Source organism: Luteibacter sp. CQ10 (genome assembly GCF_040900725.1).
Taxonomy (GTDB): Bacteria; Pseudomonadota; Gammaproteobacteria; order Xanthomonadales; family Rhodanobacteraceae; genus Luteibacter.
On record NZ_JAEUYM010000001.1, the window covers coordinates 1471143 to 1585815 of the forward strand.

Genomic DNA, 114673 nt, shown 5'->3' on the forward strand with positions numbered 1-114673 from the left:
TGGCCCATCGCCCCGCAGGACGCGTGGCACGAAATCGTCGGCGTACCGGGCGAGGTTCGCGGCAACGATCAAGGCGAGAGTCGCGACCATCTTCATGCGGGTCTCGACGTGCGGGCGGATGTCGGCGCGGAAGTCCATGCCATGGCGGATGGCAAGGTCAGCGATCCGCTACCGACATGGGGTTACGGCAAGCTCAACGAAGGGCTTGCGCTCGACCGCATCGATTACATCCACATGCGTGTAGGCCGTGACGCTCGCGGTCGACCGATCGACCCCCGACGGTTCGTCGTCGTACCGGGCGAGGATGGCGCGCTGGCCCGCGTGCAGGTGCGCCGAGGTACCCGATTCCACGCGGGCGATGTGCTCGGCACGGTCAATGCCATGGCGCATACCCACCTCTCCCTGACCGGTAACGTCGCCAACCGCAACGCATTCGAACTCGGCTTTACCGGTTTCGTCGACCACGTGCGACCGACGATCGATGCCGTGACGTTCCACGATGCCTTTGGCACCGCGCTTCGTCGAAAGTCCCATGGTCGCCTGTTGATTCCGCGCGATCCGGGCGGCATCCAGATCGTGGTGGAAGCGTGGGACCAGGTCGACGGCAATCTACCCCGGCGCCGCCTGGGACTGTATTCCGTCGGATACCAGGTACTCCGCGGCGATGGCACGCCCGCGCCTGGCTTCGAAACGCCCCGGACGACCATCGTTTTCGACGTCATTCCCACGGACGATTCCGCCGCGCAGGTCATCTATGCACCGGACAGCGGCGAGACGGTACACGGCAGCGCACGTACCCGCTTTCTCTATGCGGCGACGCACTGGCTTGAACATGGAGAGGTGCGGGAAGACGCGTGGAACGTCAGCGCGTTGACGCCAGGTGACTATGTGGTGAGGATTTTCGCCAGCGACTGGTCCGGCAATGTCGCCGAGCGTCGTCGCGACGTGCCCGTAACTTTGCAATGAAGTCAAACACGACGGATTCGCCTTGCTGAACAACGAGGCATCGGTCATCAGCGTACGGCGGGATGGGTCCGGCGAACCGACCTCACTCTACCGTCGCATACGAAGGTGGCGTTTCTTTACGTAACCGGGCGGCGACGTCGGCCGCCTCGCGCATCACCCGCAGCATGTTGCCGCCGGCGAGCTTGGCGAGGTCCTCGTCGGACCAATGTCTCCGGGCGAGCTCGCGGAACAGCGCGGGATACGTGTCCGCGCCTTCCAGCCCCACCGGCGTGTCCGGGATACCGTCGAAGTCGGAGCCGATGCCGACGCAGTCGATACCAGCGACGCGACGGATGTGTTCGATGTGATCCGCGACCATCGCCAGCGTGACGACCGGCTTGGGATGGCGCTTGTCCCACGCCGCCATCGCTGCCGCGGCGCGCTCCGGCTGGCCGATGTACAGGCCGGCGTACGGCGGCGCGTTGTAGCGCGTCTGCTCCGCGGCGCGATCGGCGGACCAGCGGTTGTAGGCCTCGGAGACATACGGCGTGGCGAAGGTCGCCATGACGATGCCGCGGTTCTTCGCCACCAGCGCGAGGACCTCGTCCGACACGTCGCGCGGATGATCGTCGATGGCGCGCGCGCCGGAGTGCGAGAAGATCACGGGCGCGACGGAGACGGCCAGGGCGTCACGCATGGTCGCTTCCGAGACGTGGCTGAGGTCGACCAGCATGCCCAGGCGGTTCATCTCGCGCACGACGTCCTTGCCGAACGGGGTGAGCCCATGGTGACGCGGCGTGTCGGTCGCCGAATCGGCCCAGTCGTTGTCCAGCGTGTGGGTGAGCGTCATGTAGCGCACGCCCAGCGCGTAGTACTGGCGCAGGACGGCCAGTGAATCGCCGATGGAATGGCCTCCCTCGACGCCGATCAACGAGGCGATCCGTCCGTCGGCGTGGGCCTTTTCGATATCGTCGGCCGACGTCGCCATGCGAAAGTCGTCGGGATAACGCTCGACCATGCGATGGACGAGGTCGATCTGCTCCAGCGTCATCTTCATCGCGGTCGTTTCGGGGACCGTGGGAGGCACCCACACCGACCAGAACTGCGCCCCCACCTGCCCTTTGCGCAAGCGCGGAATGTCGGTCATCAAGGGTGGAGCGGACGGCTCGGCCTTACCCGCCGGAAGCCGTGAGGTGTCCGCGCGCAGGTCGATGGCATCGGCGTTGCCGACCCGCTGGCGGATTTCCCAGGGCAGATCATTGTGGCCGTCGATCAGCGGCGTGGTGGCGAGCACGTGCTCCACCCGCGCAGCGCGCTCCGACGCAGCGTCGGCCGCGACGCAAGGCGTGACGGCGGTGGCTGCGGCAAGGCAGGTGAAGGCGAGTCGGCGAATGGACGTAGACATGACGGCGCCCCTCAATAGAGCACGGACACGCGCAGGAGCGCGAAGGTCCAGGCGAACCACAGCACCACGCTGGCCGATAGCACGAGCACCACGCTCCAGACGCGAGCCGGCCAGCGCGAAGGGGCGCGCCACACCGATACCAGGTGCGGGAGCATCGCAAGCCAGCCCCCGACGAAAGCGACGATGCCGAACACCTGGACGACACGCACGACGCCGTCGGACGCGTCGCTCATGTATGGCAGGTGGGAGAACAGGGTCAGCACGAGGGTCGCCCAGGCCACGAGGGCCACGACGATCAGCAGCGCGGCGAGCCGGCTGAGGCGATAGGCACGCCGGGCCGGCCCCAGCCGGGTTGCGGGTACGTGATAGTGGCGGCGCACCAGCGCGGTGATCGGCCAGGCCAGCACGGTCAGCAGCAGCGCCACCGCGGCCACCAGCAGCGCGGGGACGAGCCAGGCGCCGTTCTGCCCGGCGGCCGGACGCTCGAAGACCATGAAGGGCGAGACCAGGTCGATGCTGAAGCGCACGGCCTTTCCGTCCACCACCTTCGCCGCGAGTCGTTCGTGTCCGCCGACGGCGTGCCAGACGAAGGGCTCGGTTTCCACCCATTTCAGCGGCGTGCCGTCCACGCCCTTGAAGGGCGTGACCAGGCGATGCTCCGCGTCGACCGCCAGCTTAGGCTGCACGAACACGTTCAACGCCGCGAGGAAGGTGCTCTTGGAAACGCGTGAGTTGTCCCAGTGGCCGACGAGCATGGCCGCATGTTTCGCCGCCGTCTCCGGATCCACCCTCGCGGTGTCCTCGGGCGCGGGAAAGTAACGATCCGCGAAGCGCTGCAGGATCGCCGTGCGCAGGCTGCCCGCGGCGCCGTCGCGGCCGCCGCTGTTGAACGACACGTAGAGACCGACGTTTTCGTGCAGGAACAGGTGCAGCGCGGTATGGAACAGCACGGTGTCGCCGAGGTGCCCGATCACCTCGCGATGGTTGATGTTGGTCTCGAAGAAGCCCAGCTCCATGCGGTTCAACGGCGGCAGCAGGGTGAGCGGGCTGTCGTGCATCTGCCGTGTCGCCGCCTCGCCGAGCAGTCGCGCGCCCTGGTAGGTGCCGCCTTGCAGGTGCGCGATCATGAAACGCGCCATGTCCTCGCCGCTCACCGACATCGAGCCGGCCGGGGCGGGCCCGACGATTTCGAACGCCCTCGGCGCGTCCTCGCCGAACACGTAGCCCTTCGCCATGGACGACGACAATGCCGCCGGCAGCGGCTGCCTCGCGGTGGCATGCGTCATGCCGAGCGGCTCGAGGATGTGCCCTTCGAGGTAGTCGTCGTACGACTGCCCCGAAACGCGCTGCACGATATACCCGGCCAGCGTCGCGCCGTAGTTCGAATACGCGGGCGTCGTGCCGGCGTCGAACACGCGTTGCGGCACCCAGCGCTTGAGCAGGATCTCGAAGCCGGGGGACCTCGGGTCCTCGGTCATGATGCCCTTGCTCTGTTCCTCGAAGCCGGCCACGTGCTGCATCAGCTCACGCATGGTGACGGGCTTGCCGGCCCGCGGCGGGATGGTGAAATCGAGGTAACGGTTGACGTCGGCGTCGAGGTCGATCTTTCCCGCCTCGACCTGTTGCATGACCGCGGTCCATGTAAACAGCTTCGACACCGAGCCGATCCGGAACAGCGTGGTCGCCGGATCGACCGGTGTGCGGCGTTCACGATCCGCGTAGCCAAAGCCGCGGCTGGTAAGCACCTGGCCGTCCTTGACGACGACCACGACCGCGCCGGGAATGCCCGATGCTTCCAGCGCATAGGGCATGAAGCCGTCGAGCCAGGTGTTCATGTCGCGCGCATTCAGCGGATGCGTCGCGCCGTCCGTTTCGGCCGTCGCCGCTGGCGGAATCGTCACGGGACCGGGCTGCGTGGTCGGCGGCGTGGGTACCTGTGCCATCGCGGTGGAGAGCGCCGTGGCCAAGGCCACCGCGACGATCGTCTTGAACAAGGACACGGGCGTTCTCCGTAGGCGTGAAAGAAGGACGGGCATCACGGCGACACCGCACGCACGGCGTCGACCAGGGCGGCAAAGGGAGCACCTCCGCGCAGCGGATCGGCCACGGGAAGGCCAAGCCGGGCGCTTTCGTCCGTCATGAGCGCAAGGGCATCGTCGGCGCCGAGCCGTGAGGTATCGAAGGCGACACCGACGCAGCGGATGCGCGGGTTGGTGCGTTGGCCCAGGCGCGTCGTCAGCTCGATCACCTCGGCGACGTCGGGCAGCGCGAAGTCCGGGTAACCGAGCATGTGCGGCCGGTCCGGCTGATGGCAGACGACGAAGGCGTCGGGTTGCGTGCCGTGCAGCAGGGCCAACGAGACCCCGGCATACGCGGGATGGAAGAGCGAGCCCTGCCCTTCGACCATGTCCCAATGCGTCGGCGGCGCGTCCGGGCTGAGGCGTTCGGCCGCGCCGGCGGCGAAGTCGGCGACGACGGCGTCCATGGGTACGCCACGGCCGGCGATCAGGATGCCGGTCTGCCCGCTTGCGCGGAAATCGACCGCGTCGCCCCTCTCCGCCAGCGCCTTCGCCAACGCGAGCGCCGTGTATTTCTTGCCGACCGCGCAATCCGTGCCGACCGTCAACAAGCGCCTGCCCGTTCGCCGGCGTCCCGTGCCGACGGGCAGCCCGCTCGGCGGTACGCGCACGTCGACAAGGCGGCGATCCAGTCGTCGGGCGGCATCCGCCAACGGCGCGATGCTCGACAGTCGGGTGTGCATGCCGCTGACGAGGTCCAGGCCGGCCTCGAGCGCCTCGACGAGCGCTTCGATCCAGCGCTCGGGGATCGCACCGCCCGGACTGGCCACGCCGATAACGAGACCGCGCGCGCCCAACGCCCGTGCTTCGCCCGGGGTCACGGTGGGCAGGCCGGTATCGATCGTGGCGCCACAGCTCCATTGCCCGACGCAGCGTTCGAATGCCCAGTCGCGCAGGCCGAGCGCGGTCTTGGCGAAACCGAACTCAGTCACGTCGCCGAGGAACAGCAGGTAGGGCTGCGGCAGGTCGTCGAGTTCCGCGGGGGCGGTCGGAGCAGCGAGAGACATGGAAGGCGGATTCCTCGAAGGCTCAGCGGGCTTTCGCCGCCGGGGTGAAATGCAGGTCGCGGTAGTCCCAGCTGAAATCGGCGGTCGGCGACACGGGCGCCATGCTCATCCGCTCGATGCCGCCCTCTGGGGTCAGGGCGAAGGTGACGTATGCGTTCTCCACGTCCGGCATGTCCCAGACCGTGCGAAAGGTGTCGTACTGCACGTGGACCAGTCGACCTTCGAGGCCCGGCGTGCGGTCGAAGCGGATGCGTAGCGCGCCGGAGTTCTTCGGATCGCGCGACAGCGTGGCCGTGCCATACCAGGGATCGCGGTACACGCCGACGTAGCGATCGACGGCGAGGGAAGGGCCCCGCTCCGGGTGCGTCTCGGCCACACGTTTCTTCAGGGCGGCCGCGGCCTCGGCGTGCCCGGCATCGAAGAACTGCTTGTAGGCGCCGATCCAGTCCGGCGAATCCAGTCCGAGGTAGGTATCGAGCAGACGTTCGCGCAACGCGAACAGCGTGCCCGCGTCTTCGGCGTTCACCATCACGGCGAAGGCCACTTTCTTCTCGGGGATGATCATCGTCACCGAGTACGCGCCGAGCACGCCGCCGAGGTGGGTGATCACCTTGTGCCCACGGTAGTCGCCCACTTCCAGGCCGAGGGCGTAGGCGTTGAACTGCGGATGGGCGAGCGCGAGCGGACCCGGCATGCCAGGCTCGTCGATCACCGTGTGTGGCGTCACCAGCGCCTTCGCCGCGTCCGCGCTGAACAGGAGGGTCGGCCGAGAATCGGGAAAAACGGCGCCACTTGCAGCATAAGCGGCTGTAAGTACTAAGGTTCCTTTCGAACCGGCTCCACCGCACGACTGCGGTTGTAGGCTATTGCCCCGTGTGCAGTAGTCCCTTGAGCGTGTGCCCTGCTGAGCAAGTCATTCGAAGTCGAGATCGGCCGGATCGACGCTATGGAACACATCGGCAGCCCCGTCGAGAAACATGATCCGTATATTGGGGCTTCCGGAATCGGGGTGTACCACGCTGAGCACCTGCGCAGGCGCAAGCCAACGATGGCCGCCGTACTTTGTCTTATGCATGATCTGCACGCGCAGACCAGGCCTCACCTCTTCACGCTCCATCAGTTCCGTCCTTCGGACTTTAATTCGGACTCGTTGACGGGACGTCGACCAAGCGCTCGCCCCATTTCTTGTCATAGATCGGCGCCAGTTCCAGCCCGCCTATCCAGGGTGGATGTTGCCCCGGCTCGAAATAGGTAATGTCCAAAGCCATCTGATGCTTCTCACAGGCCGGCTGCAGGTCCGAGATAACCGCATGGACGGCGCGCTCGCCTAAACCCGCTTCGGTGCCTATGGCCAAGAGCGTGCTGCTGGACGCTGCCCCGTCGGCAGCATGCATGGAGGCTATGTAGGCGAGCTCGACGAAAGGAAGCTTGGCCAGCGAGGCCAGCAGAAGATCCACGAGCCACGGCGGTATCGTCTCCAGCGGCGTCACCACGGGTTCGCTGCTTGCAGCGACCGTGACCTTGTTGAGGCGCGCCATTCGCCCTGTCGCCAGGAGCGTTTTTACCTCTTCCGGATAGAGCATGCCGTGCTCGTCGTTGGGATTGAGCATGAGCGTCGCCCCCAAAGTCGCTTCGAGGAATATCCGTCCTGGCAGTGCCACCACACGAGCGGATGTGCCGGCGGCGGCACGCGCTTTCGTTTCGTCGGTGAAAAACGGCAGGATCAGAACGCCGGTGTCGGGATGGTTGAACTGGATGAACCGAAGACGGCGCCCGACCGGATCGCCCTTGGGGACATGGGCATAGACGTTGGCCTTCAGCAGCGCCTGAAAAAACGCGGGTTCGTCGCGATGATCCTTCGTGGCACGGGCCAGGAGCCGACTGAGTTTGACCGCACTAACCACTGTCTTGTCCCTCGCGCTTGCCCGACGGTGGTGCCCCCGGCAGGACTCGAACCTGCATGCGTGGCTTATCGGGCCACTGCCTTTATCCGAATATAAATCGGACGCCTCACCTCTCGGCCACGGGGGCAAACGAATACCTCAGCGCGAGGCGGCGGATATTCGTTCGCGGTGGCGCATGGGATGGATCATGGGTGGATGGTACCAGCCCCGGTTAGGCTAAGGGTGAATGCCTACGGGATGGCCGGCCATGTCGCGCTGGCGACCTCAGGCGATCTTGAGCCGACGCAACGTCTCGTCCTTGCGGAAATTCACTGCATTGACCGGGCGCGGCCGCTTGGCGTGCGCATTCTCGACGATGCCCTCTTTGATCAGTTCCGCGAGCGCCGCCTGCAGTTCGGAGAGTAGCCCGTCGGTTTCTTCGATCAGGTCGGCCATGGCCATCATGCCGACCGTCAGCGTGTCGCCCACGCGGGGCATCCGTTTCAACCAGGCGAGCTTCAGGTCGTAGGACGGCATCGAGGGCTCGTCCTCGTGCTCGTCGGCAGTGAAGAAGTCGCTCTGGCCACCCTTCTTTGCCTTCGTGTTCAGCCGGTACTGCAGTTTCAGTCGGGTCTGCTGCAGGGCCGTTTTTTCCGCCTCCTCCCAGAACACCACCAGACCCGTCGCATTGTGGGTGGCGTACACGAGATTGAAGATGACCTTCTTCTTGTCGATGTATTCGACAGGCAACATCGCCGTGCGCAAGCGCTGCGACGCATGACCGTCGCACACCTCAGCGAGCTTGCTGCGATAACGGCGCATGAGCTCTCGCTTCTTGGTTTCACCGCCGACGGCCAGCGCGTCACGCCAGTCGGCGCCGAAGACGGCGATGAGGTTATTCTCCTGCTCGGCCAGCCCGGTCGCGAGGTTGATGAAATTCCACATGAAGTTGATCAGCAACTCAGTGTGCGGACGCTTCAGGAACGGGGCGAGTACCGCTGGCTCGACGATGCCCTTCCAGCCGAACGGATCGACGAAGACGAAGGCAAACTCATCCGGCTGAAGCCAACGCAGAATGTCGGGGATGGCCTCTTCAAAGGACGCACGCCAGATCTCGGGCCGGTCGCGATCGGCGGGTGTCTGCTGGACGTGCGCCTCCAGCAGGTCGGCGCGCTCGGGGTCGGCTTCCACGAAGACCGAGCGAATGTCGACCTGCCGTTGAAACTTGGTGCTCAGCTGACGCTGGCAATCGGTCATCAGTCGCATGGCGATGCCGGGGGAGGTGTCGGACAGGTCCGCCGTCGAGGACTTCCAGGGGCCGGCAAAGCAATCGATGTAAGCGATCTTGTTCCATCGCTGGCCGATGATCATGAGACACCGCTCCAGGTAGGAACCCAGGATGGTGTGTTTGACCAGCGAATGCTCCCGTGATTCGTAGCGTTCCAAGGCCTGCTGCGTCGTGCTGCTCATCGGTCTCCCCCTGTCCCTGTTGACGATGTCGATCAAGCCATCACGGCCGCCACAGTCTCGGGCATCCCGTTCCATTGTCGGCCATCGAGCTCACGCCCATTCGCCTTCTTCGAGCGGCGCTTGCCGTCGGCTCCCCAGCCGCCCCATTGTTTAAAGAAGAAGGTTACCCCCTGCGCGTCGCACTGCCGGCGGATGCCGCGCGCCCATTCCGGCTGCATCGGCCGTGCCTTGGGACCCGATTCACCGCCAACGATCGCCCAATGGATGCCTGACAGATCCAGCTCGCCCAGGTCTTCGAGCAGCGGCTCACAGGACAGGAAACGGATCTTCGCTGGAATATGGCGTAGCGCCTCGATGCGTGGCACGCCGTGACGTCGATTCTCCACGGAAACGCCCAGCCAGACATTGGACGGCACCGGTCGCGTCGCAAAGTAGTTCGCCAGGCGCACGTGGCGCTTGGTGAGAATCTGGTAGCGGTGGCGCGGGGTCTCGGCGATCACCGCCATGACCGCATCGATGAAGGCATCCGGGATGCGCTCGTGGAACAGATCGCTCATGGAATTGACGAAATAAATGGTCGGCTTCTTCCTGAGCCGTGGCTCGTCGAGCCGTTCGGGCAGCAGGTTTAGCCGAAATCCCTGCCGGTAGGCCTCCAGTCCCATGGCCTGAAGCCGACGCGCGAGGGTCTCGGCGTAGCAGTGCTTGCAGCCCGGGGAGACCTTGGTGCAGCCAATGGTCGGGTTCCAGGTCTGTTCCGTCCATTCGATACGCGAGGTCGTGGTCATCGCAAGACTCCTTTCCCATCATCATAGCCAGTGGTGGATGCCGCGGGTGCCCCGTCAGGCCGACGGGGCGGCGCCTGGGGCGGTCTCGGCACGGGGTTGCAAGCGGGTCAGCAAGGTCTCGATCGTGCCCCAGCGCTCCGCTTGCGCGCGAGCCTCCTGCACACCCTCCCGCAGCGCCGCACGTTCGGTGTCCCAGCCCGCGCGCGCCTCGACCAGCTCACGCCGTAGCGCCTCCCCATCGGCCATCGCCTGGCTAAGGCGCGCCTCCAGCGTGTGGTTGCTCTGGCGCAGGGCATCCGCCTCGCCGGCGCGTTCCTCCGCGGCCAGCAGGACGCGCCGTGCCTCCCGGAGGTCACGATCGCACTGTCCCAGTTCCTGGGTCAGGCGCGCGTTGTCGCGATTGAGTACCAGGAGGTCGTCGTTCTTCGCCGCGACAGCATCGGTGGCGCGGCGCAGCTCGACTTGCAGCGCTTGCACGGCCTGTTCGTGCTGCCGTGCTTCGGTGTCGCGCTGTTCCTTGGCGGCTTGCCGGAAATGCTCCAGGGCATCGCGCGCTTGCTGATGCTTGGTTTCCACGGAGGCCAGATGCACCTCGCGCTCATCCAGTTGCCGCTGAAGGCCACCGAGCCGTTCTCGAAGGCCGACGATGGCAGTGTCGTGTTCGCGTAGCGACTGTTCTGTGGCCGCAAGCGTCTGTCGGGTTGTATCCAGCGACGTCTGCAGACGTTGGACCTGTTCGCTGGACGCCTGCAACTGCTGAGCCAGCGCGGCCGTGTCCGCGCGTGCGGCAGCCACCTGCGCCTCGGCGTCCTGCCGAACGGAGGCCACGGTCGCGTCCGCTTCCTGACGTAGCTGGGCGGCTAATTGCTGGACGAGGGTTTGTAGGGCATCACTGATGCGCTCCCCAGCGCTGACCGTGGTGGCGGCTTCCTCGGCTTCTAACTCGCGCATCAAGCGATGAATCGTGGTCTTGGAACCGGTGTTGCCTAGCGCGATACGGACGGCATCCAGCGAGGGATTGGTGCCCTCGCGCAAAAGCGCATCACGCGCCGCCTTGACCTCGGATTTGTAAACGCGCCCGCGTGCCATAGTGACTCCCGTGATTTGTCGTACCGTAGTACGTACTACGTATATACATACTCCTATGTGGCAGCACAAGTGCCGATCGCGCCGCACTTACAAGGCGGGATAATATGGAATTATCCCGCCTAGGCCGCCTTCTGCCTTTAGTGGGGCCACCGGAGCGGTACGAACGCGCTGATTTGAGGTGAGGTTGAGGTGGAGGTCCACAGGCAGTCCCACTGCCGCCCGCCCGCAGGCGGCGGTACGCTTCACTCAATCACATGGAGAATGGTCATGACTGAGGTATCTGCCGTCCTGCGCTTGGTCGGCGATCAGTGGATGATCGCGTTACCGACGGGTGTTCCCGAGGCGGCGGGCTGGCTCGACGGCCAAACGCTGACGGTCCTCGATCTGGCGGACGATCCGGTCCTGGAACAAATCGCCGCGGAAGCCGCCGCTGCGACGGCCAGTGTCGCTGCCGCGGTCGATCGCACCTTGGGTGCCGGCCAGGAGCTCCCGCCGGTGCCGGCTTCGGTGGCGATTTCACCCGAGACCGAGGAGCTGGCCGCTCGGGCTAAGGACCAACTGGCGCTGGTGCTGTCGTTTTTTGCCCGCGTCGAAACCAAGCTCTCGGTGGTCCTCGCCGTGGATCTGGCCATGATCAGCATCGCCTTCGCCAAGGTGCTGCCGCTCGCCGACGTCTCATTCTCCGTCCTCGCGCTGCTGGCCGTTTTCGCCGTCATGCAAGTCGCCAGCCTGATCCTGCTGTACCGGGGCTCGTTTCCCCATCTGGCCGACGGGGAACGCTCGTTGATCTACTTCCGGTCCATCGCGCAGTTCGGCGAAGCGGAGTACCGGACACGGTTTAGCGAGCGCGAGTTGGCGGCGCACGTTGGTGACCTCCTCGAGCAGGCGTGGATCAACGCGCGCATCCTGACCGTCAAGTTCGACCGGCTCAAACGCGCCTATTTCTGGATGGGTCTGAGCGTGGCGCCATGGGTCGTGGCACTCGCCGTCCTGGCGCTGGCGGCGGCACGCTGATGGCGCTCCACGAGGACCTGGCCGCGCGCATCGAGTCGATCGCCAGCGAGCGCTGGAGCACCCGCGCCGGCCTCACGGTGCCCAAGTCGGAAGACGTGGCACTCGCCGGCGGCGGCGTTACGATGACCGCGACCATGTTGTACGCGGACCTGGCCGATTCCACGACCTTGGCAACTCGCTTTGATCCGCGGGTGGCCGCCATGGTGATCAAGCTCTTTCTGGGGCCCACGTGCGACATCATCCGATACCACCAGGGACACATCCGCAGTTTTGACGGCGACCGGGTCATGGGCGTGTTCATGGGCGCGAATCAGGAGCAACGTGCGGTTCGGGCGGCGATGCATATCTTTTACGCGGTGCACCAGCTCATGCGGCCGGCCCTTGATCGGCACGTGCCTGGGCTGGCCCGAGCCGGCTATTTGTTGACGCACGGCGTCGGCATCGACCGTAGCGAGGTCATGGCGGCACGTGCCGGCATTCGCCGCAACAATGACCTGGTCTGGATCGGCCGGGCCCCAAACGTCGCAGCGAAGTTGTCCGCCCTACGCAGCGATCCATACGCCACCCACATCACGCCGGAGGTCTTTGGTGCCCTCATCGATCCTGCGACCAAAGTTTACGCGCTCGATGGCCGATCGCTGTGGGAGGTTGTTCGCTGGCCGGGCGCACCCACGGAGGAGACCGCGCTGATCCTGCGCTCCCGCTGGATGCTCCGGCCGCCGAGCGGCGCGCTGTTGCGTGGACTTTTCTGAGCCGTGGCACCTGAGCCGCGCCACCGACGACGATACGCTGCGTCGGCTCTTCAGCCGCCCACCACCTCACCGTCTTCCTTCGTGAAAGGCGTCAGCAACGTGGGACGACACTCGCGCTGCACCACGAGACAGGCGCCACGCGCATATGGCGTAGATCGCGCGGGCATTGACGTTATACTGACAGCCCGGTCGCAAGACTGGCCATACAACGTGCCCGGAGATGGCATTCCTCCGGCCTCGATCCTGAGGCGAACCGCCGACACGGCTGATGATGCCTGCCAACCTTTCGGTTCGCAGGTGTCGCTATGCCCAAATTTGTGTCGCCGCCATCCTTTCTCGTCCCCAGCGTTCTTCATCTTGAGGGTGTCCCCCCGGCGGGACCGGTGGCGGACCGCGCCAGTCTGGATGACCTCCAGCTAGTCCGCTGGCTTGACGCGGTTGCCGAGCAGGCCGGGGTCGACGACCTCAAGTCCTTTTTCAGTGTCCCCGCCGCCTCACGTGAGGAAGCGGTTTATCGCCAGGAGGTCTTCCGCGATCTCGGCGCGGCCGCCGTTCGCCGCGTGATGGGCGCCGCGATGCAGGCCCTGCGCGAATGCGAGCTCGCCCACGAGCGAGCCTCGGGCGTTGGCGCATCTTTGGAGCTCGCCCGCTATCGACTGACGGCAGCCAGCGCCTATGTGGCAGGCGTGCGTGATCTGCGCAACGGGCTGCTCGCATCCGGTGCCACCTCGCGCGCGTTGGGGAGCCTGGGGGCCTACCTCGACCGTTACCTCGCGAGCGAACCGTTCCTGCGAATGGCCAACCGCGCAGGGCATCTGGAAGCGGCACTGGGGGCGATTCGCTACACCCTCCGGGTCGGCCCAGGCTATGTCACGGTCGATGCCGATGCCCCCAAGGAGGATTATGCGAAGGTCGTGGTCGAGACCTTCGCGCGGTTTCGTGTAGGTACCTCCAAGGACTATCGGACGGCCTATCGCCCGGCATCGCATCTGAATGGCCTGGAAGAGCGGATCCTTGAGGAGCTGGCCAGCCAGCACGAAGATCTCTTCGCCGAGTTGGCGTCCTTTGCTCGGGAGTACGAGGATCCCGTCGACCCGGTAATGGCCCAGTTCGGATCGGACATGCACTTCTATCTTGCCGTGGCCGACTGTCGACGCGAGAGCGAGCGACTGGGCCACCCTTGGACGCTCCCCGAGATCATCGAGGATGAGGCACCCATGCGTGTCCGGGACGCGGCCGACCTCGCCCTGATCCATCCGCGGCTAGGCGCCATGGACGAGGTTGTGCGCAACGACATCGACCGTCTGCCGCATGAGCATCTGGTGGTCATTACCGGCCCGAACCAAGCCGGGAAAACGACCTTCGCCCGAATCTGGGGCCAGCTGCACATCCTGACGCGGATGGGGTGTCCCGTGCCCGCCACGGATGCGCATCTGCCCTTTATGCGGCTGGTGGACACGCATTTTGAGCACGCCGAGCAGGCGGCCACGCAGCAAGGAAAGCTCAAAGACGACCTGTTACGCGTACACAGCATCGTGGAGCGCTCTGACCGCGGTAGCTTGGTCATCCTGAATGAGCTCTTCGCCTCGACCACCGCGACCGATGCCTTCGTGCTGTCGCAGGACACTCTCGATCGCCTTCTTGCCAAGGGCGCGGTGGTGGTCTGCGTCACCTTTCTTTGGGAACTGGCTGAGCGCAGCGGTGCCACGGCCAGTTGGGTGGGAGCCGTGGATCCCGTCGATCCTCGGCGGCGCACCTATCGCATTCGCCGGGCGCCCCCCGAAGGGCGTGCCCACACCGAAGCACTGGCCGCGAGCTATGGTCTCACCGCGGGCAGTCTGGCCTCCAGGCTTGCGCGATGAAGCCGCGCTTGCTGTGGTCCGATCGCGACCTGATCCCGCCCGAGGATGGCAAGCTTGCCATGGGGCAGGCCTGGGATGATCTCGACATGGCCGTCATTCTGGACGCGATCGCGGGGGATGACCGTGCATTGCGTCCGATCGTCGCTACAGTCCTTGCATCACCGCTGCTTGACGCGGACGGCATCCGGGCACGACAGGCGGTACTGGTCGATGTGACGCATCACCGCGAGCAGGCCGAAGCATTGCGTGATCAGGCCCAGTACGCCATGGAGGCGCGCCGGCGGAGCAGCTCCGGCTTTTATGGCGTCTATCCTTCGTCGATTCTCCACGGCAGCATCAGCGTGTTGAAGGACCTAATGGGCTCCATGCGCACCACGCGGGAGCTCGCCGAAACCTGGGCGGCCGATGCGACGGCGGAACGGGTGCAACAGTGGCTCCACGAGCTGTGTTTCGCGCTCGACGACATGTATCTCGATGACGTCGACGCCCACCTGACCCGGCTGGATGACCGCGAAGAATTGCCGGTCGTCGCCCGGCTCGGAGCGATGAATGAAGGAACGCGGTTAACCCTTGCGGCCGGCAAGGGCCGGCCAAGGCATTGGTGGAGTCGTTTGCTCGGCGCGGTGCCAGGCAAACACACCATCCGGATTCCTGACCGTGACGAAGGCGGCGCGCGTGCCTTGGGAGAGCTCCGCGACAAGGGGATCAATGAAGTCGCTAACGCTCTAGCGCAGGCGGTCGACTACCTTCTCGCCTTCTTTTCGCTCATGCATCGTGAGTTGGCGTTTTACCTGGCGATGGATCGGTGGCGTGACCTCTGCCGGGCGCGCGGCCTGGCCATGTGCCAACCGACCCTTGAGGACGGTGCACGTGGAATCTACGCCACCGGCCTATCACCGCTGAGCGTGGCGCTTCGCTCGACGAGCGCCGTGCCTAATGACATCGATACCTCCGCGGCACCGATCGCGATCATCACCGGCCCCAACCAGGGCGGCAAGACGACCTTCCTTCGCGCGCTTGGCCAGGGCCAATGGCTTGCGCAAATTGGCGCGCCGGTGCCGGCGAGCCTTTGGCAGTCCACCGTTTTCGATGGTGTGTTCTCGCACTTCAAACAGGCCGAGGACGACACGCTGCGGCATGGCAAGTTCGATGAGGAACTGCTGCGCTGGAATGGTCTGGTCGACGCCCTTGGGCGCCGCGCGCTGATCCTGTCCAACGAATCGTTCGCCACGACCGATGCGCGGGAAGCCACCGACCTAGCGGCCACGTTGTTCGATGCTTTCGCCAACGCGGGTCACCATGTCGTAGCAGTCACTCACCTGACCGGCTTGGCAGACGCACTCACGGCCTCGTGCACCCAGTGGCGAGTCGAGCGCGGTGATGGGGGCGAGCGTCCCTGTCGGTTGTACCCGGGCGTGGCAGAGGCGACCAGCTATGCCCAGGATATTTTCCGCCAGGTCTTCGGATCGACCCCAGCGTTGAGTGTGAAGGAGCCGACCGGTCCATGAACAAAGGCTTCCGCGCGGCTTGCCGGGTGCTCCCCGGCAGGAGTAGCGTATCCCTACCAGGAGATGGCATTCCTCCTGACCCAACCGCCCTGCGGCTGATGATGCCTACCCACGCGCAGCGTTGCGATTGGGTAGTTCCATTCGCCCGCTGCGCTCCATCATCAAGGAGCGCGTCGTGAATGCCATAACCCCTGTTCAATTTCTGACTCATCCGCTGACGACGCCGGGCGTACGCGACGAAGGCCGCTGGGAAGCACCGTCGCCAGCATGCTGGATGGTTCTTTACGATGGATCCCCCTCTGCCGATGACGCGGTCGCCGCCGGCATGGAGTGCGCCCGGCTGACCGGTGCGTCGCTTTTTATGGTGGCCGTGGACCTGCGCACCGAGCCGCATGACCGGCTCGACTACGAACGCGCCCTTGGCGATGACCTGGCGACGTTCGCGCGCTTCGCAGCGCGTGCAGGACTGGATGTCGATGGGACGCTGCTGAGCGAACCCACGGTGGAGAACCTTGCCGCCATCGCCGGATCACATCGTGTCACCGGCGTGCTGGTCACCGATCCCTTCCCCAGCGGGCTGATGGGAGCCTTCGTGGCACGCTCTGGCCTGCCTCGGCAGGTCGTCTTGGCGCATGCGACGCAGGGAGGTGCCGCATGAACCGCCTGGTCCTGATACGGCACGCGCACGTGCACGGCATCGAGCCGCCCACCTTTCGTGGCCAGCACGAATTGGATCTCTCCGGCGAAGGACGCGCGCAGCTCCCGCTGATCGGAAGCGCACTCGCGTGGTGGGTGCCGATCAGTGCGGTGATAAGCAGTCCTCGGCGTCGCGCTTTCGACACCGCGACGGCCATCACCCAGGCCGTAGGCGGCGCGCCGCAAGCCGATCCGGCATTCGACGACATTCATTATGGGCAGTGGACCGGACGTAGCCAGGCGGACGTCGCGCGCGAGGAGCCCATGGCATGGCAGACGTGGCAGCTGTCGCCCTCGCGTTTCCGATTCGTCGGCGGCGAGTCGCTGCTCGATGTGCAGGCACGCGCCGCCAAGGCGGTTGAGCAGCGGCTTGAACAGATCAGCGGGACGAGTTCGTTGGTCGTGGTATCGCACGATGCCACGCTTCGTACCCTGCTTTGCTACTTCATGGGCTTGCCCTTGGACGGCTATCGCCGTTGGCGTCTGGATCCGGCGAGCATCACGATCTTGGAGTTCGGTGGGCACGGCGTGTCGCTCGCGCAGTTCAATGACACGTCGCATTTGCGCATCAACCATCGACGCCCCCGTAACCCTGATAAGGAGATTGCATGAATCGCATTCGTTCCGTCGATGCTCTGGAGGTACTCGACTCGCGCGGTTATCCCACCGTCGAAGCGGTCGTCACACTGGAATACGGTGCTGAAGGGCGGGCGATCGTACCCTCGGGCGCATCGACTGGCAGCAAGGAGGCGCATGAGCTGCGCGATGGCGGTACGCGCTACGGCGGTCGTGGTGTCCGGCATGCCGTGAGTAACATCCGGGGAGCGATTGGCTCGGTCCTCACCGGTGAGGTGTTCGTCGGCCAAGCCGCCCTCGACGAGCGGCTGATTGCCCTGGACGGAACGGCCCAGAAGTCCAAGCTCGGCGCCAACGCGATATTAGCCGTGTCGATGGCCTTCGCGCGGGCCAGTGCCATGGCGACGCGGCAGCCGCTTTACGAGCACTTGGCACCCGGCAGCCACCTGCTGCCGGTGCCGTGCCTGAATGTCATCAATGGCGGGGCGCATGCCGACAGTTCGCTGGACTTTCAGGAGTTCAAGATCCTGCCGCACGGGGCAGCCTCGTTTGCCGAGTCGATCGAAATGGGCGAGGGCGTCTTCCACGCCCTGAAGCGCCGGCTCAAGGAGGGTGGCTACAGCACGTCGGTGGGCGATGAAGGCGGCTTCGCGCCTCAGCTTCGCTCCCACGAGGAGGCGGTCGAGATGATTCTGGACGCCATCGTGCTGGCCGGCTATCGGCCGGGCGACCAGGTGAGTCTGGGTCTTGATCCGGCGGTCAGCGCCTATTGGCAAGGCGATGACACGTATGTCTTTCCGCGTGCCCGCGAAACCATCCGCAGTGAGGAACTCATTGCCATGTGGGAGCGCTGGCTGACCGACTATCCGATCAAATTGCTGGAAGATCCCATGGGCGAGGACGACTGGGATGGCTGGGCAGAGTTGACGCGCCGGGTGGGTCATCGCGTCGAATTGGTCGGGGATGACATCTTTTGCACCAACCCCGCGCTGGTGGAGGCGGGGATCGAACGCCGTGTGGCCAACGCGGTACTGATCAAGCCCAACCAGATCGGCACGGTCACCGAGACTTTCGCCTGTGCGGGACTGGCCACGAGCGCCGATTACCAGGTTTACGTATCCCATCGATCCGGCGAGACCGAAGACACCTTCATCGCCGACCTCGCGGTCGCCTTGGGCGGCGGTCACCTGAAGACCGGCGCGGGCTGCCGCGGCGAGCGCACGGCGAAGTTTAACCGCTTGCTTCGCATCGAACGCGAGTTGGGCAATCGGGCGCGTTTTGCCGGGGTGGACGCCTTCGCGGTGCGTACGGCGCGGGAGGTCCTATGAGTCACGCGACGGCGTTTAATGTCCGGCGTATCGTGATGGATGTCGACAAGGCGGTGGCACGACCTTCCCTCGAAGAAATTGCGCGTGCCGTCTCGGATTGCCATGGTGTCGAGGCGATGAACCTGACCGTCGGCGAGATCGACATTGAGACGGTAGGGATGGACCTGACCGTGGAGGGAAATGGCCTGGATATCGACCAGATCATCGCGGCGATCCACAGTGCCGGGGCGGTGGTGCATAGCGTGGACCAGCTGGTGTGCGGTGAGCGCCTGATCGAAGCGGTGGAACGGCAACGATGAGATCGCGCCATCCGTGGGCATGGACCGCCATCCGCCTGGATCTGGTGGCGGGACTGGTCGATGGCATTCTCACGGCGTTGACCCTGGGCGCGGGCCACCTGCTCCCGGGGGCTGAATCCATGACACTGGTCCTGGGCCTTCGTGTGGCCATCGCGGCGGCCATCTCAGGCGCATTCATTTTCCTGGTCGCGCACTACGCGGACCTGCGCGGGGAGTTTATTGAGGCGGAGCGTCAACTCAACATGCTGTCCCATGGGCACCTGGCGGCAAGCCAGCTGGGTAAATCTGCGTTCCGTGAGGCGCTGGCCAAGGCATTCGCTGCCAGTTGCGCCACCTTTATCGGCGCGCTGCTTCCCGTCGCCATTTCCGTCGCCGTACCTCAGTGGCAGCCCATGCCGTTGGTGGTCGCGCTGGGGGCCTTGGCGGGGCTAGGTGGCTGGCTGGCCCACACGGTACACGGCCGTCCCGTACGATGGGTAGTAGCGCTGGTGTTGGTCGGCGCGCTGCTCGCTGCCGTGGGCGCATCCCTTCACATCGCTTGAGAGGTCTGTGATGCCTACGATTCTCTCCATTGCCGTGGGTGCAATGCTCGGTGCCCTGCTGAGGTACGGGCTCGCCGAAGCATTCAACCATCTCTTCCCGACGCTGCCCCTCGGCACCCTGGCCGCCAATCTACTCGGTGGCTTCCTCATGGGGATCTGCATCGCCGCATTTCTGGCCATGCCGCAAGTGCCGATCACCGTTCGGTTGGCCATCACGACCGGCTTCCTTGGGGGGCTCACCACGTTCTCGACCTTCTCGGCAGAGAGCTTCCTGTTCCTGCAGCGCAGCCAGTACGTGGCGGCCGGCCTGCATCTGATCGCGCATGTGCTCGGTGCCCTGACCTGCGTGGCACTGGGTTTTTTCCTCGGACGACTGGCTTTTCGCTAGCCCTTTACCGCCCATGATGCCTCCACTAGACTGGCTTGCAACGGAGATGGCATGCCTCCGCGAACCGCCTTCGGGCTGATGATGCCTACGAATCCTGGATCTCCGGGGCCGTAGGCGTTCGCGCTTTGTGCATCGGGATCTGGGGACTTTCTCGCCCCACTCTCGGAAATCGCATGCGACGCCTTCGTTCACTGGAACAATGGGAACTGCTCCCCTACATGGGGAAGTGGCTCGTCATTGCCTCAGCGGCCGCTTTCCTGGCCGGTACAGCTTCGGCCTTCTTCCTTCTTGCGCTTGAATGGGCCACCGCCCAGCGCGAGGCCAATCCCTGGATGATCGGCCTGCTGCCGTTGGCCGGCTTCGTCGTGGGCTGGGCCTACGATCGCATGGGAAAGCCGGTCGAGGCGGGTAACAACCTCATCATCGATGAGATTCACGATCCCCAGAAGGTCATCCCACGACGCATGGTCCCGCTGGTGTTTATCGGCACGGTGGCGTCGCACCTGTTCGGTGCCTCGGTCGGCCGTGAAGGCACGGCCGTGCAGATGGGTGGTGCGCTCGCCGACCAGCTGACATCGGTCTTCCGGCTGCGGCCCGAAGATCGCCGCGTTCTGCTTATGGCGGGCATGAGTGGCGGTTTCGCGGCTGTGTTCGGAACCCCGCTGGCGGGCGCGCTGTTCGGTCTGGAGGTGCTTGCCATCGGGCGCCTGCGCTATGACGCGCTCTTCCCGTGCGTTATCGCAGCGATCGTTGCCGACCAGGTCTGCCTCGCCTGGGGCGTGCATCACACCATCTACGTGGTGGGTGCGGTGACCTCCTTGACGCTTGTCAGCGTCCTCAGCGTGATCGCGGCAGGCATCCTCTTTGGTCTTGTCGGACTCATCTTCGCCTCGGTGACTCATCACATCGGATCCACGATGAAGCGATGGATTCCCTACGCGCCGTTCCGACCGATGATCGGTGGTGCAGTGATCGCGCTGTCCGTCGCCGTGTTTCACACGTATCGGTACATCGGGCTCGGTGTGCCGACCATTGTGGAAGCCTTCCAGCACCCGCTGGCTCCCTGGGATTTCGCCGGTAAGTTCGTCTATACCGTGGCCTCGCTAGGCTCGGGCTTCAAGGGTGGCGAGGTCACGCCGCTTTTCTACATTGGCGCCACGCTGGGCAATGCATTGGCCCCACTACTGCACTTGCCCGTGCCGATGCTGGCAGGGCTCGGATTCGTCGCTGTCTTCGCCGGTGCCGCCAACGTTCCGCTGGCCTGCACGGTCATGGCGATCGAACTTTTCGGGCCGCCCATTGCTCCGTTCGCCGCAATGGCGTGCGTGGCGAGCTATCTCTTCTCCGGCCACACTGGCATTTATCACGCGCAGCGGCTTGGGCGGGCCAAGCACGTCCGCCACCTTCCGGAGGACATGCGCCTTGCCGAGGTGAAGGCCTACCGCAAGAGCCTAGCGAAATCGAAGCCAGCCTCTCCCTCCATCGACCCATGATTCAGGAGCGTTGCATGCACGACCTAGCGGCCTTGCGCCTCTATTTCCCTTCCTCGAGCCGTGCGAGTCGCACGCGGTTCTGGCACCACCTTTCCGCGCCCGCGCTCGCGCATCATCTGCTCATCGTGGCTCGGCGCGCAGGGGTTGAGCAGGTCATCCTGCACCACGTCGATTCCGGGTACCTGAAAGGTCATCGGCTGAGCCATCACCACCCGGACGCGCACGCGATGCATCATCCGCAGTGCCTGGAGCTGGTCGATCAAAAAGGCAAGTTGGAGCGCTTCTTAAAGGAGCACGCAGAGGAGATCAAAAAGGTACGCGTGCTCATGTTTCAGGGTGAAGCACTGAAGGCTGTTCCCACCGAGTGACTCTCACAGCGCGGAGGTTTGTCCATGCAAGGCTATCGCATACTGTTCTTTACGCAGGAAAACCGAAAGGTGCACGGCCGCCCGGCGGGGGAATGGCTTCTGGATACGGCTCGTAAACTCGGCGCCCAGGGCGGGACGATGACGACGGACGCATTGGGCTTTGGTCATCACGGCAAGATGCATTCGGCGGGATTCTTCGAGCTGGCTGATCGACCCATTACGGTCTCAGTGACCACCGACCAGGCCACGTGCGAGGCTCTCATGGCAGCGATCGCCGCCGAGCATGTCGACCTCTTTTATTGTCGAAGCGCCGTGGAATTCGGTCGCCTCGACGGCGGGGCCGTTACCGAGTGAGTGACTGGCCGCCGCTAACCCCGAGGCTGACAGGCGTTTTTGTCCAGAGCAAGGAGACCTCACATGCTTCGGCAACCCGTGTCAGGTCACTGACTTCCGCGTCCTCACCGATGAACTCCACAACCACGGGGGGCATCCCATGAAAGCACGCGATTCGCATGAAGAATCGTATCGTGGCGCCCGTATCCTTCGATGGCCTGGAACGTCGAACTGCCAGCGAATCCTCGGGTTCTCGCCTGCTCCAGAAGCCACACATGCAAAGGCATACCGCTTTTGCGCGCGCGTGAATGCATATAGAAACGCAACGAAAACCCTTCCATCGTTATCTCCGTTCTTACGCCTGGCACGAGACTCTAGTACGCGCCTCCTCGCCTCCCCGCCGCCCGATGTCAACATCCCTCCGCCGCGCGCGGGCCTGAGAGGTCTGGATGAACGACTCGGTCATTCGCTTCTACATGCACGAAGGTCAGACGCATCAAGGCGCCCTCTTGTACAAATGGCTGCTGGAGCGAGCGCGGAATTTAAGCGTCCCTGGCGGCTCGGTGTTCAAGGCCATCGCAGGTTACGGTCGACACCGCGTCGTGCACGACAATGTCTTCGTCGAACATTGGGGCAACTGACGGTCGTGGTGGAATTCATCGTTTCAGACGAAGACGAGGAGCGCCTTTTCGACATGGTGCGTCACGAACGGCCACCCTTATTCTGGGCGCGCTACCTGACTGAATTTGGCACATTACGGGGTTCCAATGAGACCGCGCTACCGGATGACGGATGAGCCCAACGGGATACCAGACAGGACCCGACAGTCACACCCGGCCACGCACCGCTGGCTTGGGAGCGAATCGTGTCGGCTGGGGAATAGCTTGGCGACGGGAAATACGCTCCTGCCAATGCTGTATCGGTTTCCGGTTGAGCCAGTGCCCATTCGCAAGCACGACTTCGATTGCGACGTCGTCCGTGTCCGCAGGCGGTTTATCGTTGGCGAACGCATAGGCGTCGTTGACGACGCTGGCATACAGCAGCGCAAGCCGCGCGGCATGGTACGCGTATGGGTTGGTGATCGCGCCCGTTGTGTCATCCAGAGGCGGCTCCAGGATCTCCAAATGCTCCTTCCGCAGAAGCCAGCCGCGTAGCGTTGCGGCCACCCGATAGAGATTGGGGGCGATCGGTACCTCGCCTAGCCGGATCATCGCCTGCACGCGGAAGGCCCACGGCAGGTGATAAGCGATGTCGCCATGGGCATGGCCGATGTGCGGCGGCGAGGGCATCAGGGGGTGCTTCCGGGCGCGTGCAGCGCGTTGAGCACGAAGATATCATCGATCCTTCTGGCGGGAGGTCTTGCAGCTTGGACATGGGTCGGCACGACACGCATACGGGGAGCGCCTTGCACCGCGAGGCGGACGGCTGCCCTCGATATACGGCCCCGGCGTCCAGGCGATTTGGCGGGCAGATCCGCCAATGACGCGCGCCGCTCCCCCGGCTGGGCGCCCGGTTGCCGATTACCTGGAAGCGAGCACGCGCCAGAACACCCAGAGAAGTTACGCCGCTGGCGTGAGGCATTTCGAAGAGACCTGGGGCGGTCTGCTCCCGGCGACACCGCAACGGGTCGCGGAGTACCTGGCCACCTACGGTGAAACCCAGTCGATCAATACCCTGCGCAGCCGCCTGGCGGCGCTCGCGCATTGGCACTACACCCACGGCTTCGCGGACCCCACGCGCCATCCCCTCGTGCGGCAGACCCTGAAAGGCATTCGCGAGATCCATAACGTTGAGGAACGGCGCGCCGAACCGCTGCAGTTGCGTGACCTCGCGAGGTTGGATACCTGGATGGGCAGCGCCGTGGCCGCGGCCGACGCCTGTGGCGACACTGTCACGCGGCTTCGCACCCGGCGTGATCGCGCGCTGATCCTGTTGGGCTTCTGGAAGGGCTTCCGAGGGGATGAACTGCTCGGGCTGCGCTTCGAGCACGTCACGCTCTTGCCCACGAAGGGGATGACGTTGTATCTGCCCCGAAGCAAGAGCGACCGGCAATCCGTCGGTGTGACCCACCGTGTGCCCGCGCTAAGCCGACTCTGTCCCGTGACTGCGCTGGAGGACTGGCGTGCGGCTACCGGTCTCGTCGACGGACCCGTCTTTCGCGCCATCGACGCCCGCGGGAGCGTCCGGGCCGGGGCGCTGCACGCGAACAGCCTGATCGGCGTCCTCCGCCGCGCCTTCGCCCGGGCAGGGCTACCGAACGCGACGCACTACACCAGCCATTCGCTGCGTCGCGGCTTCGCCGGCTGGGCCAGCGGCAACGGCTGGGACGCACGAGCGCTAATGGAATACGTGGGCTGGAAGGATATTCACTCAGCGATGCGTTACGTCGATGCCCCGGACGTGTCCGGGCGCGAAAGGATCGAAGCGGCCCTGGCCCTGCCTCCGGCCCCTCCGCCGGCACCGGAGGCCTTGCCCGCACCATCTCAGGCTGCGCCCTTATCGACATTCGCCGTGTCCCTGGTCATGCGCTGGCCTATCGGCAAGGCACGCCGCGCCACGACACAAGCCCTGCGCACGATCGAGTTCATCTGCCTGCAACGGCATGCGGCCGTGGCTCAGGATCCGGGAAAGACGCACTTCCTCCTGAACGTGCTAGCCCACGACGAGCTCGAACTGAGCGAGGTGATGGCCACGCTCATCGAAGACATCCATCGTATCGCCGGTAACCATGGAGTGACCGTCGACACGGTGGCGCAACACGACGACGGCAGGCTGCGGTGGGATTGATCACTTTCTGACCTTTAGAGGCGCGGATGACTCAAGAGCACGAGACGGCGTACCGGCGGCTCCCTGCCAACCCCTCCGCTGCCGAACTGGAGGAGATCTTCACTCCGACACCGGCCGACCTGGCGTGGATCCGGACGATCACCGACCAGCCCCATCGGCGCTTCACCGCGGCGCTGCAGTTGAAAACGGCGCAGTACCTCGGGCGCTTTGCACCCATCGGCCCGACGCCCGAACGCATTGTTCGCCACCTCGCGGAGGCGGTGGGGTTCCGGCGGTCGTTCAAACTCGACGACCTGGATGCCTACGATCGATCGCGCACTCGCGACCGACATGTGGCCGCCATGCGGGAACACCTTCACCTGCGCCGCCTGGATGAACGGGGGCGCGCCTCGCTTGCCGTGGTCGCCCGGGAGGCTGCCCGCACCCGGCATTACCTCGCCGACATCATCAACGTCATGCTGGAGGAACTCGTCCGGCATTCCTATGAGCTGCCTGCTTTCGCGATGCTGGACGCCATGGCCGGGAAGGCGCGAGAGGAAGTTCACGAGGCCTTTTTTACCCAGATCGACGAGAGCCTGTCGGCGGCCTCCAAGGCGACCATCGCGCAACTCTTGCGAGTGGATCCGGGCATGAGTTCAAGTGGCTGGCAGGCGCTCAAGCGTGAGCCGCGCAAGCCAGGTAACAAGGAAGTGAGGCACTATCTGGCACACGTGCAGCGTCTGCGTACTCTGGCTGACTCGCTGCCGCCAGTGAATATTCCGATCGCAAAGCTGAAGTTTTTTCGCGACTGGGCCCGGGCCAAGGACGCGGCCGAGCTCGCCGAATATCAACCCGCCAAGCGCCATGCGCTGGCCGTTATCTTTATCCGGTCCCAGTATCACAAGACCCTCGACGACGCCGCGGAACTGTACATTCGTCTCCTGCAGAAGCTGGAAAACGTCGCCCAGAAGAACTTGATGACGTATCAGGCCGAGCATCTCCGGCGCACCGATGCGCTGGTGGCACAGCTCAAGGAGATCCTGCAGGCCTACCAGCTTGAGGGCACGTCCGAGCAGCGCATCGATGCCATCGAAGGGAGCATGGACCGCGCCGTTTCGCTGATTCTGGCCGATTGCAACGAACATTTGGCTTACGCAGGGCAGCACTTCATTCCGTTTCTGGAGCGTCCGTACGCCGCGCAGAGGGCGCTACTGCTGAACTGCCTCGCGATCATGCAACTGAAGTCCACCTCCAGCGATGACAACACGGGCCGGCTATTGGCGGCGCTTGAGATCTGCCGCGACGTCCGCCGCGAAACCATGCCCTTGAGCGAGCTGCGTTTGAGCTGGCCGGACGACTTCACCTGGCTCTCTTCTGCATGGCGAAAGGAAGTCCTGGTAAAGAACGGAGCCGCACCGCCTTTCGCCGTTCGGCGGCGATTCTTTGAACTGGCGGCGCTCTTCCATATCAAAGACGAGCTGAAATCCGGCGATGTCTTCGTGCCTGGGGCCAACAAGTTCGACGACTACCGGGAGACCCTGGTGGATGACGCGACATTGGCCGAAGAGCTTCCGCTGTACGGCGAAGCCACCGGGCTAGCGACCGACCCGGACCGATTCGTTCAAGTGTTGCGTCAAGCCATGCGCGATCGCTGCGAGGCGGTCAATGGGCGTTTTCCGGCGAACGCCGACGCGTCGTTCGTCGATGGCCGCCTGATCCTTCGCCGGCCGCAGCGGCCTGAAGTGAGTCAGGATATCGCGCTACTGGATGCCAAGCTGCTGGAACGGATGGAGCCCACGACGATTACCGACGTCCTGCAGGACGTCGCGACGTGGACAGGTATGGAGCAGCATTTCAAGCCGCTCGCTGGTACCGAAGCCCAGGTGGATAATCTCCTGTATCGCGTGGTGACGACGGTGTTCTGCTATGGCTGCAATCTCGGCCCGACGCAGACGGCCCGATCGCTGCGCGACCTGAGCCGCAAGCAAGCGGGGTGGCTCAACCTCAAGTACGTAACCGACGAGGTCCTGGAACGAGCGACGAAGGACATCATCAACGTCTACAATCGTTACGAATTGCCAGGCTACTGGGGTAGTGGCGAATCGGCCTCCGCTGACGGAACGAAATGGAGCATGTACGAGCAGAACACGTTGTCGCAGTACCACCTGCGCTACGGCGGATACGGCGGGATCGGCTACTACCACGTCTCCGACAAGTACATTGCGCTGCTCAGCCGTTTCATCGCCTGTGGCACTATATCCTCGACGTGCTACAGAACGACTCGGATATTCAGCCTAAAACGATCCACGGAGACACCCAGGCCCAGAGCTTTCCCGTCTTCGCTCTCGCCTACCTGCTAGGCATCGACCTCATGCCGCGGATCCGCAACCTGCGCGATCTTTCGTTTTCCCGGCCCGACCCAGGGGCAGCGTACCCACACCTTCAACCTTTGTTCGGTGATGGCGCTATCGACTGGGACCTCATTCAGACCCATCTTCCGGATCTGCAGCGCGTCGCCGTGTCGATCAAAACAGGCAAAATCACCGCGTCGACGATCCTCCGACGGCTGGGGACAGCAAGCCGAAAGAACAAGCTGTACTTCGCCTTCCGTGAGCTCGGCCGCGTGATCCGTACGATGTTCTTGCTGCGTTACATCGACAGTGCCGAGACGCGCCAGATGATTACTGCGGCGACCAACAAGAGCGAAGAGTTCAACAATTTCGCACAGTGGGCGTTCTTTGGAGGCCAGGGCATCATCGCGGAGAACCTCCGACACGAGCAGGAGAAGGTGATCGGCTATAACCACTTGGTCGCCAACATGGTCATCCTTCATAACGTCGAACATATGACGCGGGCGATCGGTGAGCTGCAGGCGGAAGGGCACGAGGTCACCCCGGAGGTCCTCGCGGGCTTGTCGCCGTATCGAACGTCACACATCAACCGGTTTGGGGATTACACGGTCGACCTCACACGCAGCGTTGCGCCGTACGACGCCAGCCGCCGGATCCTGGCACCACGTATTGCCGGAAGCATGGAGGGTACGGCGGCGCCTGCGGAAGCATAGTCCGTACTGCTTATCCGGGGGGCGTACACCGGGGAAGGGTAGCCTTTCTGTCCCCACAACAACGGGTTAGGGGGCAAGTGGCGCTTTTTGACTCGATTCTCGGCCGACCCTCAACAGCCGGTGCTGGTCGTCGATGACGCCCTCGCGCAGCAGCGCGCGCAACCACAGGCCCATGTCCGCCGCGCTGCTGCGCAGCCCGCCGGCGGGCGAAAAAGTGGTGCCGGAGAGCACCGTCTTGAGTACGGCCGTCGGACCGACGCCGCGGATCGGCGTGCTTTTCTTGCCGTGCAGGCCTACCTGGTCGGCGACCGGCGTGTCCACGTCGGTCTGCGTGTCACGCATGCCCAGCGGTTCGAGGATGCGCTGCCGCAGCGTCGCTTCCCAGGTCTGACCAGTGACGTCCTGGACGAGCTGCCCGGCGACGACGTACAGCACGTTGTCGTAGTCGTAGCTGGCCCGGAACGAATGCTCCGGTTTGAGGAAGCGCATCGAGCGGGTCAGTTCCGCGCGGGTGCGATCGGTGCTGGGAAACAGCATGAGATCGCCCTGCCCCTTGCCCAGCCCGCTGTTGTGCACGAGCAGGTCGGTGATCGTCATCTGCGAGGCGAACCCGTCGTACATGCGGAAGCCGTCGACGTGGTCGGCGACGCGATCGTCCCAGGCGAGCTTGCCGTCGTCGACGACGATCGCCAGCGCCGCGGCGGTGAACGCCTTGGTGTTGGAGCCGATCGGAAACAGCGTGTGGGGGCCGACCGCGCCGGTGGCGCCGAGCGTGCGTACACCGTAGGTGTGCGTGGCGATGCGGTCGCCCTCGACGATGGCGATGGCGACGCCGGGCGTATCGAAGGTACGCATGGCGCGGGCGACGTAATCGTCCAGAGGCGTGGTGTCCCGCTTCAAGGCCGGCGCGGCGGGAGCAGGCTCGTCGGCGAGCGCGGGCGCCACCGCGAGAGCGGCGCACAACGCCACGCCCAGGGCAAGGACATGGAACGGCCGGATCGTACCGGGCGCGGGCTGTCGGAACATCGTTCTCCCCTTCTCGTCGTCTCGATGGACCGCGTGTCCGGCGGTCAGGATCGTTTGGATGGACGCCTGGCGGTGGTGCCCTTGCGACCGGTCGCGGTCTTGTCCTTGCTGCCGCCGTCGATCGCCGGCGCCTCGAGGTAACCGGCGAAGCTCTGCCGCAGACGCGTGATCCGGTCGATGCGCTCGAACATGCCGGACTGTTCCTGCCGTCGCGCGACCGCGCCGATCAGCAGGCTGAGCAAGCTCATCGCTGGGCCGAAGTTGTGCCACGCACGCGCCTCGTCGATGGGGATCATCAGCACGTGGTCGGTCAGTTGGCGGGCCCAATAGCACTGCGAGTCGGTGATGATCACCAGCGGAATGCCGCGCGCCGCGGCCTCTTCGGCGAGCAGGCGGAAATGCCGGTAGTAGCGCCGGAAGTCGATCAGTACCAGGCAATCGCCCGGCTTCGCGTCGAGCAGCATGTCGACGTAGGCACCATCGGCCCCTTCGACGAACCGCGTGCGCGGCCTGACGTGCTGAAGCAGGTTCGCGAAACCGAGGCCGAGGAACCGACCGTGGTGGAAGCTGGCGACGGAGATGCGCTCCGCCTTGACCAGCAGATCCACGATGGCCGCCCATTCCGGGGTATGCGCGAGCGCGTGGGCATTGGTCAGGTCGCGGATCTCGGCCTGCAGGCCTTCCGAAAGCGACGCGTCCGCGAGGTGATCCGGGGTCTTGTACAACGGCAGCCACGGCGCCTCGCCGCGCAGATCGTCCTTCAGCTCGTTCAGGCCCTCGTAGCCGAGGTTGCGCAGGAAGCGACCGACGGTCATTGGGCTGACCCCGATGTGGCGGGCCAGTGAGGCGGCGGTTTCGAAGGCGATGCCGCCGATGTTCTGCAGCAGGTACGTGGCGATCTTCTGCTCGGAGGGAGTGAACGTCTCCCAGCGGCTTTTCAGGGTCTTCTGCAGTTCTTCGATCATCTGGATTCCCTCAACGTGCGCCGACCACCGGGTACGCCGGATCATGATGGCGTTCGACATCGCCCACCCTGCCCCCGAGCAGGCGCAACAGCAAGGCGGACGCACCGGCGAAACAGCCCATCAGGACGAAGAAGCCGCCGTGACCCATCCGGCTCCACAGCGTCCCCAGGCCACCCGCCAGCAGATTGCCGAAGAAGCCGGCGAAGAACCACGTGGCGATGCTGGTGGCCCTGAATCCCTCCGGTGCCAGGCGACCGAACAGGGCCAGGCCCACCGGCAGGATGTGCAGTTCGCCGAGGGTGAAGACGACGAACCAGGCGAACACCCAGACCCAGCTCACGCGCAGGCCCTGGCTCTCGTGCCATGCCGCCAGCACGCCGAGGGCGATGAACGACGCCGCGACGATGGCGGCGCCGAAGGCCATCCGCCGCAACAGCGGCGTCTCCAGCCCACGCTTCGCCTTGCGCACCCAGTACGCCACGAGGAAGGGGGTAAAGGCGAACACGGCCAGCGAGTTGATCGACTGGAACCAGGTCATCGGAATGGCCCAGGCGTCGCCGAGGCGGCGATCGACGCCCGTGTCGATCCACAGCGGCAACGTGTTGCCGTTCTGCTCGTATGCGCCACGGAACACGACGACGATGGCGGCGATGGCGATGAGCAGCGCGAAGCGCTCGCGTACCTGGCGGTCGACGGGGCGACGCGCTGAAGCAGGCAGCACGCCGCGGCGCGGTTCTGCCGGCAGGTAGCGCGCGCCGGCCAGATAGATGACCAGCGAAAGCAGCATGCCGACCCCCGCCGCGGCGAAGCCGTAGTGCCAGCCGTAGACCTCGCCGAGCGTGCCGCAGACGAGCGGTGCCATGAAGCCGCCGAGGTTGATGCCGACGTAATAGATGTTGTACGCAGTCTTGCTGCGCTCGTCGCCGTCGCGATACAGGCCCTCGATCTGGCTCGCCAGGCTGGGCAGGAACAGACCGTTGCCCAGTGCGATGAGAACAAGCGCCGCGAAGAAAGCCGGCTCGAAGGTCATCAGGAAATGGCCCAGCGCCATCGTCGAGCCGCCGATGATCACGGCGTTGCGCTTGCCCAGCCAGCGGTCGGCCACCCAGCCGCCGGCCACCGGGGTGAAATACGCGAACGCGGCGTAGGTGCCGTACACCAGTGATGCGTAACCCTGGTCCATCACCAGGTGCTTGGTCATGTAATAGACCAGGATCGCCCGCATGCCATAGAAGGAGAACATCTCCCACATCTCGGTCAGGAAGAGCACGGTCAACCCGCGAGGGTGTCCGAACCATGGCTTCCCGGCGGGTATCGCCTCACTCATCGAATCGTCTCCCGTCCGCTGCCCCAGACCTCGTCGGCACAGTCGATCATACCGTCGGCGTAGCGCACCGCGGGATCGCGATCCTCGCCGAGGTACAGCGGGCCGTCGAGATCCACGACGCGGCAGTGCTGGCCGACGATGAAGGCCGGCGCCATCGACCACGACGAACCCGACATGTTGCCCACCATCAGGTCGAAACCGAGCGCGCGGCCGCGCTCGACGATCGCCAGCGCTTCGGTCAGACCGCCGCACTTATCCAGCTTGATGTTGACGACCTGGACCAGGCCGACCAGCTTCGCCAGGTCGTGGCGGTCTTGCACGCTTTCGTCGGCGGCCAAGGGGATGGGGCTGTCCAGCCCGACCAGCCACTCGTCGCGATCCTTCGGAAACGGCTGCTCGACCAGCTCGACGCCGGTCTCCTGAAACGTGGGCAGAAGCGCGCGGAACGATTCGACGGTGAAGCCCTGGTTGGCGTCGACGATGATTCGCGCCTCGGGCGCCGCCGCGCGCACGGCGCGCATGCGCTCCGCGTTGTGCGCGTCGTCGGTGAGCTTGAGCTTGAGCGCGCGCGCGCCGTGGATGAGGTCGGCATGGCTTTTCGCGGCCGCTCGGGCCGCCGCGGACGGTGCCTCCGCCGAGACGAAGCGACGGGCGACCTCGGCCATGGTCGCCGGCTCGCCCGCGCTCAGGGTGAAGGTCGTCGTCAGCGCGCGCGGCTTGTCCTGGCCGTCGATGAGTGCCCAGACCGGCTTGCCGGCGCGCTTGGCCTCCAGGTCCCATAGCGCGCAGTCCACCGCGTTGCGGGCGCCGCCACGGGGAAGCACGTCGAGCAGTTCTTCGCGCGAGATACCCGCTTCGATCCGCTCGCGGACACGCTCGATCTGCTCGATCATGGCTGGCGGAACGTCGCCCAGGTAGTAGACGCCGAGGCCTTCGCCGATGCCGCGGTGGCCGTGTTCGTCGGTGAGGGTAACGATCACCGCGTCGAAGGAATGGAAGGTGTAACCCGTGATCGCGAACGGCACGTCCAGCGGCCAGCTCTTGGTCTCGATCGAGAGGGACAGACGCGAGGACGCGCTTCGGTTCATGGGGAATTCCGCGGATGCGTGGACGGCCATGGTCAATAGGCCGTGCTGAAACTGACCAGCCCGAAGGCGACGATGAACCAGGCGAGATAGAGCGCGCCGAGCGCGAGCAGGCCTTCGCCCAGACGCACCCAGCGGCCGCGACGGGGCGCGCGCCAGGTGCCGACCGCATGCGCGACGATGACAGCCACCGCGATCAGCGCGAGCACGCCCCACGCGTACAGGACATACAAGGCCGGCGTGATGCCGCCCTGCAACAGCGGAATGGCGTCCTTCGCGAGGACGTAGGTCAGCAACGCCGCCCAACCGACCACTTCCAGGGCCAGCACCATGATGGCGAGGCGCGAGATCAGGCGGAAGCGCATGGCGCGCGGAGCGAAGGGCAGCGAACGGCGGTAATGGCGACGCATCCACGCGCCGATCGGCCAGGCGAACCACGCGGCGAAGACGAGCCCGCTCGACAACGACAGCCACAACAGCACCGAGCCCAGCGCGCCCGCCCAGTCGATCCGCTGGAACACCGCGACGGGCACCTCTTCGTCGGTGGCGAAGTAACGAATGCTGCCGTCGGAGTCGGCGACGAAGCGCAGCGTCGTCGTCTCGGCCGCGTCGCGATAGACCAGCGGTGCCACCGCATGCCAGCGCAGGGGCGCGCCGGCCGCGTCGGTGAACGCGCTGACGACGATCGTGTGATCGGGCTGCGGTGAGACCGAGGTCTGCCCGAGCAGATAGAACAGGCGCAGCGCGCTGTCGTTGCGTCGCGTCGAACGGTACCAACCGGCGACCCTGGCCGCGTCCTCGGCCGCGTTCGGCAGCGTGGCGCCGTGTTTTGCCGGCCGGGGGTAATAGCGATCGAGAAAACGACGCAGGATCTCCTTGCGCACCACGTGCGCACCGGCTTCGTTGCCCAGGCTGTTGAACGACACGAAGATGCCCACGTGCGCGTCGAGCAGCAGGTGCAGGTCGGAGTGAAAATAATCGAGGTCGCCCGCATGACCGACGATGCGCTGGCCGTTGCGGTCCTCGTCATAGAAGCCGAGGTCCATGCCGTTCAGGCCCGGCGCGTTGGCGTGCTGCCGCGTGTGCATGAGGCGCACCGTGTCCGGGCGCAGGATGGCGGTGCCATCGCGACCGCCGCCGTCCAGGTAGGCGATCATGAAACGCGCCATGTCGGCCGCCGTGCTGCTCAGACCGCCGGCGGGCGCCGGGTTGATCATCTCGAAATCCTTCGGCACGCCGTCCGAGGCCGTCTTGTAACCGATCGCCTGCAGCGGCTCCAGGTTCGCCGGCACAGGTTGCAGGAAGGTGGAATGACGCATGCCCAGCGGCTGGAAGATGTGCCGGTCGACGTAGCTCTCGAAGCGTTCGCCGGATACGCGCTGCACGATGTAAGCGGCAAGACCGCAGCCGTAGTTGGAATACGCGGTGTACATGCCGGCGTCATAGATGCGTCGCGGCATGTGCGCCTTCAGGTAAGCCTCGAGATTCACGCCCGCCGCGGTGGCCGGGAACATGCCGCTGGCCGTGTCCTCGAAGCCGCCGGTGTGGGTCATCAGCTGGCGCAACGTGACCGGCTTGCCGTTCCGCGGCGGAATGGCGAAGTCGAGGTAACGGTTGACGTCGGCGTCCAGGTCGAGCTTGCCCTGCTCCACCTGCTGCATGACGGCGGTCCAGGTGAACAGCTTGGAGATCGAACCGGGACGGTAGATCGACGAGTCGGGCGACGGCACCTGGCCCGTGGCGAGGTTCGCGCGGCCATAGCCGCGGGCGAGCAGCACGTCGCCGTCCTTCACCACGCTGACCACGGCACCGGCGAGGTCGCCGCGTTCGAGTGCGAACGGGATGAGTCCGTCGAAGAAGCGCGACAGGTCGTCGGCGTTCAGTTCGGGCGTTTCCGTGCCGGGCGTGGCCGGAACGGCGGTCGGCGTGGCGACGGAGCTGGCGGATGCGGGCAGCGACGGCACCTGCGCCTGCGCGCCGACGGCGACGCACGCGAGGCCCAACGCCATCAGGCGTCTAGCGAAGCGGTACATGGCGACTCCAGGAAGAACGGCGGCCGGGCAAGGATCAGAAGTCGACGCTGGCGGAGACGCCGACCGTGCGCGGCACGATGTAGCGAGCACTGAACGGCGAGGCGCGCGGATCGAGGGTCTCGGGACCGATCGACGACACGCCGCGCTTGTCGAAGACGTTCTTGACGTAGGCCTTGAAGGTAAAGTCGCCGACGTAGACACCGGCTCGCAGGTCCAGCGCACTGTAGCTGGGAATGGCGAAACGCGGCCCGTCCTCGGTCGAGAAGTCGGACACGCGATCGCCCACGTAACGGTAACTGCCGCCGACGAAGGCGGACCAGTCCTCGCCGATCGGGAAGTCGTAATCGATGCCGACGTTCGCGTTCAACTTCGGCACGTACGGCAGCCGGTCGCCCTTCCGGCCGAACAGGCCTGGCGGCGTGTCGGAGGTCAGTTCGGCGTGCGTCCACGTGGCATTGGTGGAGAACACCAGGCCGTTGGCCGCCCCGTAGTTCCAGCTCGCCTCCAGTCCGCGGCTACGCGCCTTGCCACCGTTGCTGAGGAAGGACACGCCGCCCGCCTGCGCGGCGAGCTGAATGTCCTTCCAGTCGATCAGGAAAGCGGCCAGTTCGACGGTGGAGCGCTTGTCCTGCGAGCTGCTCTTGAGGCCGAGCTCGTAGTTGACCAGGCGATCCTGGTCGAACGTTTCGGGCGCATCGGTGCCCGGCAACACCGAGGTATTCGCGCCGCCCGGACGGAAACTGGAGGCGACGCGGCCATAGACCATCAGGTTGTCGTTGAACTTGAACGTGGGGTTGACCAGGTACGTGGACGGTTTGTCCGTGCTCTTCAGCGTGAAGTCCGCCGTGGGCGCGAGCAGGCCGTAACTGGTCTCGTGGAACTCGGTACGGTCGTGGCTGTATCGTCCGCCCACCGTCACGGCGAACTGGGACGTGGCGTGCCAGGTGACGTCCGCGTAACCGGCCCACTCCTTGAACTTGGCCGGACCCACGGCGACATGTCCCGCCGGGGCCGGCAACGCGATCGGTGCGCCGGTGGTGGCGTCGAAGACGTTGACGTCCTGGTCGTTGGTGGTGTGCTCGCGGGTGAAGAACACACCCGCGCGCCATTCGACGGCCTGGTCGGTGGCCGACTGCAGGCGCAGTTCCTGCGTGACCTTGTTCAGCGCCATGGGGTTGCTGATCGAGTACGCGCCGTTATCCAGGCCCAGCAACGGATTGACCAGCGGTCCATAGGCGAAGGTCGCATCGGTATCGGAGCGCTTGTCGAGCTTGCCGTAGCTCGTCGACGAGACCAGCGTGGCCCAACCGAAGTCGGCGCTGACGTCGGCGCTGTAGAGCCGGTAGCGCACGCCGAACTTGCCGGTGCCGACCGCGAGCGATTGGCGAAGGTCGCCGTAGATCGGTCGCAACGAGACCGGATCGACCTGCACGCCCGCATTCGCGAGCGCGTCGCCGTCGAGGTTCTGCGCCAGGGCCGCGAGCCGCACCGAGACGGTGCTCGAGGGTGTCCACAGCAGCTGCGCGCGTCCGCCGCGTATCTTGGCGTCGTTGGTGTCCTTGCTGGCGTTGGCCGGATTCACGTTGTCGATGTAGCCGGGATCGCGACGGGCGAAGGCATTCACGCGCAGCGCGAGTTCGTCCTTGATCAGTGGCAGGTTGACCATCGCATGCGTGTCGAAGCCATCGCCGCCATGGGACACGCTGCTGCCGCCGACCTGCACGCGCCCGGCAAAGCGGGTGCTGTCGGGCGGCGTGGTGACGAATTTGACCAGACCGCCAAGGGTGTTCGAACCGTAGAGCGTGCCCTGCGGGCCGCGCAGCACTTCGATCCGGTCGACGTCGTCCGGGTCGATGTCCGGCGTCAGCAAGGCGCCGGCGGCATACACCGTGCTGGAGCCGAAGGGCGTGTCGTCGATGTAGGTACCGACGGTGGCGTTCGGCGTGTTCGAACCGGAGGTGATGCCGCGCAGCGTCAGCTGCGTCTGCCCCGGGCCGAGGGTGACCGTGTTCAGGCCAGGCACGCGCGTCGCGTAATCGGCGAAGCTCTGCGCGCTCTCACGGTCGAGCTGGCCACCGTTCAAGGCGGAGACCGCCATCGGTACGTCCTGCACCCGCTCGCTACGCTTGTTGGCGGTGACGGTGACTGCCGAGAGATCGGTCATCTCGTGGGATTTGGCCGGTGGATGTGCCGCCGACTTCGCCGCGTCGCTGCCCGCGGTGGACGCCGGCGCGTCCTGTGCCGCGGCCAGGACGGGCGCGCTCAACGCCAATGCGATCGTTGCACAGAGGGCCCTTTGCCCATGGAACGGTTGACGACGGAACATAAACGGCTCTCCCCCGAGGCGACGACGCAGTAAGATCGTGGCGCCAGTGTTATCATCGTATCATATGTCTGTCAAATGATATCTGGATAACATAGGGGCAAAAAAGCTGGTCGAGCCGGGGCGACGAGCTATTCCTCGCTGTTACGGCCGAATACGTCCGCCAGCCAGTCGATGAACACGCGCACACGTGTCGAAAGCTGGCGATTGTGCGGATAGAGCACCGACACCGGCATCGACGGCGGCGGAAGGTTTTCGAGGACCGAAACGAGTTGCCCCGCGGCAAGCTGATGCGCGACGCGGTAGCGCGGCACCTGGATCAGGCCGAGCCCCGCGACGCAGGAAGCGGTATAGATCTCCGCACCGCGCACCATGACGTCATGTGGCAACGGAATCTCGCGCACGCGGTCACCGTCGACGAACTCCATCGGATACGACTGGCCCGTCGCGGATGCGACGTATGCCACCATCCGGTGGCCGTCGAGATCGTCCAGCGTCACGGGCACCCCGTGCCGCGCGAAATAATCGGGACTACCCACCGTCACCTGCGCGAACGACGTGAGACGACGTCCCACCAGTGACGAATCGGCCAGCTCGCCGGCACGCACGACACAGTCGAAGCCCTCCGTGATCAGGTCCACCATGCGATCGGCTTCGCTGAGGTTGAGTGCGATGCCGGGATAGCGCGCGATAAACGTCGGCAACGCCGGCAGGATGAAGAAGCGCGCGATCGTGCCCTGCATGTCCACGCGTAACGGACCCTTCGGCTCGGCTTCGCGGAAGACGCTTTCCATCTCGTCGATGTCGGCAAGCAGGCGGACGCAGCGCTCGTGGTAGAGCTCGCCGTCGAGTGTCGGGCGCACGTTGCGCGTGGTGCGCTCGAGCAATCGCACGCCCAGGTCGGCCTCGAGGCGCTGGATGGCATGGGTGGCGCTCGGGCGCGGCAACCGGAGATCGCGGGCCGCCTGCGCGAAGCTCCCGCGCTCCACGATACGGACGAACAGCCGCATGACGTCGATCCGGTCCATCACACCCCCTCTCTCGCGATTGTTATGTTTTCTGAAACGGTGATGTTGAAAACCGCATTCTAGCGCGGCTTTTCGAAACGGCTATCGTGATTAGCACACCGGACACGCCCTACCCGGCCGTCCCCACCCCTGCTGGAGAAGTCGATGCCGTTCGCCAATTTCAAGGTTCCGGAAGCCGCCCTCAGCCGCGCGCAAAAGGAGGACATCGTCCATCGGACGACCGCGATGCTGGTCGAGTATTTTTCGGAAGCGGCACGCCCCCACACGATGGTCCTCATCGAAGAAATCAAGGATGGCGGGTACGCCCGCGCCGACGAGGTCTTCACGATCCCCGATGCATATCGGGCGCAGGACTGAATTCCTTCCCCTTCATCGGAGAAACCATCATGAGCGATTCGAACAACCAGGTAGCCATCGTCACCGGCGCATCGCGCGGCATCGGCGCCGCCATCGCCTCGCGCCTGGCAAGCGACGGCTTTACGGTGATCGTCAACTATGCCGGCAGCGCCAACGCGGCCGCGAAGCTGGTGGAAACCATTGAAAAGACGGGCGGTCGCGCCATGTCCTGCCAAGCCGACGTGAGCGATCCGCAAGCCGTGAAGCGTATGTTCGAGGCGGCCGATGCGGCATACGGCGGCGTTGACGTGCTGGTGAACAATGCGGGCATCATGAAACTCGCGCCCCTCGCGCAGACGGACGACGCCACGTTCGACCAGACCATCGCAATCAACCTCAAGGGTACGTTCAACGGCCTGCGCGAGGCGGCAACGCGCCTCCGTGACGGCGGGCGCATCGTGAACTTCTCGACCAGCGTGGTCGGTCTGTACCAGCCCACCTACGGGGTCTATGCGGCCACCAAGGCGGCCGTGGAAGCCCTGACCCATATCCTCGCGAAGGAACTCGGAAAGCGGGGTATCACCGTCAACGCCGTGGCGCCTGGTCCCGTCGCTACCGAGCTGTTTCTCGATGGCAAGGACCAGGCGACGCTCGATCGTATCAAGCAGATGATCCCGCTCGGCCGTCTCGGCGAGGTCGACGACATCGCCCCCGCCGTATCGATGCTGGTTGGGCCGGACGCAGGCTGGATCAACGGCCAGGTCATCCGCGTCAATGGCGGGGTGATCTGACCGGGAGCGGTCTATCGGCTGATTTTCCCTGGGGGGCGATAGGCCCCTCAACCTTCGGAACGGGTTTCCGGCCATGAAAGGCTCGACAAGGGCGACCGCCTATAGTGATCCCGCCCGACCAGTTGGCGCCATGGGTGCGTTCGCGAGTCACTGCAACAGATAGATGCCCGTGCTGTCGTAGGTGATCTTGGGTCCGGTTTTGTTATTGAGGACTTTGAACGCCTCAAAGAATTGGTGCGCGGTCAAGCCAAATACGCTTTGCGTCACCTCGTCGCTTTTACTGTTGGACACGGCGACAAACCTCAAGGCCTCGGTCACCTTGGAGGGTTTTCCCGGAACCTTGATAACTGCGCTCTCAGCCAGTTTGGCCAACACGATGCGTTTCCAGTCTTCGATGCCGGAGGCCGGCTTCGTATCTGAATCCGCCGAGCTTGCGACCGGCCCGGAAAGCACGGGGCCGCTTGAAACCGGTTTGCGTTTGCCCACGCCAGGGTCATCGTGCTGCAACGGAACGTCGTACTTCGACGCGAGGATATTCAAGATATCGTCAACCTGGTCGGTCTCCGGAGAAAGCCCGGTCAGCTTGACGATCGAAGCGAAGGTCGCCTTGTATGACACTGACTCCATGGGCAATCGATCCAACTCGAGCAAGGCCAATACGCCCGCCGCAAGGGTATGGTTAATGGTGCCGATGTTCCCCTGGGTCGGCGGCAAGCCAATCTGAATCTTGCGGGGATCGGCGACCACGATCGTTCCCTCCGCCGATATAAGGAATTGCAGGTCGCTGACGCGCAGCTGGGCCTTCGTCAGTCCTTCCTGGATGTGTACCAATGTCTGCAGCGTTTCGGGCTTGAAGAAGCGTGCTTTGTTAATGAGCTTGTCCCCACGCCGCAGTTTTCCTTCCGGAACCGCCAGGTGGGGCGTCTCGTCCAGTTCCGCCTTGAAGTCCTTGGACTGCTCGGCCATGCGCGGCATGATGATCGCCGGCATGCCTGCATGCATCGTGATACCGATCACGTGGATCACCGGTACGCCGGCGGTTGCAAGCATGCTCAACATTTCTATCTCACCTCCGATAAGGCGGAAGAAGTCGAACTCCTTCATCTTGACGAGGACCGTGTTGCGGTCTCCCGCCACTTCGTAAGCAACTTTCTTCTTACCTGTTCCCAGCAATGGCCCAAGAGGCGCTTTCTCGAATTTAGCCAGGTAAGGTATCTTCACCTTCTCGCAGGCTCGTCGGATATGGTAGGCGGTAACGAAGTCGCCTCCGGCCAGTTCCAGATACTTCATATCCGGATCCTTCCAGCCCAGTTGGGATACCACGTCGCCAACGCGCAGACGCAGCAGCCGGACCAATACCTGGTAGTCCCATTCGGCCAGGGTGAAATCGGCGAACTTCGCGTCGTCGCTCACGTACTCACGGTTTTCCGGCCTTCGTTTCTCTCGCTCCAGCCTCTCTAGACCCAGACGGATGTTTTCCAGATCGCCGAGCGCCTCGTACTCCATCAGAAGGGTGCCGATCTTATCCGCGTCCACCGGATCGAAATCCGCGGTAAAGCGCGTGACGATCGATCGCCGCAGGCTTTGCCTGTACTGTTTCAGGACGATCGTGTTCTCAAGCTCCGGCTGTCCCAGTCGCCTGCGAGCGACGTCGGCGCGATCGCCCTTGACCAGATCGCTTGCCTTCTCGACCTGAAGGTATTCAGGGTCGACAAAGGGTAGCGCTTCACGCCCGACAAACCCGGCCTGGAAAACGTCCTTGGCCTTGGCGGTGTAGATGGCCGTCTGATCCCCGACCTTGTGGGCCTCCACCTTATCGGTCGCGACCTTGTCCAATTCTTCGACGTCGAGCTTGCTACCCTTGTCATGTTCCAGGACACGCACGGCGGCCGCAGCCGCTTCGGGATTGGAAATCAACGGGCCCTGTACGTAATCCGCCGAATGGTCGTTGCGATTCTGGCGTGAGCGGAGTACGAATTTCTGCCAACTCTGGCGCTCTTCCTCCGAGGCGAATTCAATCTCATCCTTGGCATTGAGGCGTGTCTCCCACCCCATGCCCGACAGCGGCGCCAGAGCTTCATCCTCCACCTCGTAGGTATAAAGCATCGGGATCGGGCGCGTTTGGGGTGTTATCTTCCCGGAGGACTTGGCATCGTCGCGGTAGCGAGCGGCCTTGGTTTTCGCCCAGTTCGACGCGATCCCTACGGTATGCGCCATGTAAAATCCACCCTTGCCGGTGGGGTCGAAATCGAGAGACGTGCGCGAGTACATATCGTGAATCGGCGTAGGCGCCGCTGACGCTTCCGCACGGCTTTCCGATCTCCCGTGATAATAGCTTCGCAGCTGCACGCCGGTCGACGAAGGCGGCGACGCGACAGGATCGTTCGAGGTCAACGACGTCGCCTGCGCCACGCCTGCCACGAAGCCGGATGCCTTCGCACCCATGACGTCGGCCTCGCGTTCGAGCGCGGGATCATCGTTAACGTGCGCTCCGGCCATCTGCACGGTCGGTCGAACACGACCTTGCGCTTGCTGCACCACGTGCCATGCCTCGTGAGGCAAATGGCGCTCTTGGCCGGGACCAAGATAGATATTCCTGCCCTGCGCGTATGCATGAGCGTGCATTTGCATCGGCGCGGAGGAATTGTAATGAACCGAGACTCCCGCCATCGATATGCCGGACAGCGTTTCGACGCCCTGACGCAGTGCCTGAGGCAAGCCGGACGAGGGGCTCGACGAGGCTTCGCGCTGCTGAAGTGCGTCGATGCGCTGTTGCTGCATGACTTGGCGAGGGGAATCATTGGTGGCGAAAACGTGTGCTTGATGGCGCAGCCGTGAGTCCTCCCCCTCGCGCAATGCCGCGATGCGTTGGTGCTGGACCGTTTGACGGGGCGAACGGTCCAACTCGATCGATCGTTGGGTATGCGTCGGCGTGGCTTGCTGATCCGTGGAGGTATCCGGATCCAGGGCGCGGGTCGGACGCGCTTGACGTGGAGCGTTGGACATCGGTTTATGCCTCGCTGCAATGTTCGGCGCGCGACTCATCGGTCGTCGGTTTTACATGGAATGGCCTTCCTCGCCCGTTGCCGCCAGATCGACGGCGGCCAGCCGGCTCAGGAGGTCTTTCATCGCGGGAGTCGTGAGACGCTACATGCCGCCCTTGCCCTTCTTCGCGGCTTTGGGCTTTCCACCCTTTAGCTGTGCGATACGCGCCGCCTCCCCTGCCTGCCGGGGGCTGTCCGACGCCTTCCGTTGCATGGGGCCCCGCCCATCGGCGGATGCGGCGGCCGGCTCGCCGGCGCTTTTTGCCTGTTTCACGGGTTCGGTCTTCATGGTTTCTCCACCCTTGGTTTGAGCATGTGATAAGCGATCGTCGCGACGAGCGCGACCAGCAACAAGGCGAGCAGCGCGTTTCCTTGCCGCACCCGCACCAGCGCGGGATCGCCCAGAAGCAGGAGCGCGCCGAGAACGAGGAACACGATGGCGCCTCCCAGCAGGCCGAGCTGGAATGGCAGCCCGATCTGCCGCATCCGGCAACTGGACTGGTAGACGACGAAGGCGATCAACCACACCAGGAGCACCGCCTCGGTAAGGATGCGCAGCGGCCAGCGGTGCTCGCAGACCCATCCGTTCAAGCCCTCGGTAGCCGACGGTCGCGGGAGGAAACTGCGGCGTATCCGCGAGGCCGTCATGCGCCCGACGGCATCGTCCAGCGTGGGCGCCGCCCAGAATCCGACGCCGCCGAAGTTGTCCGATGTATACGAGAGGTCCTCGGTGAGGTTTTCGTCGGTCAGGACGCCCGTGGATACGATCGGAATGACCCGGCGCAGCAGGATGCGGCAGGCTTCTTCGGAGATGTCCTTGTCGCGGTCGATCGTGGACAGTACCTCGCGCATGCTGTGCGCACCCGGTTGGGTGACCAGCACCATGTAGCGCAGCGTGAGGTTCGTGCTGCTCCGCTCGCGCGCGTTGTCGCTGGGCATGGTGTCGGCTTGTGGGGATATGGCCTCGGCCTGCCGCAGGTATTCCGCCATCTGGGTGGGATTCCAGAGGGTCTGCGCGCCGGTCAGGTCGGTGTCGCGGAGCACGATGTTGAGCACGTACGGATGTCTGCGCCGGCGCAACTCCACGATCAACTGGCGGATCTGCTGGTTCAGGTAACGCTCGAAGATCGGCCGTAGCGGATCGCCGGACGGCGGCATCCGGTCAAGGAAAAGCGTCAGGCCATTGCCGTAGCGCTCTTCCTTCGCGAACCCGGGAACCCATGAGTGGACCCGTGAAGCGAGGTCGGAAAGCGGCGTGTCGATGAAGTCAGCCGCCTGCGCCGCCAACCGCTCGGTAGCGTCCTTGACGTCATCCTCGGTGAAGTTCGCGAGGAATCGCCAGTCGTTGCGATAGAGGGTGTAGTCCAGCGCGGTTCTCTGCCGCCGCGCCTCGCGGATGAACGCGGTGTCCTCCGCGGTCGTCCACGAGGGCTCCATCAGGTCGCCGTTGTCGGCGAACCAAAGCGCGAACACGCTGACGCGGGAAAGCATGCTGAAGTCGAGCCGGCGCGGCGTGGCCGTGTTGTCCCAGAACGGATAGAAGCCGTACACCTGGCCGTTCAGTGCGCGCACGCAGCCGCACCCCGCCCCTGACCATGATGGCGCCGAGGGATGGACGAGCGAATGGGACTGCCTGGCCTTTTCGATCAGTAACGCATGCATGGACGCGCTCATCAACCAGGAGGGAAGCTGTTCCCACGGCAGCTGGCTCGGCGGCATGGCGTCGTCCTCGTCGGCCAGTGCCGGCCAGTCAGGCGGGCAGACGAACGTTTTCATGTCGGGCGGGGGTTGATGCTTTCGACTGGCCGTCGCCGTGATCATCTCCCTGGAGAACACGCAAAGCTGTTCGTCCAGGGCCGCCACGAAGAGATCGCGGCCGGGAAACTCGACGCCGATGAGTGGCGCGAGCATGCGCTGGAACTGCGCCTTCGCGTCGACATCGACCGTCGGATCGACGAATTCGTTCCTGGGCGGCGCCGCATCCTCATGGGCGACGGTGCTGGAGGAAGCGGGGGCGGCCGTTCCGGACGTTGCCGGCTCGGCAGTCGGCTCGGCAGTCGCCTCGGCAGTCGCCTCGGCAGTCGCCTCGGATGCCGGTACGAGGCCCGCGGCCTCGGTGATGTCGGCGGAACGCCGCTTGAGATCGGCAACCACATCCTTGTCCTTGAAGATGTCGTTCGTAAGCTTATACACGTCCACCTGCGACTGCGGCGACGTCGGCGCGGAAAGCGTATCGACCAGCGGTACCGTCGTCAGCGGCTGCGGAGGTGCCGGCTTCGGTGGCTGGGGCTTCTCCGCAGGCGTCTTGGGACGTTCCGCCGGTGGCGCGGGCTTGGGACGGGGTTCCGGCCTGGCGGTCGGCATGGGGCGCGCGCCGAGAATCGACAGCTTGTACGTCTGCTGCGCCATGCAGTCGTGCTGGTCGCGCACGCCGGCGACGAACACCGCGATGAACGGCAGGCTGCTGGGTTGGCCGGAGAGTTCGCCGCTGGTGGCGAGGGAGATGCCCGGCGGAAGGCTGTCGGCGCTATAGGCGTATGGCGGGACGCCGCCACTGGCGCGCAGCGTGTAGCGATAGGGCTGGCCGACCGTGCCGGACGGCAGCGTCATCACGCTGTCGCCGAGCCGCAACGGCTGTACGTCGGCGCATGACAGCTCCGCCGCCGCCGGCGCGCTCACCCATAGCGCGAGCACCATGCCCAGACCACGAAGTGCGAAGGGCCTCATCCCAGGGTCCTCCCTTCCTTGCCCAGCTCCTTCGCCAACGCGACGCGCAGGTGGGCCGTGCCTATCCGGGGGGCGCCGGTGCGAGCTGCCTGCAGCACGGCGAAGCGCAAGGCGTTGACGATCGCGCCGCCGGACAACACGTAACGTTCCGCCAGGTCTTCCACATCGACGTCGGGTGCCACCCGGCCCACCTGGGGAAGAAGGCTCTGCCAGAGCCGCAGTCGTTGTCCGGCATCGGGCATGGGGAAATACACCATGGATTGGAAGCGTCGGGAAAAGGCCTCGTCGAGGTTCCCGCGCAGGTTGCTGGCCAGGATCACCACGCCGGGAAAATCTTCCACGCGCTGGAGCAGGTACGCGATTTCCTGGTTGGCGTGACGGTCGTTGCTGTTCTGCACCGCCGCGCGCTTGCCGAACAGCGCATCGGCTTCGTCGAAGAACAGGATCCAGCGTTTGCTCTGCGCCTGGTCGAAGACACGGGCGAGGTTCTTCTCGGTTTCGCCGATGAACTTCGAGACCACCATCGACAGGTCGATGCGGTATACGTCCACGCCGGTGCTTTGGCCGAGCAGCGTGGCGGACAGCGTCTTCCCCGTACCCGGCGGGCCGTAGAACAAGCTGCGATAGCCGGGCTTGACCACGCGGGCCAGGCCCCAGTCGCGCATCAGTTGCGGCCCTTCGTTCAACCACGTGCGGATCGCATCGATCTCGTCCATGACGTCGGGCGAGAGCACCAGGTCCGACCAGTTCAAGTCGGTGGTGATGCGTTTGGCCGGGAACTGGATGTTGTAGTCCGGCTTGTCCGCGATGCCGGTCTGCAATCGTTGCAGCGATTCCGCGCTGACCGTGAGGGCGCCGCTCAACTGCGGCTCGTTGCCGGCACCCTCCCCGTCCAGTCGCAGGATGTCCCGCGCCACGAGCGGATGGTTCGGATCGAACATGCCGAGCAACGCGATGCGCGCGGCCAACCGATCCCCGGCGACCAGGAAAGCGGCGGTTTCGCCGGTCGGCAGGAAGCCGCCGTGACGCTGGGCCTTCCACCCGCCGAATTCGGTAAAGCCGCGGTCGAGATTCTGGTTGCGCACGAACAACAGGTCGAGCATACCCGGCCGTACATGCGGTGCGGTGGCCAGGGCGAGCACGGCGCGTTCCCGCGCTTCCAGGCCGAGATCGTCGACCAGCGCGGACAATGCGCTTCCCGGTGGCAGCGCCGGCGGTGGGGCGGCCACCTCGAAACCTTCCGGCTGCTGCTGGAAATGCTGTTCCAGGCGAAGGTGGATGACGCCCTCCAGCCACAGCAGCTCCTTCTCCAGCGCTGCCGCGTGAACAGCGTAACGATCGTCATCGCCATTCGACATGGAGCACCTCCTTCATCCATGGCAGCCGGATCGTTCCGTACGACCACGGCAGGCGGTCGAGCAGCACGTCGAACGGATTCGGCTGCACTTTCAGGCGCCTGTGACCGCCGTCGAAGGTTTCGTGTTCCACCAAGCGGCCGATACGGCGGAGGAAGGTCTGGCGCAAGCCGTGCGGCGAGGTCTGGCCCAGTGCCCGCCAGTGCGCGACGATGGCGGGGAGAAGGCTGTCGAGGACGGGCACGAGGGTGTCGAGCGGCGGCGCCGGCGGTACCGGCTCGTCCATCGACAAGCCGCACAACATCTTGTTGAGCACCCATTCGTGCTCTTCGCTGCCGGCATGCCCGTCGCTGAGGTAGACGAGGCAGTGCACCGCGCGATGCTGCGCGGCCATGTCGATGAAGGCGTCGTCCCGGGTCAGGCCGAGCATCGCGAAGAGCCTCGGCGCATAGTTGGCGAGCAGCACCAGCCCCGCGTTGGCGATGTAGATCGCTTCACTGCCGGGGTGATCGTCGGCGGGCGACACGGTGCCGTCGGCTCGTCGGCCATGGGTGACGCGGGGGCGCTCATGCGTTTCGCTCGCGGTCCGCGCATCCACGGCGAACGGCCGTTCCTCTTCGTCGATACCCAGCACGTCCAGCGCCTCCCGCCAGACGCCATGCCAGGCGACGTGATCCTGGGGAGGCCGCTTCGCCTCGTCGAGATAGGCCAGGCTGTAGTCGAGCAGGTAGATCTGCAGGGCCGACAGGCCGAGTCCCGCGTCGCGTACCCGGGCGTCCGACTGATGGCGCAACGCGAACTGCCGCATGGATTCGTACCATGCGGCCGGCAGTGCGTCCGCCCGTTTTCGGTCCTGTGTTTCCGGGGTACCGGCGGACGGCGGCGAGCCTTCGATGCGCTGATCGATCCGTGACGATTGGACGTCCAGGAAACGCCGCTCCAGGCCGAGGAAGAGGCGGCGGCGCAGTCCCGTAGGGTCCCGGCCCGACGAGATCGAACGCAGCCGTTGCGCCCATTCCGACGCGTCACCCTTACCCGCCCCGGTCAGAAGGCTGTCGCGCAACGCATCCATCAGCCGTTGCAATCGGGTCACGCCGAGGTGGCTGCCGCTGGTGGTCCACAGCGCGTGCAGCCCCGCCACACGCCACGTCATCCGCATCTGCGCCAGTTGATAGCCGCTCAGGCGTCCCTGCGCGCGCAACGGCTCGAGCAACAGGGCATCGAGTTCTTCCAGGGCTCCCGCCAGTTCCTCGTGACGCACGGACAGCAGGGCATGCAGGCCGTGATGCGGCGTGATCTGGCTCAGGCGGCGGACGGCGCGCTCGGGGTGTGGGAGCCGTAGCAAGGCGGGCCACAGGCGCGGTCCGCATCGCCGTGTCAGGTGACTCAGCCAGTCGGCCAGCGAGGCGTGGGCGAGCGAAGGCATCGACCAATGCAATCGACCGTGTCTTACGTAGTAGAGGAAGTTGTCCAGATCGCGATCGCCCGCCGGGCTGCCTGATGGTGTTCCTTCGTCTTCGCCCTGCCGGATTCGCCGTAGTGCCGTATCGAGAGCGAGTTCCAGGTGTCGCGCCCAGACGGACGGGTCCGCGTCGACCGGCAGATCGCCCAGGTCGATGTCCAGCTGGTCGATGCGCCACACACGGTCGCGAGACGAAAGACGGTCGAGCAGCCGCTCGAGCAGGTGCGAGCCCTCGCCGAGGATGAAATCCCGCAACCGCTGCTGGGTGGTCACGGCATCTTCGCGGGTATCGCTGTGGCAGGACCACTGCAAGGTCTCGATGACGTGGCCGCTCATGCCGTCTGGCCTCGCCGCAGTTCCCTGGCGATCTGCCCACGCAACCTGCATGCCCAACGCTCCACGCGCCGGGCGCTCGCCTCGGTTCGCGCCGATCCGGCAAGCCGGTGGGCGCAATAGGTCTGCATGGCTTCCAGCCAGGCCGCATAGCGCCGTTCGAAGCGAAGCATGGCTCGGGCACCGAGCCAGATCGTGTCGACGCGCAGATGCGCCGGGGCGTTCAGCGTCAGCGTCTCCAGGGCCACGCGCCGAAAGGACGGATGCCGCCCGCGCGCCGTCCAGGCGGGGAAGACGGCCGTCAGGCGGTGCGGATAGAAATCCGCGGGCAGATCGGCTTCCGCGCCGGGGGGTGGTCGCAAAAGCGTGTGCTCGACAAGATGCATGCCCTCGCATTCCAGCTGCAGGCGGCAGGCGAATTCGTGCAGGCAGATCGCCGCGGCTTCCGGCGGCACACGTGGCGACCGCAGCGGAAGAACCCACGCAGGGCCCCGCTCCCCACTGCCCAGCCAGATGGCCGTGGTGTCCGCGTGGAGATAGCGTTCGACGTGTACCGCGCTGCGCAGCAAGGCCGGGGACAGCGCGGTCGGATCCAGGTCCTGGAAATGCCGGGCGAGCGAATGCGCGGCGCTGGCGAGGTCCGGGCCCATCGCCTCCACGACGCGGCGGCGAGCCGGTCCCCAGATGACGGGCGGGTGCGCCTCCGCCGGAACCTCGCGCACGGAGGCCGGCGAGGCATTTCGGGAAGCCAATGCGAGGCCCGCAGTCGCCAGGGGCTTCATCAGCAGGCGGCTGTGGTGGTACTTGAAGCCCAGCAGCAAGCTCGCCCGCTGCTGCAAGGCCGGCGTATTGCCACGCCGTCCGAGCGAGCGCCGGCTGTAGTCGATGCCGCCATGGCGATCTCGCGTCAGGGTGGCGATGCGCACGAGGAAAAGGCGCTTCTGCTCGAACAAGTGCAGGCGCCACGCTTCCGCGCTGAAGTACCAGCCGAAGGGACGAATGCTGCCTTGCCAGACGCCCTCGCCGTACAACGCCAGTTGATGGTCCAGGACACGACCACGCCGCTCGATCGCGTCGTCGGCCGCCGCGAAGACGTTCTCGCGCAAGCGTTCGCGGTCAGTCGTGTACAAGGCCTCCAATCCGGGGATGTTCTCGTTGCCGAGCACATCCCAGGCATAGCTGGCGCGGGGACGGGATGCCGTCGTGTAAAGGTCGCGCAGGTAGTGCGTCTGCGCATCCCCATGGGCCAGCCACTGGTCGAGCAAGGCCACATAGGCGTGGAACTGCGCGGTCGACGCGGCATCGAAGCGCTCACGATAGATGCGCGGCAACTGCTTGTGCAGCGACACATAGGTCTGCGGCGCCAGGTATCTTCCGTGCGGCCGGCTCAGCGGCGATCCCGCCATCTCGGGCGCGCTATCAACGGCTGCCCGGCCCAGTCCGTTTCGGCGCAGGTCGTCCAGCCGTTGCAGCAAGGCATCGGCCGCGACCGAGACACGCGTGCCGCGCCGGTTGATCTTCCAGTCCGCGATGGCTTCGCGACGATCGGGCCAGCGCAGGCGCCGTACCCAGCCGTCGCCTCGGCGTGGCAGCGCATCGACAGCGTCGGCCACGTCGTCGGCTTCGAGGCCGATCCGGGTTACCTCGTACACGCCCTCCACCGAAAGCGCGATGCGTGCCAGGTCGCCGAAATAGATCCGGCTGTCGCGGTCCAGCGCCAAATCGTCCGTTTCGATCCAGCCCCGGCGCAGGCGTGGCCCGTCGAGTACGTCGGCCAAGGAGACGTCGTCCCCTTCCCCGGCCAGCCGAGCCGATAACGATTTACGCACCGGAGCGGCATCCACATATCTGGCGCAGCGCTCGACCAGCTCGGCAAGGATGTCTTCGGGGGAACGCATGCCTTCGATGCCGAGCTCGACGCTGAGGCCACACCAGCGAGGCTCGAGCACGCGGGGCAGCCCGTCCAGGTCCTCGCACAGGTTGCGCTGCGCCCAGTAGGCCCGCGCCGCGACGGCCACGGCGCCCTCGGGCGTGGCCACCTCCAGTTGGACCCGCCATAGGCCGTCGCCGGCGGTCGACTGGGCATGCACCTGCAACGCGCCGGGCACGCGATCGAGCAGCCAGCGCATGTAATCCGTGTCGGTACAGGGACGGCACGGCAGGATCTCCTCGGCCGCGCGGAGTCCGAGGGCACGATAACGGACGCGTCCGTCGGGGCCGGTCAGCAGGTCGAGAAGCGGCTGTCGCGCGCCGAAGATGTCTTCGGTCAGCGCGAAGCAGAACGCGTCGAACAAGGTGACGCCGGGGTCGTGGTAGTTGTAGTCGGTCCACTGCTCGCCGCTGAGTTCCTGCAATGCATCGAGCGCACGCGCGCGCAGCGCGTCGTACGCCAGCGGATCGTCGTCGCGGAGTCGCGGGATGACTTCGGCCGGGATGCTCATTTCCGCTCTCCGTCCATATGCGGATCGAACCAGAGCTGGGTGACGTGGGCCTTGATGGTGATGCCCTTCCCGTAGTCGCAACCGGTGCGGGCCTGCAGCCGATAGACCGCGTTCCGTCCGTGGGTGCCGTGCCAACGTAGCTGCAGGCGGTCGCAGCGGCGGGAGTAGAACGCATGGGTCGCGTTGATGCCGCGCTTGCGATTGAAGACGTCGAAGATGCCGAGCGTGGGATTGTAGGTATTGAGCGCGACCGCATGGACCAGGGCGAAGTGCCCCTCCCCTTGCCTGCCTGCGCCCGCGGTGACTTCGAAAGCCTGACAGCCGTCCAGGTCGTCGGTCAGGTCCTGCCATTGGCCATTGGCAAGGAGCGGCACGGCGGGTGAGCGCGCGTAACTGCCACGACGGCCCGTGCTGCGCACCACGCCGTCGACATCCAGCGCCGTTTCCGGCTGGGCCTGGCGAATGCCCACGCGGCCGGCGGGGTCGAGGGTCCACAGGGGAGGCACCGGGTCGGCCGCGGCGTCCCCGGCAGGCGGAACGTTGGAACGGATAAGCAGCTGGCCTTGCGCGCCACCGAAACCGACCGACCACAGCGGCGCATCCGGGTCCTGGTCGCGAAAGAAACTCAACAAGGCCTCGTAACCCGCCGCGGCGGAGATCTCGAAGCCACGCTCCACCGACTTGGTGAAGCCTTCGTCGCTCATGTTGAGCATCGAATCGATAAGGTCGGCGAAGTGCGCCTGCGTGGGCAGCGACCCGTCGGCGAAGTAGCTGCGCAGCGATTCGCGATTGCGGATGGTCATGGCGCCGCACCGCCCATGATGAACGTGCCGCCGATCTCCAGCTTGCCCACGCCGGTGGGACGCTCGTCGCGCGACATGTCGGCGCCGGCCACTTCGATCAGGTGGCGTGGCCTGGGCAAGGCAAGGCTCCAGGACTGCGCGGGACGCACCAGGCGCACCGGATCACCGGTGCGTAGGCGGCCGGTATCGTAAAGCCGATAGGTGTCGTCGTCGCGACGGACGATGTGCAGGAGCGACATCGAACCGACGGCCTCGATATCGTCCAGGTTGCGGAGGTGGGCCTCGATGGCTTCGGCGCGCACTTCCCAGTCGAAACCGGCCCGGTATCCGTCCTCATGCCAGGGCGACAGATACTCCACGAGCGCGCGATTCGCGCGAAGCAGCGCCGCGCCGGGATGCGCGCCCCGGGCCAGGCGCAGGGCACAGCGCACCTGGATGTATTCGTAGACGGCGTTGCGCACGACGATGCGCAAGCCGGGCGCGCTCCGCTCGCGCAGGTAGACCATCATCTCTTCCAGCACCGCCGCGTCGAAATGGGGTGCATCGGTGCTGTGGAACAGCATGCCCTGACGTGGTGTGGGCACCACGACCACGAGGACGCCGCCAGGCGTGCCCGAGATCGCGGCCTGGCCGGCTTCGCCGTTGACGAAGCACTTCGCCTTGAAGATGTCCGGAAACGCGTCGAGTAAAAGCCGTTCGTAATCCCATGGCGTGCACGCGCGGTCCTTGTGCCGCAGTCGTTCCGCACTGCGGACGCGCAGCATGCCAGGCGTCTCCGGCTGGGCGATGCCGAAGGACGGGCCGATCTGTTGCACGGCAAGGAGGCCGCCGACGGGATGCAGCGGCATGCGCACGGTTCCCGGCGGCAGGGGCAAGGTCGACTCGCCATCGCCACGCCGATGCACGCGCGTGGCCGTCACGGCCTGGGTGTAGATGCCGTAGAGGCCGGCAAGGCGTTCCAGGCAGCCGTCGGCGCTCAGTCGCACCCAGTACAGCGCACCAGGCCACTGCGGGCAGCCGCGCGTCATGCCGGTCGGGAGATCGACGACGACGATGCCGCTGCGCAGGAAGCCCATGGTGCCGTCGGAGAGCACCCGCGCGGGGTCGAGCATGCGCCATTCGCCATCGCTCCAGACCGCCCAGCTCGTCGACGGGAGCGGCGCCCGCCAGCTCTCGGCGGCGCTTTCCGCGCGCAGGCTGAAGTAGAGGCTGAGGGCGCCGCAGGGATCCGAGCCGGACAAGCCGATATAGAGGTTGCCCTGGTGGACATAGGGCGGCAACAAGGGCACGCCGTCCATGCCCGGCCGGGCGCGCGGCGTGTCGTAGCCGAAAGGATGCAGGTGCAGCAGCTTGCCGCGCGACGACGGCGTCGTCGGTTTCAGCGAGATCCGCTCGCTGGCGACGTAATCCAGCGATACCTGGTCGACCGTCGGCGTGTACGGCTCGTTCGGCAGCGGTCGCACGAGTCCGGCACGCCGCGAACGGGCGTTGGCGGTGAGGGTTTCCGACAGCAGGCGTGGATACAGCGCATGTCCGAACGCGGCCGGCGGGCCGGCCAGTTCGAGGCGAAAAAAGCCGTTACGCGTGGCCGTGCCGAAGACGAACGGCTCCTGCACCGACGACTGCGCGCGATGGTAGAGCGACAGATCGGCTTCCGGTAGCGAGAGCGTCACGTCGCGGCGCAGATGACGCTCGCCGTGGAACAAACTTCGCAAACTCTCGCCGCTTCGCCACTGGCCGTCGCGCAGGATCGCCGGTTTCACCCGGAAACCGGAGGCCGGCCACGATCCGGGATAGTCGCGATACCAGGCCGCGAAACCACCCTCCTCGTTCGGCAGCTGTGCCCATTGGAGGTGGAGGCGAAGTTCGCGAAGGGGTTTACCGGCCAGTTCCTCGTTGCCGAACACGCAATACGCGCCTACCGCCGGCAGCGGGCCGAACGGTTGGAAGGGTTTGCCGGCGTCGAGCCGCCCCAGCTGGTTGTAGATCACCAGGCCGCGCACGCCGGTGACACGTGTCGACAACGAGATATCGTGCAGGATGACCTGCTCCAGGGCGCTATAGGCATAAAGGCGCGTGCGCGTCTGCAAGGTGAGGCGTAACGCGGGGTGTTCCGGGCACGCTGGGCCGTGCACGGCAGGCTTACACGGCACGATCGGCGGTTGTTCCTGGCCCAGGTGGATCGACAGCTCGACGCACCCGCCCCAGCCGAAACCCTCGTTCGTTTTGCGGACGACCAGCACGTCGCCCGGCACCAGCCAACCGTCGGCGACACTGAACTCGGCTCGCCAGACCCCGCGGAAGACCCTGTTGAAAATCAGTTCGCGATCGGGCTCGCCCCGACCGTCGTCGTGCTCGTGCGGGTAGGCCAGGATCAGGGGATCGTCCAGCTCGACCACCCTGGCGACGCCGTCACCGAGCAGACTGGCGGCGTGGGCGCGCAGCGCGGCCGTGTCCTGAGGCAGCAAGGCTTCGTTGCCCGCGATCAGCCATACGGCGAAGAGGCGGCCGAGGCTGGCCTTGAAGCGCTCCGGGTCGTCCTGTGCGAGACAGGAGGCCACCAGATAACACAGGCGTACGTCGCCCTCGGAACGTGGTGCGCGCGCCCAGGCCGCGTCGGCGCGTTGGCTGGCGACCACCGGGGACGCCGGTCCGAAAACGCGGGTATGCAGGCGCTTCTCGGCATCGTCGAGTCGAAGAAACACATCCGCCAGCCACGTGGCATCGCGTGCGCCGGCATCGCGACGCAGCATCGCGGCGAGATGGCCGTCGTCCGCCGCCGGATGCGACAGGCGCAGCAGCACCCGCACGTGGCGATTGCCTTCCTTCAACGCGAGCATCGGCGACACCAGGGCCATGCCGATCCTGGCGTGCGTCGCCTGGGCGGCGGAACCCTTGGACTCGCCTCCCATGAGCGGCCACCACGATGGCTCGCCGGCGTAGGCGGCGTCGGGGGACCGCAGGGGGATCTCCTGCGTGAGCATCCGCGTGGCGTAGCCGAACTCGCGCTCCGGCGAGATGAGCGCATCGTGCTCCATCCTCACGCTGTAAAGCGCGGCGACCTCGTTGTCGGTCACCTCCAGGGTGTGCTCGGCGGCGAACTCGATCCCCTGCCCCTGCCGGTCTTTCCCGCCGACGAAACGCGTGCCGCGTGGCAGGCGCACGGGCGAGGCGTAGGTCGCGTCCCTGGTGAAGCGCAGATAGATTCGCTCCTGCGACGGGCGCCTGGGTCTCATGCGCAGGAGGTCGAGGTAATAGAAGTCGGTGAGGCGCTCCGGAAAACGGTTCACTTCCGTCCGCGAGTCCTGGAAGATCTGCAGCGCAGCCATGAGGAGACCCATCGCCGGCTCGTGCTTCGCGTTCACCAGGCTCGGCTGAAGCTGCGACAGCGCGATCGGTTGCAGGCGTGCGAGCGCCACGCACAAGGCACCCCAGATCCTCCGAAGCAACGACCTGCGTTTGCCGGTGTCCAGCGGCGCCGCGTCCACATGGCCGGCCGCGGTCTCCAGACGCCATGCCGGATGCATCTCCCGCGCCGTGGCCTCGTCGATGCCGAAACGGCGGATGGCATCGTGCAGCAGGTCGCGCAAGTGGCTTCCGATCTCCGCCATGATCGCCTGCACGACATGCACGGCGGTCGGCGTATCGTGCCGGGCCAGCCAGCGGCACCAACGGTCCACGCGGGACACCACCTGGCGTACCCGCCACCAGAGGTGCCGCTCGTCGGCCCAGGCCCAGGCCTCGACGAAAGCCCGTTTCGCCTGGTCCAGGGGGAACGACGCCATCTCGGCGAGCACGGTGCTTTCGTCGCGCAGCAGCGCATCGTCCCAGCATCCCGCGTCGCTACCGTCGTCGGTGGCGAAGCGCACGTGGGCGGCGTAGCCCAGCATCAGGTGAATGCGCTCGGCCAGCGTGAACTCGTCGGGCACGACATAGCCGCGGCGGAGCGCATCGGCCAGGCGTTCGTCCTGTTGCGTTCCGTCGTTCATGCCTGCACCGGATGCGTGGCCTGGTGCAGGTAGAAGGGGTACACCAGGTTATGCCGGGCGTTGGTGCCGCGAATCGTATAGTCGAGGCTGACTTCCAGCTTGCCGTTGAGCGGGTCGACCAGTCGCGCCTCGATGCGATCGAGGATGATGCGCGGCTCGTAGAACAGGATGGCCTTGCGCATCAGCTCCTTGATCTCGGTCACCGTCTGCTCGTTCGCCTCCTCGAATACCATGCGGCGCAGGTCACAGCCGTAATTCGGCAGCATGATGCGCTCGCCGGGGTGGGTCGAGAAAAGAATGCGCAGGCTTTCGGCGATGTCGCTCGCATCGGCCACCATCACGGCCTCCTTGGTCCGCGGATCGAACCGTGGCGGAAAGCTCCAGCCCCTGCCGAGGAAACCCGACATGCTCACCCTCCGATGATCACGGTGAAGCAGCCGAGGACGATGCTGCCGCCGTGCGCGGTGGTATCGCCGATACGCGCCGCCGGCTTGCCGCCGATCATGACCGTGGCCGACCCCTTAACGATGCTGTCGGGCGGCCCGACGCATATCGCCATGTCGCCGAGTACCGCGGGGGGCAGCTTGCCGATCAGAACGGTCGGTACGCAGGGTCCCGTCACCGGGCCGCCCACATGGGGAATCGGCGGCACGCCGGGGGTCACCATCGGGCAGGTGTGCATGTCGGTCAGGCGGGCGGCGGGCGGCATCGGGTTTCCTCAGTTGATCAGGACCATCGCGCCCTTGACCGTGGTCGTCCCGGCGGCGGACAGTTCGGCCGACGCCGAGCCCTTGCCCGTGAATGCCGCCTGCGCCTCGCAGGTGACGTTCATGCCGGTCACCTTGAGGTCGGCCGTGGCGTTGACGTTGATGGAGCCCTTCGCGGTGATCGTCACGTTGCCCGTGGCGGTGAGCTTGATGTCCGACTTGCTGTCCAGGGCGATTCCCGCGCTGGAAAACGTCGCGCTGTTGTTGTGCTGGTCGAGCACGGTGATGGACTGTTTCGTGTCGTCGAGCACGACCTGGTTGTTCCCGGGCGTGATCACCGTGATGACCTTGTCCTTCTCGTTGAACTCGATCCGGTGAAGGCAGCGGGTCACGATCGCCTTGGTGTCGTTCTCCGCCGCGATGGCATAAGGCGGCTGGCGGGAGCTGCTGTAGAGCGAGCCGAGTACCACCGGGCTGCTGGGGTCGCCGTTGAGGTAACCGACCAGCACCTCGTCGCCGACCTCGGGCATGAAGAAGGCACCGAACCCGCTCGATGCGTGGAATTGCAGGGGACGCGCCCAGACACCTGGCGTGGCCGCCTGCATCACGGGAATCTTGACCTGTATTCGTTGCTCGCCCAAGGGATCGCCGTCGAGCTGCATCACGACGCCGATCTGCAGCCCGCTCACGCCCGGCGACAGGCCGCCGTTGAGCGGTGCCACGACATCGTCGCGTTCCACGTGCCACTCCGGCCGCATGCCGAATTCGACCTGGGTCGTCCACTGTCCGCTGCCGAGCGTGTGTTCGACGGCGGTGACGTAGACCGGGCCACTGAACCGCGCCCCGACCCCACTGACCTCGATAAGGCTGTCGGGAACCGCCAGCGCGCTGCCCACGAAGCTCATGCGCCCGCGGATGCGCGCCAGGGCCGCCTTCTGCTGCGTGGCCTTCGCCCAGTCGGTGAGACCGGCCATGGGCTGGACCGCGCTGGTCTGCAGCACGTAGGTCGCCGGACTGGCGACTTCCGCGAGGGTGGAACCGGTCAGGTTGCCTTGGGCGTTGAGGGTTGCCGGAGCCGCCGAACTGCCCTCGACGATCGCCTGCTGCTTGGGATCCCAGGACACGGCTTGCACGGCCGTGTATTGGCTGCGCGCATCCATGTCCGCCTCGAACGCGATGAGTTCCGTGCCCCAGCCGACCGTCAGCACCGCCGATCCGGATACCGTCGGAGGCGTCACGTTCACCGTACCGGCGTCGACGTTCACGAGCAGGCCGTTGGCGTCCGCGCGGGCCAGCATGAAGTCCCAATCGCTGCAGTAGAACTGCACGAGCTCGTCGTAGCTGGTATCGGTCGCGGTCACCGACGCCGTCAGGCCATGCGCGCCGATCAGGCCGCTGATGATGTCGCTGTCCTTCTGGTTCAGATAGTTCGCGTTGTTGCGCCCAATGGTCATTTTCGTCGCTTCGTCGCGGCATTCGAGCACCAGGCGCGAACTGGCCCTGCCGTCGATCTTCACGCCATGTCGCACCACGATGCCGCTGAAGATCGTGGCTTCGTCGTTACCGTATCCGGCGTTGATCGTCAGCGCCGTGCCGGGCACGAGGGTGGCGGCGTCGCTCAGCGCGAAGCTGCCCGTGGGCATGTCGCCGTCGCTCAGCACGATCTCGGCCCAGGGGATGCGATTGATCGCCCGCCGGACCGTCACGCCGACCACGGGCAGGCTTGCCAGCTTCTGGCCACCGGCCGCGACAGTCAGGCGGATGGGACCGGGTTCGTGAGCGTTGGGGGATTCGGCCATGGATCAGTCCAGCGGAGGGAAATGCAGGGTCAGGCCCGGCGCGAGCGCACGAAACGCCTGCAGGCCGTTGAATCGGGCCACGTCGACGTAGTACCGGCTGTCGCCGTAGATGCGGTGGCATAACAGCGGGAGCGTGTCGCCGTCGCGCACGGTCACCGCATGGCTGAGGTCGGGCGATTGCATGTCGGCTTCGAGCGCCGCCTCGAGCGGCTTCTTGAAGCCCTGGAACGACATCGTCACCTTGGCGCGTAGCGGGGCGCCGCTGGGACGGAACAGCGTGAAATCGGTGGAGATACTGGTCGCGCGGCCATAGAAGACCAGCGTTCCCCAAAGGATCTGCACCACGTTGGGTTCGTGCTGGGGGCCGTTGTACTTGTGGATGATCTTGTCCAGCGCGGCGAGCTGGTCTTCGACCTCGACAGGCAGCTGGATGTTCGAGGGAATCGGCACGACACCGGTACCGTCGAACACCGTGGAGAAATCCAGGGTATCGGGTTGCATCTTCGCGAAGTTGCGCCCGCTGCCGGTATCGCCCATGGGCACGCAGCCGCCGAACTCGGTCTGCCGAACCCAGGTCATTTCCGAGGGGTTGATCAACAACGAGATCGAAGCGCCGGTCGCCTTGGGCGAGTCGCCGCTGATGTCGCAGATGGTGATCTTGAGCTGGGACTTTCCGGAGGACAGGTTCGCCGCCATTTACCGCTCCCTTATCCGTTCCCACTCCATGGCGAACGCCGAGCGCATCTTTTGACGCTCCTGCTGGCCGCCGCCGGCGCAGTCGTCCCCGCAACCGCAGTCGTCTTCCGCCGTCGGCCGTGTTCTCTGCCCACCCTTCACGGGGGTTCGCTTTTCGGCCCCGGAGCCTACGCTGGACTTGATGAGCATCTGTCGAATTTCGATCGTCACGATCCAGCCTCAATCACTTCGTTGCACGTACTGGTAAGCCAGCTCGATGGTTTCCAGCGCCACTTCGTTCTTCGTGGAATTGAAACTGTCGATCTCCCAGCGGACCGGATAAGCATTGGCGAACGACCAGGTCCGCAGCGGATTGGCCATGGCGTCGAGCAGCCTGACCGTTACGGGCGCCAACGTGATCGCCACCGACAGGCCGCCTTCGAGGGTGCTCTTGCACCACCCGACCAGCGGCGAATCGGTGGACGCGACGCCCCGCTTGAGCGTGAGCCGCGTCTGTTTCACGCCCGTAGGCAGCTGATGCATGAAACGGTTTTCGCCGCCCTCGCGCAGCTCGTCCACGTCCATGGACAGTTCCAGGCCGGACACCTCCTGGAACGACGTATCGACGCCGCCCGAACCGCTGCCGATGCTGACCGTGAACTGGAACGCGGCCGGCAGCAGCGCTCCGAGTTTGTCTTCCTGCAGGACATCGGCGGGCCACGCGGCGGGATCAGCCATTGGCGATGGTCAGGCCCTCGTGCACGATCTCGATGGTCTCGATCGCCACTTCGTTGCCTTGGGCCTTCAGGTCGGTGCCCGTGATCTTGGTCGGCCACGCGTTCGCGAGGGTCCACACCATCGTGGGCTTCCCGCCTTCGTCGAGCAGGCTGATCGTCACGGGAACACGCTGGATCGTGTTCATCTTGATCTTGTTGAACCAGTCCCAGAACTTGTTATCGCCCTTGAACACGCCCTTCTTCATGGTGACGTTGCTGTACTTCTTCAGCCCCGGCATCTTGATCGTGGCGTACGCCGGGCTGTCGCCGTGGCGATACTCGATGGGCTGGGCCTCGACATCCAGGCCGGAGACTTCTTCGAACGACATCACGGCCGAATCCCATTTCACCTGGAAGGAGAACTTGGGCAAGGGCCATATGCTGGTGGACTGCTGCGAACCGTCATCTGCCATGGGAATACTCCGTCAATGCCTTAAGACTTCTGCATCTGCTGCTGGAAGGTGATCTCGATGAACTCCGCGGGGCGCACCATGGCGACCATGACGGTGACGCGCAGGATGCCCTCGAGGATGTCGTCCGGCGTCATCGTCTCGCCGAGGCCGCAATACACGCCGAAGGCGTCGTCGGGCACGGCGCCGGCGAGCCCGCCGCGCTTCCAGATACTGGTGAGGAAGTTCTGGATCATGCTCTTGATGGTGACCCAGGTATTCGCCACGTTCGGCTCGAACACCAGGGCCTTGGCGGCCAGGCGGCACGACTCCTCGAGCATGATCATGGTCCGGCGCACGTTGACGTAACGCCAGTCGAGGCTGTTGCCGTCGAGGGTGCGCGCACCCCACACCAGCACGCCTTCACCGATGAACGAACGGATCGCGTTGATCGACTTGCCCTGGGTGGTGACGTTCAGGTCTTCCTGGTCGACGGCAGAGATCGCCACCGAAGGCGACACGACACCGGCGAGGCTGACGTTGGCCGGGGCCTTCCACACGCCTCGGCTGTTATCGACCATCGTGTAGATACCGGCCATGGCCGGGCTTGGGGGCATGAGGTTCAGCTTGCCCTTCACCAGTTCCATGACCGTGCCGAACAGCGGGCTGATCGTGCTCAAGGTCTTGTTGAGCAGCGCCTTGTTCGCGAGGACGGCATCGGGGGACGGAGCGGGATCGACCTTGCTCCAGTCCTTGGTGATGTCCGCGATCGCTTGGATCTGTTCCTTGTCCTTCATCGACGCGCCGTCGGGAGCGGTCTCCGGCAATCCGAGTTCATTGCGCAGCAGGGTCTGCAGCACGTCGGCGCTGGCGATGTTCTCGTAGCTCAACTCCTTGTCCCCGACCACCGTCGTGTTGAGCCAGGGATAATAGGCCGACGAATAGGCGAGGAAGTTGATGCCGAGGCTGTTGCGGAAGAGATCCACCGGGTCGCCGCCCGGGTCGTTGCGTGGCTTGTCGCCGCCCCACACGTCGAGGATGGCGACGCGGTTCTTCATCTTCTCGCCGCAGTGCTGCAACATGGCCTGCTGGAGACCGATGCAATCCGGCTGCTTGAGAAGAACGGCTTCGGGAATCAGGAGCATGGTCGGCTCCTGTTCCTTCAGCAGCTCGTCGATGCCCCGCGTGAACTTGTCCGGATCGAGGTCCGAGGCGTAGTCGCCCACCGAGACGATATAGCAGGGGCCGCCGCCGTTCTGGAAGAAGTGGCGCATGGCGTTGTACAGCGTATAGGCTCCCCCGTCCTTGCCGGCGGGCTGCTCGAGCACGTACTCGGTCGACTTGTTGTCCTTGCCGACCGCCTTGAAGTCGGCGAGCACCGAGGGATCGGTCTTCTCGGCGATATTGAAGCGTGGGCTGGGGCCGAAGCCGAAGTACTGGTGGTACTCCGCCATCGAACTGATGCGCCAGGGCTTGAACGCGAGCGGCTTGCTGCGGTTATCGGCTATCTCGGTATGGCCGATGAATGCGGGCACGGCGGTGGCGACCTCCACCACCGAGTTGGGAAACGCATTCTTTTCGACGATATAGACACCCGGTGTCTTCATTGCACCCATCGCGGGCTCCTGTCTGTGAACTAGCTATGGACAAAGATTTCCGACACGACGGTCGGCTCGCCTTCCACCGTCTCGCGCCACAATCGCTGTGGTGCGGCACCTGGCAAACGGGAAATCAGGATTCGTTCGGTCGACGTGGAAATGTCTTGCAGCTGAAAGCGCTGCGGCGGACGCTCCCGCAGCTCGATCCCCGTGGTGGAACGCGCGACCAGCACCGTCTGGCCATCGGGCAGCACCTCGCGGTTCACCGCGCTGAACGTCACCTCCCCGCGCGCGTCCACGATCGACAGCTTGCGATCCTGCCAGTCGCCCGTGAGCACGTACTTCCAGACGGTACGCGGGCTGCGCAATCGCAGCGTGTAACGCGCTTCCGCCGAGGACGACCACACATCCAGGCTATCGATCCCGTCGGGGACGAGGGGCAATGCGAGCGTGGCCAGTGGCCGATTGACGCGACCGGTTTCGCCGGAGGAAACATCGACGCATGCCGCCACGGTGCCGTCCTCTTCCGTTTCCGGATGGGATGCGGTGACCGGCGCCGTGTAATAGCCATGGACGGGGTCGCCGCAATGCAGGTCGAAGCGCAACACGCGCGGCTCGCCCTCCTCCATGCGTTCGCTCCACATTCCTTCCATCCTGGTATGGTCGACACCCACGGCCAGGGTGGAATCGTCGTTACGCAAGACCGAACCGAACCGTTTCAGGAACGCCTCCGTCCCGGCATGCGCCTTGAAGACGAGATGGCGGGCGTAACCGTCGGCAAAGAAGTCGTGCCGCACGTCCACGCGCATCAGCAGGCGAAAAGAGGACCCTATCGTCATGGCCATGCCTGGGTCTCGACGTGGGAGATCGCGGCGTCGCGACCGCGCACGGCACCGGACCGAAGCGTGATCATGCGTACCCGGAACACCACGGACGGCATGTAGCGGCCGCCGTGGATGCTCCACACGTTGTGCATTTCGTGACTGCTGAGGTTTTCCATGTTCAGGGCCAATCCCTCCAGCCGTGCATCCATATCCGGGGTATTCCGATGATCGAACGAAGGGTTTCCCTGGAAGTAGGCGATGGCGGCGGAAAGGAACTTCAAAGCCTCGGGATAATGGCTGCCGCTGAAGTTGGCGGCGCACATCACCAGGAGGTTCAGGTAAACGGGCGCCGCGCGCTGCACGATGCCGTCGGCTCCGCCCCAGGATGCTTCCCTGGGTCGATGCGCCAGCGTGTCTCGCTCGATGCCACTGAGGAACAGGACGACCTTGTTTGCCGACGAGGTGACCGGCGTGCCGCCGATTTCCTGGAGATTGGACACGACGACCACGTCTTCGGGCACATGGAGCATGCGCCGCAGGTGGCCGTTGAGTTGCCTAGCCAAGAGATCCATTACCTGGTCGATCACGCGCCCAGCCCCTTTGAACGCCCCCGACGAAACGTCGATTGCTAGGCTACGCCCTCGACGGTAGCCGCCCCTATCAGCAGAATGCTGATATTGGGGTTTCGATGTCTTAGGGCGTGTTCCTAGCCCAGCGACGTCATGCCTTCCTTGACGGCATAGCGAGTCAGGTCGGCCACGCTGTGGATATTGAGCTTGCGAAATACATGGGAGCGATGCGTCGCCACGGTCTTGGCGCTGATGTGCAAGCGGACGGCGACCTCGCGGGTGGAACAGCCTTCGGCGAACAACCGGGTGACTTCCCGCTCGCGCCAGGTCAAGGGCTGGCCGGCCGTGTCGCCGACGGAGCCCTGACCCGTGCGGCAGGCGTTCATGACCGGTGCCATCAATTCACTGCTGAGGAACACCTGATGCCGATAGGCATGACGAATGGCCCGGGTCAGTTCACCGTAACCGTTGTTCTTCAGGACGAAACCGAGCGCGCCGGCTTCCAGCGCTTCCAGCACCTGACCGTGCAAGGCCGTGGCGGATAGGCATAGCACGCGACTGGACAACAATTCGCCGCGTATACGCCGAGCGACTTCGATGCCGCCCATCATGGGCATGGAGATGTCGGCGATGACCACGTCGGGAGCGAGCTGGCGAGTCATCCTCAACAGTTCCAGCCCATGGCTTGCCTGCCCGACGACCGCGATGTCCGCTTCCTGCTGCAACAGGGCGATCAACCCCTCCCGCAACATGGCATGGTCGTCCCCTAGTACTACACGTACTTTCATTGCCCCGCCCTTCCTTCGCCAGTGGTTGCTTGCCCGACAAGGAATGCGGCACGAGTGCCCGGCCGGTAAAGCCGAGACATAGCTCATGTGACGGTGCTGCCCGCTATCCGACGCTGAACCGCAGAACGGCCGTTCCCCTGCCTGTCGCCAAGTATTAGGCGATTGTGAAGGGCGCGTATATCCAAATTCGGTAAGAGACGGCAATCAACATGCCGACAGAGCATCGGCCGCGAGTTGCGCAAGTTCTCGCGCCGCCCTCATGCGCCGTTGCACTTGTAACCATGCGGACATATCCCCCTCGGACACGCGTAGGCATCGGCCTTGGCCGGCGTGCCCGACCGAACCCAGGATTGCAACCACGTGCCAGGTGCCGTGTGACTGGGACTCTTGCCCGTGACGCCGTTACTCCCACAATCGACGATGCCACTTCTTCGGGGGATATGGCACGAGACCGGCAGGTTTCTGAGTTAATACTTAGGTAGTGGAAGGGGCATCGCCCGCGAACCCAGGTCGAATCGGAGTTGCCCGAGCAGGTAATCGACCTCTGCCTTATGGCGCGGCCATGTCTCGAGAAGATGCTTGATGCGATAAGCCTCTCCCGCGGCCAGGACGTTTCCAAGTGCCATGGCCAGCCCGGCGACGGTTACGAGGCCTGCGGCGGCCGCCACGATGTCACCGGCACATAGCGATCGTTCGACGTGATCAAGCGCACCGGTGACGACCTGATTCGAAGGAGAGGCATCTCCGGGCTTGCGACTGCTTTCAAGGTCCGACATGGGACGTCATCCGGCAGCCACGCGGCTTGCGATGACTCGCACGACGCATTTTGTGCTGGATGAGATCGGAGAAGCGCTCCGCGTAGCAACGCAGGGAAGTGGAATGACAGCGGGTACACATGAGTTTGGCGCCTTCTTGGGGGGACGCCGGCCGGTTTCGGCCGACGGGAAGCTGTGCGAAACGCAACGGCGCGCAGTAGGCGGACGGTCGGTGTGCCGCTACTATTCACGGCATGATGACACAGATGCAGGGCCGACCGAGCTTTGATGGGATGATCCAAGACGCGTCGGCGGCAACGGATGCTGCGCTCGCATGCGACTTCGAGGAGGCACGGTTTCGCGCGAGAACGGTCGCGCTCCAGGCAGATGCGCTTGGATTGAGCGGCATCGCCACCGCAGCAGCCGCGCTCTTCGAACGCCTGGGGCTCCCAGGCACCGCCCCCGCCATGGGTTGGACCGCCGCTATCCTCCGCCTCGCCTCGTGCCTGGACGATCTGCACGAGTCCGCGGTTCCCCGATAAGCGTTTCACGTCAGGAAAGCGATACGCCAGGTTTTTTGAGAGGTATCGGTAGCGTCGATGTCTCTCGCCATGGAGCGAAGCACAATGTCGCCGTGGTGGGCCTTGCCTTCGCCGGTCAGCAACGGTAGCAAGGTGAAGACGCCCGAATAGCTCGCGGCCCGGAACGAAAGCGGTGCCAACGCGTGCGTGCCCCAGCCCAGCGAACTCACCATGTGGCCGAACCGCGCCACGGCCTTGAACGACGCATCCAGTCGTGAACCACCCATCGTGTCGAAAACCACGTCGAACCCGTCCCCGGCGGTGTGGGTAGCGACATAGTCCTCGACCGTTTCCCGCTCATGGTCGATCGAGGTCGCCCCGACTTGCCGACTGAAATGTGCGCGTTCGGCGGCATCGGTTGAAAAGACGACCGCGCCAAAGGCGCGCGCGACCTGGGGGAGGATCCGCCGACGCGAGAGACCTGGGTTGGATACCACCGGGACATGCGCCGCCTCGCCCGGCTTCGGGCCTTGCTGGACCGGGGCATCGCGCGACTCGCCGACTGAGTGCCGCACGACATCTTATGCGTCACGCATCTAACGGTTTATCGCAATCAAAATCGATCAAGGTCGGACGCGAAACGAATCGAGCCATGGAAGTTCGCGCTGATGTCCTTGGTCAATCGAGTTATTTGATCGGCTTGTCCCGTCGAACCGCCGAAATGTGTCAGGACCAACGCGCGGACGCCGGCGTGTGCGGCCAGGGTACCGACCTGCTCGGGCGGCAGATGCTCTTTGGTGAAGTGGTCGCTTACGAACTGGTAAGTGCCCTTTGATAGGCGGGGCCGGTCGCGTTTTAGCTCATCCAGCGCCGTATCTGCATCCATGATTTCGCTTACCAGAAGATCCGCTCCATGGGCCAGCTTTTCTACGTTGGCGCTTGGACCGGTGTCCCCGGTGTAGACGATGGATCGATCAGGCAGGTCGAAGCGATAGGACAGCGAGACCGGTTTCGTACCTGTTCCGCGCCAAAGAAGGTAGTGGCTGTTGCTTGCAGTGGTGACTTTTACGTCTCCCAACGTAACGGACGAGCCGTTGTCGAGTTCGACGACTTTATAGTCGGACGGTTTCTGTGGAAGCAGCGCGCTGCCCGGCTGCATGGCGGACCGAAGACCGTCGACCATGGCCTTCGTTCCGGGCGGCCCGTAGATCGTCATCAATTTCCTGCCAGGCCCACCGCCCTGGTCACGCATGCCGAGGAATGCGAACAGGCCACCCGTATGATCGAAATGGAGGTGGCTGATGAAGACCACGTGGATACTATCGATCGGTATGTGCGCCTTCGCGAGTTGCTCAGCGGTGCCATCACCCACGTCCACGAGAATCGGCTGGCCCTGCCAGAGAAGAACGTGCGCAGGCTCCGAGCGCGTCGGGCTTGGGATCGGGCCAGCCTGGGTACCAAGCTCGATCCAAACGGATTTCGCCGGATCTGCCCGCGCTGCCCCGCAAGTCAACGCCAGCAAAGCGCAAAGCAGCGACCGTGACGTTGGCTTTGCCCTAAATTTCAAGTTAGACATTCGAATATCCTCTGCAGGAAGCCGCAGTTCACTAGGCCCCTAGACCCTTCGCCCACCTGCCAAGCACCTTGGCAAACAACACGGGATCGGACTCGTGCATGGTGTGCGCCGCGGTGGGAAGATCGACATACTCCAGCGGTTGACCCGTGGCAGCGATCAGCTCTCGTACCTTGGTCATCTGAAAATCGGAGATGGCGCCAATCAGGTGGCCGGTAGCGTGGTCGATGCTGCGGAAGTGATGGGTCACGAGTACCGGAACCTTGACCTGCGAGAGCATGCGCTGGTGTGGGCAGCTTTGACCGACCGTGCCTTCGTGAAACGCGCGCGCCCACTCCGGATCGTACTCCTTGAGGTTTTGCGGCGGCTCAGCTGATTTGCCTCCGCCAAGCGCGAGCCCTCCGCGTTGGCGGGCGCGCGCAGCCAGCAGACCACCCCAGTCGCCGACGCTCCACTGGTCTCCCAGGTAGCGCGACAAACCTTCGAAGAGCGGTCCCGCGGCTTGGCGAATGGATTGGCCGTAAGGCGGGTTGTACTCGGACGCGAAAAGGGGCGGATCCTCGTAGTGCGAAGCGCGTATCTGGCCTGGCATGGCGAATGCGGAAAGCCAGCAAGACAAAACGCCGCCCGAGGAACAGCCGCTTGTGATCGTAGGCCGTTGGATAACCAGGCTGATGAAACGGACCAGGTCGGCGCCCATGTTGTCGTAGGTATAGCGCCCGGGCGTCCAGGTCGTCCGGCCTTGCCCGCGCAGGTCCACGCAGAACACCTCAAAATCGGGCGCCAACAGGCCGATGGCCTTCTCGTAAGCCCACCATGACTCGGTTTGACCAGGGATCAGCAGCAGTGCGGGTTTGCTGGCGGATCCGGCCGTCACATAGTTCATGGTGACCTCGCCGAGATTCACCGTGTGCTCTTCATACGCATGCTTGACGAAGATGTTGCGAGCCGGCGGCCCTGCGGCCGCCGATCCTGCCGCCGCTTTGGGTGCGACCCCGGCGGTCGCGAGAAGAAGAGGTGCACTAACGGCGACCTGCATCAACGCACGGCGATGCATATCCGTTGTTTCGGACATCTATCGTTCTCCTTCAATGAGGGCGATTTGATGCCATGACCACGCCGCGTAGGGCGGCAATAGCGCAACGCCTCCCGATCCACGGGGTGGGCGGCCGCATTTTTCGTGGCTTCATGGAAATCCTTCGCGGAAAGGTAAACACTCAGGAGCCCTTGCCGCACGGCATGGATGTGCCGAAGGAACACTTTCCTACGAGAGAGCATGACCGTCTCCGTGCGAACAGGCGATGCAGAGACTAGGTCCAAATTGTTAGCGAACTATGTCGTGTGCCAATGAAGTTGTTACAGGTTGTTTCCCGGTGAACCTACGCACCTCGCAACCGGTCGAGGCGTAGCCTCTGGCGCTCGTCGGTGAGCTGCCTTATTACGAGCCGCGCGGACACCACGGCACCGAGGCCGCTCCCGCCGGCCAGCAACAGCATCAGCACGATCTGGTAGGTCGCCGCCTGCAGGGGATCCATGCCCGCCAGCACCTGGCCGGTCATGATGCCCGGCATGGTGATGATGCCCGCGGCGCTCATCTGGTTCACCAGCGGGACCATCGCACGTCGTATCGCGCGCCGTTGGAGATGACCGATCGCCACGCTGAACGTCTGCCCCAGCATGAGGCGCGCCTCGATCGCCGGGGCCTCGACCGTCACCCCCTCGAGTATCTCGGCCATGCCCAGGCTCACCGCGTTCAACACGTTACCCAGCAGGATGCCAGCCACGGGCACTACGAAGCGTGGCGACCACCCGTCATCGCCGGGCAGCAGGGAGATGAGCGCGAAGACACAGGTCAGCAGCGCCGGCGCGGCGACACTGATGAGGCTGGTGAGGTAATGGGTGCGGCGCAAGCGCTGCTGCGGCCGCGCACCCGCCTCGCGGGCCGCCGCCAGGGTCATGAGCAGCACGAGGGCGGCGGTGAGCCACAGCGCATCGATGGAGAAGACGGTGCGCAGGATGAAGCCGAGCGCCACCAGTTGGAGGATCATGCGAACGGACGCAACGGCCAGCGAGCGGTGTATGCCCAGGCGCAGCACGATCGAGAGCGCGCCATCGAAGACCAGGATGACGCTGGCGACGGCCACGTCGACCGCACTGAACGTGACGGCGTTCATCCAGGCTGGAGGCTCCCGTCCTTCAACAGGTAGATACGCGTGGCCACGCGCGATGCCTGGCCGGCATCGTGAGTGACGAGCAAGATGCCCGTGCCTTTGCCGAGCAGGCCCGTTAAGCACGTCTCGACCGCCCATGCAGCCTCCTGATCGAGGCCACTGGTCGGCTCATCGAGGAGGAGGATGACCGGACGCTCGACGATGGCGCGAATGAGCGCCAGGCGCTGTTTCTCACCGGTCGACAGGTGGGCCACCGTGCGCTCCATGATGTCGTCGGGTAATCGAAGCTCCTTGCAGAGAGCCGCAACGTCCGCTCGCGAGGCATCCGTGAAGTGCTCACCTGCGGTAGCGGCCCACCACCCGGCAACCGCTGGCACGAGCATGACCTGCCGCCGCCAGTCCGGCGGCGACATGCTGTCCCGTTCCACGCCGTCCAGCGAAACGTTTCCCTCGCCCGGGTCCAGATCGACAAGAAGGCGAAGCAGGAGTGTCTTCCCTGCGCCCGACGCGCCCATGACGGCCGCGCACTCACCGGGGCGCAGATCGAACGACACCGGGCCGATGCGATGGCTCCGCAGTGCATTAACGGTAAGGCCGGATCCGCTCATAGGCCTGGGATACGCATCACACCGCGCGTTGCGCACCATCGTCTGCCGATCGCCTTCGATCCGGTATGAGGGCGGGTCCGACGTAAGGCTCCAAGAAGGGATTTCGTCACCATGCCAACGCCATCGCCGCCTCGCAGTGGACCAACGTCGTATCGAACACCGGCACGGAAACGTTCCCCTGATCGAGCAACATTCCGACCTCCGTGCAGCCGAGGATAAGGCAATCCGCCCCTCGCGCCACGAGCCGCTCCGCGATACCGACATAGGCCTGCCGGCTCGCCTCGCCGACGATGTGCCGGCATAGCTCGTCGTAGATGATCCTGTGCGTTTCCGCACGGTCGGCATCGTCGGGCAGGATCACGTCCAACCCGGCCGCGGCGAGGCGATCGGTGTAGAAGCTCTGCTCCATCGTGAACGCCGTCGCCATAAGGCCCGGTGATCGCAGTCCTGCCGCGGCGATACGGGATGCGGTGGCGTCGGCGATGTGCAGCAGCGGGATGCCCACGCCGTCCATCATCTGCGCCGCCACCTTGTGCATGGTGTTGGTCGCGAGGATGAGCAGTTCCGCCCCGCCCCGTTCGAGGGCTTTCGCCTCCGCGTTCAGCCGTTCGCCCGCCCTTCCCCAATTACCCTCCATCTGCAACGTCTCGATGTCGGCGAAGTCGACCGAGCGGATCAGCAGCTCCGGCGAATGGAGGCCACCGAGGTGCTCCGCGGTCAGGCGACAGAGTTCGCGATAGTAGATCTGCGTGGACGCGGCGGACATGCCGCCGAGGATGCCTAGGGTCTTCATGGTCGCCGCCGTTCCTCGCACGCTTCATGGCTCAAGACGAAGAAGATACATGCAAGAGTCTCCACTTGGAGCGACGACCGCGCGCTGGTGAACGTGTCGATCGTGGGCCACCCGGATGCCCCTATCACCGCACGATATCCGGCCTCCAACCGCATTCCCACGCCTGGCGCCACAGGAGCATCCGGGGCGGGTCGGTCATGGCATCCAGTGTGTGAGGTCCGACGCCAAGCGACCACGATGTGCCGGGGCGCTGCCCATCGATGGAGACGGGGACCTCTCGCCGACCGTCCGTCACGACGTAGTCGCCGGCCAGGTCCAGGTCGAATCGCTGCCGGCCGGCGGACGGGACGAGCGATAAACCCGCCATGCGTACGCCCGCCGTGCCCGGCCGGTAGTGACGTTCGATGAACGCCTGCGCGGCCGGCGGGTAGCGGTCATCGAGCGCCGTCATCGTATGGTTCGCGACCAGCGCGGCGGCGATGTCGTCCGGTAGGCGTCCGCTCTGGAAACGCTGCCGGGCCAGGCTCTCGATGACCGGGTAGTACGGTCTCCGCCGAAAAATGCTTCCGCTCTTCGCATCCATCAGCGTATCGGCGGGGGTGGTGCAAGCGAGCACGACGCGCATCTGTGACTGAAACCCGGCCAGGGCATCGTGCCAAGGGGGCGCGTGCCTGATCACCAACGCCCCTTCCGCGAGCGCGACGACGGACACGAGTGCGACCCTGCCCTTGGCTGGCACCACGGTCGCGCGATCGACGAGGCCCACCAACGAAAGCACCGCCATCGGGATCACGGGCAGGAAATCCTGCTCGGTCGGCAGTGGCCAGGCGATCCAGATCATCAGCATGAAAAGTAGCGCGTGCACGCCGAGGAACGCTCGCCATCTGGCCGTCGCGTTCGCCTGTCGGGCGCGCCACGCCGTGCAGGCAAGCGCACCAAGGGCAACCAGCAGGTAGCCGACAAGGTGCCAGGGATGCCCCGAAACGCCAGTGGGAGCCAGGTTGTACGCCACGATGTCGTACCAGGCCGGAGCCGTGTCGTGGTGCGATACCAGCCATAGGACGAACGCACCTGGAACGACGACTACGCCCGCGAGCAGGGCCAAGGCATTCGTCGACGCGACTCGGCCGTTTGCCCGCCACGGCACGGCCCAGATGGCCGTCGCGACCGCGATGGCGATGGCCGCCAACGGCAGCGTCTTTTGCGACACGGACAGCGCCGCACCGAACATCAGGCCACTCGACAGCCAGCGCCACGGTCGCTCCCGCGCGAGGACGGCGATCGACGTCCCGGAGAGCCACAAGGCCGCCCAGACATCGTCCGTCCGGAACTCGCCCGACTTGATGAAGACGATGGGAAACAGGCCAACGAGAAGCGTGGTCGCATCGGCGACCCCACGCGAATGGAGCCGGCGCGCGATGAACCAGGTCGCCACCAGGACAAGCGCATACCAGGGCACGACCGCCAGGCGAAGACACCACAGGATGTCCGGGCGCTCGCCGAGCGCGGATAGCAGGACCGAATACATCGTGCTGAAGAGCGGTCCGTGATTGTCGAAGACATCTCGGTACGGTATGGCACCCTGCGCGATGCTCCACGCCACGTGGGCATGCTGCGGCTCGTCGGAGTTCAGCGGATAGGCGGACAGCCATGACAAGCGGATGCCAAGCAGGGCCACGAGGCCGCCCGATCGCACGGCAACGAACCCCGCCCAGCGGTCGGTACTCGCAGCGCGCTGCGGCAAGCCCACGGGATAGTCGGCGAACACGTCACTCTCCAAAGGGCGGCACCTGCCAAGCCCGCTGTAGCGCGAGCACGGCGTCGATACCGAAGGCAAACGAGTTGATGAGTGCCGTACGCCGCCGTCTTCCATGCGTCCGTTGAATACGTCGTCCACGTCGCAGGCCAGGTCGCGCGGAACAGGACCTGGAACGACGGTACCGCCGTGAACTTTCCATATCCTTTCTGGTGGTTTGTCCGCAATCTCAGGCTATCCAGCGGTTCCAGCAGGGCGGCGATGCATGCGCGCCCGGCCCCGCATCCCCCGTCCTAAGGGACGAGATAGAAATCCAGGGGAATCAGCTCGACAGCCCACCCACCCTCTTCGCCCAGCGTCGCTGCCGGATGCATGGACGCGATACGAAGCGCTTCTTCCCGGCTATCCGCCTCGATGATGAAGAGGCCTCCCACGATCTCCTTGGACTCGGTGTAGGGGCCGTCGCTCACGCGCGTTTTTCCGCCTTGCGGGCGAAGTGTCCGCCAGTGCTCCAGATCGCCGAGGGAGGCCGAGACCAGCATCTTGCCAGTGGCGCGCATCTTCTCGTCCAGCGGGGAGCATTGGCTGATCAGCGCCTTGACGGCTTCCGGCGCCATGGCATCGAATTTTTCAGGGGTGAAATAAGCCAGGCCTAAATACTTCATGGGACATCCTTTCTTGGGTGGTTGCAGTGACGACGAACCGGCCGGCCGGAAATCGACACGACGACCGGACGAATTTTCACCCCGGAACTTCGCCAATCGATAACGCTCGCCAAGGCGCGCCCTACCCTCGCCCCACCGGTCATCCAGGTCAACCATTCTCCCGAAACGGGCGCATGCCCGCCGGGCACGAGGCAGGCCTCGCACTCGGTGGGTTTTTATCGTCGATCGGCCGAGCCGCGATGACTCCCGGCGCTACCGGGATATCAGCGGAAATGGTGCACGAACCCTACCCGGAAGCCACCAGGGAGCAGGCTGAGCACGAAGGGCGATTCGGTGCGACGACTGCTCCACCAGCCGATGCCGAATCCCAAGGCAGCGCCTGCGAGAACGTCGCTCTGCCAGTGCCCCTGTACCTTCACCCGGGCGATCGCATCGTAGGCGGGCAACAGCGCCAACGCGTATACCATGGGATGGTCTTCGCCGTAGTTGACGATGAAAGGTGTCACCGCCGCGGTGATCGTCGATACCTCACCGCTGGGGAAACTCCTTCCGCCGGATTTGAACCAGCGGTTGGGGTCGTTCGTCTGTTCAGGACGCTCCCGTCGAAATACGTGCTTCATGACGGTCACCGTTCCGGTCGTCACGACGATCGAGTCGACGGACCGCCAGAAGGTGTCGCCCAGGGGATCGTTGTCGCCCGTTGCCAGGGCGCCGATGCCCACGGTGAGGAGGGTGCCGTAGAGAAGGACATGCTGGTTGGAGCGTTTCCAGATGCCACTGTTGTCCCTCGCCACCCGGTGATCGATGCCGAACGGGCCGCCGGACGCGTACGCCATGGGCGATACGGCCAAAAGCAGGACGAAGGCGAGACTCGCTGGTAATCGTCGCATGACACCCCTCCCATCGGCCGAAAGACGGATTGCACGACCGGCACGCCCACTACGTTGTACGCCGAACGGTCCTCATGGTGAACAGTTCGCCAGGGGCCAGCGAAAAGCCGTCGGGCAAACGATCCCGTTCGGACTCCGCGGTGTCGCTCACGTACGTTGCGGTCGCGCCGGCACGCTCCGACCATCGGATTCGAGCCTGCACCGCCGCATCCGAGGCATTACGCAGGCGCATGATCCACGCCCGGCCATCGGCACTGGGCGTGAGCGCTTCGACGAGGACACTTTCAGGCTCAACCCTTACAAACGCCTTAGCGCGGCGTGCCGAGCCCTCGGTGACCGGCAGCACGAGGAGCGGCTGGCTCAGGCCCGTGGCGAAGCGGCTGGCCTCGGCGACATCGGCATGGCCATGGGGCCGCAGCGCGTACCGGAACGTCACGGGGCCTTCCTGCCATGCCCGGTAGTTGGTGCCCCAGTGGTTGTTCATCACCCAGGAGAAGAAGGTCTGCGTGGGCTCGAGGTTACGAATCCACACGTCGGGATCGGTCTGGGAGTTGAGCTTGGTCGCCGTGACGGAGCCCACCTCGACAAGGGGCGCATCCAGCGTCGCCCACGTCACGCCGTGGTCGGCGTTGGAAACGTCGGCCCAGCGACCGACCGGCATCCAGTTCTTGCAGGAGCCCGGCAACTGGTCGTATTCGGGACGGACCTGGGCGAACGGTTCGTCGAGCGTGAGCTGACCGCCGGGCACCGCGAAGGGAAACGCGAACTGGATGCTCTCCTTCAGCACCGGATGCCGCTTGTCACGGTCGAGCGTCGGGCTGTACGCGGCGCGTTCCTTGTCGACGGTGTTGTGCAGCTCGACGAAATCCTGTCCCGCGGCTAGCCTCACGCGTCGTGTCAGGCTGCGGCACAGCGGTGCGGCGGCATCGATGCGCAGCGTGAGCACGAGTGGCCCGTGGTCTTCGATGACGACGGTGGCATCGTGGCTTCGTTCCAGGTGGTCGACGTCGTCGCCACGTAGCAGGAGGAACTGGTTGAGTGCCCAGCCTTCGCGGCCGTCGACGAGATTGACGTCGCTGCCGTGGGCGTACAGGCCGACGACGTCACCCGACGATGGATGGATCTCGATACGCACCAGGCCGTTCGATAGCACGTTGTCCTGGAACGTCACCGGCGTCGCGGGCGCATGCGCCGCATGGTTCGACAGCGTGACGACGGTCGATGCGTAGCCAGCGATGGACGGCATGAGCACGGCGAGGTCGCCGTTCGCCAGGCGCTGCGACGGCCATGGCGCGCCATGGGCATCGGTGACCCGATCCCCCGTGCCCGAAAGCGATTTCGGCAGCATCGCGATGCCACCGCGTGGCCAGGACGACGTGTTGACGATCTCCAGGCGGCTCGTGTCGCCGCCCTGCCCGGCCAACGCCAGCAGCTCGTTCGCACGCCGGTCCGCCTCTACCGCGAACGATCGCTTGACCTCCCACTGTGCCGTCGTCATCGCGGCCTCGGGCTCGGTCACGCTCGCCGCGGCGCCCCAGGTGTGTTCGGAATACAGCAGCACGTTGCGCCATGCCTCGTCGAATGCCTTGCGGTCGAACGCGTCGGGGCGTACGAGCGCGAGTGCCGCGGCCGCCTGGGAAAGGCGCTCGGCGGCGTTGCGGTTCAGGGCGGTCTCGGCGGCCGAGGAAGCGGCGCCGTCTTCCCAGTAGGGCGTGAGGTCGCCCTGCATCCGCGGCAGTTGGTGGCCGTACTTTTGCTCGAAGGCCCGGAACGCCGTGCTGGTCGAGGCGATGGTGAACTTCGGCCATTCGTAGGTCGCGTTCCATGCCTTGACGAAATCGACGATGCCCGGATCGGGCTCGGCATTGTCGCCATGCCCGGCCCACCGCACGTAGGAGATGTCGTAGGGAAACTTCACCTCGTCCATGCGCGCCTGGTATTTGCCTACCCAATCGTCGTCGGCCTTCATGACATGGGACATGGCGTAGCCCGTCCAGGGAATCCAGAAGAGCACTTTCGATTTGCCCGACGGGGATACCCACCAGAACGGCTTGTCCTGGAGCGTATCCATGAAGCGTCCGATGCGGTCGAAGTAATTGGGCGCCGCGGAGAAATAGCGGATGCCGGCCTGGGCCATGGCCTCGACGGTACCCCAGGTATACCCCGGCACGTCGCTCATCATGGCCGAATCCACGGGAGTACCGGTGCGTTCGGCCAGTTCGGTGCCGAAGCGGAACAACTGGATCAATTCCTCCGGGCGACACAGCCCGGTCAGTTCGTTGGCGTAGGCGCCGTTGAGCGCGATCCAGCCCTTCTTCACCGCCTCGACGAACTCGGCCTGTCCGGCGGCCGATGCCCGTCGCAGGTAAAGGTCGGCGCCCCACAGGACTTCGAGGTTCCAGACGAAGCGCGAGCCGTCCGGATAGCGCTCCGTTTGCCGGGCAAGCTCGATCGCCCGGGTGATGTTGCGCACCTGGCGATCCTCGACGTCGGCCTGGCGTTCGGTGTAGCCGAGGTCGTGATGCGAGTGCGGCAGCACGAAGACGTCCATGCGGCGAACGGGCAGGACTTCGAGACGTTGTGTCCATGTCTTCGCACCGATGGTCACGACGAGCTCGACCTGCCGGGGCGCGGAAACAGGGTCGAGGAAGACGTCGAACGACGTGCTGCCAGGCGATAGCGTCCTGCGATCGACGGCGTGTCCGTCGATCGCCACGGCGATCTCGTCGCCCGACGCGGGAGAAGGCGGCGTGATGCGTATCGGCTGCCTGAGCCGTCCATCGACCCGGCGGAGGCCACGGATCGGTCGCGCGATGTCGGCGCCGTCTTTCTTCGTCGGCTCGGCGGCATAAGCGAGTCCGGGACCGGCGAGCGTCAAGGCACCGGTAGCGAGGGTGAAGCCCTTGAGGAGGTCGCGACGTTTCATGGGATACTCCGGCAATCCACCGAGTATCCCGATAAATCCGGCGATTTGTCACGATCAAAATGGACGGTAGACTATCGGTATGACCGAATTCACCGACATCGCCTGCCCCTACTGCGGCGAAATCATCGACGTGGCCGTGGACGTTTCGGCCGGTAGCCAGACCTACACCGAGGATTGCCAGGTGTGCTGCCGCCCCATCGTGATGCGGCTGACGGTCGACGAGGGCGACGACAGCTTTTCGTTATCCGCGTCGACGGAAAACGACGGCTAGGCCGTCTCCGCGGGGCGTTCGTCCACCCCTGCTCCGTCCGTGACCGGAGCCACGTAGCGCGACGGCGGAACACCAGTATGTCGGGTGAAGGCCACGCTGAACGTGCTTGCCGAGCTGTAGCCGACACGCAGGGCGATGTCGCTTACGCTGGCGTTGGTGCGCTTGAGCAGGTCTTTCGCCAGCGCCATGCGCCAGGTAAGCAGGTATTCCATGGGGGCCACGCCCACCGCGCGTTGGAAACGCTCGAAGAACGCCGAGCGCGACAGCGCCGCTTCGCTCGCCAGTTGCGGCACCGTCCAGCCGCGCGCCGGATCCTCGTGCATGCGCCGCAAGGCGGCCGCCAGGCGCTCGTCCGCGAGCCCTCGCACCAGTCCCGGCAGCGCGTCGGTGGCCGGCAGGGAACGCAGCGCCTCGATGAAAAGCACTTCGAGCAGCCTAGCGATCACGATGTCGCGTGCCGGCAGCCGTGCCCGTGATTCCTCGCCGACCAGTTGCACCAGGGTGGTGAGCCGCCGCTGGTTGCGCACGTGCAGGAATTGCGGAAGCAGCGACACCAGGAGCGACGCATCGGGCGAGGCGAACACGCAGTGCCCCACCAGCGAGCGCATGTCCACCGCATCGTCCGGCGAGCCGAGCCGGAATTCGCTGTTGCCCAACGCTTCGGGCACCGAATGGCTATCGTCGAGCGGCGGTTCGAAGCTCGTCATCGTGAAATCGAGGGCGGCGGGAATGAGTACGAAGTCGCCCTCCTCGAGCACGACGGGCGGATGGCCGTCGACGGCGAGATGGAGCCGGCCTTCGAGCACCACGCCGTAGAAAGGCTGGCCGTATTCCGTGCGGCGCAGGCGCCAGCGCCCGGCTGCCGCAACCATCTTGAAATAGCCGGCGCCAGGCTGGAGAAGCGAAACCACCTCGGCAAGCGGGTCGGTCATGGCCGGACTCTCGCCAATGATTTAAGGACTTTGAATGGTAGCAAGTCCGACGGGCGGAACCTATCTTTTGTCGGGTCCCACCTTCCCCACCAAGGATCCGCCATGAAAACCGTCCTCATCACCGGCTGCTCGTCGGGCTTCGGCCTGGAAACCGCCCGCTATTTTCTCGACAAGGGCTGGAACGTCATCGCCACCATGCGGACGCCGCGCGAAGACCTGCTGCCTTCCTCCGAAAGGCTGCGCGTGCTTCCGCTCGACGTAAGCGACGCCACCAGCATTCGCGATGCACTGGCGGCGGCGGGGCCGATCGACGTGTTGGTGAACAATGCCGGCATCGGACTGCTCGGCGCGCTCGAGAGCCAGTCGATGGACGTCGTTCGCGACATCTTCGAAACCAACACGCTCGGCACCATCGCCCTGACCCAAGCGGTGATTCCCCAGTTCCGCGAGCGCGGCGAAGGCGCGGTGGTGAACGTGACGTCCACCGTCACCCTTCGCCCCCTCCCCCTCCTGCCGGTCTATACGGCCAGCAAGGCCGCCGTCAACGCGTTCACCGAATCCCTTGCGCTGGAACTCGAACCGCTCGGCGTACGCGTCCGACTCGTGTTGCCCGGCATGGCGCCGGAAACCCGCTTCGGCGCGAACGCGACGCCGCGCAGCATGCAGGCTGAGGCGCCCGAGGCTTATGTCGGTCTCATGCAGCAGGTGATGGCGGGTTTCCAGAATCCGGGTCCCATCACGCGGTCCATCGACGTAGCGGAAGCCGTCTGGCGGGCCGCCACGGATCCTGCCGTTCCCATGCGCTTGCCCGCAGGCGAGGATGCGAAGCTGTGGGCGGGCGAGGCGGCCTGAATCGAGACGGACGTCGCAAGACGAGGGCTGTCACGCCGTCAGGGCATCTCCGGCGCTAGTATGCTCGTTGTCATTCGAACGCTAGGAAACGAGCACATGAAGAAGCTGGCAAGCGGGATAGTTCTTGCGACGCTGCTGACGAGCGTCGCCCATGCGCAAACCAACGCAGGCGACCAGAAACCCGATCCCGACCTGCCCTTCAACATCACCAAGGTGGCCGACTTCCAGTTGCCCTGGCGCATCGCGTTCCTGCCCGACGGCCGCATGCTGGTGACCGAAAAGGTCGGTCACCTCCAGCTCGTGACCCCGCAGGGCGCCAAGACCGAGGTCCAGGGCGTGCCGCCGGTCTATTTCGAAGGCCAGAACGGCATGCTGGGCGTGTTTCTTTCGCCCCATTACGCCAAGGACCACAACGTGTATCTCACCTACGTCGCACCGGGTGATTACGGCGGTGGCCTGGCCATGGGGCGCGGAAAGCTCGTACTGGACGGCGACCAGGCCCGGCTCGACGGCTTCGAGGTGCTGTGGCGACAGATGCCCACCGGCAAGGGTGGCCAGGCCGGTGCTCAGATCGCTTTTTCACCCGACGGGAAGTATCTCTTCCTCACCGTCGGCGATCGCCAGCGCTTCACGCCCGCCCAGGATCCCGACCAACCCGTGGGCAAGATCCTGCGACTCACCCTCGACGGCAAACCGGCACCGGGCAACCCGTGGGCGGGCAAGGAAGGTGCGCGCACCATTCCCCTGATCGACCCGGCGGGCAATACCGAGGAGGCCAAGACGGCGAAGGTGGTGAGCACCTATACCTTCCCCGGCCCCAACCTGACGCCGGCCGAAACCTGGAGCATCGGCCATCGCACGCCCTATGGCCTGGCCTTCGCGCCGAACGGCCAGCTGTGGGAACTCGAGCACGGTCCGCGCGGCGGCGACGAACTGAACCTGATCCAGCGCGGCAAGAATTACGGCTGGCCCCTGGTGTCCTACGGCGTCAACTACGACGGCGTTTCCATTCCCACGCCCGACACGCGGCCGGATCTCGTCAAGCCGGTGATCTACTGGGTGCCGGTGATCGCGCCGGGCAATCTCATGTTCTACAAGGGCAACCTGTTCCCGCATTGGAAGGGCAGCGCCCTGCTCAGCGGCCTGGTCAGCATGGGCATCGTTCGCGTCACCTTCGACGGCAAGGGCGGCGCCACCGCGGTACAACGCTGGAACCTCGGCAAGCGCATCCGCGACGTCGAGGAGGCACCGGACGGTTCGCTGTGGATCCTCCAGGATGCATCGCCGGGCGGCCTGTTCCACCTGACACCGAAGTGATGCCGAAGGGCACCGCGGCCTGCGGCGCAATGCGCCGCAGGTCACAGTTTGCGACATGAAGCGGGACGTGGCGCCCGAAACGCCGGTGTGGATCATCATTCTGCAAGCGGTGCGGCAAGTCCCACCCTAGGTTGACGCGCGCCGCCCTGCGCATCCCGCGTGGGCCCTGCCATGGATCCGCGCATGTCCACCTTCTCCCGGGCGCTCATCGTCGCGCCCCTGCTCCTCGCCATGCCTCTTGCCGCGTCGGCCGCGACGCGGACGACGGTGGCTCCCGTGACGCTGCCCATCGAGGTTCTCGGCGACGGCAACCCCGATACGCCCCTGGTAGTCGAGGCGGACTTCTCGCTGACGGCCGACGATGCCGCCGCCACGACGGCGCTGTGGTTCGTCTGCCATCGGTGCGGCTTCTATGGCGCACCGGAATACGAAGCGACGACGCATGCACCGACGAAGGTCAAGGCGAGCGTGCGGGTGCTGGGCGATGCATCGCCCTCCAACACCACCCTACCGTGGACCGACATCACGGATGCGACCGTGTCCCTGCCCGACGCCGAGCGCATCCACGGCGGTATCGACGGCGGGTTCTACACCACGCACATCACCCTCGCGCTCGACGCATCGACACGCGCGCGGCTCGTCGCCGCCCCCGGCATCAACCGCGTGCAGTTCCGCTTCAACGGTACCGACGGGGAATCCAACGGCTTTCGCGTGGTCGACGTGCAATTCCGTGACGCGCAAGGCCAGCAACGCGACCGGCAAGGCACCGTGGCGGTCGACCCGAAGCTGGAGCGCACGGCGGGTGCGGTCTACACCGCGGATGTCGAGGCGGGACGCACCCTCTGGTACGCGCGTGACAACAACCGCAAGTCGTCCATCGTCGACCGCACCATCCATGCGGCCTGCGCGCAGTGCCACGCCGACAACGGGCGGGACCTCGAATACTTCAACTACTCCGACGCGGCCATCGAGGCACGCGCGCGATTCCATGGCCTGAGCGCCGTCCAGGCCGCCCAGATCGTCGCCTATCTGCGCTACTCGTTGCGCGACGTGCCTTTCGCCGCGCGCGCCCGGCCCTGGAATCCGCCCTATCAGCCCGGCCCCGGCATGGAATGCACGGGACCCGCGTGCGAAATCGACTGGGCGGCGGGCGCCGGTCTCGACGCCGTGCTCGACAACCCGTCCGACGCCATGGCGGCGTTGTTCGGCAAACCGGTGGGGAATCCCCTGGCACTCACGCAGGACGACATCGACCGCGTGATGGACCCGAACGCGACGATGAACGTGCGCGCCATGCCGGTGGCCATGCAGTTCCCCGACTGGAACGCATGGCTGCCCACCATCCATCCCGACGACGTCTGGCCGGACGGCACCGCCGGTGGATCGTTCGAGCAGGGCGCGCGCTTCAGTGCATCCGGCGATCGGGTGCTCGACCCCAACGGGCAGTACCACGCCATGGTGTCGTGGCTGACGAACCATCTCAACCCGAACGGCGTCCGCGGCGACTGGAGCCACCTGTCTCCCGCCGAACGCGAGCAGGCGCAAGCCATGTTCACGGCCTTCGGCTGGGAGGCCTATACCTTCATCGGGGGCGGTCGCGGCAACCACATCGCGACCAACGGCGTGTACGGCGCGCAGGTCGGCGCCGACGCGTTGCGGGCGATGGCATCCGCGTCGACCACGGCGCAGGGCGACCCCGCCGCGTTCACCCGTGAGGCGTTCGTCGAACGCGCCGTGAGCAGCATGTTGCACTGGAACGCCGTCAAGCAGTGGGAGGTCACCCAGGACTTCGCTCTGGAAGGCAACCAGACGTGGTTCATCGGCGATAAGGACCCGGTCTCGGGCGCCTGGCGCGGCCGGGGCGAAGCGCACGGTTGGGTCTTCAACACGCCGAGTGCGTTCTATCTCGCGCCCCACATGCTCTATCAGGACGCCTACGCTGCCGACGGATCGCATCGCGAGTGGATCCTCGGCTGGGAGACGGGAAACGTCGTCGCATCGTATTACCGGACGAACCAGTGGTACCAGTTGCAGATGACGCTCAACCCCGGCGGACAGAGCGGTTGGGTGAACTACCCGATGGACTGGCCGTATCTCACGGGGTTCGATGAAATCCTCGGCAACCTCGTCGGCGACGCGGACCCGGTGACCAAGGCGCAGCAGAGCACGCATTTCGTCCGCCTGCTCCAGGCGCGCATCAAGGCCGCGCAATACGTCGACAACGGCATCACGCTTTACGATCCGAACGAGCCCGACCTCGTCGCCAACGCCGGGCGTTACGGCCGTGCGCAAACGGAAAAACACCTGACGCCGACCAACTTCATGGACAACGGCGTCGCGCTCGGCATCTGGCCGTCGAAATTCCGCTTCCTCGACGATCTGCAACCGGGATTGTTCCTCCAGGTCGTCAACGGCGCCATCGCTCAGTTCAATGCGCTCTATGCCGCCACCGATGCGGCCGCCTGGCGACGGTGCGATCCGGCGAACACGATGCTCGGCGATACGGAGACGTACTCGGGCTTCCGCTACTGCCTCGATGCCCGCCGCACGCCGATGGGCACCGACGGTGACGGACGCAGGTACATGATCCAGGACGCCTACTACCGCTCGAGCACGGAACAGACCGACCAGTTCGGCGTATGGGAGGCCACCCGGATGGGTGCCGAACCCAGGCGCCTTGCCACCTGGTCGGCATGGGTCGACCGCATGTGGCCCGCATCGGCCCCCTGATGGCGCGCCACCGCTCCGGGCAGGGAACGATTGCGCAAGCCCGCACGGGTGGTGCGCGCCATGATGACGCTTTCCCCGACCGGAGCCTCCCATGAGCACGCCTCCACTCCTCACTCCCGATGACTGCGCCGTCGTGTTGGTCGATGAACAGGCGGGCCTCGCGTTCGCCGCGGGGTCCCAGGACCGTCAGGTACTCCGCGGCAATGCCGTGGCGCTCGCGCGCACGGCGGTCGCATTCGGCATCCCGGTCGTCGTCAGCACATCGGCATCGAAGGTCTACAGCGGTCCGCTGATGCCGCCACTCCGCGCGGTGCTGCCGGACGTCGTTCCCATCGAGCGGCGAAACATGAATCTGTGGGAAGACGATGCGGCGCGAGCGGCGGTCCAAGCCACGGGTCGCAAGACCCTCGTGGTGGCCGGCCTCCTGACCGAGGCGTGCGTGACCTTTCCCGTGCTTTCGGCGCTCAACGACGGTTATCGCGTCCACGTGGTCGCGGACGCCTGCGGCGGGCTCACGGTGGCGAGCCACGAGGCGGCGCTCCGCCGGCTCGAGCAGGCGGGCGCGGTGCTCACGTCGTGGCTCCAGTTCCTGCTGGAGATGCAGCGTGACTGGACGCGGCATGAAACGTATGAGGCCGCGCGCGGCATCGTCGTCGACCATGGCGGTGGATACGGCATTGGCCTCGATTACGCCCGGGACACGATAAAGCCCGCCTGAGCGGATACGCGCGACAGGCATCGACGGCACGTGCATGCACTCCTCACCAGCCGATGAGTACCTGCACGCTGCCGTAGTTGCCGTCGGTGCCGCCCGCGTCGCGAATGGTGCGGCCGGCACGGAAATGGTCCCCCTCGATGGAGAAGGTGATGCCTGGGCGCCACTTCCAGTCGAGGCGAAGCTGTCCGTACATCCCCGTCCACGTGCCGCCATGGCCGGCCGTCCCGGCGAGAGCGTTGTTGGGCTGCACGTAGATCGCGTCGTTCGTGGTCCGCCGCCACTGCAATCCGACCGCGCCGAGCAGCGTGAGGGTGGATGCCGGCTTGAGCGTGATGCTCGGCTTGACGTGCACTAGGTTGGCGTAACCGGTGTAACCGGCGAGCGAGAAGTAGTAGCCGTTCGGAAAAAGCGGATTGAACGTGCCGAGCCGGCCGTCGCCGGGGCGCCCATCGCCGGAGGCCGTATCGACCTGCACGCCGAGGCGCGGCGTCCATGCAGTGTCCGTCAGCGTCCAACCCACGCGGGTGCCGACGGCCCAGGCGTGGATGGCGCTGTCGCCCACCCGTCCGCGTTGCCGCATGGCCTCGAGATCCCAGTCGAGCGGACCGCTCTTGCCGGCGAAGCGCACGTCGTCGACGTGGCGGCGTTCATTGCCGTGGGCATCGAGGAAACGCGCGTCGTCGCTGTCGTACCAGGCGTGGTAGTACGACAGTTCGTTCGTGCCCAGGACATGACGCTCGACGCGAACCATGTGGAACCGGTTGCCGGAGCCTGACGTATCGTCGAAGGCATGGTCGTCGCGATACTGCACAGGGTGGCTGAGGAAGGCGATGACCCGCCAGGGGCCACGTTCGAAGTTGGCCCACAGCGCGTCGAACGATTGCCGCACGTTGGGCCCGTCGCGCAGCGAGACGAAACGCTGCAGATCGAGTGCGAAATCCTGGCGTCCGACGCGGGCGCGTACCGTGCCGCCGAGCAGGTCGCCCTGCCAGGCGAGAAAGGCGAGGCGCACGTCCGCATGGTTGCGATCGGTCGGCCCCCAGCTCGCTTTCGCGAAAGGGCGAGCGTCTTCCAGTTGCACGAAGGCCAGCCACGGCGTGCCCCAGCGCAGGCCCGCATGCACCTGGAAGCGCTGCAGCAGATACGTGTCGTCGTCCCGCCCGATGCCGAAGGCCGGCGCGTTGTTGGTCTCCACGCGCTCGCGCAGCAACGCGCCGAAGGTGAGGTAGTGATCGCCTCCCGGGCCGAGCGGCATGTATTTCAGGGCATCGCCGGGTTGGCGGGGCACGGCCGGATCGGCCAGGACCGACCAGTCCTCCTGCCAGCGGTTGGGCAGGATGGCTGGACGATCCGGCGTCTTGACGAGGCCGTCGTTCGTCGTGGCCTTCTCATCGGGCACGTCCTGGGCGGAGACCGTGGCCGCGAGGAAGAAGGCCGCGACGAGCGGCAGACCGATGCGCTTCATTGCCCGCTGTGGACTTCGGCGACGTAGCCGCCGGGGAACTGCAGCATCGCGGCACGACGGTTGCCTTCAGCGTGCGCGTCGACCACGACCTTGGCGCCACTGTCCTTGGCGCGCTTGAGCGTGGCATCGAGGTCGCTGACCTCGTACCCGGTCAATTCCGTGCCGTAGGGCCAGTCGAGATGGCCGTCGGTCACGAGCACGGTCGCCTTGCCGTACATGGACTCGATGCTGATGCGACGGTAGGTCCCGTCCTTGCGGCCGAGCTCGATGCCCGGTGCATGGCGATCGTCGGACACGACCTTGCCGTGGGCGAACCGGACGAAGGCCTTGGTGAACGCATCGGCCGACTCGGCGGGGAGGTAGATGCGATTTTCCGGCACATGGTCGAACGCGGCGTACGCGGGCTTCTTCGTGTGCCAGTACAGCTGCATGTTGACGCCACCCGGCCAGGTGACCACCGCATCGCGCCCGATGGGATCGTCGAAGGGGGCGACCAGGGTGGCCGCACCGGCCGCGTTCGCCGCCTTGACGGCGGCATCGAGGTCGGTCACGAGATAACCGGTGCGTTCCAGGCCGAAGGGGTACGGCACCGGCGTACGGAAGCCGAAGACCGATACGGTGCCGACCGGTGTCTGCACGAGCTGGGACGACGTGCTCGACGGCGTCGGCGTCACGGTCACCACGACCTGCTTCGTCGACTGGCCGCCGAAGGTCGCCGTGAAGCTCTTGACGAACGCGTCGACGTCGCCGGGGGCGACATAGACATGGGTCGTGTCGTACTGCGCGCCGACGGCGTAGTTGGGTGCTTCGGCCAGGGCGGCCGAAGAGACGAGCAGCGCAAGGGATGCGACGAGGGTAGGCAGGCGCATGCGGAAAGTCCTTTGATCAGGGGGAAGACAGACCCTGCGCTAACGCGCGGGCGTTGACACCGATGAGGTGCGTGACCGAAGGCGGCTGGGCGCCACGGTGGAAGGTCGAAGCTTCGGTCTGGAGGTCCGCGCCGGCGTGGCTGAAGCGCTCGTGCTGGCGGAGGTGCTCGGCCCACGATTCGACCATGAACCACTCGACGACGCGCTCGGGATTTGCCGAGTCCTGGGTCACTCCCCAGGCGTAGGCGCCGTCACGCAACCGCTCCATGGAGAATCGCTCGAGGACGGCGAGGAAGTCGGCAAGCCGCTCGCGGGCGACGTCGTACTCGACGAGGATGAGAACAGGGCCGCGATCGTTGGCCACCGGTTCGGCGGTGAGCGGCTCCGCCCACTGGTGCGCCGAGGTCAGGTCGAGTTCGGCGGATGGCAGCGGCATGGCGCGCATGACGAACGCCGCGACGGCGAGGCCGGCCGCGCTCGCGAGCAGCGTGTAACCCACGCCCACCGCCTCGGCCAGCGCGCCCCAGCCGATGCTCCCCGCGGCCATCGCGCCATTGAACACGGTGAGGTAGACCGCGAGCGCCCTGCCCCGCACCCAGTTCGGCAGGATGCCCTGGGCGACGCCGTTGAAGGTGGTCAGCGACATGATCCATGCGCCGCCCAGTACCAGCAGCGCGATGAACGCGACGAGCTTGTCGGGAACGAGGGCCAGAACGACCATGACCAGCGCGGAGAGGAGCGCCGCACCGAGCAGCAGGGCATCCGCGGAGCACCGTGCGCGCATCTTCGGCAGCAGCAGCGCGCCGACGATGGCACCGGCGCCGACCGCGCCCATCAGCACGCCGTAGAACCCTGCCCCGCCTTTCAGCGTGCCGCGCGCGACCAGGGGCAGGAGCGCCCAGACGGCCGAAGCGAAGGCGAAGAACACCGCCGCCCGGATGAGCACGACGTGCAGCTCGCGGCTCGCCTTGGTATAGCGAAGTCCCGCCCGGAACGCCCCGAGGAAGTTTTCCGGCAGGGCCGTGTCCGCCGCGCTCTTTCGCCGCCACCAGACCAGCGCCGCGATGACGAGGAAGTAGCTGCACACGTCGGTGCCGTAGGTCACGGCGGCGCCCATGCCCGCGAGGATCAGGCCGCCGGCGGCGGGGCCGATGGCACGGGAGATGTTGACGCCCAGCGAGTTGAGGGAAACGGCGTCCTTGAGTTCCGACCGCTCGACCAGTTCGGGCACGATGGATTGCCAGGTCGGCCCGATCAGTGCCGCGCCGATCCCGCCGACGAACGTCAGCGCGACGAGCGCGGCGATGCTCAGGTTGTGGGTCGCCGCGAGCATCATGAGTGTCGCGCTGACGCACGCGAGGAGCACTTGCACGGCGATGAGGAAGCGGCGGCGATCGAGGATGTCGGACAACACGCCGGCCGGAATCGCGAGAAGGAAGATCGGCAGCGATCCCGCGGCCTGGATAAGCGAGACCGCCGCGGGGCCACCGCCCAGCTCGGTGACCATCCAGGAGCTGGCGATGTCGCGCATGAAGGTGCCGGTGTTGCCCAGCACCGTCGCCACCCAGAGGACGGCGAAGGTCGCGTGCTTGAGTGGCCTGAGGCTATCGGCCAGCCCGCCCTGTTCAGTGGCCATGGAAACGTCCCCGACGATCGAGCCAGCCCACATAGACGAACGCCCCTGCCAGGCCGAGGTGTTCGAAGAAGCCGTTCATCATCATATCGCGCGCGGACCCCGCCGATTCGTGCCACCAGGCGTTTGCGAGAAAGTTGGCGGCGAAGGTGAATAGCGCGAGGGCGAACGCGCCGAGCCAACGCAGGTGGCCGGTCAGGATGGCCAAGGAGCAGACGAGTTCGAACACGATGACGCCCGCCGCGAACAACACGGGAGGCGCCAAACCGAAATGCCGCATCTCGCCGATGGCGGCATCGAAGTCGATGAGCTTGCAGATGGCGCCCTGGAGGTATGCCGAACACAGCGCGAGAAGCGCGAGCCACGGCACGATGGTCATGCGAAGCGAGGCCGGGCGGTTCATACGGCCCAGCACGCGCAACCGAGCGCGCCCCAGAAGCTCTTGAAGTCATCGACCGGAAGCGGCGCCGCATGCGAGCGCCCGTGGTCGTGCCCGTGCACCGAACAGCCGGTCGCGCATCCGCAGGCGGCTTGCGGGCGCCGCTCGGCCTTGCCGATGCGCCGCTGCTGATCCGCCCACGCGGCATAGCCGCCATAGTCGTTGACCGGCGACCAGTCCGGCATCGCAGCCGGGACGGAGCTCTCATCGAGCGGGCCGAACGGACCGGCGGCATAGACGATCTTGCCGCCTACCATGGTCAGCAAGGAGGTCGTACCGACGATCTCGTCTTCGGCACACGCGAAGAAGTCGCGGTCGGGAATGATGAGATCGGCAAGCTGGCCTTCGGCGATGCGTCCCTTCTTGCCTTCCTCGTTGGAAAACCAGGTGACGTTCTCGGTCCACATGCGCAAGGCTTCCTCGCGATCGAGGCAATTGCGCTGCGGATAAAGGCGCAGCCCGCCCACGGTGCGACCCGTGGTCAGCCACGCAAGGGACACCCACGGGTTGTACGACGCCACGCGCGTCGCGTCCGTGCCGGCCGATACCTTCACGCCCGCATCGAGCATCTTGCGGACCGGCGGCGTCGCCTGGGCGGCACCGAGGCCGTAGCGTTCGACGAAGTATTCACCTTGGTAGGCCATGCGGTGCTGCACGGCTACGCCGCCGCCGAGTGCCGCGATGCGGTCGATGGATGCGTCGGAGATGGTTTCGGCGTGGTCGAAGAACCAGTGGATGCCGTCCAGCGGAATGTCCTGGGCCACCTTCTCGAAGACGTCCAGCGCCCGACTGATCGTCTCGTCATAGGTCGCATGCAACCGCCACGGCCAACGGTTCTGCGCGAGGATCCGGACCACCTCTTCGAGTTCGCCCTCCATCTCGGGGGCCATGTCGGGCCGGGGCTGGCGGAAGTCCTCGAAGTCGGCCGCGGAGAACACGAGCATCTCGCCCGCGCCGTTGTGACGGAAGTAGTCGTCGCCCTGCTGGTAGGTGACCGATGTCGTCCAAGCGAGGAAATCGTCCTTTTCCTGCTTGGGCTTTTGCGTAAAGAGGTTATAGGCGATGCGGATGGTCAGCTGGCCGGCGTCCGACAGCTGTTGCACGACCGCGTAGTCGTCGGGCCAGTTCTGCGAGCCGCCGCCCGCGTCGATGGCGCCGGTGATGCCGAGGCGGTTGAGTTCGCGCATGAAGTGCCGGGTGGAATTGACCTGATACTCGAGCGGCAGCTTCGGTCCCTTCGCCAGGGTGGCGTAGAGGATGGAGGCGTTGGGCTTGGCGAGCAGCAGTCCGGTCGGATTGCCGCCGGCGTCGCGCAGGATCTCGCCACCGGGCGGATTGGGCGTGTCTTTCGTGTAACCACACACGCGCAACGCCGCGGCGTTGAGCAGCGCGCGGTCGTACAGGTGCAGGATGAACACCGGCGTGTCCGGTGCGACCGCGTTGAGTTCATCGATGGTCGGCAGCCGTTTCTCCACGAACTGGTGTTCGGTGAAGCCGCCGACCACGCGCACCCACTGCGGGGGCGGCGTGATTTCCACCTGCCTGCGGAGCATGCGCATGGCGTCGGCGAGGCTCGGCACGCCGTCCCAACGCAGTTCCATGTTGAAGTTCAGGCCACCGCGAATGAGGTGGAGGTGATTGTCGATGAGCCCGGGAAGCACCCGGCGCCCGCCGACGTCCACCACGTGCGTCCCCGGCCCGGCCAGCGCCAGCACCTCATGATCGTCGCCCACCTTGAGGAACCGGCCGTCGTGGATGGCCACGGCGCTTGCCGTGGGCCGGCGGCGGTCGAGCGTGGTGAACAGGCCTCGGTGCAGGATGAGGTCCGGGACGGGAACGTGTGACATGGCAAAGCTCCGGGGATGGCTCAGGTGGGGTCGTCGTCGGACCGGGGCGTTTCGTTCTTCGAGATGGCGAAGCTCTTGCTGTGCCAGAGGCTGGCCCAGACGTCCGGATGTCCCTTCGCCCACGACACGGCCGCCTCGCCGGCGAGCATGCCGAGCAGGCCAAGGAGGGCGATCATCGGCGGCGCCGGCGAACGCACGCCGAAGAAGCCGTACGCGACGCCGACGGCGAGTCCGAAGCCGAGCGAAATCAGATAGGGCGACATGGCCTTAACCCGCCTCGGACGCGTGTTCGCCGAGCGCCCACTTGGAGAAGCGCACCTGGATGCCGTACGGCGTCAGCGCACGCAGGATGTCCATCACGCCCTCGTACGTGCCCGAACGTGCCCAGTCCTGCTGGAGCTCGAACACGAACTGCAGCGTGGTCATCGGCACGGCGCCGGCCTGGACCATGCGCTGCACGGCGCGTTCGTGCGCTTCCACGCTCGTATCGCCGCAAGCGTCGGTGACGACGGTCACGTCGAAGCCTTCGCGCAGCATGTCGAGCGTGGGGAAGTTCACGCAGGCGCCCGTCCACAGACCCGCGAGCACGAAGCGCTTCCTCCCCGTGGCCGCCACGGCCTTGCGGAAGTCCTCGTTCAGCCATGAATTGATGGAAGTGCGGTCGATGACGGTCTGGCCGGGAAAAACGTCTTCGGTGACTTCCGGCATGAAGGGGCCGGAGAAACTGTCCTTGGCGACGGTCGTCAGCACGGTCGGCACCTTGAAGAGCTTCGCGGCGCGGGCGAGGATCTGCACGTTGTCCATGATGACCTTGCGATCATGGCTCTGGACGCCCTGGAACATCGCCGGCTGGAAGTCGATGAGCGCAAGCGCACAGTTGTCCGGAGTGATGAGTTCGTTGAACGACATGGGATGAGGCCTCGTTGATGTATCGCAGGCCGTTCCTGCGACTGGATTCACGTTACGCAGCGTGGCGGCGCACGAATAGAAGCTTTGGAATCCGTCGTGCGGGCGGTTTGAAAAAAGCGCCGTTAGCGGAAGAATCCCCGCGCCTGCGCGATGGACACCGCGTGCGCACGGTTGCTCGCGCGCAACTTGGCCATGGCGTTGGACAGATACTCCTTGACGGTCTCCGGAGAGAGACCGAGACGCGACGCGATCTGCTTGTTCTCGAGCCCCGCGGCGACGCCACGGAGAACGTCGAGCTCGCGTTCGGACAAGACGTCGTCGCCCTGGAAATCGGCGAGTTGCCGGGCCACCTGCGCATCGATGCGATGTTCTCCGCGCTGGACCGCGCGAATGGCTTCGACCAGGTCGACGCCCATCGACGTCTTCAACAGGTACGCCTGAGCGCCTGCGTGGAGCGCACGGCGTGCCACGCCGTCGCCGCCGAAGGTGGTCACGACGATGCTCCGGGCCGCGGGATCGATCTGGCGGATGCCCAGGATCACGCGCTCCCCGGGCATGTCGGGAAGCACCATGTCGATCAGCGTGACGTCGGGTCGGTGCTGGCCGAAGAGCGCGATGGCTTCCTGTCCCGTGGCTGCTTCGGCGACGACGCACACGTCATCGGAACCCGCGAGGATGGCGACGAGTCCCGCGCGGAACACCGGATGATCGTCGACGACCAGGACGCGAATGGGTCGGACCGGGACGCGGGCCGGGGATGCCCCCTGACGTTGTCCCGCAGGGACGGGCGGTCGTGCGGTCATGGGCGCGGCAGGCGCCTGTGGCGGAAACGTTTGCGTTGCATCGGACTCGTTCGTGTCGTTGAGGGAAGCGGTGGACGGCGGGCCAGGTCGCGCCCGGATGTCTTCCACGCGGTTTGATTTGCGATACGAATGGGGCGTCACGCCCATGGCGGACTTGAACGAGCGGGTAAAGTGCGCCTGGTCGTTGAAACCGCACGCGATGGCTATGTCCGCGAGACTCCCGGTGGTATCGGAAAGCTGACGGCATGCGTATTCGATCCGTTTGCCATGGCGCCATCGATGCGGGCTTTCGCCGAACGTCACCTTGAACGCACGGCTGAAATAACCCCTCGACAGACGGCACGCCGAGGCCAGTTCGGTGACGGAAAGTCCGAGGTCGAGCCGCGCCAGCGCCACCTCCTTCACCGTCCGGACCTGCCATGCGGCCAGGCCGCTCTGTGGACGCGGCGCCTGGGCGGTGATGCCTTCCTGGTGCATTCGCAACGCCTGCGCGATGTAATGCGCGCAAGCGTCGCGGTCCGCTCTCTCGACATCCGCCATCTGGCGCAGCGCATGGTCCAGCAGTTGCTGCACGACGCGCACCGCCGACAGGCCGTCGTCGGACGCAGCCGACGGCAACGAGGTATCGATTCGCATAGAGCCACCATCTTCACAGCCAGAAGGCGGATGGGATGCTAGCCGCCCGCTCCATCGGATTGACCCCCTGTATGGGGGGGCATTTTCGTAGGAGCGACGTGTATCGCGAACGCGCGCACGATACGCATCGCGCCGATCGGCGCACATGCGTTTGGTCCGAATGTGACCTTCGTCATCGCATGGGAGGCCAATCGCATTCGCCGGCGCTTTCGCATACTGGGGCACCTATCGCCGAACGCCCTTCCATGCGCCTTCGACCACCGCCGGTTCGCCATCGCCATGTGCCCATGCGCGTTCGTCGTCACGCGCTGTGGGCGGGCACGCTGCTGTCGATATGGTCCGTGGCATGCAAGGCGGACGACATCGTTGCCGACGCGCAGGTGGATGGTTCGGTGCGCCTGTACGACTACCGGCGCATGTACACCTCGCCGGCGATGCCCGATGCATCCGCACTCGCCGCCGCCCTGCTCCTCAATCTGCGCAGTGGCGATGCGGGAGGCGTGTCGGTAGCCGTCTCGCTCGCCTACGCGAATGCCCTCGGCACGCGCCAGTCGCCCGTCGACCGCATCGACGTGACGCTGATGGGAAGGAAGAACGCGCTCGGTGCCGTCAGCCAGGCGTACGTGCAATACCGGGCGTCGGGCTGGACGCTTCGCGCGGGCGACCAGTACCTCGACACGCCCTGGCAAGGCATGAGCGATTCACGGGTGCTCCCGGCCGCGTACCGCGCGCTCAGCGCCCGGTTCGACGCCGGTCCGGCCTGGTCGTTCGAGGTCGCACGGACGTTCCGATGGAAGAGCCGCACGTCCGGCCGCTTTTTCTCCGACAACCTCTACTACCCCACGCGATACGACGGCGACCCGCTGTACGGAGGCAACGCGTCGTTGCCGCTCGACGCGAGAGCCTACGACGGCACGTGGCTCGCCGGCTCGACCTACCGGCACGGGATGTTTTCCGGCCAGACCTGGCTCTATGACTTCACGCGTTTTGCCCGGATGGCGTATACCGAGGGCACGTTGACCTTCCCCGCCCTCCACGGTGTGACCCCCTTTCTCTCCGGGCAGCTCGTCGAGGAATGGACCACCGCCGACAACACCCTCGTGGACACAGGAACGAAGCTGCTGGGCGTGGCCGGTCGCCGTGTGCGCAGCGAAGTGTCGGGCATCCAGGCCGGCTTCCGGATCGAGCGCACGCGGTTCGACGTGTCGTGGAACCGCGTGGCCCGCCAGGATGGCGACACCGTCGGCGGCGGCGCGCTCGTCTCGCCGTTCACCGCCACCTACGCCACGGACCCCCTCTACACCACGTCGATGCTGAGGGGCCTCGTGGAACAGGGGCCGGGATGGGCGTGGAAGGCAAGGCTCACCCAGGCGTTCCTCGGCAACCGCCTCCAGGTGGTGACGGCCTATACCCAGTACCGGACCCTGTACCGGGGCGACAGCCACGACGTCTACCTCGATCTCGTCTACCGGTTCACCGGACCGCTCGAGGGACTGCAACTGCGCAACCGGTGGGAGCGATCCGTGGGCGGGGCGAACCACCTCAACCCGGGCAACCGCCCGTTTTCGTACAACCGGGTGATGATCTCGTACGCGTTCTGACGGATCCGGGCATCCGCTGTATCCTCGTCCGCAGTCCGCCCGGGCACGCCCATGACCCAGCAAGCCATCCGCATCATCGTCGTCGACGACCACCCCTTGTTCCGGGCCGGCGTGGTCGCGATGCTGGCCGCCGAACCGGACATCCTCATCGTCGGACAGGCCGGTACCGGGGTGGAAGGCATCGAGGCGTACCGGTCCATGCGGCCGGACGTCGCCGTCGTCGACCTCAAGCTGCCGGACATGGACGGCGACGAGGTCGTCGGCGCCATACGGAAGATCGAGCCCATGGCCCGCGTGATCGTCCTGACCACGTTCGGCGGGGACGCCGCGGCGCGACGCACGCTCGCCGCGGGTGCCCAGGGCTATCTCCTGAAGACCTCGCTCGCCAACGACCTCGTCGGTGTCGTCCGCGCGGTCCACGCGGGGCAACACCGCGTCTCGGCGGAAGTCGCCAAACGCCTCTTCGAATACCGTGGCGACGAGCTCCTCACCGAACGTGAGCTCTCCGTCTTGCGCGGGGTGGCCGCCGGCCTGGAAAACAAGCAGATCGCCCGGCACCTGGGCATCGCCGCCGACACGGTCAAGGAGCACCTCTCGCACGCCATGGCGAAGCTCCACGCCACGAACCGGGCGCATGCGCTGTCCATCGCGCTAGCGCGCGGATACCTCGCCTGAATCAGGGAGTGCGGGTGTAGTTCGCCGGTACCCATCGGTAACCGGCACCGTCCCGCCGGATGTGGCCGAGGCCGGGGAAGGACACGTGGGCCGCCGCGACCCAGTAGCCTTTGGACGCGGCCTCCTCGAGCGCGCGCCTGCGTGAGACCGCCGCGGCTTGCTCGTCGTAGTCGTAACGAATGGAGGCGCCCGGTTCGGCCAACTGCACGGTGGCCACGTGCACCGTGTCGCCCCAGGCAAGGAGGTGATCCTGCCCGCTCGTCACCAGGTACCACGTGTGGCCCGGCGTGTGGCCCGGCGCCGGTATGGCGTGAAAACCGGGCAGCACGTCCGTTTCGCCGCGGAACGTCACCACGTGCCCCGCCTTCCGGTAGGGCGCGAGGGAGTCCATCGCGCCGGGAAACATCGGCAGGAGGATCTTCGGTACCTTGCCCTCGTTGGCGGGATCGAGCCAGAAATCGGCGTCGGCCTCGCTGACGTGGACGATCGCATGGGGAAACAGCATCGTGCCGTTGCGGATGAGGCCGCCCACGTGATCGCGATGGAGGTGGGTAAGGAGGATGTCGGTCACGTCCTCCGGACGGTAGCCGGCCGCGAGCAACGCGGTCGGAAGAAATCCGCCGTCGCCGGCATACAGGGGGCCCGCCCCGGTATCGATGAGCACCAGGCGGTCCGCGGTCTTGACGAGGAAGGCGTTGATGGAGCCCTGCACGGGAGAGGCGAGATAGTCGGCCTCGAGAAGGCGGTCGACCTTCGCGCGATCGACGTGCGTGAGCAGTTCGTCCGCGGGGAACGGATGGGTGCCGTCGAGCAAGGCGGTGACCTCGTCGGTCCCCATGCGCAGACGGTAGAAGCCAGGACCCTGAGGTCCCACCTTCACATCGTCTGCCACGGCGACGCCGAGGGCGAACATAAGTGCGAGCGCCAGGCAGAACCGCTTCATGCCGCACCCCCGTTCCAGCCATGGAGGAAGTCGAGCAGCAAGCCGTTGACGATTTCCGGCTGTTCCTCCTGGGGCAGGTGCCCGCACCGCGCGATCGGCTCGGCGCGAAGATGGGTCGCCATGCCACGCCAGACGGCGGCCATGTCGAAGGTGCCGCCGACGGCCTCGAAGTCGGCACCCCAGATCGACATCGTGGGGCACGCGATGAGCCGGTCGGCATCCTGCTCGTCCTGGAGCACGTCCTCCGGCGCGGCGCGGTAATCGGCCATGGCGCCGCGAACGGCGCCCGGCTCGCGATAGGCCGCGACGTACGCCTCGAAGTCGGCTCCTTCGATGGTGTGCGGGTCGTAGCACCAGTCGGTGAAGAAGTGCCGCAACCACACGTCCTCACGGCCCGCGATGAGTGCTTCGGGCAGGTCGGGCACCTGGTGGAAGGCGAAGAACCAGTACGCCTTCGCGACCTTCGCGTTCATCGACGCGGCCACGATGCGCGTAGGCACGTTGTCCATCACGACGAGGCGATCCAGGCGCTCCGGGTGGTCCTTGGCGAAGCGCGTCGCGACGCGCGCGCCGCGGTCATGACCCACCAGGGCGATACGGTCGATGCCCAGATGGTCGAGGAGCGCGACGAGGTCGTTCGCCATGGTGCGCTTGTCGTAGCCCGTGGCGGGCTTGTCGGTCTTGCCGTAGCCGCGCAGGTCCGGCGCGATGACGCGATACCTTTCCGCCAGGACGGGAATCTGATGGCGCCAGGCGTAACTGGTTTCGGGAAATCCGTGGAGCAGGACGACCGGCGCACCTTCGCCCGCTTCGACGAAATGCTGGCGGATGCCGTTGGCCCTGACGGTGTGGTGTTTCATCGTGCGTCTACCCCAGCCGGAGGAAGGGCGCAGCGTATCGACGCCGGCCCCGCGGAAATAGCACGATCGTCCGCACTGCCTTCCTGCAAGCCCGGCGCGGCCGATTGTCCTAGCGTGGCGATACCTTCATCGCCACCGAAAGGACCTGTCATGAGCACGCCGTCCACCGCCTCACCCACGATCGTTCTCGTCCACGGCGCCTGGGCCGACGGTTCGAGCTGGAGTGCCGTCATTCCCAAGCTGCTGTCGAAGGGCCTGAAGGTCGTGGCCGTGCAGAACCCCCTTACGTCCCTCGCCGAGGACGTGGCCGCGACGAAGCGCGTCATCGATTTCGTCGAAGGGCCGGTCGTTCTCGTCGGCCACAGCTGGGCCGGTTTCATCGTCACCGAAGCGGGCGAGGATCCGAAGGTGAAATCGCTGGTGTACGTCTCGGCCTTCTCCGGCAACGCGGGCCAGACCACGGGCGAACTCGTCGGCAAGTACCCTGCCCCTCCAGCGCTCGGTGGCATTCGCGAGGACGGCAACGGCTTCGTCTACCTGTCCGAGCAGGCCTTCATCGACGACGTCGCCCAGGACCTGACGCCGGATACCGCGCGCCTTCTCGCCGCCACGCAGGGGCCGCTGGCGAAGAGCACCTTCGGCGACGCGCTGACGAAGACCGCATGGCGCACGCGTCCGTCGTGGTTCATCGTCTCGACGAGCGACCGCGCCGTATCCCCGGACCTGCAGCGCGACGCGGCGACGCTGATGGGCTCGACGGTGACGGACGTGGCGTCGAGCCACATGTCGCTCATCTCCCACGCCGACGCGGTCGTCGATGCCATCGTGCAGGCCGCCGAAGCGGCTACGAAGGGCTGATCGGAACACCCAAGAAAAAGGGCGCCCGGAGGCGCCCTTCACGTTAGAACTCGCTCCACTCCCCGGCCAACGCCGCCGTGGGCGCGAGCGTCTTCGGGCGATCCACCGCGGTGGGCCTGGCCTCCTTTCGGACGGCGTGTTCTTCGTGAACCGGTGCCGCGGTAGCGCCGGCGACCTCGTCCCCGAGCTTGAAGAAGGCTACCTGGCGCAGGAGTTCCTGCGCCAGTTCGAGCGCCTGGCGACTGGCGGCGCTCGCCTCTTCCACCAGCGCGGCATTCTGCTGGGTCACGTCGTCCAGCGCGGCAACGGCCCCGTTGACCTGTTCGACGCCGGCGGACTGCTCCTGCGAAGCGGCCGCGATTTCCGCGACGATATCCGCGACGCGCATCGCGCTGCTGCCGATGTCGACCAGGGCGCGTCCAGTCCTGTCCACCAGATCGGCGCCCGATGCCACGCGTTCGACCGTCGTGCCGATCAACGTCTTGATGTCCTTCGCCGCGGCGGCGCTACGCTGGGCAAGGTTGCGAACCTCGGCCGCGACGACCGCGAAACCGCGTCCCTGCTCCCCGGCACGGGCGGCTTCGACGGCCGCGTTCAGGGCCAGCAGGTTGGTCTGGAAGGCGACCTCGTCGATGAGCACCGCGATCTCGCCGATGCTTCGGCTGGCGTCGGTGATCTGTTTCATCGCTTCCACGGCATCGCCGGCAACCTGACCACCCACCTGCGCTTCGGTGCGCAAGCCCTGGGATATCTGTCGGGCGAGCGCGGCACCCTCGGCGTTCTGTTTGACGGCGGAGGACATCTCTTCCATCGACGCGGCCGTTTCTTCAAGCGAAGACGCCTGCTCCTGCGTACGACTGGACAAGTCGTCGTTGCCCGCCGAGATATCGCGCGCCGCGTGTTCCACCTGCACCGCGTTCCGACGCACCGATCCAACGATGCGGGCCAGGTTTTCGTCCATCGTATGCAGCGCGTTGAGCATGCGACCCAGGTCGTCGTTTCGGGTGACCGAAACGGACTCGCCGAGATGGCCGTCCGCAATGCGCGCGGCGACCGCCGAGGCACCTTGCAGCGGGGTCAGAATGCTGCGGATCAGCGCGGTCGCCACGCCGAGAATCGCAACGAGCGCGAGTACTCCCCCGCCGAGCAATACCACCCGGCTGCGCGCGTGTGTCGCCTCGTCGCGGGCGGAGCGCTCCTTGAGGAGTACCGTCTCGGCGCCGACGAATTTCGCCAACAGGTCCCTCATACCGTCCATGTGGAGCTTGCCTTTGCCCAGCCGCAAATAGGCGACGGCCTCGGCACTGGTCGTCCCGACCGTGCCCTGCTTCTTCTGCAGCGAGATGACCGGTTCGATCGCCTCGGCCATCCATGTGCGGTAGGTCGCATCCAGATCGTCCAGGCGCCGTTGCTGCGCCGCATTGTCGACCGTCAGGCGACGCAGTGCCTGGAAGGCGTCCGCGTACTCGGCTTGCCCGCGCCGCGTGGGCTCCAGCGAAGCGTCATTTCCGGTGAGGAGGTATCCGCGCTCTCCGGTTTCGATATCCACCAGTCCCGTCAGAAGCCGGGCTTCGGTCCGAAGCACCTCGTTCGTATGCAAGTCCATGCGGGTGGATTCGGCCAACGCCTGGAGCGAGGCATAGACGATGCTCACCAGTACGATGACGACGACGGCAATGGCGGTGAACCCGCTAAAGATCAATTTGTTTCGTGAAGCGAGCTTCAAAATTTGCATAGTGTCCCCATGCCAGCAAGTCGGCCCCCCGGCCCTATGGATGCGCTGCCGGGGGAACGATGGCGGCGTCGAAGAACGCCCCGTGCCACCAAACGCTCCCGGCATCGCCCGATTTATCGGCCTGAAACACAAAATATTGATAGGTGCTACACGAAATCGGCATAACTGATTTGCGAGTGACCTTGGTGTATCGGCCACACCCCGCCGTCATGCATGAGCGGCGGTCTTGTCGTTTCGCCCCTATCGTTCGACCGGCGTCCATGTGTAGGCGCTGCCGGCCTTGCCCACCGTGCCGATGCCCGGGAAGGCCACGTGGGCTCCCGCCACCAGATACCCGCTTTTGCTCGCCGCCGCGAGTGCCTTCTCGCGGCTACGGACGGCATCGGCCGGCGTGCTGTCGAAGCGGATGGTGACCTTCGGGTCGGGGAACTGCGCCGCCGCGAGGTGGACGAGGTCGCCCCACACGAGCAGCACCTTGCCGTCGCTCTCGATGCGGTAGCCGGTGTGACCCGCCGTATGACCCGGTTCGCCCCAGGCGGTGATCCCCGGTCCGACGGTTTCGCCCGAGGTGAGCGGTTTGACGTGCCCGATCGCCTCGTAGGGCTTGAGGGCCGTCGCCACCGCGTCGAACGTTGCCTTTACCGAGGCGTCGACCTTGCCGACGTTGCCACGGTCTTCCCAGAACGTCTTCTCGCGGGCGTCGACGCGCACGATGGCGTTGGGATACACCATCCTGCCTCGGTCGATGAGTCCGCCGACATGGTCGGCATGCAGGTGCGTGATCAGCACTTCGTCGATCTGCTCGGGGCGGTAACCCGCCGCCTGCAGATGCTGGCCGACCTGGCCCAGGGTCGCGCCGAGAAAGGCGCCGGAGCCGGTGTCGATGAGGATGCGTTTGTCGCCGGTGTCGATGAGGAAGGCATTGACGGACGTCGGCACGTCGTCACCGAGGTGGGCCTTGGCGAGCGCCTCCTGCACTTCGCCCTTGTGGGCCTCGACCATCAGCTTCGACGCCGGGAGCGTGAAGCGGCCATCGGAAAGGGCGACGACCGTCACCTTGCCCAAGGGCATTTTCAGGAACCCCGCGGAGGCGGCGTCGTCGGCATGCACCGCGGACGCGATGAGCGAGGCGAGCAGGAGTGCGGTCATTCCACGGAGGGAATGGCGTGGAAGGGATGAGTAGGCTGACATGACGAAGCACCGTTGGACAGGACGGGCCGAGTGTGTGCAACCCCCAGGGTTCGGGATAGCAGAAAGGTGATCCGTGCGCCCGGCCGGTCCATGCCTTCACGCACGGCACCGGCCATCGCCGCCTAGTGTTCCTGCTGGGCCCGTGGAGCCGGACGCCGGATGAGACTGAGCAGCAAGGATCCGACGGGAAGCACGCCGCCCAGGACGCAGACCGCGAGCCAGCCGCCGTGGCCCCACGCCACGGACGCCAACAGCGAACCGATCGCCCCGCCCACGAACATCGTGGTCATGAAGAGCGTATTGAGCCGGCTCTTGTATTCCGGGTGCAGGCCATAGATCACGTGCTGGTTGGAGACGAGGGAAATCTGCACGCCGAAGTCGAGCACGATCACGCCGACGACCAGCCCGACGAGGCCTGACGACAACCCGAAAACGAGCCATGCCACGATCGTAGCCGCCGCCCCGAGGGCGATCACTGGCGCGGGTCCACGGCGGTCGGCCACCCGCCCCGCCACGGGAGCCATGGCCACGCCCACCGCGCCGACGATGCCGAACAGTCCCGCCGACGCCGCGCCGAGGTTGAGCGGCGGCTGGGCAAGGCGAAGCGCGAGGGTGGTCCAGAAGGCCGAGAACGAAGCGAAGAGCAGCGCCTGGGTGACGGCCGCGCGGCGGAGTACCGGCTCGTCGCGCCAGAGGTGGACGAGCGACCCCAGCAGGTCGCCGTAACGAAGTCGCTTCGCCGGATGATGTGCCGGCAGGCTGCGCGCCATCAACACCGCGCCGAGCACCGCCAGCGGTACGGCGAGCCAGAACATGGCTCGCCATCCCGCCATGCTCGACACGAGACCGGCGAGCGTCCGGCTGAGAAGGATGCCGGTGAGCAGGCCGCTCATGACGGTGCCGATGGCGGCGCCGCGCTTCTCCGGCGGGGAGAGGATCGCCGCAAAAGGCACGATCTGCTGGGCGACCGTGGCTGCCGCGCCTACGAGCACCGAGGCGAGCGCGAGCACGGCAAGGCCGGGGGCGATCGCCATCACCACCAGGGCCAGGGCGAGCACGCCGAACTGCACGACGATGAGCTTGCGCCGCTCGAGCATGTCGCCCAGTGGCAGCAGGAACAAAAGTCCCGCGGCATAACCGAGTTGGGTGAGCGTCGGAATCCATCCGCCGACCCGCGCGTCGTGGAACGCCTCGGACATCACGCCGAGCATGGGCTGGTTGTAGTAGATGGAGGCGACCGCAAGGCCGGCGGCGAGCGCCATGGCGAAGAGGGTGCCCCGCCCGATGGCACCGACGGGTTGGGTGGATGAGGACATGGTGGCTTTCCAGGAAAGGACGTACGGCGCGCATCCTGCGCAGCGAAGGATGCCTTGCGCGGCAGGATAAGCGATGGGGGCACGGATGGCATTGGACAATCCAGCACCGCCCAAGGCCCGCGACAATAATGCAAGCCCGTCCGCGGTCCGGGCGCTAGGCTTTTTCCGTCGCCGGCATGCCGGCCCTTCCACTGGCACCGGCATGGCAGCGGACATCGTTATCAGGGACGCGCCCGACGAAAGACGTTTCGTGGCGGAGCTCGGCGGACAGAGCGCGAGTGCATGGTACGAACGCGCCCCGGGCATGCTGCGTTTCGTTCGCGTCGACATCTCCCAGAGCCTCATCGACGACGGCGTGGGCATCCAGCTGATGCGGGTAGCCATGTCGCAGGCGCGAGCGCAGGGCCTGCTGGTCGAACCCGCATGTGAGTTCGTGGCCAACTACATGCGCAACCATCCCGATACACAGGACCTCCTGACGAGCGAGGGTTGGCGCCTGCTCCGCCGATAAGGCATGCATCGCTGGACCTCCCCGTAAGCCATGGCCACAATCGGTCGAAACCGTCCTGGGGAACACCGATGCGTCGACCGTTGAAGCACCTGCTGGCCATCCCCGGCCTGCTCTTGCTCCTGTACGCATCCACCGTGCTTGCGGATGCGCCGTCGGCCCCTGCGTTCCGTCCCATCCGGCAGTGGATCCATCGCGCCTTCCCCGCGAGCGAGGGGGCGCCGGCCGGCGTCTGGGCGATGACGCAGGACGCGGACGGCTACCTCTGGTTCGGCGGTCCGACGGGGCTCTTCAAGTTCGATGGCGTGACCTTCGACGGCAGCCTCAGCCACCTGCTGCCCCACCCCCAGATCATGGCGTTGCTCGCCACGCCGGACGGTGCGTTATGGATAGGCGATCGGACCGGCTACATCACCCGCATCGCCGACGGTAAGGCGCAGGTGTCTCCCGGCAAGGAAGGCGCCGGCTCGGTCCTGTCCTTCGCCCGAACCAGGGACGGCACGCTGTGGGCCGTTCGCACCAATGGGCTCTACCGCTTCGACGGGACCGCCTGGCAACGCTTCCCCGTGACGGAACCCGAGCCGCGGGGATACATCCAGCAGGGCTTCGTCGCGCCCGACCAATCCGTATGGCTTATGCGCGAACACAGCGCGCTACGGAAGCCACCCGGCGCCGCGACGTTCGAACTTCGGACGCTCGCCGACTACCGCGCGGCGCAACTCGGGCGTCCTGGCGGCATGTGGCGACCGGATAACCAGCTCGCCGACGAGAGTATCGACGACGAAGGCGCCATGTGGTGTGGAACGAACACGGGCGTGGTGCGCATCGTCTGGCCGGGGCGGGGACCGGCGACGGATCAGCCGATCGTCGAAACGTACGGCGAAAAGGACGGTTTGACGGGTGTCGCGGCCATGGCCGTGATCAGGGACCGTGAAGGCACGATCTGGGTGGCGACGCCCAAGGGCATCGACCAGTTCCGCAAGGGACGCTTCGACCCCGTCGACCTGCCGCCGGATACCTATAAGCCGGCCATCGCGACGGATGGCCTGGACCACCTCTGGGTCGCCGCCGAAAACGGCGTGTTCGAGTTCGGGGCGGCCCGGAAAGCGTGGCCGCAGGCCGGCAAGCAGGTGAACGCCATCGCCAGGGCCGCGGATGGCACCCTGCTGATGACGTCGGACAAGGGCCTGCTGCATGTCGACGGAACGAAGATGGACGTCGCGCCGCTGCCCGAGGCCATCACCGGCATGCCGAGGCAGGTGCGCGCCCTCGCCCAGGCCCGTGACGGCTCGGTGTGGATCGCCTTCCGGCAGGCGTTCCGGCTGGACAAAGGAACCATCGAGCCCCTGGGCAAGGACGCGGGTCTTCCCGGAAAGGAAAGGAGCCTTCGTGCGATCGCGCAGCGCGCCGATCACGGCTTATGGCTGGGATACAACGACGACACGGTCGCCACCATCGAAGACGACGGAACACGGGCGACCGTCTACACAGGGGAATCGGGTATCGGCGTCGGGCAGGTCACCGCCTTGTGGCCGCGCCGGGACGGCGTATGGGTGACCGGCGACCATGGCGTGCAGTTCTTCGCGCCGGGTCGACCGACTCGCACGCTCCTGTTCGCCGACGGTCACGCGGTGCGCGTGGGCACGGGCATCCTCGAGCAACCCCGTGGCGACCTTTGGATCAATGCGTCCGACGGACTCCATCATGTCTCCGCGGCCGACATGAAACGGTGGTGGGCCGATCCGGAAAAGCCCGTGCCGGCGCAGCACTTCGACGAACACGACGGTTGGCCTGGTCTGCGCGATACCGTCCCCGCGCCTTCGCTCATCGCCGGTGTCGGCGGTCGGCTCTGGGTGGCATCCGATACCGGCGTGGCCGGGCTCGACCCGGCGCGCCTGATACGAAATCCCCGCGCGCCCGTGGCGGCCATCCTCGGCGTCAACGGCGAACCACTCGCGCCGGATGCGGCCCTCGCCGCTGGCACCACCCGTCTCGAATTTCGCTACACCGCCCCCGTCCTCGCCATTCCCGAACGCGCCAGGTTCCGCTATCGGCTTTCGCGGGTGGATGAGGGCTGGCGGGACGTGGGCAACGTGCGGGAGGCGACCTACACGAACCTCGCGCCCGGCGACTACACCTTCGAAGTCGCCGCCGCCAACGAGGACGGCGTCTGGTCCGCAACGCCGGCCCGCCTGTCCTTTCGCATCGCGCCTTTCTTCTATCAATCGGCGTGGTTCGCGCTGCTGTGCGCCGCCGTCGCGATCGCCCTGCTCTATGCGCTCTACGCCTGGCGCCTCCGGGTCCTCGGCACGGTCTTGCTGGCCCGGGTCATGGAACGCGAACGCATCGCCCGCGAACTGCACGACACGGTGCTCCAGGGGCTTCACGGTGTGCTCCTCTACGTGCGCGTGGCGGCCAACTCGCTCAAGGACGGCGCCGTCAGGGACCATCTCGAACGCGCCCTGCGCGTGGCCGAGCAGGCCATGGCGGAAGGACGCCAGCGCATCGTCGACCTGCGCACGGCCCCCAGGCCGTCGACGTCCCTGGTCATGCGCCTGCGCGCCGCCCTGGACGAATGCCTCGCCGACACGGGCATCGAAGGTGTCGTCGCCATCGACGGCGAGGAAAAGCCCATCAGCTCGGAAGCCGAGGAAGACCTCCATGCCATCGTCCTGGAGCTCGTCCGCAACGTGCGCAAGCATGCGAAGGCCAACTCCGTCTGCGTCAACGTCAGGTTCGGAAAGCTGCATCTCGACGTCGAGGTGAGCGACGACGGCATCGGGCTGGCGCCGGGCGCCACGACCAAGCCGCTATCGTTCGGCTTGCAGGGCGTACGGGAGCGGACCGCGCGCTGGTCGGGCCATTTCACCATCGGTCCAGGGCAGCCCACCGGAACGAGCGCGTTCGTCACCCTTCCCGCGATCGCGGTGTATGCCTCGGAGGCGAGACGCCGACGATGGCTGCGATGGCCCTGGAAACCCGTGAGCCGGCAGCTTCACGATTGAGTCGTTCGCCAACGGGCAGCAATTTATCCAAGCTCCGCCAGGAACCGCAGCACCGTGCGATTGAACGTCGCCGGCCGTTGCAGCGGCGCGAAGTGACTCACCTCGGGGAGCAGCACGAATCGCGCGCCCGGAATCGTCCGGGCGATGTATTCGGCGTGCCCGCGCTCGATGAACTCGTCGTGCTCACCCAGCACGCTCCACACCGGCACGGTGACCTGCCCGAGTTGTTCCGGGCCGTAACCGGGCTGATCCGCCTGCATCACGCCCAGGTCGTCGCGCATGGCTTCGAAGTCGGAAAGGCCCCCCGCCGCCGCCCCCTTCGCGTTGGGGGAAAGCGCTTCGTGCTCGGCCACGTGATGTTCGTAGATGCGATCGATCACGGCCGACGGCTGGAAAGGTCGCGTGCCCGTGGCGTCGACGTTGCAGGCGAAGAAGAACACGCCCGCCGAGCGATCGGGTGTGTCGTGCGATAGCACCAGGGCGATATCCGCCCCGTCGCTCCAGCCGACGAACGCCGCCCGGGCGACGCCGAGCGCATCCATGACGGCGCGCGTGTCGGATGCCATGAGCGGGTAGCTGTACGGTCTGTCGTCGCGCGTCGAACGCCCCTGCCCCCGGCTGTCGATCACGATCGCCGTGTAGCCCGCTTCGACCAGCGCCGGCACCTGGTAGCCCCAGTTGTTCGAGTTGCCGAGCCCGCCGTGCAGCAGGACGACCGGCGGCCCGTCGCCGAAGGTCGCATACCAGATGCGTGCATGTTCGTTATCGACATACCCGCTCGCGAGAGGCGTGGGAAGCGACGGCGTCCCGTGGGCCTCTAGATACGCGAGGTCGTCGTCGCGAAACGTCGGGTCGACGGTGGCGATGGTGGGCGTCATGAGGGATCATCCACGTCCGGTACTGAAACGGAAGATGCCATGACCTCCTCGTCGCCGCCAAACGACCTGCCCCGCTATCGGCTCCTGACCGGCAAGGACGACGCCACGTTCTGCCACCGCGTCTCCGAAGCGCTCGACCTGGGCTATCGGTTGCACGGATCGCCCGCGGCCACGTTCAACGGACGCGACGTCATCGTCGCACAGGCCCTCGTCTTGCCGAGTGCCGTATCGCCTGAAGGCTAAGTCGGCCCCGAACCGTGCAGCGCCGCCGGGGCGGCCTGCTGCCGGCGTGCCGCCCGCTTGCGCGCCAGGCTCGCAAGAACCTGCATCGCCGGTAGCGGATCGTCCATGCGGAACACGTGCAGATCCGCCCGCAGCCACTGCATCGCGATGGTCGCCTTGCCCTTGAGGCCGAGCGTCGGCATGCGGCCCAGGCTGGCCAGGTCGTGATAGAGGTCGACGCACAGCTTGCCGACCGGGTAATCCCGCGATGCCATCGGCACCGGTTCGCCCAGGGCATCGCGCCAGGCCATGTCGCAGACGTTCACGCCGTGGCGCGCGGCGAATTCGACATAGGTCCACGCACGGGTGTTCACCTCGATGATCCGGAAGCGTCCGTCACGCGGGTCGCGCTTGAATTCGGCGCTGAAGATGCCCCTGTAGCCGACATCGTCGAGCAAGCGGCACACATGCGATACCGCCTCGTCCGCTTCGGCGAGCGGAATCGAACGGGAGCACGAACTGTTGCCGAAATCCGGCGGCGACATGCGCATCCGCTGACGGGCGAACAACCCCGGATAGGCACCGCCGGCGTCACGAAAGCCGTCGATGAAGAAGTGTTCGGTCGGCGGCCCCGGAATGTATTCCTGGGCCATGAGCGAAAAGCCCTGGACATGCAGGCGCGCCCACGTGTCCCTCAGCGCGTCGCGACCATGCACCCAGACGCCCTTGGCGCCGATGACGTCGCTGAAGCGCTGCGAGTTCACGGGCTTGATGAAGACGCGCTGAAGCGCTTCCATCGGCACCGCGTCCACGTCGGCCAGCGTGCCGAGATGGAAGGTCCGTGGATGGGGGATATCCAACCGGTCGAGCCGCCGTGCGAAGGCGGCCTTGTCTTGCAGAAGCGCCTGGATCTCCCTGCTCGGGGTGGATACCCGGAAGCGTTCGCGTAGATCGGTCGACGGCAGGTCGGACAACCACATGGCCGCATCGTCCGCACCGGCGACGATCACCGCCCGTAACAGGGGCATGTCGCGCAAGGCGTCGATGGCGGCCGCTCCCGGGCGGCCGTCCCAGGCGGTGCCCGGCGTCGGACGGTACCAGCGCGAGCGGGTGGTCAGGTCGCCGGGTGGGCACGCCACGTAAGCGGGAATCCCGGCCAGCGCCAGGCTTCGCAGGATGCCAAGTGCCGTGGGCCCCTGGCCCATGACGATAACCGGCACGCGGCCGGCGTCGACGACATTCATGGCGTTCCCCTGCGCGCCACCCTGTCGGTGACGGTCCCATTACATCGCACGGACCGGAAGCCAGACAGTACGACGGACGGTCTATCACCTTAAGGACGGAGCTCAGGGCGCGTCGATCTTCTCGGCGGTGGTCTGCCAGGCCTTGCCGCCGAGCTTGAGTTGCTCGAGCAGTCGACGCCCCCATTGCTGGCCGGGTTTCTCCAGCACGTGATAACCCACGGCCGCGAGCGCGTACGTCGCGATCGCCACCACGGGGAAGACCGTCATGAATCGCCATGACGGCGGTTGCGTCATGCCACCATGAGCGAGCACCCATGCCGCGACGGGATGCAGGATAAGCAGGTGGATCAGGTAGCACCCATACGAGAGCTCACCCAGCCAATAGAACGGCTTCGAGCCGAGCGTGCGCGATATCGCGCCGACGACGGGACGCTCCTGGAAGTTGACCACCAGGAAGAACGCCACCACCAGCGCTTCGCGAACGACCACGTGAAGCGCGTCGATGCTCCCGCCGTAGGGAAACGCCATGAGGATGATGGCCGCCACCAGGTGCTTGCCGTTCTTCGGTGCCGCCGCGATCAGGATACCGGCGAGGAACACGTGCAGTTTCAACGGCAGGAACGACGGCATCGGGAAGCGGATATGCAGCGCCTTCAGGCCGAGCGCCACCGCGAACGCGGCCAGGGCCACGCAGATCGTCATGCGTAACCACCCCAGGCGCGCATGAAGCACGATGAGGAACGGAAACACGGCATAGAACTGCATCTCCAGGCCGAGGCTCCAGTCGGGCAACGGCGTGCGGAACGCGTAATCGGGAAACAGGCCGTAGAGGTAGGTCAGGTGCATCGCGATGTTGCCGATGCTCAGGTCCGCATAGCGCTCTTCAAGCTGCAAGGGACGGCCCAGCGCCTGGTCGATGAAGACGCGATCGGCGTAGATCCCCGCGCCCACGATCAGCGCGACGATGAGCAGCGGGAAATACAACGGCGACAACCGGAAGAAACGGCGTATCCAGAACGCCCGCCACGTGGACGGCTGCGACCAGTCTTCCCTGTGCCGTCTGACCAAATATTGATAGGTCATCAGGTAGCCCGACAGCAGCACGAAAAGATCGACGCCGAGATCGGGACTGCCGAGGACAGGAAGACTGAAACCGGTCAGCAGCATGCAGTGGCCCGCAAGCACCCACAGCGCCGCGATGCCCCGGGTTCCGTCAAGGCACTGGATTCGCATGACGGGCTGGGCGGCGGTCGCGGCTCCTCGGTTCACGTCGTGGCATCCCGTGTCAGGCAAAAAACCATTGAATCATGGTCTGCCCGGGAGGCCGAGGTTCCGACGCTGAAAGTGTCGACTGTCCGTTAATTCGGTCTTCGAATGCCGCCTCTCGCGAGAAGAGGCGGCGTACGTCATCCCTGTGGGACGATCGCCTCGATCGGCCCGGCCATCAACCTCCGTCGGTCGGGTGACGCGTACCGAACATGCCCAGGTCGGTGCTCTCGGCGACCTTGGGATTGATCTTCGACACATGGGCGGTGCGCTGTAGCGGTTTTTCCATCGGAATGCCGAACGGATTGGCGATCGTCTCGTCGTGCATGGTCATGTGCAACTGTTCCATGAGAACGCTCCATCGGTATGAGCCGCCGAACGGCGGCATCCCGAACCTAGCATGGACATGATCGACAAAGCCGGACGGGGTCGACGTTCAGGCCACCGGCGCGTACTGCATCTCTCCCGCGCCGAACGACCAATCCTCACGCGTATTGCCGACCAGGGTGATCCAGACATCTTCCTTGCGTATCCCCGTTCGCTCGTGGATGAGGTCGGCCACGCTCCGGTAGAAGGCCTTTTTCGCCTCGATGCTACGCCCCGCCACCCAGGTGACCTGGATGAACACGATGTCAGGCGAATAGCCGACCCCCAGATACCCTTCGCTGGGATAGATCAATTCGTCGTCGTCGTGCCGGGTCACGATCTGGAACTTGTCGTGGATCGGCACGTTCGCGGTCAGGGTCATGGCTTCGTAGATCGATTCGGTGATTCGGCCGACGACGTCGGGCGTCACCCGGCGGCTGAGGTCGATGCGGGCGAGTGGCATGGCGGTGCTCCTGTCTGGGCGAATGTCGCCAGAACAGCGTAGGATGACGCCCGGTATGCGGCAAGCGCATAATTTTCATAAACATCATGCGTCAGGTGCAAGATGATCGACGATCTCCAGGCTTTCGTCGCCGTGGTGGAAACCTCGTCGCTGAGCCGTGCGGCGAGCCGCCTTCACATCACGCAATCGGCCGTCTCGCGGCGTTTGCAGCAATTGGAAAGCCGCCTCGATGGCGTGCTCCTGGATCGGGCGCATCGGCCCCCGCTGCCCACGCCCCTCGGCACGCGGGTGTATGAAAGCGCCAAGGCGGTGCTGCGACAGGTCGACTCCCTCATATCGCTCGCGGACGAAGGTGCCGAACCCAGCGGCACGTTCCGGCTCGGCTTTTCCATGGGGCTGGGCGACGGCGTACTGGAGCGTGTCGTCGAGCGGCTGCATGCCGACTTCCCGAAGGTTCGCCTGCAGATTCGCAGCGATTGGAGCCAAGGCCTTCTCGAGCGGTTGGAGGCCCATGCGCTGGACGCCGCCATCGTGCTGTCCCAGGCGTCCACGCCGGTGCCGTCCTCCCTCGCCATGCAGACGGTGGGCGCAGTGGACCTCGTCATCGTTCAATCGCGCAGCCAGATGCCGTTCCGGCGGCCCGTCCGGCTGGCCGCGCTGGTCGATGCGAACTGGGTATTGAATCCCGTGGGATGCGGCTATCGCGCCGCGTTGGAATCGGCGATGGGCAAGCGGGATGCCTGCCTGCAGGTGGCCATCGACGCCTTGGGGTCGGAACTCCAGCTTCGCCTCGTCGCCAAAGGCATGGGATTGGGCCTGGTGCCGCGCATTACGCTCGTATCGAGTCCCAGCGCGCGGGCCGTCCATCCCGTGGCGGTCGGCGACTTCCAGCTCTCGATGGACGTTCGCCTGGCCCACCATCGCGACGCCAGTCCGTTCAGGGCCGTGCTCTCGGCGGCGCAAGCCCAGGCGGCGGTCGCCCTTGCGCCCGCGAGAAAATCGCGTCGCTGAAGCGGTATGGCGACACCGGGGGCGGCATCATCGGCGCAACGCGTCGGGCGCGCTCACCGCTTTCGAATCGGAGAGCGCGTTCCTCATGACCACGATCCGTGCATTCACCCGCGCGGGCAGGCCACGCGGGTACATGGCGATTCGCTCTGCGCGGCGGCCTGCCCCGGCGATCAGGTCCGACGCAGGATCACGTTCCTCCAGGTGGGCCGCTGTCCGCGAAAATCGACGGCTTCGCCGTCACTGGTGAAGAACAGGCCCCGTTCGTGTTCGTCGACCAGCTTGACGCCGTTGATGAAGAGGTAGCCGTTGCGCCGGTCGATCAGCACGTCCATCGACGGCTTACCCCACTGGTCGACGACGTACTTTCCTTCATAACCGGACCAACGGGCCGCGTCGGAGCCCTTCGGATCGTCCGGACCGTCGTTGTAGTCCAGGCCGGCTTCGCCTTCGCTGCATTCGAGATGGGCCGGCATGCCGTCGGACGAGGCGCTGAAGCGCCACTCCACCAGTTCATTCGTCTTGTCCCTGGTGAAGAACGTATCCTGATCGATGGCGATCAGCGCACCGTCGACCTCCAGGGCCTCGGACCGAAAACGGAGGCCGTCGCCGTCCTCGCGGATGGCGGCCGCGAGGTTGCGACCGACGTAGTTGCCCCGAACGGCTTTCCTCACGGTCGGCGCGGGCTGGATAGGGGCGATGGCGTCGACCGCGAGCCTCGGGCGCCTGGCGCCGAAGCGCGCGGCGAGGAGGCCGTCCATCAGTTTTTCCCCGAAGCGGTACGGTGCCGAAGCGGACCGGTTGAACAGTGCCGCCCATGCCAGCCGGGCCTCCGGGCAATAGACAAAGACGCAACCGAAGCCGAAACCGCCGCCCTTGTGGCTGAGGATGCGAACGGGTGTATCGCCATAGCGCGCTTCGTTCCGGATCACCCCCAGCCCGTAGTCGCCGCCGAGGCCGAACCCATGCATCTCCTTCCATAGGCGTTCGTCCAGCAGCGCGGTACCGGCCCGTCGGCCCTGGTCGAGATGGAAGGATGCGTAAGTCGCCATGTCCCTCGCGCTGATGTACACGCCCCCGGAAGCGACCAGGGGCGTGACCCGCGGTACGGCGTCGTAGCCTTCGACATGCCCGACGGCCCGGTTCGGGTTGGCGGTGTAGGTCGTCGCGTCGGCCGTGGCCTCATGCATCGCCAGGGGTTCGAAAAGCTTCTCACGAAGCCACTGGGCATAGCTCACGCCGGTGCGCTCCTGCAGGATGAAGCCGGCCAGGTCGAACCCGAGATTGGAATAGCGATAGCGGTTGCCGACCGGATGGCGAAGCCAGGTCTGCGCGATGCTGTGGACGTGCTCGGCGAAACCCTCCGTGCCCGGCACGTAGTTGTTGCCGACGGGGGCTTCGTGCGTGAAGCCGGCACGGTGGCTGAGCAGCAGTCGCAGCGTGATCCGGTCTTGCGGCTTCGCTTCGAAACGGCTGTTGACCCGAAACCAGGGAACGTATCGGGATATCGGCGCATCGAGATCGAGCAAGCCCTGTTGCACGGCGAGCAGCACCCCCACGGCAGTAAAGTTCTTGGAGGTGGACTGGATGCTGAAGATCGTCGCTTCGTCCACCGTCCTGGCCTGGCTGCCACCGGTGCTGCCGAACCCTTCCACCCAGACTGGCTTCCCGTTCTCCAGCAGGCACACCGCGGTGCCTTCCACGCCGTGGGCCGTCATCGAATCGACGATGGCGGTGCGCTCGGCCAGGGCGAGCGCACCCAACGAGGGCGCGGGCGACCGGGACCACGCATTGCCCGGTTCAGCGGCGCCGACGACGCCGATCGCCATGCCGGTCGCGGCCTGGATGAGGAACTGCCGGCGTTTCTGTTCGTGCGTCAAGGGAGGGGCTCCTGGGTCGTGTGAGGGGATGGGGAACGACGGGGCGCGAGCAGCTTTTGCAACACGTCCGGGGTGCCGGCAAGCCGCCGCAGGTGTGGCTCACGTAAACCCGAATGCCAGTCGAGTTCGACCGTGCGGGTCACGTCGGCGTAGGCCAGTCGCAGCTTGACCGGCATGCGGGACGATTCACCGTCACGCAGCGCACTCCGCAGGGATGCCACCGACCATGCATGGTCGTCGATGCCGACGATGCGCCAGCCGCTGGCCATGCCGTGTCGGGCGGCGATGGAGCCAGAGGCGACGTCCTGGATCGTTCCTTCACGGTCGATCCAGACGCCGAGCGTGGACGAAAAATTGAACGTGCCGTTGTCCTGCTGGACGCGTTCGGCGAACGGATTGGGGGTGTCGTCGTAAGCGATGTCCCACCCTGCCCCACGAAGGCCCGCCAGGGGATCCGATGCCGCCACCCGATCGCATACCGGGCACGCATCCGTACGCTCCACGCGCTCGACGCCATGGCGTCGTCTCGCTCGCTAGTCCAGATTGCCGCCGATTGTGGATTTTCCGACCAGGCCCATCTCACGCGAAGTTTCAGCGCGCTTACCGACACCTCGCCTTCCACCTGGCGCAGGCGCCTGGCCCGAAGCTGACGCTGAAACCCATCGAACAGAAGCCGCGCATATTGCTGTCTTGCGCAGTTTTCTTTCCGCGACGCATCCGTCTAACGTTACGGCTATCGTTCGCCGTGACGAACACGGCATCCAGGTGGTCGCGACTTCCTTTCCGTGGATGCGAGACGTACATTTTCCGCCACGGGCTTCAGGGTTCCAATGTGCAATACCTACGCTCACGCTTGACTGTTCAATGGTCGAGCGGGTCGATGTTTCACTTTTCACACTCATTGGGAGGATGGTCATGAGCAACAAAGATAAGGTCGAGGTCGTCAGCGAATCGCGTCGGAAGGTCATGGTCGGGGCCGGCGCGGTGGCTGCCGCCTCCGTGGCGATTCCCCTGCTCGCTTCGGAAGGCGCGGCGAACGCCGCCGCCAAGACGGCGCATTCGGCCGGTAGCCGCCCCACCAGCGGCAAGGTGCTGACGAAGGACGGCGTGGAAATCTTCTACAAGGACTGGGGTCCGAAGGATGCCCAGCCGATCGCCTTCCACCATGGTTGGCCGCTGTCGTCCGACGACTGGGACAACCAGATGCTGTACTTCCTCAACCAGGGCTACCGCGTCGTGGCGCACGACCGTCGCGGCCACGGCCGTTCCACCCAGGTGGATTTCGGTCACGACCTCGACCATTACGCCGCCGATGCGTCGGCCGTGGCCGAGTACCTCGACCTGAAGAACGCCATCCACGTCGGCCACTCGACGGGCGGCGGTGAAGTGGTCCGCTACGTCGCGAAGTACGGTCAGCCGCAGGGCCGCGTCGCCAAGGCCGTGATCATGGCCGCCATCCCCCCGCTGATGCTCAAGACCGCGAACAACCCCGGCGGCACGCCCATCGAGGTGTTCGACGGCTTCCGCAAGGCGCTGCTCGACAACCGCTCGCAGTTCTACCTCGACGTGGCGTCCGGTCCGTTCTACGGCTACAACCGTGCGGCCAACAAGAACGACAAGACCATGCAGGGCAACATCCAGAACTGGTGGCGCCAGGGCATGATGGGCGGCGCGAAGGCCCATTACGACGGCATCAAGGCCTTCTCGGAAACCGACCAGACCGACGACCTCAAGGCCCTGACGGTGCCGGTGCTCGTGCTCGCCGGCGACGACGACCAGGTCGTTCCGTACAAGGACGCCGCGGAGCTGCAGGGCAAGCTGATCAAGAACGCCACCGTCAAGATCTACCCGGGCTACCCCCACGGCCTGATGACGACGCATGCCGACGAGATCAATGCCGAAATCCTGAAGTTCATCAAGAAGTAAGTCGTCAAACGGCCTCGCCTCGCGGCGCGGCCGTTTCTTCGACGATCATGGGCGCTGCGCGATGCCTATCCGCAGCGCCTTTTTTTTGCCGCACGCCGCCGCGCAGTTGATCCACGTCAACCGCCGCGACGGTGCGCGAGCCAAGAATGGCGCCGTGTGCACACCTGAGGATCGCGCCATGGCCACGGCACCCCGTACCACCACCCAGCAGGCGGCGCAGCCATCGGCTGCGTGGCGCGATATCGGTAGCGTGGCCGCACAATTGCCCTGCGATGGCACGGCCCTGGCCGGGGCCGCGGCCATGGCCGGCGCGCTCCACGCCAAGGTCACCGTCACCCAGTTGCTGCCCCTGCCCGTCGATACGTCGAATGCCTGGGCACTTTCCATGGATCCGGTCATCGCCGAGCGGCATGAGCGGATACGCCAGGATGCGCACCGCCAGGCGAACGATATCCGCCATCGCCTGGCAGCGTACGCCGTGCAGGGCGACATCACGACGCTGGAGGCCACGTTCGACGAGCCCTCGGGCCTGGCGGCCTTGGCCGCGCGTCGCACCGATGTCTCGGTCATGGCACGGCCCTCCGGCTCCGTCACCGACGCCGCCTACACCCACGCGATTTTCGCCGGGCTGCTGCTCGGCTCGGGCAGGCCCGTGCTCGTCATGCCCGAAGGCAGCAAACTGACGTTGCCGCTCCAGCAAGCGGTGGTGGCCTGGACCGACTCAGCCGAAGCGACCCGCGCCATGCACGACGCCATGCCCCTGCTGCTGCACGCCGAATCCGTGCACCTCGTTACCATCGATGCGCCCGCCTCGCCGCTGGAGAATCCCGCCCACGCCGGCGACGGCGCAGCCGCCCTTCTGCAGGCCCATAGCGTACCCGTCACCGTGCACCGCATCCACGGACAGGGGCGTGCGCCCAGCCAATGGCTGCTGGACCATTGCCGCTCGGTCAAGGCGGGACTTCTGGTGGCCGGTGGTTACGGCCATGCCCGATGGCGCGAGTGGGCGGTGGGTGGCACGACCCGCGAGCTCTTCTTCGAAACGAGCCTTCCCACGTTCTTCTCCCACTGACGTCCAGGGCCCGCCATGATGCATGGTCATGCGGCCTGGCGCGCGCAACGCTCCAGCGACAGGAACGATACGAACGCGGAAGTGGCCGCGTGCGCCTGGGTCCGCGCGATGGTATCCAGCAGCGCGAAGACCGCCTGCCGGTCGACGAGGCCCAGATCGGCCAGGGCGCAATCGTGCAGCTGCGCGACCAGCGTCTTCGCATGCCGGGCGATGAGCGGCGGAAACACTCCCACGAAGGTCTCCTTGAGATAGCCCTTGGTGAAAACGTCGTCCCCCAGATGGGCCTGCAGGTAACGTCGCATCACTTCCCGTCCCTGCCGGCTGCTCTTCGGCAACCGATGGCAGAACAGCGCCAGGTGCGGATCGCTCAACGGATTGACCGGCCACTGGCCGTGCTTCAACAGATCGGGGGCCCGGCAAGCGTGGGCCAGCAACGACGTCGTCGGCACCGGGCTTTCCGGCGCGTCGAAGGTGGGCAGGCTGCGCGCCGCGCTGGATGCGCGGCGCGTCAGCAGACCCTCGGCATAGGTCCTGGCGTCGCGAGCCCAGGCAGGATCCTTGACGCCGCGGCGGGACACCTCGCCGACATAGGCTGGAAACAGTTCGTCGCCACCGATGCCGGTGAAGAGCACGCGCCGCCCCTGCGCACTGGCCGACGCCCATAGGGCCGAGCAGGCTTCGAGGTAGAACTCGCGATAGAAACCATACGGCTCACCGCCCGTCCGCAGGTCGA

General features: G+C 65.6%; 102 protein-coding genes, 1 tRNA gene, 1 pseudogene and 3 riboswitches (2 of these 107 only partly in view). Of the genes and pseudogenes, 34 read left to right on the forward strand and 70 right to left on the reverse strand.

Annotation, left to right across the window (positions count from 1 at the left end; all coding sequences use genetic code 11):
* Positions 1-966, forward strand: partial view of a gluconolaconase gene (locus JNG39_RS06380; protein WP_368310320.1) — the final stretch only. It extends 1008 nt beyond the left edge of the window; the window shows 966 of its 1974 coding nt (coding positions 1009-1974); the start codon falls outside the window, past its left edge; its stop codon occupies positions 964-966.
* Positions 967-1048: 82 nt separating this feature from the next.
* On the opposite strand, the gene JNG39_RS06385 is transcribed toward JNG39_RS06380, so the two are convergent.
* The 10 genes from JNG39_RS06385 to JNG39_RS06430 all read right to left on the reverse strand — a co-directional run bounded on the left by JNG39_RS06385 (position 1049) and on the right by JNG39_RS06430 (position 10662).
* The gene (locus JNG39_RS06385) at positions 1049-2350 is read right to left on the reverse strand and encodes a dipeptidase (protein ID WP_368310321.1); all 1302 of its coding nucleotides are present in this window, start codon (positions 2348-2350) and stop codon (positions 1049-1051) included.
* An 11-nt stretch (positions 2351-2361) separates the two neighbouring features.
* A complete protein-coding gene (locus JNG39_RS06390; protein ID WP_368310322.1) occupies positions 2362-4350 on the reverse strand; it encodes a serine hydrolase domain-containing protein in 1989 nt (662 codons plus the stop codon).
* Between the two features lie 35 nt (positions 4351-4385).
* The gene (locus tag JNG39_RS06395) at positions 4386-5435 is read right to left on the reverse strand and encodes a DUF1611 domain-containing protein (protein ID WP_368310323.1); all 1050 of its coding nucleotides are present in this window, start codon (positions 5433-5435) and stop codon (positions 4386-4388) included.
* A 22-nt stretch (positions 5436-5457) separates the two neighbouring features.
* The gene (locus JNG39_RS06400) at positions 5458-6162 is read right to left on the reverse strand and encodes a DUF3471 domain-containing protein (RefSeq protein ID WP_368310324.1); all 705 of its coding nucleotides are present in this window, start codon (positions 6160-6162) and stop codon (positions 5458-5460) included.
* 186 nt (positions 6163-6348) lie between these two features.
* Complete coding sequence (locus JNG39_RS06405) at positions 6349-6552, reverse strand: hypothetical protein (protein WP_368310325.1); 204 nt, start codon at positions 6550-6552, stop codon at positions 6349-6351.
* 19 nt (positions 6553-6571) lie between these two features.
* A complete protein-coding gene (locus tag JNG39_RS06410) occupies positions 6572-7339 on the reverse strand; it encodes an SseB family protein (RefSeq protein ID WP_368310326.1) in 768 nt (255 codons plus the stop codon).
* 28 nt (positions 7340-7367) lie between these two features.
* A tRNA-Ile gene (locus JNG39_RS06415) sits at positions 7368-7466 on the reverse strand.
* Positions 7467-7603: 137 nt separating this feature from the next.
* Positions 7604-8788: a three-Cys-motif partner protein TcmP gene (gene tcmP / locus JNG39_RS06420; RefSeq protein WP_368310327.1), complete on the reverse strand. Its 1185-nt coding sequence runs from the start codon at positions 8786-8788 to the stop codon at positions 7604-7606.
* 32 nt (positions 8789-8820) lie between these two features.
* Positions 8821-9573 (reverse strand): DUF5131 family protein, encoded by a 753-nt coding sequence (locus JNG39_RS06425; protein WP_368310328.1) that lies wholly within the window; start codon positions 9571-9573, stop codon positions 8821-8823.
* Between the two features lie 54 nt (positions 9574-9627).
* Complete coding sequence (locus tag JNG39_RS06430; protein ID WP_368310329.1) at positions 9628-10662, reverse strand: DNA-binding protein; 1035 nt, start codon at positions 10660-10662, stop codon at positions 9628-9630.
* 267 nt (positions 10663-10929) lie between these two features.
* Here JNG39_RS06430 and JNG39_RS06435 point away from each other — a divergent pair, with 267 nt between their 5' ends.
* The 13 genes from JNG39_RS06435 to JNG39_RS06495 all read left to right on the forward strand — a co-directional run bounded on the left by JNG39_RS06435 (position 10930) and on the right by JNG39_RS06495 (position 21842).
* Complete coding sequence (locus tag JNG39_RS06435; protein WP_368310330.1) at positions 10930-11676, forward strand: Pycsar system effector family protein; 747 nt, start codon at positions 10930-10932, stop codon at positions 11674-11676.
* The gene (locus JNG39_RS06440; RefSeq protein ID WP_368310331.1) at positions 11676-12428 is read left to right on the forward strand and encodes an adenylate/guanylate cyclase domain-containing protein; all 753 of its coding nucleotides are present in this window, start codon (positions 11676-11678) and stop codon (positions 12426-12428) included. Before JNG39_RS06435 ends, JNG39_RS06440 begins: the two co-directional genes overlap by 1 nt.
* Before the next feature lie 207 nt (positions 12429-12635).
* Positions 12636-12713: riboswitch (Fluoride riboswitch) on the forward strand.
* 98 nt (positions 12714-12811) lie between these two features.
* Positions 12812-14290, forward strand: a complete 1479-nt coding sequence (locus tag JNG39_RS06445) for a hypothetical protein (protein ID WP_368310332.1) — start codon at positions 12812-12814, stop codon at positions 14288-14290.
* Positions 14287-15798, forward strand: a complete 1512-nt coding sequence (locus tag JNG39_RS06450; RefSeq protein ID WP_368310333.1) for a hypothetical protein — start codon at positions 14287-14289, stop codon at positions 15796-15798. The genes JNG39_RS06445 and JNG39_RS06450 overlap by 4 nt, the downstream gene beginning before the upstream one ends.
* Before the next feature lie 50 nt (positions 15799-15848).
* Positions 15849-15913, forward strand: a riboswitch (Fluoride riboswitch).
* Positions 15914-15973: 60 nt separating this feature from the next.
* Positions 15974-16456, forward strand: a complete 483-nt coding sequence (locus tag JNG39_RS06455; protein ID WP_368310334.1) for a hypothetical protein — start codon at positions 15974-15976, stop codon at positions 16454-16456.
* Complete coding sequence (locus JNG39_RS06460) at positions 16453-17106, forward strand: histidine phosphatase family protein (RefSeq protein ID WP_368310335.1); 654 nt, start codon at positions 16453-16455, stop codon at positions 17104-17106. The genes JNG39_RS06455 and JNG39_RS06460 overlap by 4 nt, the downstream gene beginning before the upstream one ends.
* Positions 17103-18398: a phosphopyruvate hydratase gene (gene eno, locus JNG39_RS06465; RefSeq protein WP_368310336.1), complete on the forward strand. Its 1296-nt coding sequence runs from the start codon at positions 17103-17105 to the stop codon at positions 18396-18398. Before JNG39_RS06460 ends, eno begins: the two co-directional genes overlap by 4 nt.
* Entirely contained in the window at positions 18395-18697 is a 303-nt protein-coding gene (locus tag JNG39_RS06470; protein WP_368310337.1) for a DUF211 domain-containing protein, read from the forward strand. Before eno ends, JNG39_RS06470 begins: the two co-directional genes overlap by 4 nt.
* Positions 18694-19239: a hypothetical protein gene (locus tag JNG39_RS06475; protein ID WP_368310338.1), complete on the forward strand. Its 546-nt coding sequence runs from the start codon at positions 18694-18696 to the stop codon at positions 19237-19239. The genes JNG39_RS06470 and JNG39_RS06475 overlap by 4 nt, the downstream gene beginning before the upstream one ends.
* Before the next feature lie 10 nt (positions 19240-19249).
* A complete protein-coding gene (gene crcB / locus JNG39_RS06480) occupies positions 19250-19627 on the forward strand; it encodes a fluoride efflux transporter CrcB (RefSeq protein WP_368310339.1) in 378 nt (125 codons plus the stop codon).
* Between the two features lie 33 nt (positions 19628-19660).
* Positions 19661-19722: riboswitch (Fluoride riboswitch) on the forward strand.
* A gap of 78 nt (positions 19723-19800) precedes the next feature.
* Entirely contained in the window at positions 19801-21120 is a 1320-nt protein-coding gene (locus JNG39_RS06485; RefSeq protein ID WP_368310340.1) for a voltage-gated chloride channel family protein, read from the forward strand.
* Between the two features lie 14 nt (positions 21121-21134).
* Entirely contained in the window at positions 21135-21488 is a 354-nt protein-coding gene (locus tag JNG39_RS06490; RefSeq protein WP_368310341.1) for a hypothetical protein, read from the forward strand.
* Between the two features lie 24 nt (positions 21489-21512).
* Positions 21513-21842 carry a DUF190 domain-containing protein gene (locus tag JNG39_RS06495; RefSeq protein WP_368310342.1) on the forward strand — a complete coding sequence of 110 codons (330 nt, stop codon included), beginning with the start codon at positions 21513-21515 and terminating at the stop codon, positions 21840-21842.
* Between the two features lie 104 nt (positions 21843-21946).
* On the opposite strand, the gene JNG39_RS06500 is transcribed toward JNG39_RS06495, so the two are convergent.
* Positions 21947-22162, reverse strand: a complete 216-nt coding sequence (locus JNG39_RS06500; protein ID WP_368310343.1) for a DUF190 domain-containing protein — start codon at positions 22160-22162, stop codon at positions 21947-21949.
* 108 nt (positions 22163-22270) lie between these two features.
* On the opposite strand from JNG39_RS06500, the gene JNG39_RS06505 reads away from it, so the two are divergent.
* Positions 22271-22462, forward strand: a complete 192-nt coding sequence (locus tag JNG39_RS06505) for a DUF190 domain-containing protein (RefSeq protein WP_368310344.1) — start codon at positions 22271-22273, stop codon at positions 22460-22462.
* Between the two features lie 186 nt (positions 22463-22648).
* On the opposite strand, the gene JNG39_RS06510 is transcribed toward JNG39_RS06505, so the two are convergent.
* A complete protein-coding gene (locus JNG39_RS06510; protein WP_368310345.1) occupies positions 22649-23110 on the reverse strand; it encodes a hypothetical protein in 462 nt (153 codons plus the stop codon).
* Positions 23111-23300: 190 nt separating this feature from the next.
* On the opposite strand from JNG39_RS06510, the gene JNG39_RS06515 reads away from it, so the two are divergent.
* Both JNG39_RS06515 and JNG39_RS06520 read left to right on the forward strand, forming a co-directional pair.
* A complete protein-coding gene (locus JNG39_RS06515; RefSeq protein ID WP_368310346.1) occupies positions 23301-24608 on the forward strand; it encodes a site-specific integrase in 1308 nt (435 codons plus the stop codon).
* Between the two features lie 26 nt (positions 24609-24634).
* Positions 24635-27651, forward strand: a pseudogene (locus tag JNG39_RS06520) (Tn3 family transposase).
* A gap of 66 nt (positions 27652-27717) precedes the next feature.
* On the opposite strand, the gene JNG39_RS06525 reads toward JNG39_RS06520, so the two are convergent.
* The 7 genes from JNG39_RS06525 to JNG39_RS06555 all read right to left on the reverse strand — a co-directional run bounded on the left by JNG39_RS06525 (position 27718) and on the right by JNG39_RS06555 (position 37438).
* Positions 27718-28677, reverse strand: a complete 960-nt coding sequence (locus JNG39_RS06525) for a serine hydrolase domain-containing protein (RefSeq protein ID WP_368310347.1) — start codon at positions 28675-28677, stop codon at positions 27718-27720.
* A gap of 44 nt (positions 28678-28721) precedes the next feature.
* Positions 28722-29642, reverse strand: coding sequence for a MurR/RpiR family transcriptional regulator (locus tag JNG39_RS06530; protein WP_368310348.1), 921 nt, complete (start codon positions 29640-29642; stop codon positions 28722-28724).
* Positions 29643-29652: 10 nt separating this feature from the next.
* Positions 29653-30969 (reverse strand): peptide MFS transporter, encoded by a 1317-nt coding sequence (locus JNG39_RS06535; protein WP_368310349.1) that lies wholly within the window; start codon positions 30967-30969, stop codon positions 29653-29655.
* Positions 30966-32057, reverse strand: coding sequence for a dipeptide epimerase (locus JNG39_RS06540; RefSeq protein ID WP_368310350.1), 1092 nt, complete (start codon positions 32055-32057; stop codon positions 30966-30968). The genes JNG39_RS06535 and JNG39_RS06540 overlap by 4 nt, the downstream gene beginning before the upstream one ends.
* A 32-nt stretch (positions 32058-32089) precedes the next feature.
* Entirely contained in the window at positions 32090-34087 is a 1998-nt protein-coding gene (locus tag JNG39_RS06545; RefSeq protein ID WP_368310351.1) for a serine hydrolase domain-containing protein, read from the reverse strand.
* A gap of 34 nt (positions 34088-34121) precedes the next feature.
* Positions 34122-36353: a TonB-dependent receptor gene (locus JNG39_RS06550; RefSeq protein ID WP_368310352.1), complete on the reverse strand. Its 2232-nt coding sequence runs from the start codon at positions 36351-36353 to the stop codon at positions 34122-34124.
* Between the two features lie 188 nt (positions 36354-36541).
* Entirely contained in the window at positions 36542-37438 is an 897-nt protein-coding gene (locus JNG39_RS06555; RefSeq protein ID WP_368310353.1) for a LysR family transcriptional regulator, read from the reverse strand.
* 144 nt (positions 37439-37582) lie between these two features.
* On the opposite strand from JNG39_RS06555, the gene JNG39_RS06560 reads away from it, so the two are divergent.
* Complete coding sequence (locus JNG39_RS06560; protein WP_368310354.1) at positions 37583-37795, forward strand: 4-oxalocrotonate tautomerase family protein; 213 nt, start codon at positions 37583-37585, stop codon at positions 37793-37795.
* Positions 37796-37824: 29 nt separating this feature from the next.
* Positions 37825-38565: an SDR family oxidoreductase gene (locus JNG39_RS06565; protein WP_368310355.1), complete on the forward strand. Its 741-nt coding sequence runs from the start codon at positions 37825-37827 to the stop codon at positions 38563-38565.
* Positions 38566-38712: 147 nt separating this feature from the next.
* Here JNG39_RS06565 and JNG39_RS06570 read toward each other — a convergent pair whose 3' ends face one another.
* From JNG39_RS06570 to JNG39_RS06710, 29 genes are all read right to left on the reverse strand, one after another.
* The gene (locus tag JNG39_RS06570) at positions 38713-41571 is read right to left on the reverse strand and encodes a DUF4157 domain-containing protein (protein WP_368310356.1); all 2859 of its coding nucleotides are present in this window, start codon (positions 41569-41571) and stop codon (positions 38713-38715) included.
* Positions 41572-41712: 141 nt separating this feature from the next.
* Complete coding sequence (locus JNG39_RS06575) at positions 41713-41898, reverse strand: hypothetical protein (protein WP_368310357.1); 186 nt, start codon at positions 41896-41898, stop codon at positions 41713-41715.
* Positions 41895-44336: a hypothetical protein gene (locus JNG39_RS06580; protein ID WP_368310358.1), complete on the reverse strand. Its 2442-nt coding sequence runs from the start codon at positions 44334-44336 to the stop codon at positions 41895-41897. The genes JNG39_RS06575 and JNG39_RS06580 overlap by 4 nt, the downstream gene beginning before the upstream one ends.
* Positions 44333-45694, reverse strand: a complete 1362-nt coding sequence (locus JNG39_RS06585; RefSeq protein WP_368310359.1) for an ATP-binding protein — start codon at positions 45692-45694, stop codon at positions 44333-44335. The genes JNG39_RS06580 and JNG39_RS06585 overlap by 4 nt, the downstream gene beginning before the upstream one ends.
* Positions 45678-47489: a contractile injection system tape measure protein gene (locus JNG39_RS06590; RefSeq protein WP_368310360.1), complete on the reverse strand. Its 1812-nt coding sequence runs from the start codon at positions 47487-47489 to the stop codon at positions 45678-45680. Before JNG39_RS06590 ends, JNG39_RS06585 begins: the two co-directional genes overlap by 17 nt.
* On the reverse strand, positions 47486-49927 hold the full coding sequence (locus JNG39_RS06595) for a hypothetical protein (protein WP_368310361.1): 2442 nt from the start codon (positions 49925-49927) through the stop codon (positions 47486-47488). Before JNG39_RS06595 ends, JNG39_RS06590 begins: the two co-directional genes overlap by 4 nt.
* Entirely contained in the window at positions 49924-50730 is an 807-nt protein-coding gene (locus tag JNG39_RS06600; protein WP_368310362.1) for a hypothetical protein, read from the reverse strand. Before JNG39_RS06600 ends, JNG39_RS06595 begins: the two co-directional genes overlap by 4 nt.
* Positions 50727-54719 (reverse strand): hypothetical protein, encoded by a 3993-nt coding sequence (locus JNG39_RS06605; RefSeq protein WP_368310363.1) that lies wholly within the window; start codon positions 54717-54719, stop codon positions 50727-50729. Before JNG39_RS06605 ends, JNG39_RS06600 begins: the two co-directional genes overlap by 4 nt.
* Complete coding sequence (locus tag JNG39_RS06610) at positions 54716-55126, reverse strand: GPW/gp25 family protein (RefSeq protein WP_368310364.1); 411 nt, start codon at positions 55124-55126, stop codon at positions 54716-54718. The genes JNG39_RS06605 and JNG39_RS06610 overlap by 4 nt, the downstream gene beginning before the upstream one ends.
* A 2-nt stretch (positions 55127-55128) precedes the next feature.
* Positions 55129-55428 (reverse strand): PAAR domain-containing protein, encoded by a 300-nt coding sequence (locus tag JNG39_RS06615; RefSeq protein WP_368310365.1) that lies wholly within the window; start codon positions 55426-55428, stop codon positions 55129-55131.
* A gap of 9 nt (positions 55429-55437) precedes the next feature.
* Positions 55438-57225, reverse strand: coding sequence for a type VI secretion system tip protein VgrG (vgrG, locus tag JNG39_RS06620; RefSeq protein WP_368310366.1), 1788 nt, complete (start codon positions 57223-57225; stop codon positions 55438-55440).
* Positions 57226-57228: 3 nt separating this feature from the next.
* Positions 57229-57921 (reverse strand): hypothetical protein, encoded by a 693-nt coding sequence (locus JNG39_RS06625; RefSeq protein ID WP_368310367.1) that lies wholly within the window; start codon positions 57919-57921, stop codon positions 57229-57231.
* A gap of 219 nt (positions 57922-58140) precedes the next feature.
* Positions 58141-58638 (reverse strand): phage tail protein, encoded by a 498-nt coding sequence (locus tag JNG39_RS06630; RefSeq protein ID WP_368310368.1) that lies wholly within the window; start codon positions 58636-58638, stop codon positions 58141-58143.
* Positions 58631-59089, reverse strand: coding sequence for a phage tail protein (locus JNG39_RS06635; RefSeq protein WP_144908399.1), 459 nt, complete (start codon positions 59087-59089; stop codon positions 58631-58633). Before JNG39_RS06635 ends, JNG39_RS06630 begins: the two co-directional genes overlap by 8 nt.
* Positions 59090-59109: 20 nt before the next feature.
* Positions 59110-60672, reverse strand: a complete 1563-nt coding sequence (locus JNG39_RS06640) for a phage tail sheath family protein (RefSeq protein ID WP_368310369.1) — start codon at positions 60670-60672, stop codon at positions 59110-59112.
* 29 nt (positions 60673-60701) lie between these two features.
* Positions 60702-61502: a hypothetical protein gene (locus JNG39_RS06645; RefSeq protein ID WP_368310370.1), complete on the reverse strand. Its 801-nt coding sequence runs from the start codon at positions 61500-61502 to the stop codon at positions 60702-60704.
* Positions 61499-62074: a DUF4255 domain-containing protein gene (locus JNG39_RS06650; RefSeq protein WP_368310371.1), complete on the reverse strand. Its 576-nt coding sequence runs from the start codon at positions 62072-62074 to the stop codon at positions 61499-61501. The genes JNG39_RS06645 and JNG39_RS06650 overlap by 4 nt, the downstream gene beginning before the upstream one ends.
* Before the next feature lie 119 nt (positions 62075-62193).
* The gene (locus JNG39_RS06655) at positions 62194-62844 is read right to left on the reverse strand and encodes a response regulator (RefSeq protein ID WP_368310372.1); all 651 of its coding nucleotides are present in this window, start codon (positions 62842-62844) and stop codon (positions 62194-62196) included.
* A 467-nt stretch (positions 62845-63311) separates the two neighbouring features.
* Positions 63312-63620: a hypothetical protein gene (locus tag JNG39_RS06660; protein WP_368310373.1), complete on the reverse strand. Its 309-nt coding sequence runs from the start codon at positions 63618-63620 to the stop codon at positions 63312-63314.
* A 526-nt stretch (positions 63621-64146) separates the two neighbouring features.
* Positions 64147-64695 carry a zinc-binding dehydrogenase gene (locus JNG39_RS06665; protein ID WP_368310374.1) on the reverse strand — a complete coding sequence of 183 codons (549 nt, stop codon included), beginning with the start codon at positions 64693-64695 and terminating at the stop codon, positions 64147-64149.
* A 38-nt stretch (positions 64696-64733) separates the two neighbouring features.
* The gene (locus tag JNG39_RS06670; RefSeq protein WP_368310375.1) at positions 64734-65696 is read right to left on the reverse strand and encodes an MBL fold metallo-hydrolase; all 963 of its coding nucleotides are present in this window, start codon (positions 65694-65696) and stop codon (positions 64734-64736) included.
* 31 nt (positions 65697-65727) lie between these two features.
* Positions 65728-66768, reverse strand: coding sequence for an alpha/beta fold hydrolase (locus JNG39_RS06675; protein WP_368310376.1), 1041 nt, complete (start codon positions 66766-66768; stop codon positions 65728-65730).
* 304 nt (positions 66769-67072) lie between these two features.
* On the reverse strand, positions 67073-67867 hold the full coding sequence (locus JNG39_RS06680) for an ABC transporter permease (RefSeq protein WP_368310377.1): 795 nt from the start codon (positions 67865-67867) through the stop codon (positions 67073-67075).
* Entirely contained in the window at positions 67864-68472 is a 609-nt protein-coding gene (locus JNG39_RS06685) for an ATP-binding cassette domain-containing protein (RefSeq protein WP_368310378.1), read from the reverse strand. The genes JNG39_RS06680 and JNG39_RS06685 overlap by 4 nt, the downstream gene beginning before the upstream one ends.
* Positions 68473-68578: 106 nt before the next feature.
* Complete coding sequence (locus tag JNG39_RS06690) at positions 68579-69265, reverse strand: aspartate/glutamate racemase family protein (RefSeq protein WP_368310379.1); 687 nt, start codon at positions 69263-69265, stop codon at positions 68579-68581.
* A 124-nt stretch (positions 69266-69389) separates the two neighbouring features.
* Entirely contained in the window at positions 69390-71033 is a 1644-nt protein-coding gene (locus tag JNG39_RS06695) for an ArnT family glycosyltransferase (protein ID WP_368310380.1), read from the reverse strand.
* A gap of 281 nt (positions 71034-71314) precedes the next feature.
* A complete protein-coding gene (locus tag JNG39_RS06700; RefSeq protein ID WP_368310381.1) occupies positions 71315-71686 on the reverse strand; it encodes a YciI family protein in 372 nt (123 codons plus the stop codon).
* Positions 71687-71949: 263 nt separating this feature from the next.
* Positions 71950-72576: a phosphatase PAP2 family protein gene (locus tag JNG39_RS06705; protein WP_368310382.1), complete on the reverse strand. Its 627-nt coding sequence runs from the start codon at positions 72574-72576 to the stop codon at positions 71950-71952.
* 49 nt (positions 72577-72625) lie between these two features.
* Complete coding sequence (locus JNG39_RS06710; protein ID WP_368310383.1) at positions 72626-75502, reverse strand: hypothetical protein; 2877 nt, start codon at positions 75500-75502, stop codon at positions 72626-72628.
* 79 nt (positions 75503-75581) lie between these two features.
* On the opposite strand from JNG39_RS06710, the gene JNG39_RS06715 reads away from it, so the two are divergent.
* On the forward strand, positions 75582-75773 hold the full coding sequence (locus JNG39_RS06715) for a CPXCG motif-containing cysteine-rich protein (RefSeq protein WP_144908422.1): 192 nt from the start codon (positions 75582-75584) through the stop codon (positions 75771-75773).
* Here the strand turns inward: JNG39_RS06715 and JNG39_RS06720 are convergent.
* Entirely contained in the window at positions 75770-76705 is a 936-nt protein-coding gene (locus JNG39_RS06720; RefSeq protein WP_368310384.1) for an AraC family transcriptional regulator, read from the reverse strand. The two genes, JNG39_RS06715 and JNG39_RS06720, sit on opposite strands and share 4 nt — an antisense overlap.
* Before the next feature lie 102 nt (positions 76706-76807).
* Here JNG39_RS06720 and JNG39_RS06725 point away from each other — a divergent pair, with 102 nt between their 5' ends.
* The 4 genes from JNG39_RS06725 to JNG39_RS06740 all read left to right on the forward strand — a co-directional run bounded on the left by JNG39_RS06725 (position 76808) and on the right by JNG39_RS06740 (position 82322).
* A complete protein-coding gene (locus JNG39_RS06725; protein WP_368310385.1) occupies positions 76808-77557 on the forward strand; it encodes an SDR family oxidoreductase in 750 nt (249 codons plus the stop codon).
* 96 nt (positions 77558-77653) lie between these two features.
* Positions 77654-78874: a PQQ-dependent sugar dehydrogenase gene (locus JNG39_RS06730; RefSeq protein ID WP_368310386.1), complete on the forward strand. Its 1221-nt coding sequence runs from the start codon at positions 77654-77656 to the stop codon at positions 78872-78874.
* Positions 78875-79057: 183 nt separating this feature from the next.
* Positions 79058-81604 carry a hypothetical protein gene (locus tag JNG39_RS06735; protein ID WP_368310387.1) on the forward strand — a complete coding sequence of 849 codons (2547 nt, stop codon included), beginning with the start codon at positions 79058-79060 and terminating at the stop codon, positions 81602-81604.
* Between the two features lie 91 nt (positions 81605-81695).
* A complete protein-coding gene (locus tag JNG39_RS06740; protein WP_368310388.1) occupies positions 81696-82322 on the forward strand; it encodes a hydrolase in 627 nt (208 codons plus the stop codon).
* Between the two features lie 43 nt (positions 82323-82365).
* On the opposite strand, the gene JNG39_RS06745 is transcribed toward JNG39_RS06740, so the two are convergent.
* The 8 genes from JNG39_RS06745 to JNG39_RS06780 all read right to left on the reverse strand — a co-directional run bounded on the left by JNG39_RS06745 (position 82366) and on the right by JNG39_RS06780 (position 90923).
* Positions 82366-83787, reverse strand: a complete 1422-nt coding sequence (locus tag JNG39_RS06745) for an alginate export family protein (protein ID WP_368310389.1) — start codon at positions 83785-83787, stop codon at positions 82366-82368.
* The gene (locus JNG39_RS06750) at positions 83784-84656 is read right to left on the reverse strand and encodes a glyoxalase (RefSeq protein WP_368310390.1); all 873 of its coding nucleotides are present in this window, start codon (positions 84654-84656) and stop codon (positions 83784-83786) included. The genes JNG39_RS06745 and JNG39_RS06750 overlap by 4 nt, the downstream gene beginning before the upstream one ends.
* A gap of 16 nt (positions 84657-84672) precedes the next feature.
* Positions 84673-86292, reverse strand: coding sequence for an MFS transporter (locus JNG39_RS06755; RefSeq protein WP_368310391.1), 1620 nt, complete (start codon positions 86290-86292; stop codon positions 84673-84675).
* A complete protein-coding gene (locus tag JNG39_RS06760) occupies positions 86282-86668 on the reverse strand; it encodes a DoxX family protein (protein ID WP_368310392.1) in 387 nt (128 codons plus the stop codon). The genes JNG39_RS06755 and JNG39_RS06760 overlap by 11 nt, the downstream gene beginning before the upstream one ends.
* Positions 86669-86688: 20 nt before the next feature.
* Positions 86689-88575 carry an amidohydrolase gene (locus JNG39_RS06765; RefSeq protein WP_368310393.1) on the reverse strand — a complete coding sequence of 629 codons (1887 nt, stop codon included), beginning with the start codon at positions 88573-88575 and terminating at the stop codon, positions 86689-86691.
* A 20-nt stretch (positions 88576-88595) separates the two neighbouring features.
* Positions 88596-88838 carry a DUF1427 family protein gene (locus tag JNG39_RS06770; protein WP_368310394.1) on the reverse strand — a complete coding sequence of 81 codons (243 nt, stop codon included), beginning with the start codon at positions 88836-88838 and terminating at the stop codon, positions 88596-88598.
* A gap of 4 nt (positions 88839-88842) precedes the next feature.
* Positions 88843-89484, reverse strand: coding sequence for a hydrolase (locus JNG39_RS06775; protein ID WP_247366521.1), 642 nt, complete (start codon positions 89482-89484; stop codon positions 88843-88845).
* A 122-nt stretch (positions 89485-89606) separates the two neighbouring features.
* Positions 89607-90923, reverse strand: a complete 1317-nt coding sequence (locus JNG39_RS06780; protein ID WP_368310395.1) for an AraC family transcriptional regulator — start codon at positions 90921-90923, stop codon at positions 89607-89609.
* Between the two features lie 245 nt (positions 90924-91168).
* Between JNG39_RS06780 and JNG39_RS06785 the strand changes: the two genes are divergently transcribed.
* Together JNG39_RS06785 and JNG39_RS06790 are read left to right on the forward strand one after the other, a co-directional pair.
* Positions 91169-92524, forward strand: a complete 1356-nt coding sequence (locus tag JNG39_RS06785; protein WP_368310396.1) for a hypothetical protein — start codon at positions 91169-91171, stop codon at positions 92522-92524.
* A 51-nt stretch (positions 92525-92575) separates the two neighbouring features.
* A complete protein-coding gene (locus tag JNG39_RS06790) occupies positions 92576-93199 on the forward strand; it encodes a response regulator (RefSeq protein WP_368310397.1) in 624 nt (207 codons plus the stop codon).
* A 1-nt stretch (position 93200) separates the two neighbouring features.
* Here JNG39_RS06790 and JNG39_RS06795 read toward each other — a convergent pair whose 3' ends face one another.
* Together JNG39_RS06795 and JNG39_RS06800 are read right to left on the reverse strand one after the other, a co-directional pair.
* Positions 93201-94142 (reverse strand): MBL fold metallo-hydrolase, encoded by a 942-nt coding sequence (locus JNG39_RS06795; protein WP_368310398.1) that lies wholly within the window; start codon positions 94140-94142, stop codon positions 93201-93203.
* Entirely contained in the window at positions 94139-95002 is an 864-nt protein-coding gene (locus JNG39_RS06800; protein WP_368310399.1) for an alpha/beta fold hydrolase, read from the reverse strand. The genes JNG39_RS06795 and JNG39_RS06800 overlap by 4 nt, the downstream gene beginning before the upstream one ends.
* 150 nt (positions 95003-95152) lie before the next feature.
* On the opposite strand from JNG39_RS06800, the gene JNG39_RS06805 reads away from it, so the two are divergent.
* Positions 95153-95860 carry an alpha/beta fold hydrolase gene (locus JNG39_RS06805; RefSeq protein WP_368310400.1) on the forward strand — a complete coding sequence of 236 codons (708 nt, stop codon included), beginning with the start codon at positions 95153-95155 and terminating at the stop codon, positions 95858-95860.
* 43 nt (positions 95861-95903) lie between these two features.
* Here JNG39_RS06805 and JNG39_RS06810 read toward each other — a convergent pair whose 3' ends face one another.
* The 3 genes from JNG39_RS06810 to JNG39_RS06820 all read right to left on the reverse strand — a co-directional run bounded on the left by JNG39_RS06810 (position 95904) and on the right by JNG39_RS06820 (position 100102).
* Positions 95904-97595 (reverse strand): methyl-accepting chemotaxis protein, encoded by a 1692-nt coding sequence (locus JNG39_RS06810; protein WP_368310401.1) that lies wholly within the window; start codon positions 97593-97595, stop codon positions 95904-95906.
* 240 nt (positions 97596-97835) lie between these two features.
* On the reverse strand, positions 97836-98786 hold the full coding sequence (locus JNG39_RS06815; RefSeq protein ID WP_368310402.1) for an MBL fold metallo-hydrolase: 951 nt from the start codon (positions 98784-98786) through the stop codon (positions 97836-97838).
* Positions 98787-98908: 122 nt separating this feature from the next.
* Complete coding sequence (locus JNG39_RS06820; RefSeq protein ID WP_368310403.1) at positions 98909-100102, reverse strand: MFS transporter; 1194 nt, start codon at positions 100100-100102, stop codon at positions 98909-98911.
* Positions 100103-100304: 202 nt separating this feature from the next.
* On the opposite strand from JNG39_RS06820, the gene JNG39_RS06825 reads away from it, so the two are divergent.
* Positions 100305-100613 carry a GNAT family N-acetyltransferase gene (locus tag JNG39_RS06825; protein WP_368310404.1) on the forward strand — a complete coding sequence of 103 codons (309 nt, stop codon included), beginning with the start codon at positions 100305-100307 and terminating at the stop codon, positions 100611-100613.
* A gap of 68 nt (positions 100614-100681) precedes the next feature.
* On the forward strand, positions 100682-103615 hold the full coding sequence (locus JNG39_RS06830; RefSeq protein WP_368310405.1) for a triple tyrosine motif-containing protein: 2934 nt from the start codon (positions 100682-100684) through the stop codon (positions 103613-103615).
* A gap of 23 nt (positions 103616-103638) precedes the next feature.
* Here the strand turns inward: JNG39_RS06830 and JNG39_RS06835 are convergent, their stop codons facing one another.
* Positions 103639-104493 carry an alpha/beta fold hydrolase gene (locus JNG39_RS06835; RefSeq protein WP_368310406.1) on the reverse strand — a complete coding sequence of 285 codons (855 nt, stop codon included), beginning with the start codon at positions 104491-104493 and terminating at the stop codon, positions 103639-103641.
* A 39-nt stretch (positions 104494-104532) separates the two neighbouring features.
* Here JNG39_RS06835 and JNG39_RS06840 point away from each other — a divergent pair, with 39 nt between their 5' ends.
* Positions 104533-104736, forward strand: a complete 204-nt coding sequence (locus JNG39_RS06840; protein WP_368310407.1) for a DUF1737 domain-containing protein — start codon at positions 104533-104535, stop codon at positions 104734-104736.
* On the opposite strand, the gene JNG39_RS06845 is transcribed toward JNG39_RS06840, so the two are convergent.
* The 4 genes from JNG39_RS06845 to JNG39_RS06860 all read right to left on the reverse strand — a co-directional run bounded on the left by JNG39_RS06845 (position 104733) and on the right by JNG39_RS06860 (position 108054).
* Entirely contained in the window at positions 104733-105959 is a 1227-nt protein-coding gene (locus JNG39_RS06845; protein WP_368310408.1) for a hypothetical protein, read from the reverse strand. The genes JNG39_RS06840 and JNG39_RS06845 overlap by 4 nt on opposite strands.
* 102 nt (positions 105960-106061) lie before the next feature.
* Complete coding sequence (locus JNG39_RS06850; protein WP_368310409.1) at positions 106062-107228, reverse strand: acyltransferase family protein; 1167 nt, start codon at positions 107226-107228, stop codon at positions 106062-106064.
* Between the two features lie 175 nt (positions 107229-107403).
* Positions 107404-107574 (reverse strand): hypothetical protein, encoded by a 171-nt coding sequence (locus JNG39_RS06855; protein ID WP_368310410.1) that lies wholly within the window; start codon positions 107572-107574, stop codon positions 107404-107406.
* A gap of 87 nt (positions 107575-107661) precedes the next feature.
* Positions 107662-108054: a tautomerase family protein gene (locus JNG39_RS06860; protein ID WP_368310411.1), complete on the reverse strand. Its 393-nt coding sequence runs from the start codon at positions 108052-108054 to the stop codon at positions 107662-107664.
* Positions 108055-108156: 102 nt separating this feature from the next.
* Here JNG39_RS06860 and JNG39_RS06865 point away from each other — a divergent pair, with 102 nt between their 5' ends.
* Positions 108157-109065, forward strand: a complete 909-nt coding sequence (locus JNG39_RS06865) for a LysR family transcriptional regulator (RefSeq protein WP_368310412.1) — start codon at positions 108157-108159, stop codon at positions 109063-109065.
* Positions 109066-109235: 170 nt separating this feature from the next.
* Here the strand turns inward: JNG39_RS06865 and JNG39_RS06870 are convergent, their stop codons facing one another.
* Entirely contained in the window at positions 109236-110942 is a 1707-nt protein-coding gene (locus JNG39_RS06870) for a serine hydrolase domain-containing protein (protein ID WP_368310413.1), read from the reverse strand.
* Positions 110939-111409, reverse strand: coding sequence for a hypothetical protein (locus JNG39_RS06875; protein WP_368310832.1), 471 nt, complete (start codon positions 111407-111409; stop codon positions 110939-110941). The genes JNG39_RS06870 and JNG39_RS06875 overlap by 4 nt, the downstream gene beginning before the upstream one ends.
* Before the next feature lie 3 nt (positions 111410-111412).
* Between JNG39_RS06875 and JNG39_RS06880 the strand changes: the two genes are divergently transcribed.
* From JNG39_RS06880 to JNG39_RS06890, 3 genes are all read left to right on the forward strand, one after another.
* Complete coding sequence (locus tag JNG39_RS06880; protein WP_368310814.1) at positions 111413-111592, forward strand: helix-turn-helix domain-containing protein; 180 nt, start codon at positions 111413-111415, stop codon at positions 111590-111592.
* A 265-nt stretch (positions 111593-111857) separates the two neighbouring features.
* The gene (locus tag JNG39_RS06885; RefSeq protein ID WP_144908516.1) at positions 111858-112868 is read left to right on the forward strand and encodes an alpha/beta fold hydrolase; all 1011 of its coding nucleotides are present in this window, start codon (positions 111858-111860) and stop codon (positions 112866-112868) included.
* A gap of 178 nt (positions 112869-113046) precedes the next feature.
* Entirely contained in the window at positions 113047-113940 is an 894-nt protein-coding gene (locus JNG39_RS06890; protein ID WP_368310414.1) for a hypothetical protein, read from the forward strand.
* Between the two features lie 26 nt (positions 113941-113966).
* On the opposite strand, the gene JNG39_RS06895 is transcribed toward JNG39_RS06890, so the two are convergent.
* Positions 113967-114673, reverse strand: partial view of a hypothetical protein gene (locus JNG39_RS06895; protein ID WP_368310415.1) — the 3' portion only. Its footprint extends 865 nt past the window's final position; only the last 707 of its 1572 coding nucleotides appear in the window; its start codon lies off the right edge, out of view; it ends in the stop codon at positions 113967-113969.

What these genes read in the sequence shown, in the direction of transcription:
- JNG39_RS06605 (WP_368310363.1), bottom strand. Translation starts at nt 54,719, where the DNA reads ATGAACGACGGAACGCAACAGGACGAACGCCTGGCCGATGCGCTCCGC.
- JNG39_RS06770 (WP_368310394.1), bottom strand. Translation starts at nt 88,838, where the DNA reads ATGTCGCCCTATCTGATTTCGCTCGGCTTCGGACTCGCCGTCGGCGTC.
- JNG39_RS06645 (WP_368310370.1), bottom strand. Translation starts at nt 61,502, where the DNA reads ATGACGATAGGGTCCTCTTTTCGCCTGCTGATGCGCGTGGACGTGCGG.
- JNG39_RS06600 (WP_368310362.1), bottom strand. Translation starts at nt 50,730, where the DNA reads ATGACCATCCGCAATCGCGAATCGCTGCGCAGCTACTTCGCCGACGGG.
- JNG39_RS06840 (WP_368310407.1), top strand. Translation starts at nt 104,533, where the DNA reads ATGACCTCCTCGTCGCCGCCAAACGACCTGCCCCGCTATCGGCTCCTG.
- JNG39_RS06475 (WP_368310338.1), top strand. Translation starts at nt 18,694, where the DNA reads ATGAGATCGCGCCATCCGTGGGCATGGACCGCCATCCGCCTGGATCTG.
- JNG39_RS06630 (WP_368310368.1), bottom strand. Translation starts at nt 58,638, where the DNA reads ATGGCTGATCCCGCCGCGTGGCCCGCCGATGTCCTGCAGGAAGACAAA.
- JNG39_RS06555 (WP_368310353.1), bottom strand. Translation starts at nt 37,438, where the DNA reads ATGGACCGGATCGACGTCATGCGGCTGTTCGTCCGTATCGTGGAGCGC.
- tcmP (WP_368310327.1), bottom strand. Translation starts at nt 8,788, where the DNA reads ATGAGCAGCACGACGCAGCAGGCCTTGGAACGCTACGAATCACGGGAG.
- JNG39_RS06670 (WP_368310375.1), bottom strand. Translation starts at nt 65,696, where the DNA reads ATGTCTAACTTGAAATTTAGGGCAAAGCCAACGTCACGGTCGCTGCTT.
- JNG39_RS06495 (WP_368310342.1), top strand. Translation starts at nt 21,513, where the DNA reads ATGCAAGGCTATCGCATACTGTTCTTTACGCAGGAAAACCGAAAGGTG.
- JNG39_RS06800 (WP_368310399.1), bottom strand. Translation starts at nt 95,002, where the DNA reads ATGAAACACCACACCGTCAGGGCCAACGGCATCCGCCAGCATTTCGTC.
- JNG39_RS06425 (WP_368310328.1), bottom strand. Translation starts at nt 9,573, where the DNA reads ATGACCACGACCTCGCGTATCGAATGGACGGAACAGACCTGGAACCCG.
- JNG39_RS06405 (WP_368310325.1), bottom strand. Translation starts at nt 6,552, where the DNA reads ATGGAGCGTGAAGAGGTGAGGCCTGGTCTGCGCGTGCAGATCATGCAT.
- JNG39_RS06575 (WP_368310357.1), bottom strand. Translation starts at nt 41,898, where the DNA reads ATGAAGACCGAACCCGTGAAACAGGCAAAAAGCGCCGGCGAGCCGGCC.
- JNG39_RS06660 (WP_368310373.1), bottom strand. Translation starts at nt 63,620, where the DNA reads ATGTCGGACCTTGAAAGCAGTCGCAAGCCCGGAGATGCCTCTCCTTCG.
- JNG39_RS06755 (WP_368310391.1), bottom strand. Translation starts at nt 86,292, where the DNA reads ATGGCCACTGAACAGGGCGGGCTGGCCGATAGCCTCAGGCCACTCAAG.
- JNG39_RS06805 (WP_368310400.1), top strand. Translation starts at nt 95,153, where the DNA reads ATGAGCACGCCGTCCACCGCCTCACCCACGATCGTTCTCGTCCACGGC.
- JNG39_RS06615 (WP_368310365.1), bottom strand. Translation starts at nt 55,428, where the DNA reads ATGCCGCCCGCCGCCCGCCTGACCGACATGCACACCTGCCCGATGGTG.
- JNG39_RS06725 (WP_368310385.1), top strand. Translation starts at nt 76,808, where the DNA reads ATGAAAACCGTCCTCATCACCGGCTGCTCGTCGGGCTTCGGCCTGGAA.
- JNG39_RS06685 (WP_368310378.1), bottom strand. Translation starts at nt 68,472, where the DNA reads ATGAGCGGATCCGGCCTTACCGTTAATGCACTGCGGAGCCATCGCATC.
- JNG39_RS06385 (WP_368310321.1), bottom strand. Translation starts at nt 2,350, where the DNA reads ATGTCTACGTCCATTCGCCGACTCGCCTTCACCTGCCTTGCCGCAGCC.
- JNG39_RS06815 (WP_368310402.1), bottom strand. Translation starts at nt 98,786, where the DNA reads ATGTCAGCCTACTCATCCCTTCCACGCCATTCCCTCCGTGGAATGACC.
- JNG39_RS06450 (WP_368310333.1), top strand. Translation starts at nt 14,287, where the DNA reads ATGAAGCCGCGCTTGCTGTGGTCCGATCGCGACCTGATCCCGCCCGAG.
- JNG39_RS06580 (WP_368310358.1), bottom strand. Translation starts at nt 44,336, where the DNA reads ATGAGGCCCTTCGCACTTCGTGGTCTGGGCATGGTGCTCGCGCTATGG.
- JNG39_RS06865 (WP_368310412.1), top strand. Translation starts at nt 108,157, where the DNA reads ATGATCGACGATCTCCAGGCTTTCGTCGCCGTGGTGGAAACCTCGTCG.
- JNG39_RS06780 (WP_368310395.1), bottom strand. Translation starts at nt 90,923, where the DNA reads ATGCGAATCGATACCTCGTTGCCGTCGGCTGCGTCCGACGACGGCCTG.
- JNG39_RS06745 (WP_368310389.1), bottom strand. Translation starts at nt 83,787, where the DNA reads ATGAAGCGCATCGGTCTGCCGCTCGTCGCGGCCTTCTTCCTCGCGGCC.
- JNG39_RS06570 (WP_368310356.1), bottom strand. Translation starts at nt 41,571, where the DNA reads ATGTCCAACGCTCCACGTCAAGCGCGTCCGACCCGCGCCCTGGATCCG.
- eno (WP_368310336.1), top strand. Translation starts at nt 17,103, where the DNA reads ATGAATCGCATTCGTTCCGTCGATGCTCTGGAGGTACTCGACTCGCGC.
- JNG39_RS06855 (WP_368310410.1), bottom strand. Translation starts at nt 107,574, where the DNA reads ATGGAACAGTTGCACATGACCATGCACGACGAGACGATCGCCAATCCG.
- JNG39_RS06395 (WP_368310323.1), bottom strand. Translation starts at nt 5,435, where the DNA reads ATGTCTCTCGCTGCTCCGACCGCCCCCGCGGAACTCGACGACCTGCCG.
- JNG39_RS06845 (WP_368310408.1), bottom strand. Translation starts at nt 105,959, where the DNA reads ATGAATGTCGTCGACGCCGGCCGCGTGCCGGTTATCGTCATGGGCCAG.
- JNG39_RS06710 (WP_368310383.1), bottom strand. Translation starts at nt 75,502, where the DNA reads ATGAAACGTCGCGACCTCCTCAAGGGCTTCACCCTCGCTACCGGTGCC.
- JNG39_RS06560 (WP_368310354.1), top strand. Translation starts at nt 37,583, where the DNA reads ATGCCGTTCGCCAATTTCAAGGTTCCGGAAGCCGCCCTCAGCCGCGCG.
- JNG39_RS06775 (WP_247366521.1), bottom strand. Translation starts at nt 89,484, where the DNA reads ATGTCGTTCAACGAACTCATCACTCCGGACAACTGTGCGCTTGCGCTC.
- JNG39_RS06680 (WP_368310377.1), bottom strand. Translation starts at nt 67,867, where the DNA reads ATGAACGCCGTCACGTTCAGTGCGGTCGACGTGGCCGTCGCCAGCGTC.
- JNG39_RS06735 (WP_368310387.1), top strand. Translation starts at nt 79,058, where the DNA reads ATGTCCACCTTCTCCCGGGCGCTCATCGTCGCGCCCCTGCTCCTCGCC.
- crcB (WP_368310339.1), top strand. Translation starts at nt 19,250, where the DNA reads ATGCCTACGATTCTCTCCATTGCCGTGGGTGCAATGCTCGGTGCCCTG.
- JNG39_RS06565 (WP_368310355.1), top strand. Translation starts at nt 37,825, where the DNA reads ATGAGCGATTCGAACAACCAGGTAGCCATCGTCACCGGCGCATCGCGC.
- JNG39_RS06595 (WP_368310361.1), bottom strand. Translation starts at nt 49,927, where the DNA reads ATGAGCATCCCGGCCGAAGTCATCCCGCGACTCCGCGACGACGATCCG.
- JNG39_RS06435 (WP_368310330.1), top strand. Translation starts at nt 10,930, where the DNA reads ATGACTGAGGTATCTGCCGTCCTGCGCTTGGTCGGCGATCAGTGGATG.
- JNG39_RS06640 (WP_368310369.1), bottom strand. Translation starts at nt 60,672, where the DNA reads ATGAAGACACCGGGTGTCTATATCGTCGAAAAGAATGCGTTTCCCAAC.
- JNG39_RS06440 (WP_368310331.1), top strand. Translation starts at nt 11,676, where the DNA reads ATGGCGCTCCACGAGGACCTGGCCGCGCGCATCGAGTCGATCGCCAGC.
- JNG39_RS06655 (WP_368310372.1), bottom strand. Translation starts at nt 62,844, where the DNA reads ATGAAAGTACGTGTAGTACTAGGGGACGACCATGCCATGTTGCGGGAG.
- JNG39_RS06730 (WP_368310386.1), top strand. Translation starts at nt 77,654, where the DNA reads ATGAAGAAGCTGGCAAGCGGGATAGTTCTTGCGACGCTGCTGACGAGC.
- JNG39_RS06890 (WP_368310414.1), top strand. Translation starts at nt 113,047, where the DNA reads ATGGCCACGGCACCCCGTACCACCACCCAGCAGGCGGCGCAGCCATCG.
- JNG39_RS06430 (WP_368310329.1), bottom strand. Translation starts at nt 10,662, where the DNA reads ATGGCACGCGGGCGCGTTTACAAATCCGAGGTCAAGGCGGCGCGTGAT.
- JNG39_RS06515 (WP_368310346.1), top strand. Translation starts at nt 23,301, where the DNA reads ATGACGCGCGCCGCTCCCCCGGCTGGGCGCCCGGTTGCCGATTACCTG.
- JNG39_RS06545 (WP_368310351.1), bottom strand. Translation starts at nt 34,087, where the DNA reads ATGTACCGCTTCGCTAGACGCCTGATGGCGTTGGGCCTCGCGTGCGTC.
- JNG39_RS06885 (WP_144908516.1), top strand. Translation starts at nt 111,858, where the DNA reads ATGAGCAACAAAGATAAGGTCGAGGTCGTCAGCGAATCGCGTCGGAAG.
- JNG39_RS06835 (WP_368310406.1), bottom strand. Translation starts at nt 104,493, where the DNA reads ATGACGCCCACCATCGCCACCGTCGACCCGACGTTTCGCGACGACGAC.
- JNG39_RS06740 (WP_368310388.1), top strand. Translation starts at nt 81,696, where the DNA reads ATGAGCACGCCTCCACTCCTCACTCCCGATGACTGCGCCGTCGTGTTG.
- JNG39_RS06510 (WP_368310345.1), bottom strand. Translation starts at nt 23,110, where the DNA reads ATGCCCTCGCCGCCGCACATCGGCCATGCCCATGGCGACATCGCTTAT.
- JNG39_RS06535 (WP_368310349.1), bottom strand. Translation starts at nt 30,969, where the DNA reads ATGAGTGAGGCGATACCCGCCGGGAAGCCATGGTTCGGACACCCTCGC.
- JNG39_RS06820 (WP_368310403.1), bottom strand. Translation starts at nt 100,102, where the DNA reads ATGTCCTCATCCACCCAACCCGTCGGTGCCATCGGGCGGGGCACCCTC.
- JNG39_RS06485 (WP_368310340.1), top strand. Translation starts at nt 19,801, where the DNA reads ATGCGACGCCTTCGTTCACTGGAACAATGGGAACTGCTCCCCTACATG.
- JNG39_RS06720 (WP_368310384.1), bottom strand. Translation starts at nt 76,705, where the DNA reads ATGACCGACCCGCTTGCCGAGGTGGTTTCGCTTCTCCAGCCTGGCGCC.
- JNG39_RS06830 (WP_368310405.1), top strand. Translation starts at nt 100,682, where the DNA reads ATGCGTCGACCGTTGAAGCACCTGCTGGCCATCCCCGGCCTGCTCTTG.
- JNG39_RS06715 (WP_144908422.1), top strand. Translation starts at nt 75,582, where the DNA reads ATGACCGAATTCACCGACATCGCCTGCCCCTACTGCGGCGAAATCATC.
- JNG39_RS06675 (WP_368310376.1), bottom strand. Translation starts at nt 66,768, where the DNA reads ATGTCCGAAACAACGGATATGCATCGCCGTGCGTTGATGCAGGTCGCC.
- JNG39_RS06700 (WP_368310381.1), bottom strand. Translation starts at nt 71,686, where the DNA reads ATGAAGTATTTAGGCCTGGCTTATTTCACCCCTGAAAAATTCGATGCC.
- JNG39_RS06705 (WP_368310382.1), bottom strand. Translation starts at nt 72,576, where the DNA reads ATGCGACGATTACCAGCGAGTCTCGCCTTCGTCCTGCTTTTGGCCGTA.
- JNG39_RS06460 (WP_368310335.1), top strand. Translation starts at nt 16,453, where the DNA reads ATGAACCGCCTGGTCCTGATACGGCACGCGCACGTGCACGGCATCGAG.
- JNG39_RS06590 (WP_368310360.1), bottom strand. Translation starts at nt 47,489, where the DNA reads ATGAGCGGCCACGTCATCGAGACCTTGCAGTGGTCCTGCCACAGCGAT.
- JNG39_RS06490 (WP_368310341.1), top strand. Translation starts at nt 21,135, where the DNA reads ATGCACGACCTAGCGGCCTTGCGCCTCTATTTCCCTTCCTCGAGCCGT.
- JNG39_RS06690 (WP_368310379.1), bottom strand. Translation starts at nt 69,265, where the DNA reads ATGAAGACCCTAGGCATCCTCGGCGGCATGTCCGCCGCGTCCACGCAG.
- JNG39_RS06860 (WP_368310411.1), bottom strand. Translation starts at nt 108,054, where the DNA reads ATGCCACTCGCCCGCATCGACCTCAGCCGCCGGGTGACGCCCGACGTC.
- JNG39_RS06505 (WP_368310344.1), top strand. Translation starts at nt 22,271, where the DNA reads ATGAACGACTCGGTCATTCGCTTCTACATGCACGAAGGTCAGACGCAT.
- JNG39_RS06795 (WP_368310398.1), bottom strand. Translation starts at nt 94,142, where the DNA reads ATGAAGCGGTTCTGCCTGGCGCTCGCACTTATGTTCGCCCTCGGCGTC.
- JNG39_RS06750 (WP_368310390.1), bottom strand. Translation starts at nt 84,656, where the DNA reads ATGCGCCTGCCTACCCTCGTCGCATCCCTTGCGCTGCTCGTCTCTTCG.
- JNG39_RS06610 (WP_368310364.1), bottom strand. Translation starts at nt 55,126, where the DNA reads ATGTCGGGTTTCCTCGGCAGGGGCTGGAGCTTTCCGCCACGGTTCGAT.
- JNG39_RS06585 (WP_368310359.1), bottom strand. Translation starts at nt 45,694, where the DNA reads ATGTCGAATGGCGATGACGATCGTTACGCTGTTCACGCGGCAGCGCTG.
- JNG39_RS06825 (WP_368310404.1), top strand. Translation starts at nt 100,305, where the DNA reads ATGGCAGCGGACATCGTTATCAGGGACGCGCCCGACGAAAGACGTTTC.
- JNG39_RS06530 (WP_368310348.1), bottom strand. Translation starts at nt 29,642, where the DNA reads ATGATCGAAGAACTGCAGAAGACCCTGAAAAGCCGCTGGGAGACGTTC.
- JNG39_RS06525 (WP_368310347.1), bottom strand. Translation starts at nt 28,677, where the DNA reads ATGTTCCGACAGCCCGCGCCCGGTACGATCCGGCCGTTCCATGTCCTT.
- JNG39_RS06765 (WP_368310393.1), bottom strand. Translation starts at nt 88,575, where the DNA reads ATGTCACACGTTCCCGTCCCGGACCTCATCCTGCACCGAGGCCTGTTC.
- JNG39_RS06810 (WP_368310401.1), bottom strand. Translation starts at nt 97,595, where the DNA reads ATGCAAATTTTGAAGCTCGCTTCACGAAACAAATTGATCTTTAGCGGG.
- JNG39_RS06760 (WP_368310392.1), bottom strand. Translation starts at nt 86,668, where the DNA reads ATGACCATCGTGCCGTGGCTCGCGCTTCTCGCGCTGTGTTCGGCATAC.
- JNG39_RS06785 (WP_368310396.1), top strand. Translation starts at nt 91,169, where the DNA reads ATGCGCCTTCGACCACCGCCGGTTCGCCATCGCCATGTGCCCATGCGC.
- vgrG (WP_368310366.1), bottom strand. Translation starts at nt 57,225, where the DNA reads ATGGCCGAATCCCCCAACGCTCACGAACCCGGTCCCATCCGCCTGACT.
- JNG39_RS06790 (WP_368310397.1), top strand. Translation starts at nt 92,576, where the DNA reads ATGACCCAGCAAGCCATCCGCATCATCGTCGTCGACGACCACCCCTTG.
- JNG39_RS06500 (WP_368310343.1), bottom strand. Translation starts at nt 22,162, where the DNA reads ATGGAAGGGTTTTCGTTGCGTTTCTATATGCATTCACGCGCGCGCAAA.
- JNG39_RS06625 (WP_368310367.1), bottom strand. Translation starts at nt 57,921, where the DNA reads ATGGCGGCGAACCTGTCCTCCGGAAAGTCCCAGCTCAAGATCACCATC.
- JNG39_RS06470 (WP_368310337.1), top strand. Translation starts at nt 18,395, where the DNA reads ATGAGTCACGCGACGGCGTTTAATGTCCGGCGTATCGTGATGGATGTC.
- JNG39_RS06635 (WP_144908399.1), bottom strand. Translation starts at nt 59,089, where the DNA reads ATGGCAGATGACGGTTCGCAGCAGTCCACCAGCATATGGCCCTTGCCC.
- JNG39_RS06540 (WP_368310350.1), bottom strand. Translation starts at nt 32,057, where the DNA reads ATGAACCGAAGCGCGTCCTCGCGTCTGTCCCTCTCGATCGAGACCAAG.